Origin of the sequence: Pedococcus badiiscoriae, from assembly GCF_013408925.1 — a bacterium.
Lineage (GTDB): Bacteria > Actinomycetota > Actinomycetes > Actinomycetales > Dermatophilaceae > Pedococcus > Pedococcus badiiscoriae.
The window spans coordinates 1,363,719-1,477,108 of the sequence record NZ_JACCAB010000001.1 but is presented as its reverse complement, the minus strand read 5'-3'; the positions used below and the strand labels follow the sequence as shown (position 1 = coordinate 1,477,108).

Sequence of the window (113,390 nt, the reverse complement as noted above, 5' to 3'; positions counted from 1 at the left end):
GCGGCCGTGGACGCCGACGTGCCCCGGAGCCTGGTGGGCCAGACCTTCGCGGTGACCCTGGGAGAGGTGGCCCGTCGTGAGTGACCAGACGGAGCGGCAGGGGGCACTGGAGCCGGAGGCGGGCGTCGACCAGGTGGGCGTCGACCAGTCCGCAGGTGGACCGGACCCGACGGCCCTGGTCGATGACGCCGCGGAGGCCGCACTGGCGCGAGCCCGCGCGGCCGCCCGTGAGAAAGGGCTGCGACCGGGACTCAAGCCCATGCGGCGGCGGCAGATCGGCGTCCAGACGCCGGGCTCCAAGGCCGACCGTCGCGACCCGCTGCTGCTCGGCGACCAGATGGACCGGCTGATGGCGGACCGCGGCTGGAAGGTCGACGTGGCCGTCGGCTCGGTGATGGGCCGGTGGCCGGCCATCGTCGGGGAAGAGGTCGCCCAGCACTGCACGCCGGTGACGTTCGAGTTCGGGGTCCTCACGGTCCGCGCCGACTCGACCGCCTGGGCCACCCAGCTCAAGCTCCTGGAGTCATCCATCATGTCCAGGCTGGAGGGGGAGGTCGGCAAGGACACTGTGACGGCCCTGAAGATCGTCGGCCCCAGCGCGCCGTCGTGGTCCAAGGGTCCACGGCGCTCCACCGGTCCCGGTCCGCGCGACACCTACGGCTGACCCGGCCGGTGCCGGTCGCGAGCGTGACCCTCCGGTCGCTCCCTAGGATCGAGGTATGACGGCCGACGCCGACCGAAACCTCACGCGCGACCACTTCGACCACGTCGTGCGGGTCACGACCCGCTGGTCGGACAACGACATGTACGGCCACCTCAACAACGCCGTCTACTACGAGCTGTTCGACTCGGCGATCAACGGGTGGCTGGTCACCGGGGCCGAGTTCGACGTGATGGCCTCGCCCGAGCTCGGGGTCGTCGCGGAGTCCGGCTGCCGGTTCTTCCGCGAGCTGGAGTACCCGCGTCCCCTCGACGTCGCGGTCCGGGTGGAGCGGCTGGGGCGCAGCAGCATCACCTACTCCCTCGGGCTCTTCGACGCGCAGAGCGCCGAGCTCGCGGCGCTGGGCCACTGGGTGCACGTGTACATCGACCGCGACTCGCGTGCCTCCGTGCCGATGCCGGCCACGGTGCGAGAGTTGCTCGAGCAGGCCGTGGCGGCGCGCTGATGGAGATCGTCGGGGCGGTCCTCGAGGAGGTCGGGCGCGACGCTCCCTTCGGTCGAAGCCGGCCCCTCACCGTCGGCCCGCTCGACCTGGCCGCGCCCGAGGCCGGTGAGGTGCTGGTGCGGATCGAGGCAGCCGGCGTCTGCCACTCCGACCTCTCGGTCGTCGACGGCAACCGCGCGCGGCCGGTGCCGATGCTGCTCGGCCACGAGGCCTCCGGTCGCGTCGAACGGCTCGGCCCGGGCGTCACCGACCTCGCGGTGGGCCAGCGGGTGGTGATGACCTTCCTTCCCCGGTGTGGCGAGTGCGCCGGCTGCGGCACCGACGGGCGTATGCCGTGTGGTCCGGGCTCGGCGAGCAACAACGCGGGCGAGCTGCTCGGGGGCGGGCGACGGTTGTCCCGCCGCGGCATACCCGTGCACCACCACCTCGGGGTGTCGGCGTTCGCGACGCACGCGGTCGTGGACACGCGCTCCGTGGTGGCTGTCGGCGACGACGTGCCGCCCGCGGTGGCAGCGGTGCTCGGGTGCGCCGTGCTCACCGGTGGCGGAGCCCTGCTCAACGCGGCTCCCCCGTCGCCCGGGCAGCGGGTCCTGGTGGTGGGGCTCGGCGGCGTCGGGATGGCCGCGGTGCTCACCGCCGTCGCGATCGGCGCCGGTGAGGTCGTGGCCGTCGACGCGGTCGCAGCCAAGCGCGAGCAGGCCCTCGCGCTCGGGGCGAGCCGGGCGCTCAGCCCGGAGGAGCTCGCCGGCGATGGGACCACGGCGGACGTGGTGGTCGAGGCCGCCGGGGTGGTCCCGGCCTTCGAGGCGGCGCTCGCGGCGACCGCGCCGGGGGGACGGATGGTGACGGTCGGTCTGCCCCACCCCGACGCCCGGGCGAGCATCTCGCCGCTGGCCCTGGTCGCCCGGGCCACGACGGTGATGGGGAGCTACCTCGGCTCGGCCGTGCCGTCGCGCGACATCCCGGTGCTCGCCCAGTGGTGGCGTGAGGGCCGGCTCCCGGTCGAGGCGCTGGTGTCTGCGCGGATCGGGCTCGACGACGTGAACCACGCGATGGACGAGCTGGCCGCTGGACGGGCAGTCAGGCAGGTCATCGAGTTCTGATCCGGACCTGTCACGGGATGCGGGTGTCGGTCCCCCGGCGCACGATGAAGCCATGACCGATCGCCCGAGCCACCCCTGCGGGATCGTCCCGCCCTACCTGTTGGCGGCGTTGACCGGTCACCGCGACGAGGCCGTCGCGGAGTGCGCGCGGCGATCGCTGGAACGCGACCGGTCCCTGCGCAGCCACCGCTCGGCGACCGCGCCCCGCACCTCCTCGACGACCGACCACCCGGTGGAGCACCAGGGCGGGATCCGGGCGCCGCACGCCGACGACGGCACCGGACCCCAGCGCACCATCGCGGACGCCCACGGCACTCAGACCACGCCCGGCACGACCGTCCGCACCGAGGGCCAGCCGGCCACCGGCGACCCGGCTGCCGACGAGGCCTATGACGGGTTCGGGCACACCTGGAGCCTGTTCGACCAGGTGTACGGCCGGGACTCCCTCGACGGCCGGGGCCTGCCACTGCTCGGCTCCGTGCACTACGGCACCGGCTACGACAACGCCTTCTGGGACGGCACCCAGATGGTCTTCGGTGATGGCGACGGCACGGTGTTCAACCGCTTCACCATCGCCCTCGACGTGATCGGGCACGAGCTCACCCACGGGGTGACCGAGCACACCGCCGCCCTGCAGTACTCGGGGCAGTCCGGCGCGCTCAACGAGAGCCTGTCCGACGTCTTCGGGTCACTGGTCAAGCAGCGCACGCTCGGCCAGTCGGCCGCCGACGCGGACTGGCTGATCGGCGCCGGACTGTTCAACGCGCAGGTCAAGGGCGTGGCCCTGCGCTCGATGAAGGCCCCCGGCACCGCCTACGACGACCCCCAGCTCGGCAAGGACCCGCAGCCCGCGAGGATGGCCGACTACGTCCAGACCACCGACGACAACGGCGGCGTGCACCTCAACTCGGGCATCCCCAACCACGCCTTCTACCTGGCCGCGACCGCGATCGGCGGCAACGCCTGGGAGGGCGCAGGACAGGTCTGGTTCGACGTGCTCACGGGTGGCCGGCTGCCCGCCACCGCCGACTTCGCGGCGTTCGCGCGGCTGACCGTGGCCGCCGCCGAGAGCCAGTATGCCGTTGGCTCACCCCAGGCGGGGGCGATCCAGGCCGCGTGGGAGCGGGTCGGCGTGCTCGCTGCTGGCCAGGTGGCGGGGAACGCCCCCGGCGGAGGTGTGGGGGGCGGCGTGGGGTCGGCCGGCGACGCCCCCGCGGGGAGCTCGGCCCCCACCGCGACGCAGGTGCAGGTCCGGCGGACGGGTGGCCTGGCCGGGTTGCGCAGGGCGCGCACAGTTGCCCTCGATGACCTGCCCGACGAGGACGCGCAGGGATGGCGCTCACTGCTGGCCGACGACCGCCTGCGCGAGCTGGCCGCGTCCCCGCCCGACCGGGCGGTCCCGGACGCCTTCACGTACCACGTGGCGTGCCCCCCGGATGGGGAGGAGATCACGCTGCCGGAGCACGGCATACCGGAGCCGGTGCGCGACTTGTTCCAGCGCACCCTGGGTGACTGACGGAAACGCGAGAATCGGGCGCTCAGGGGGCGGTCCGCGTATCCCCACCCGTGAAAGGGCAGTTTTTTGTCCCAAATCCGCGTTCCCGGGCCTCCTGACGTGAGATCTGACGGTGGCGACAGGTAGACTGTGAGGTGAATTCGCGACCAGCTGGTCTCCAGTCTGGTCGCGTGCCATGAGCGGGTTCGGTGAGCACTAGGGAGACCCCGTGCTCGCTGTGCCACCGGAGAAGGAGCACCGTGTCCGAGGCTGACCACACGCCAGACCAGAACGCCCCCGCAGACAGCAGCACCCCGAGCAGCACCCTCGACGCCCCGGGCAGCAACCCGGCGGCAAGCAGCGCCAGCCCCGCCACGGAGAACCTCACGGCCGCCCAGGCCGAGGCAGCCCGCGAGGTGGTCGAGGCGGACCTCGCCGGTGCGGCTCCGGGATCGGAGTACGACGCCAGCCAGATCACGGTCCTCGAGGGTCTCGAGGCGGTGCGCAAGCGCCCGGGCATGTACATCGGGTCGACGGGTGAGCGCGGACTGCACCACCTCGTCTGGGAGATCGTCGACAACTCGGTCGATGAGGCGCTCGCCGGCTTCGCCGACACCATCGACGTCACGCTCCTGGCCAACGGCGGGGTGCGCGTGGCCGACAACGGCCGCGGCATTCCCACCGACATCCACGCCGGCGAGGGCAAGTCCGCCGTCGAGGTCGTCTACACCCAGCTGCACGCCGGAGGGAAGTTCGGCGGCGGTGGGTACAAGGTCTCCGGCGGCCTGCACGGCGTCGGGTCCTCGGTCGTCAACGCCCTCTCCACCCGGCTCGACGTCGAGGTGCACCAGAAGGGGCACGTCTTCCGGATCTCGTTCAACCGCGGCGAGGCCACCGCACCCCTGGAGCGGATGGAGGAGTCCCCCCGCACCGGCACCACGGTGACGTTCTGGGCCGACGGCGGCATCTTCGAGACGACGACCTACGACTTCGAGACGATCAGGGCGCGGTTCCAGCAGATGGCCTTCCTCAACAAGGGCCTGACCATCAACCTGGTCGACGAGCGCGAGCCCGAGAGCGCCGCCGACGACGCCGAGACGGTCGACGCCTCGGAGCGCAAGCCGCGCAAGGTCACGTACCGGTACGACAACGGCCTCGTCGACTACGTCACGCACCTGGTGAGCTCGAAGAAGGCCGAGCCGGTGCACGCCGACATCATCTCGATCGAGTCCGAGGACACCGAACGGCAGCTGTCGCTCGAGCTGGCCATGCAGTGGACCACGGCCTACTCCGAGTCGGTGCACACCTACGCCAACACGATCAACACCCATGAGGGCGGCACCCACGAGGAAGGCTTCCGCGCGGCGATGACCAAGCTCATCAACGACTTCGCGCGCAAGCAGAACCTGCTCAAGGAGAAGGACGAGAACCTCACCGGCGACGACATCCGTGAGGGACTGACCGCCGTCGTGTCGGTCAAGCTCGGCGAGCCGCAGTTCGAGGGCCAGACCAAGACCAAGCTCGGCAACTCCGAGGTCAAGGGGTTCGTCCAGCGTGCCATGACCGACGAGTTCGGCCACTGGCTCGAGACCCACCCGACCGAGGGCAAGGACATCGTCCGCAAGTCCGTCCAGGCCGCGGCCGCCCGGATGGCCGCGCGCAAGGCGCGCGAGGCGACCCGGCGCAAGGGCCTGCTCGAGTCCGGTGGCCTGCCTGGCAAGCTGCGCGACTGCCAGAGCAAGGACCCCGCCATCTCCGAGGTCTTCATCGTCGAGGGTGACTCAGCCGGCGGCTCGGCGGTGCGGGGTCGCAACCCGCACAACCAGGCGATCCTGCCCATCCGCGGCAAGATCCTCAACGTCGAGAAGGCCCGCATCGACAAGGTGCTGGCCAACAACGAGGTCCAGGCGCTGATCTCGGCGTTCGGCACCGGCATCGGCGAGGACTTCGACAAGACGAAGGCGCGCTACCACAAGATCGTGCTGATGGCCGATGCCGACGTCGACGGCCTGCACATCCGCACGCTGCTGCTGACGCTGCTCTTCCGGTTCATGCGACCGCTGATCGAGGAGGGCTACGTCTACCTCGCGCAGCCCCCGCTCTACCGGCTCAAGTGGAGCAACCACCCGCACGAGTTCGCCTACTCCGACCGCGAGCGCGACGCCATGGTCCAGGCGGGTCAGGCCCAGGGCTGGCGCCTGCCCAAGGACGCCGGCATCCAGCGCTACAAGGGTCTGGGCGAGATGGACTACCAGGAGCTGTGGGAGACCACGATGGACCCCGACCACCGGGTGCTCCTCCAGGTCACCCTGGACGACGCGGCAGCCGCCGACGAGATCTTCGCGATCCTCATGGGCGAGGACGTCGAGTCCCGACGCGGCTTCATCCAGCGCAACGCCCGCGACGTGCGGTTCTTGGACATCTGAGCCTTGACACCTGACCGAGATCTGACCGACAGCTGACCGCCGTGCCGTATGCCGCCGGCGCACGTTTCACGTGGAACGCACGCGGGCGGCATACCCCGAGATCGTTGAACTGCATTGAGGGACAAGGGAATTCATGACTGAGATACCGCCGATCGAGTACGACCGCACCGAAGCTGTCGACCTCAACACCGAGATGCAGCGCAGCTACATCGACTACGCGATGACGGTGATCGTGAGCCGTGCGCTGCCCGACGTGCGCGACGGCCTCAAGCCGGTGCACCGCCGGGTCGTCTACGCGATGTTCGACGGTGGCTACCGCCCCGACCGCGGCTACAACAAGTGCAGCCGCGTCGTCGGTGAGGTGATGGGTCAGTACCACCCGCACGGTGACTCCTCGATCTACGACGCGCTCGTCCGGCTCGTGCAGGACTGGTCGCTGCGCTACCCGCTGGTCGACGGCCAGGGCAACTTCGGCAGCCCGGGCGACGACCCGGCCGCTGCGCCGCGGTACACCGAGTGCCGGATGGCCCCGCTGGCCATGGAGATGGTGCGCGACATCGACCAGGACACGGTCGACTTCCGCGACAACTACGACGGCAAGACCCAGGAGCCTGTCGTCCTGCCCAGCCGGTTCCCCAACCTGCTCGTCAACGGCAGCTCCGGCATCGCGGTCGGCATGGCCACCAACATCCCGCCGCACAACCTGCGGGAGGTCGCCGACGCCGCCCAGTGGCTGCTCGCGCACCCCGACGCCAGCCGGGACGAGACGTTCGAGGCCGTGTCCGCGCAGATCACGGGACCCGACTTCCCGACCGGGGCGCTCATCCTGGGTCGCAAGGGCATCGAGGACGCCTACCGCACCGGCCGCGGCTCGATCATCATGCGCGCGGTCGTCGAGGTCGAGGAGATCCAGGGCCGGCAGTGCCTCGTGGTCACCGAGCTGCCCTACCAGGTCAACCCCGACACCCTCGCGCTGAAGATCGCCGAGCTCATCAAGGACGGCCGCCTCTCCGGCATCGCCGACATCCGTGACGAGACGTCGGGGCGCACCGGGCAGCGGCTCGTCATCGTGCTCAAGCGCGACGCAGTCGCCAAGGTCGTGCTCAACAACCTCTACAAGCACACCCAGCTGCAGAACAACTTCGGCGCCAACATGCTCGCCCTGGTCGACGGGGTGCCGCGCACCCTGCCGATCGACGCCTTCATCCGGCACTGGGTCGACCACCAGATCGAGGTCATCCAGCGGCGCACGACCTTCCGGCTGCGCAAGGCCGAGGCCCAGATCCACGTGCTGCGTGGTCTGCTCAAGGCCCTCGACGCCCTCGACGAGGTCATCGCCCTCATCCGGCGCTCGCCCACCGTCGAGGCGGCCCGCGACGGGCTCATCGAGCTGCTGGGCATCGACGAGCTGCAGGCCCGCGCCATCCTCGAGATGCAGCTGCGTCGCCTCGCGGCCCTCGAGCGCCAGAAGATCATCGACGAGCACAACGAGCTCGAGGCGATGATCCTGGACTTCGAGGACATCCTGGCCAAGCCGGAACGGCAGCGGACCATCGTGTCGACCGAGCTGGGCGACATCGTCGACAAGTTCGGCGACGAGCGCCGCACCCGGATCGAGTTCTTCGACGGCGACATGTCGATGGAGGACCTCATCCCCGAGGAGGACGTGGTCGTCACGATCACCCGGGGTGGCTACGCCAAGCGCACCCGGGTCGACGCATACCGGTCGCAGGGCCGGGGCGGCAAGGGCGTGCGCGGCGCCGCGCTGCGGGGCGACGACATGGTGGACCACTTCTTCACCACGACGTCGCACCACTGGTTGCTCTTCTTCACCAACCTCGGCCGGGTCTACCGGGTCAAGGCGTACGAGCTGCCCGACTCGGGACGCGATGCGAAGGGCCAGCACGTCGCCAACCTGCTCGCGTTCCAGCCCGACGAGAAGATCGCCCAGGTCCTCGACGTGCGCGACTACGCCCAGCAGCCCTACCTGGTGCTCGCCACCAAGAAGGGCCTGGTCAAGAAGACGCGGCTCGGCGACTACGACTCCCCCCGCAGCGGTGGGCTCATCGCGGTCAACCTCAAGGAGGGCGACGAGCTCGTGGCCGCGGACCTCGCATCCCCGACCGACGACCTCCTGCTGGTCTCGCGCAAGGCGCAGTCGGTCCGCTTCCACGCGACGGACGAGCAGCTGCGGCCGATGGGTCGCGCGACCAGTGGCGTCACGGGCATGCGGTTCCGTGGCGACGACTCGCTGCTGTCGCTGAGCGTCATCCACGAGGGCGAGGACCCCGACGTGTTCGTGGTCTTCGAGAACGGCATGGCCAAGCGCTCCCCCGCCTCGGACTGGAACGCCAAGGGTCGTGGTGGCCTCGGTGTCGCCGTCGCCAAGATCACGGAGCGCAACGGCGACCTCGTCGGTGCCCTCACGGTGAGCGAGGACGACGAGGTCCTGGTCATCATGGCCAAGGGCAACATCGTGCGTATGCCGGTCGCCCCGGTGACCCGGCGCGGCCGCAACACCCAGGGCATGAAGTTCGCCAACCCCGGCGCCGGGGACTCGGTCGTGGCGGTCGCCCGCAACCCCGAGCGCGCGGTGGAGGAAGGCGACGGGGCCGATGCCGCCGAGCCGGTGGAGGTTCTCGAGGGCGGTGCTGTCGACGCGGGCGGTGCAGCTGACGGCGCCGACGCGGGCACTGAAGGCGCGCCTGCGGCGGTTGATGCCGTACCGTCGTCAGGAGACGAGCAGGTTGTCAGCGGTGCCGAGCAGGCGCCCGACGCACCTGAGAGCGACGCCAGTGGAGGTAGCGAGTGAGCACGGCAGGCCAGACCAGCAGGTCGGCCCTCCCCCAGGGAGGTTCCGCCCCCACTGTGAGCACGGGCCAGGCGGGGTCGACCCCGGCCGGCTCGCGACCGGCCGGTGCACCGGGTCGTCCCCCGGGCGCCCAGAACGCGGCGGCCGCCGCGCGAGCTCGTCGCGTCAAGCTGACCGTCTCGCGGGTCGACCCCTGGTCGGCGATGAAGATGTCGTTCCTCATCTCGGTCGCCCTCGGCATCGCCGGCGTGGTCATGGTGGCGGTCCTGTGGATGATCCTGTCCGGCATGGGGGTCTTCAGCGAGGTCAACCGCCTGGTCGGGACGATCATCAGCGACGCGCAGAACCCGTTCAACATCATGGACTTCGTCGGTTTCGGCCGGGTGCTGTCCCTGTCGATCGTGATCGGGGTCATCGACGTCATCCTGATGACCGCCCTGTCGACCCTCGGGGCGTTCCTCTACAACATCTGCTCGGCCCTCGTCGGCGGGCTCCAGCTCACGCTGACCGACGACTGATCCGGCCTCGCTCCGCACCTCGCTCGCGACACGGCAGTTGCGTCGTCCCCCGCCCATCTATTGCTGGGCGGGGGACGACGCAACTGCCGTTTTGCATGGCCTCTGGCCGTCGAGGCGGGTGCACGGGAACCGTTTTGGTCGTGCGTATGCCGGTGATGTAACCTCGTGCCTCGCGCCACCTCCCGTGGCGCAGCGGAGATTGGGCTCACGGGCCTATAGCTCAGACGGTTAGAGCGCTTCCCTGATAAGGAAGAGGCCACAGGTTCAAGTCCTGTTAGGCCCACCAATCCCGATCCCCGCGGTTGCTCAGCGAGGGAAGGCGACGGCCCATGAAGAAGCTCCTGCTCCTCATCGTGACGGCCATCGGTGCCACGGCAATCCAGCGGAAGCTCAAGGCCCAGCAGGCCGAGAAGGACCTCTGGGCCGAGGCCACGGACTCCCCCCAGTAGCAGCATCCTGATGCCCCGGCCCGTCCGGGGCATCGACGGGGGCCATGGCGCAATTGGTAGCGCACCTGCTTTGCAAGCAGGGGGTTAGGGGTTCGAGTCCCCTTGGCTCCACCCACATTTCCGCAGTTCAGAGGCTTGCAGATCCCGAGCAATGTCCCCGATGCCGTTGATTTCAGCCTCGTACTGCAAATAAGTACTGCAGTTTGGCTCATCCGAAGGCCTCCCCCAGACGCTTGAGCGCCTCTCGGGTCGACGCGGCTGACACCTGGGAGTAGATGTCCATCGTCACCGCGATCTTGCTGTGCCGAAGGATCGCCATCGCCACTCGTGGGTGCACATCGAGCGCGACCAGCAGGCTCGCGCAGGTGCGGCGGGTGGCGTGGACAGGGATGACGGGAACGCCGGCCTTGCTGGCCCGCGTCTTGAAGGCGCGGTGGAAGTTCCGAGGATCCAGGGCATCGCCGAAGCGCGTGGTGACGACGAGGCCGGTGCCCGCCCAAGCCTCGCCCGAGGCCAGCCGCAGCCGCGCCTCCATCCGACGGCGGTCCTCGAGGGCGCGGACGCAGAGGTCCGGCAGCGGAAGGGGCGCGTCGGATGATGGTGTCTTCGTCTGTCGCCGGACCAGCTCGCCCTTGACCCGCTGGACCTGCCAAGCGATGCGTGCCTCGCCGGCGTCGAGGTCGAGGTCCTCCCAGGCCAGTCCGAGGAGCTCGCCGCGACGCAGTCCGAGGATGAGCAGCAGGACGTAGCCGGCGTACATCGGGTCGTCGTCGGTGCGTGCGGACTCGAGGAACTGCCTCGCCTCCTCGACGGTCCACATCACGCGCTTCCCGGCTCGTGGCACCGGCACGCGGACCAGCCCGGCAACGTTCCTCGACACCAGCTCCTCCCGCATGGCCTCGCTGAGCATGCTGCGGAGAACCGTCCAGGCCTGGTGGACAGTCCACTCCGAGGCGACCTGGTGACAGCACCGGCCGACCGCGCAGCACCGCGGGCTCTCGCGCGCCGCATCCTTGCCCTGCGCGCAGCACTGGCACCGTTGCTTGAGCTCGTTGAGCCAGAGCCGCACGTCGCGGACGCTCAGCCGGTCGAGACGCTTCATCCCCAGGTCTGGGGCGATGTACAGGCGGGTGAACAGCTCGTAGTTGGCGGCCGTGGTCGGTGCCAGGTTGGGCGAGACGACGTCCCGTAGCCAGCCCAGGGCGAACTCCTCGAGCCGCGGGACCTTGGTCGTCACCGGCCCGCGGCGCGCCTGCTCCTGCAGCTGGACCCACTTGTCGTGGACCACCTCGCGCGTCTTGCCGTACACGGTCTTGCGCTCGCGCCGTCCCTGCGGCGTCGTCACCCACACCTGCGCGGCGTAGCCATTGCGGTAGGGGTAGATCGTCCCCTCGCCGTTGTGCCGCCTGGCCATCAGCGGTCGGCCTCTGACTCCGCGACCTTGAGCGCGACGTACTCGTCCACCCACTCGGGCAGGATCCGGCGGAGCTTGCCGTCCTTCACCGACTTGAGGTCGCCGGACAAGATCGCCATGCGGACCTTTGTCTCGCCGTACCCCAGCATCTCGGCGACCTCCGCGACCGTGTGCCAGCGCCTCGTCAGCACCACATCAGACATGAACTTCTCCTTTCGTCCGTGGTGACCGCGTCCACCGTCATCGAACGCTTGGTTTCGCCACTAGCTAGACAACGGCTCGTAGGGGGCACCATCTGAGTTCGCCATCGGACAGCCCCTCGGTCAAGGTCCTTGCTGGCGACTGTGGATAAGGCGAACACCGACGTCTCTGCTGACACAGGTCTGGGGCCGGACGTGCACGACGATCCGCACATCGCGACCCCAACCCCGATTCACTGGTCGCATCCCTCTTGGCCACCTCGACTGCTCCACTCCCTAGCTGACCTCCCCCATCGCCGGCCCGCTCAGCTCGCCCCGCCCCCTCCACGACACGACCCCAGCGCCGCACCCCCACTTCGTCCACGGCCAATCTCGTTTCACACGTCTGGCACCAACGGTGGGCCGTGCGGACCACGTGGTGCCCCCGGTAGCCCGTTGTCCTGTCATGACCATGTCCATCCGCCGGATGACCTTGGGTGCCGGATACCGGTACCTGATGTCCTCGGTGGCCCGCATGGACGAGGCCGGTCCGGCACGGGGACTGACGGACTACTACGCCGCGAAGGGGACGCCGCCAGGCACGTTCCTGGGTGCTGGTCTCGCCGGCTTGAACGATGGACGGAGCGTGGTCGGGGGATCCCCGGTCTCGGAAGAGGCGCTGTGGCGAATGCTCGGCATGCTCCGGGACCCAGTCACCGGACAGGCGCTCGGACGCTTGCCGCGCGGCCGAGGGACGGTGTTCGTCGACCACCTCGGTCGGGTGCGCAAGGCCCCGGCGAGCGTGGCCGGGTTCGACCTGACGTTCTCCGCCCCCAAGTCCGTGTCGGTGGCGTGGGCGCTGGCGGACGAGCCGACCCGTGGGCGGATCCACGCCGCGCACCGGCGCGCACTGGAGCAGGTGATCGCGTACGGGGAAGCGCAGGTATTCGCCACGCGCAGCGGCCATGCCGGCGCCGTGTCCGAGGACGTTCGCGGCATCGTCGCGACCGCGTTCGACCACTGGGACTCGCGGGCCGGGGACCCTCAGCTGCACACCCATGTTGTGGTGCTCAACCGGGCACAGTCCGTTGTCGACGGGGCGTGGAAGACGTTGGACTCCAAGACCCTGTTTGCCGCGTCGGTCGGGATGTCGGAGCTGTACAACGGGCTGCTCGCGGACGAGCTGACCCGTGACCTCGGGTGGGCGTGGGTGCCCGAAGCGCGGCGTCGGTCGCAGGTGCCGAAGTGGGAGGTCGACGGGGTCACTGCCGAACTGCGGGACGAGTTCTCGCAACGGTCGACCGCGATCGAGACCGCCAAGGACCAGCTCGTCAACGAGTTCGTGGCCGCGCGCGGGCGGGCGCCGTCCGGTCCAGAGGTGATCAAGCTGCGCCAACAAGCGACCCTCGCCACCCGCCCTGACAAGGACGTCAAACCACTCAACGACCTCATCAGCGGGTGGCGTGATCGAGCGGACTCGATCCGCGACGCCGGCCGCCAGGAGGGTTGGGTGGCCGCCTTGGGCGGTCGGCACACCCAGCGACTCCTGACCGCAGGCGACCTTGAAGATGGGATGCTGCGCGACCTTGCCGGCGTCGTCGTGGACACGGTGGCGGACAAGCGGGCCACGTTCACCCGGGTCAACCTGCTCGCCGAGACCAGCCGGCAGCTGGCCGGTGTTCGGTTCGCGACCCCCACCGACCGGATTGCGGTGACGGAGCACGTGGCAACGCTCGCGACGAAGAGATCGGTGATGCTCACGCCGGTTGAGCCTGACCTGCTACCCGAGCATCTGCGTCGCCCGGACGGCACCTCGCGTTTGCGGGCTCGTAACAGCGAGGTCTACGCCACCGCAGAGATCCTCGACGCCGAAACCCGCCTTCTCGAGGCCGGGCGGGCTGTGGACGGGCCTGTCGTCGGACGAGAGGTGGCCGCACAGCTGGGCCGGATGGTCGCCCCTGGCCGGGAGCATGTGCTATCCGCGGAACAGGCGTCCGCGGTCGCGGCCATCATCACCTCGGGCCGGGTGCTGGATGTGCTGGTGGGGCCGGCCGGGAGCGGGAAGTCCACAACCATGGCCACCGTGCGGGCGGCGTGGGAGGCCGAGCACGGACGTGGGTCTGTGGTCGGGCTTGCACCGTCGGCCGCGGCCGCGGAGGTGCTCGCTGATGCGGTCGGGGTCCCGACGGAGAACACCGCGAAGTGGATCGCTGAGAACCAGCGCACACCCGAACGGCGGGAGGCGTTGGAGGGGTATGCCGCGAAACTGGCCTACGCCTACCCCTGCGTGGCCACCCGTCAGCTGCAGCTGCGCGCCAAGGCCGCGCTGGTTGAGCACCAGCGCTGGTCCCTGGACAAGGGCCAGCTGGTCATCCTCGACGAAGCCTCGATGGCCGCCACCAAAGACCTCGACCACATCACCACACAAGCACGCCAAGCCGGGGCGAAGGTGCTGCTCGTCGGCGACTGGGCCCAGCTGTCACCCGTCCAAGCCGGGGGCGCGTTCAAGCTCCTCGCCGACGACCGCGGCACCGACACCCCGACCCTGCACGAGGTGCACCGCTTCAGCCACGACTGGGAACGCGACGCCTCACTTCAGCTCCGCCTCGGCAACGCCGACATCGGCCACACCTACGTCGCCAACGGGCGCATCGAGTATGGGGCGCGGGAGGACATGCTCGACCTTCTTTTCGACGCCTGGCTCACAGACATCCAAGCCGGGCGAACATCGCTCATGCTCGCCGTCGACACCCAGACAGTCACCGACCTCAACCAACGCGCGCGCGGCTACCTCGTCCGCACCGGCCACGTCATGGCAGACGGGGTACACCTTGCCGACGGCACCACCGCAGGCATCGGCGACTCCATCGTCACCAGGCTCAACCGACGTACCCTGGCTACCAGCCGCGGGTGGGTCAAGAATGGTGACGACTGGATCGTCAACCAAGTCCGCGACGACGGGTCGCTCGAGGTGACACGTCCCGGAAGCGAGACCACGTCCTTCCTGCCGGCCGACTACGTGACCGAACACGTCGAGCTCGGCTACGCCTCCACGGCCCACCGCGCCCAAGGACGCACGGTCGATGCCGCCCATGCTTTCGTCACCGACGAAATCACCCGCGAACCGCTCTACGTGATGGCTTCTCGAGGCCGGGACTTGAACCGGCTTTACATTGACGCAGCGTGCGTGCGGACATCGGCGACGGCGCATCCGGAGGCCGCCGCGGTCGAGCCAGTCGAGGTCCTGCAGAAGGCCATCGCCACCAGCAGCGCAGATGTCGCAGCCACGGACGTATGGCGTCGTGCACAGGGTGCGGCCGCGCGTGACCTGACTCGGACTCGGCCCCCAAGCAGGGACGCCCCAACGATCGAGCTCTGACCCGAGGGCGCGCTACCCATGACGCGACTGCGACGACAGGCGGCTCAGCAAAACGCCCCTCAGGCATTCGGCGGTTCTGCACCTAGCCTTCGGGTCTCAGCAGGAGGCCGAGCGCGCAAGCTGGCCGAACGCCCTGAAGTCGGGTGCGGCCCAGAGGTAACGTGGCGCGCGTTGGGGGATTCAGGTGTGGTGGGGTAGGTGTCTCATCCTTCTGAGCTCTCCGCCTTTGCTTGGTGGTCGCACCGGCCCCCAAACCTTCCTCTCCTGTCGAGAGGCCAAATGAGGAGCCGACGATGGACACCGACATCGAGCTGATCAGTGACGGCGAGGGACTGGCTGTCATCGGAAACCCCAAAGACGTCGAGCGCTTTCTCGTCTCTGAGGGCCTGTCGTCGTCGACGGACCTCGGGCTTCCACGGCTGGGAAGCGCCTTGGGCGTGGGGGCTGCCACTGCGCGGGCTGGCTCGGAGATCGCCGCGAGCTCAGGCCGATGGGTGAAGCTGACCGAGAAGTCCGCCGACCTGGTCCAGAAGCACGGACTCCGGGAGAGCGGCGGCGGTCTCAGGACGGGGGTGATCAAGGGCGACCGCGGTCAGGTCAAGGGATTCGTCGAATTCGCCAAAGGTCCGGGAACCCACCTGGCCAACCCTGCGCTGCTGGCCGGTGCTGCCGGGATCATGGCCCAGCTTGCGATGCAGCAGTCCATGGACGAGATCACCGACTACCTCGCCGCGATCGACGAGAAGGTCGAAGACGTGCTCCGAGCTCAGAAGGATGCCGTGGTGGCGGACATGCTTGGGGTCGATTTCGTGATCGAGGAGGCCATGACCATCCGGGAGCAGGTCGGCCACGTGTCGGACGTGACCTGGTCCAAGGTCCAGGCGACGTCGGCAACGCTCGCGCGGACTCAGGCGTACGCGTTGCGGCAGCTCGATGCACTCGCCGAGAAGCTGGAGGGCAAGAAGGCGATGGGAGACCTCGCCAAGGCCGCCAGAGAGGCGGAGTCCACGGTTCAGGATTGGCTCACCGTGCTGGCCCGGTGTTTCCAGCTGCAGGACGCGATCGCCGTGCTCGAGCTCGATCGTGTGTTGGACGGCTCGCCTGATGAGCTGGGCCGGCACCGCGTCGGACTGCGGATCGCGCGCCAGAACCGGCGCGACCTGATCTCGCGGAGCACAGAGCGGTTGATGGCCCGCATGGACGCTGCCGCAGGTACGGCCAACGCAAAGGTCCTGCTGCACCCGGCTGCTGCCAAGACCGTGGTGCACTCGACGAACCGGGTTGCCGTGGGCGTAGTCGACTTCCACGAGCGGCTGGGGATCGAGTCGGGCCGCCAGTCCTTGGCCGCCAAGCGGTGGGCGGACGCGGCCACAGAGGTTAGAGACACAGTGCTGGTCCGAGGGGCGGAGGGCGTCGACGCCGGCAAGCGCCTCGGCCTAGAGACCCGAGACAGGGCCCGCTCGGTGACGGGGAAGCTCTCCAGTGGGATCACGGAGCGAGCATTCCGTCAGCCCAAGGACGGTCAGCAGGGCTCGTGAATCGGCGCAAAGCTGCGCAAGGTAGACGGCGTTCGGCCTACTGTGACGTCTGATGATGCCTGGGAACGACACAGACCGGCTGGCCGCAGAGCAGCGTGCGCGCGTGCTTATCGACCGCCAGCTCGCTGATGCCGGATGGTCCGTCCAGGACAAGAGAGACCTCAACCTCTACGAGGACGGCGTCGCCTGCCGCGAGGTCGTCATGAAGCCTGGCCATGGGCGGGCCGACTACCTGCTTTACGTGGAGAAGCGGGTCGTGGGCGTCATCGAGGCCAAGTCTGCGGGCACGACCCTCAGCGGTGTCGAGTGGCAGTCGGCGATGTATGCCGAGGGCTTGCCGGCGGAGGTCCGGCTCAGCGCCCTGACGGTGGACGGCCGCCTGCCGTTCGTGTTCGAGGCGAGCGGCACGGAGACTCACTTCACCAACGGATATGACCCCGATGCCCGCGCCCGCCGCATCTTCAACTTCCCCAAGCCGTCGAGCCTGGCTCGAATCCTGCGCGACGCCGAGGCCGAGCCCGAAAGCCCCACCTGGCGGGCCAAGGTCCGTCACCTCCCTGAGCTCGACGTGACTCCCCTGCGTCCGGCGCAGATCACCTCGATAGAGGGCATCGAGCGCTCCTTGGTCGAGCAGCGCTTCGACCGCTCCCTGGTCCAGATGGCCACGGGAGCCGGCAAGACGTACACCGCTGTCACCACGGCATACCGACTGATGAAGTACGGCGGCTTCAGGCGGATCCTCTTCCTGGTCGACAGGAACAACCTGGCCGACCAGACGATCGGTGAGTTCGGCACCTACCGCACACCAGACGACGGGCGCCTCTTCACCGAGTTGTATGCCGTGGACAAGCTCACCTCTGCCGGCCTCGCCTCATCCAGTGAGGTCGTCATCTCTACGATCCAGCGCGTCTTCAAGGCAATCAAGAACGAGGAGGTGACCGGCGAGGACGATCCCGGGCTTGACGACTACGTGCCGGATGCGCCGGTCACGGTCGCCTACAGCTCAACGTTGCCGCCCGAAACGTTCGACCTCGTAATCGTCGACGAGGCGCATCGCTCGATCTACGGGCTGTGGCGTGGGGTGCTGGAGTACTTCGACGCCCACGTCATCGGACTCACGGCGACGCCGGGCAAGCAGACCTTCGCGTTCTTCCGACAGAACCTCGTCTCGGAGTACACGTACCCGCAGTCGGTGGCAGACAGGGTCAATGTCGACTTCGACCTCTACCGGATCCGCACCGAGATCTCCGAGAAGGGTGGGGAGATCGAGGCGGGCACGATCGTCCCGAAAGTCGACCGGCGAACTCGCATCGAGCGACTCGAGGCGATCGACGAGGACTTCGAGTACACCCACAAGCAGCTCGACCGGGCCGTCACGTCGAGAAGCCAGATTCGGCTTGTCCTCGAGACCTTCCGTGACCGCCTGTTCACCGAGATCTTCCCGGGGCGCAGCGAGGTGCCCAAGACGCTGATCTTCGCCAAGGACGACGCCCACGCCGAGGAGATCGTGACCACGGTCCGTGAGGTGTTCGGCAAGGGCAACGACTTCGCAGCCAAGATTACGTACCACGCCAAGGACCCGAGGGGTCAGCTCAAGGCGTTCCGCACGTCGCCGACCCTGCGCATCGCGGTCACCGTCGACATGATCGCCACGGGCACAGACGTCAAGCCGCTGGAGTGCGTGTTCTTCATGCGCGACGTCCGGTCGGCGCAGTACTTCGAGCAGATGAAGGGCCGCGGCGCACGGACCATCGCGCCAGCCGACTTCCAGGCGCTCACGCCCGATGCCAAAGCAAAGACGCGGTTCGTAATCGTCGACGCGGTGGGGGTGACCGAGCACGACTTCGTCGACCCTCCCCTCAACCGCGACAAGTCCATGCCCCTGAAGAAGCTGCTCGACAAGGCCGCTGCCCTGACCCTCACCGAGGACGAGACCGCGACCCTCGCCTCGCGGCTCGCCAAGCTGGAGCTCGAGCTGACGCCGGCCGAGCGTGCGGAGCTCGACGAGGTGGCGGGGGTCCCGGTGCGGGACATCGTGCGCGGACTCGTGGACGCGGTCGAGCCCGACATCCAGGCGCGTGCGCGGGCGGGGGCGGCCGACCCGGATGCCGCCGTCGCGGCCCTGCTCGAGCGGGCCGTGCGACCGATCGCGTCTGCTCCGGCGCTGCGCGGCCGGATCCTCGAGCTGCGCGCCACACATGACCGTGTCATCGACGAGGTCAACCGGGACACCTTGCTCGACGCTGGTGGTGTCGTCGACCCCACCCGGGCCACGTCCGTCGTCAAGTCATGGCGGGCCTATCTCGACGAGCACCGCGACGAGATCACGGCGGTCCAGCTCCTCACCGAGGCGCGTGAACAACGCGTCACCTTCGCCGATATCCAGAACCTCGCGGACCGCATCTCGAGGCCACCCCTCAACTGGACTCCCGAGGTCATCTGGAACGCCTACGAGGTCACCGACACCGACAGGGTGCGGCGCAGCGAACGGCACACCCTGACAGACCTGGTTTCCCTGCTTCGTTATACGGTCGGGCTCGACACGGAGCTGGTGCCCTACGCCGAGCGCGTGCAGGAGAGGTATGCCGCGTGGCTGGCCCAGCAGGAGCAGGCTGGGACGTCGTTCTCGCCCTTGGAGAGGTGGTGGCTGGACCGTATGGTGGAAGTGATCGCGTCGTCAGCCGGCATCTCGACCGAGGACCTCGACGAGGCACCCTTCACCGAGCGAGGTGGCGTTGACGGAGCCCTGCGAGACCTCGGCGACCACGCCGAATCGATCCTGCTGCAGCTCAACACGGAGCTCACAGCATGAGCTGGAACCGCGCGACCCTTGCGGCGCTCTTGGAGACAACCATTGGTGGTGTTTGGGGTGGTGAGGCTGGCTCGGGTGAGGTCGACGTCAGAGTCATTCGCGTGACCGAGTTGAAGAACCATGGAAGGTTGAACGTCTCAACAGCCGCCCTTCGGTCGATCTCCAAGCGCCAACTGCTCACACGCGAACTGCGTCCGGGTGACCTACTTCTAGAAAAGTCTGGCGGTGGGCCAACGACGCCAGTCGGTCGAGTCGGGCTGGTGATGGGGCTCGAAGAACCTTCAATCTGTGCCAACTTCATGCAATTGCTTCGGCCGGATCAAGACCAAGTCGAACCTAGGTTCCTACACTTCTACCTGAACCACTTCCACGCCTCGGGCTTAACGGCGACGATGCAAACCGCGTCCACCAACATCCGGAACATTAAGGCTAGCGAGTACGTGCGCCTCGAAGTTCCATTGCCTTGCCTGGACGAACAGCGGCGGATCGTCGAAATCCTCGAGGACCACCTGTCCCGCCTCGACGCGGCGGACGCTGGGTTGGTCGATGCACAGCGCCGTATGGCAGTCCTCCGTGAGCGACTCGTGAGAGATGCCATCACAGGCTCAGGCGTTTCGGGCCAGCGTCACGCACCTGACCTCATCGAGGCGGGAACGCGAGACGGTGACTTGCCCACGTTGCCGGTTGGCTGGGCGTGGCGCCGGCTCGGCGAGGTTGCGGACGTGGCCGGGGGCGTTACCAAGGACGCCAACAAGCAGTCCAATCCGGATTTCGTTGAGGTGCCCTACCTCCGCGTGGCGAACGTTCAGCGTGCCGAGCTCAGACTCGAGAATGTGACCACGATTCGCGTCGCTCCCTCCAAGGCGGAGGCGCTAAGGCTGGAGCCAGGAGACGTCCTCTTGAACGAGGGCGGCGACAGGGACAAGCTTGCTCGGGGATGGGTTTGGGCGGGACAGGTCGATGACTGCATCCATCAGAACCACGTCTTCCGCGCTCGGGTCCGTGGCGACTTGGACCCGTACTTCCTCTCGTGGACCGCAAACACGATCGGGGGGCGCTGGGCCGAGCGCAACGGCAAGCAGAGCGTGAACCTCGCTTCCATTAGCCTCTCGATGATCCGCAGAATGCCCGTCATAGTCCCTCCAGGGGACCTATCGCGCGCAATCGTTGAGGAGCTGCACGGCCAGCTCGCGTCAGTGGACCGAGTGGCAGCAGAGTTGAAATCGGCGCGGACCAGGTGTCTGGGGCTCCGTCGGGCGCTGCTTGCCGCCGCGTTCTCGGGAAGGCTGACCGGTCGGCATGCCGATCAAGAGGTCATCGAGGAGCTCGCGGATGTCTGACCTCAAGCTGTTTCGCCTGATCCACGGCACGGCGACTGAGTTGCCAAGTGCGTCGGTTGCGCTGGAGAAGTCGCTCCAGACAGTCATCGAAGACAACATGGAGACGCTGTTCGGGGTGCGCCTGCTGCAGTCGGAGTTCTCCACCGGGCCAAGGCACGGCGGCCGCATGGACTCCATCGGGATCGACGAGAACTCGTCCCCGGTGATCTTCGAGTACAAGCGCGCCGTCAACGAGAGCGTAATCAACCAAGGCCTGTTCTACCTCGACTGGCTGATGGATCACCGTGGCGACTTCCAGGTCCTCGTCCACGATCGCCTTGGGCCCGATGCCGCGGCGGCGATCGACTGGCGCAACCCGCGCCTCATCTGCGTCGCAAGCGGGTTCACGAAGTACGACGAGCACGCCGTCCAGCAGATCAACCGCAGCATTGACCTCGTGCGCTACCGGGACTTTTCTGGCGAGCTCCTAGCCCTCGAGCTCGTCCACTCCAGCCGGATCGACGCGACGTCGTCGACCGGCGCGCCTGATGCCGTCGCCCCCTCGATGACCCCTCCCGGGGGGTCGCAGACATACAAGACGGTTACCGAGTACCTAGAGCAGTCGCCGCCGGACCTGCGCGACCTCTACCTGGAGCTCGACGCCTATGCCGCGGCCTTGGGTGACGACGTCACGCAGAAGACGCTCAAGTACTACGTGGCGTACCGCCGGCTCAAGAACTTCCTGTGTGTGGAGGTGTTGTCCCGTAGTCGTGAGCTGGCTCTCTACGTCAAGGTCGATCCCGACACGGTGGACCTCGTCGAGGGCTTCACGCGAGACGTGCGTCAGGTCGGGCACTACGGGACTGGCGATCTGGAGATCCGGGTGCGCAACGCGGCGGACTTGGCGCGCGCCCAGCCGTTAATCCACTTGAGCTACGAGGCAAGTTGATTAGATCAATTGGGCACGTTCATGCTCTATCAACAGAGTCGATAAGATACTTTAGCTCGCTCAAGCCCATATCAACTTAGGGAGCACTCGTGCAGCGTGGTCGACCATCACGAGCAACGGTGTATGCCCGCCTCGACTCCGCGCTCGCAGATCTGCGCGAGCGCCTTGGTGGCCTGCCTTCGCCGAAGGAGTCCGAGGCAATCTGGTCCGACATATGGCACCTGGAGGCCCACCACTCCACAGCCCTGGAAGGCAACACCCTGGTCCTGCGCGAGGTCGAAGAGCTTCTCGACCGTGGCAAGACAGTGGGGGCCAAGCCGCTCAAGGAGTACCTCGAAGTCAAGGGTTACGCCGACGCCGCCAAGTGGGTGTACGCACAGGCGTTGGAACCGGGCGACTGGCACGACGGGTCCTTGCTCTCCGTCAACGAGATCCGCAACATCCATCTCCTCGCGATGAACCCAGTGTGGCAAGTTGCTCCGCATCAGGACGCCCACGACGGCGAGGGCCCGGGCAACTTCCGCCAGCACGACATCCACCCGTTCGGGGCGGGGATGACGCCGCCGGCGTGGACCCTCGTGGATGCGGAGATTCTCGCCTGGGTCGACCAGCTCAGGACGCAAGAGGAAAGCCTCCGTATCCCACAACCCGGTTCGCCTCTCCCCGAGATGCTGGCGCGGGTCCACAACCAGTTCGAGCGGATCCACCCGTTCATCGACGGCAACGGTCGCAGCGGCCGGCTCGTCCTGAACCTCGTACTCGTCCGGCTCGGCTACCCACCGGTCGTCATCCTGAAGCAGCAGCGCGCGGCATACCTCTCCGCACTCCAGAAGGCTGACGATGGCGACAACGGACCTCTCGGAGAGCTGCTCGCCCGAGCGATGTATGACAACCTCAACCGCTTCATCGTGCCGAATGTCGCTGGTCCTGCTCGCATGGTGCCCTTGGCGGCACTGGTGAGTGACGAGTTCAGTCTTGCGGCCCTTCGGCAGGCGGCTCAGCGAGGAAGGCTGGACGCATTCCAAGGCTCGGACGGGGTCTGGCGCAGCTCAGGCAAGGCAGTCGACGTGTACCGAAAGATCAAGGGTAAGAGGATCAAATGACCGACGCACGGCGACTCGTCGACAAGCTGTGGTCGTACTGCGACGTCCTACGCGATGACGGTGTTGGCGTCATCGAGTACACGGAGCAGCTGACCTACCTGCTCTTCCTCAAGATGGCTCACGAGCGCGCGACGCGGAAGCTCGCGGCCGAACAGATCGTCCCTGACGAGTACTCGTGGCAGCGGGTGCTCGATGCCCAAGGTGACGAGCTCGAGTTGACCTACACCAAGATCCTCGTCGGTCTGGCTCGCGAGAAGGGCGTCATCGGCACCATCTTCCGCAAGGCCCAGAATCGCATCCAGGACCCCGCAAAGCTCCGGCGTCTGATCGTCGACCTCATCGACAAGGAGAACTGGTCACAAGCAGGGACGGACATCAAGGGTGACGCCTACGAGGAGCTCCTCTCGAAGGGCGCATCGGACAAGGGATCCGGAGCCGGTCAGTACTTCACACCCCGCGCACTGATCCAGGCAATCGTCGACGTCATCCAACCGACCGTGGCCGACACGGTCGTCGATCCCGCATGCGGCACGGGAGGATTCCTGCTCGTCGCCCACGACCACGCGGGGCAGGGAGCCGCATCCATGACTCCCACGCAGCGCGACCACCTCCGCGATGGGCTGGTCAGCGGCTACGAGCTCGTCGACGGCACCGCACGCCTGGCAGCGATGAACCTGCTCCTGCACGGCATGGGAACGTCCAACGGGGACTCGCTCATCGAGGTCGGGGACTCGCTGATTGTCGACCCCGGCCGGCGCTGGTCTGTGGTCCTGTCGAACCCGCCCTTCGGGCGCAAGTCGTCGGTCACAATGGTCGGGGCGGACGGGCGCGACGTCCGCGAGGACCGTGAAATCGAACGTCAGGACTTCGTCGCTACGACGAGCAACAAGCAGCTCAACTTCATCCAGCACATCATGACGATCCTCGACAGCAACGGTCGCGCGGCCGTCGTGCTGCCCGACAACGTGCTCTTTGAGGGCGGAGCAGGCGAGACGATCCGCCGAAAGCTGCTCGACGACTACGAGCTGCACACAGTGCTGCGCCTACCCACCGGCATCTTCTACGCCCAAGGCGTCAAGGCCAATGTCCTGTTCTTCGACAAGAAGGTCGCCCGCCCGAGCAAGGCGTGGACCGAGCGGCTGTGGGTCTACGACCTGCGCACCAACATGCACTTCACCCTGAAGCAGAATCCGCTGCGCCGGGCCGACCTAGAGGACTTCGTCGCGGCATACAAGACGTCAGAGACTCGGTCGGAGCGGCAGGAGAGCGAGCGCTGGAGGTCGTTCACATATGACGAGATCGTCGCCCGTGACAAGGCCAACCTCGACATCACTTGGCTCAAGGACGACTCACTCGAGGATCTCGACAACCTGCCCGCACCCGAGGTCATCGCCAGGGAGATCGTCGAGGACCTGACCGCCGCACTGGCCGAGTTCGAGGCTGTCGCCGCTGCCTTGGAAGCACGTCTAAGCGATGCAGATTGAGATAGGCGGGACGTTAGGTCCGGGTAATTCTTAACACTCCTTGCTCGGAGCGGCGTGGCGATCGAGTGCTTGCGGCGCAGTTGCGCGTCGAGATTAAGCGGGCGAGTACAGCCCCGGGTCACTCCGCCAAGCAGGACGACCTGGCAGCGAGTTCGGGGTCAACGTCAAGACCGGCCGCAACGCCGTTGCCCTCCTCGAGGCCGAGGGTCTGGTGACCCCGGTTCGACGACGAGGGACCGTCGTTCGCGAACGACCAGCCATGCGCCGCCTTCATCGCCGACCGTGAGGCATCCGGCCATGGCAGCGCACCGATCAGACCTCCCCGATGCAGCCGGGAGACACCCTCGGCACAGGAGACGACGGAGGCCACAGACCTTCGATGGGTTAGCTGTGAGCGTCTTTCGTCAGTGGTACGTCCTGGTTTCTCCAGCGACTTCGCGATGCGATGCCCTCGTTGAGCCTCTGACCGACTCCCAAATGTGTAGAAACAGGCCCAAGCGCCATCCGATCGTGACAACATACGAGCGTGCGGGGGTCACGACTCATCCAGACAAGGGCCAGCCTCGAGTTGGGTCGGCTCCGTGATCCCGGTCGATGCGACCACCAAGCGCCTGCCCCGTGACGTCACGAAGGCACCGGGGAAGAACTTGAGCGATGCTTTGTCCACGAGGCCCCCAACCCTGCACCGCGCGTTGGTGTTTCAGGCCCTTCGGCTTTGGGCGACCATCGTCTGGATACTCCTTCCGAGCACGCGTCTCTGCCCCCTACCTCACTGACTGTGGCAGTCACCGAAGTCGCGCACTCCGCCAGGCGGACCCTTCGCGATTCGACCAGAATGCGATTAATCGTCGGCGCGGCTCGGTCGACCCAGGCACGGCCGGAGAGCGAGACCTGAGGCAACCAAGTCATTCCCGAAGAAACGGAAGGAACCATGCGACTCCCGAATACCCTCGTCGACGAAATCGATTACGGAGGCGCCGTGGCGGCGGAGCTGGCGTCCGTCAATAGGTTTATGCCCCCCAACTACGGCGATCTTGCGCTAACGCCGAGGAAGAAGGAGCTCACGGCTTCACTCAAGTCTCTGGCGAGGCGCGACCTAACTCCCGCCCTGATGGACACAGTCATGGCGAGAAAATCTGGCGGAGGCTCGCGGCCGCTCCCCTACATAGCCCTACAAGACCGCCTCCTGTATCGCGCACTCGTCGCACTGATCGCGGATCGGGTTCCTCGGCCGGAGCGTGGACGGGAAGCCTACAACGACTTCGTGCAGTTTCCCCTGACGCGCGACGAATGCAAGTTTGTGTTGAAGACCGACATTGCGGCGTTCTATCAATATGTGGACCACGAGCGGCTCGCCGACGAGGTCGTTGCGCAGACCGGTGATGACGTGGCTATCACGGGTGCCTTGGGCATTTTGCAGGCGGTGAGCAGGCGCAAATTTGGGCTCCCACAAATGACTCAGCCGTCGGACGTGCTTGGCGACCTGTATGTCGAGCCGATCCGCCGGAGCCTGCTTCGCGGTCAGTTCGACACGGTCCGCTACGCCGACGACTTCAGAGTCGCGTGCCGGACGTACAACGAAGCACTGGCTGCTCTTGAACTTGCTGAGCGCAGCGCGCACGAACTTGGCCTCGTACTCAACGAGGCCAAGACGACTACCCCCCACCGCGAGACCTACGAGGCGAGCCTCAAAGAAACGGACTCCGCCGAACGTGACATCTTTGCGGCTCTCAAGGACGGCCAAAACGACACCGAGTTGGAGGACTTCTTCTTTCCCGAAGTTCATTACGAAGACACGGCCGAGGAGGACGAGAGCGATTCCCTCGGGGTGACGTCGCCAGGCGTAAATGACGACGAGATCGATCCCCCACCCTCCGGCGGCGACGAAGAATTTGAGCCAACCTCGACGCAACTAGAGGCTGCCGCTCTGGTCGTCCATTACTGGAACGACGAGGATGCAGCCACCACTGCGGGGATTGCGTGGAGCCGAACCACTAGGTCAGCTCTCATCCAAAAGGCGCTTCTTGTCCTTGGCGCGGGCAATGACCCAGCCGCGATGCCCCACGTCACCTCCATCTTGGTGCGCGAACCACACATGACGCCACAGTTGTGCAACTACCTCACCGCTCTTTCTGCCGATGAGCCCACGATGATCAGCGAGACGCTGGACCTTGTTTGCAACCGCCGTATCGTAAGCGTGTGGCAGGCCCTTTGGGTCAGTCACTGCGCGGGCACCGTGACCGGATCCCGTGGCGGCACCGCGCACATTGAGTGGCTTCGCGATCAGGTAGACGGCCAACACCCCGCCGTCGCTGCCCAAGCGATTCTCGCACTGGCGCAACGGCGGAAGCTCGATCCCGTCGTCGCCGCGGAGGCATACCAGCGCCTGCCGCTAGTACACAAACCGACCGCTCTCATCGCCCTGGCCGCGGCGCGCGGCGTGAGCAAGCTCCCGGTTGAGGCTGACACACAGATCGAAAGGTGGCAGGCGGCTTGGGCGGCCGAGCAACCGTGGGGGCGGCCGTCCCGAATCATTCGCCGAAAGCCAGCGCAGCTATGACGGCGGCTTTTCCTCCCGTCACCTCCGCTCGGTGCGAAACGTACGTTAGGTCTCTCATGACGAGCCTGGCTCAGCATCGTCGAGCGGAAGTCGCACTCGCGGGCGGAGGCAGAATTGCGGGACGGCTGAGCGTTCTGCCGACCGACGCTGCGGCAGGACAAGTCCGGCGCGAGTCGAGCCTCGTGAGACTTGTCTCGATAGCGGAGTCGTTCGCTAGCGCTGAACTTATCCGGCGACTTGAGCGCGGCGCTCCTCCCCCGCGAACTTCACTGATTGAACACATGTACACGCAGACAGAAGAAGTCTCGACGTCCAGCTGGCCACGCATGAGAGCGGCGTATGAACAGTGGGCGAGTGGTGTGAAATTCTCCAACTTTTCCCAAGACCAGCGACTGCAAGCCATCATTGAGGCCAGAAACGCCGTGGTGCACGGAGTTGGTTCATTCACCCCGAGGCAACTACGAGGCCCCAAACTAGTCAATACCAGAGCTCAACTAAAGGCTGCTGGCTACAACATCTCACCGTCCTCTAATCGCTTAGGCGTTACGCGGACGGGGCTGGATACGTCTGCCCTGGTCCTTCGCGATTTTCTACTCTGGCTGGACGCGGAACTGACTTCACGCCCGTAGCTACCAGCAAGGACAAGCGCAATGAGGGACCTGTCCTGCGCTTGTACCCGACTACTTTCGAGCAAGCAGGGTAGCAACGGTCCCGATAGCTGCTGTGATCGCCGCGGACTCTGAACTCCCCACGTCGGATAGCACCAGTGGAGACTGGGAGAAGATCTGCCGTCCGAAGTCGGCGCGCAATTCGTGACGCGCTTCCGTTGGGAGGTCCTCGCTAAACAGCTTGAAGGTCTTCAACCTGACAGACGTTTCCTGTGCGAGCCGTGCGGCCACACGGTGTTGACCGGATTCTCTGAACACGTACGCGGATAGGCCGAAGATGGGCAGCGTCAGAAAAACCCGCGCAAGCTCAGCGGACCATTCCAGGCTCGGACCCGCCATCTTCAAGACAAAGGCCGCCGAGACAACTCCCGCGGCCACGAGGACCACGCCGATGAACTGGAGCGCGTCCGCTCGCCCCTTTTCGGCGCTTGCATACTGATCAAAGTGGTGCCACAGAGCTTCGGAAGCCTTGTCTCCCGCGGTCTGCTCAAGGGTGTCTGCCACCTCGTTTGCTCGTTCGAGCAGGTGGCCCAATTGCTGCTGACCCATCTCTTCCGACAGGAGTATGGCGCTCTGTCGACCAGTACTCAGGGCGTCGATCAACTGTGGAAAACGGCGCTGCATCTGCACGCCCACGGGATTGGAGTTGGAGGCAATGTTGTTTAGCGACCGAGCGAAGAAGTCGCTGAGTATTGCTGCTACCTCAGAGCTGCTTTGGAGGAAGGCCCTCATGTCCATGGACTGCGGAACGAGGTTGCTCGTCATGTTTACGATCAAGTCAAGGAGCCCGAGTTCCAGAATGGCGGCGCTTCCGCGCCCTTCTTGCGCGAAGGCGCCCAATATTCGTTCGACCTGATTGACGAAAGTGAGCACGGCCTGTTTGTACTCGTCGTCTGACATCGTCTGGGCATTCGCACGTACGCGACTGGCGGCATCCGTCCAGGCATCCATCAACTGACCGAAGGATTGGGAGGCAAGCTCCTCTTCTTCGGTCCAGACCCACTCCCCGTCCCCGTCGTACATCCTGTGAGGCTACTACGCGCCAGAGTCCGGCAAGGCCGCTTACCCGTCGCCGCGCCGGCCTCTCTCTTTCCACAGAAATGGCCTCCGAATGAGGCACGCACGCCGGCTGGGGTTGGGCACTGGGCTCACCGAGCGAGCTGGGCGTGCCTGGCCAGTTGGTGGGTGACGGCCAAGGTCGGCGTGCCTACGTGGATGTCTCGTGAGGAATTTCCTTACTGGGTTTCAAGCTGTCGACGTCGCTCGAATATGAGGCCGTTGCGACGCTATGGCCTCGCTTTCAAGCGTCGTCGACACAAGCGCGGCTCCGCCGCGAAAGCGCGGGGCGCGATGGCGCCTCGCGGTCCGGGCGCTTCGCGCCCTGTGCGCACCCCACCGCACCCAGCGCAAACAGCAGAGCAGCGCTCGCTTCTGTACCAGGACCCTGCTCTCAGATAGGGCGGTCATCGCCTCCTACTGCGCTGGGGAGGAGGGGGCCGGCGCGCGCCTGGATGACTAGTCGGATCCACCCTCCCCGTGCGGGCGGCGCCTAACGATCAGTCCGTTGAATCTGCCAGTCCTCGAATTGTGCGCCTGGAGCAAAATCGGGCCTTTTTCTGAATAGTTTTGGCGGAACTCAATATCTTGCATGAGAGAAACAAGATCTCTGTCCCACGTCTTCGAGAGAAGGCGCAAGATCTCACCCACCGGCTCGTCGTTCGCTAGTACCCACCAGCTCGCGAGAGATATTCCGGGCTCAACATCACGGTTGATCGCCTCAAGGCCATCCAACTCATCTTGTTGCCGACCATCTATCTCGTGCGCCAAGAAGAAGTCAAATCCCCATGGAATTCCGACCGCATCGTCAGGTATTTCCACATATCCTTGGGCCTCAATATCCAAAAATCCAAACGTACCCTCGGCGAGGTCGAATACGGACGAGAGTTCGTCCAGGATGGTCACCTCGCTACGCGCCTTTGCCCAAGCAACCAACTGATCGGCTGTGATAGGGCCCGCGGACGTCCATCCGATCGGCCAGTCGTCCATACGCTCGCCCATTGAGAGGGCCTCCCGCTGGAGCGTGAATCTATCCGAGTCAGTGAGATTTTCTTCAGCAATCAATGAGACCTGATCGCGAAACCAGCGCCACACCTCATCCCTACTCAGTTCGAGCGTGGACGACTCCCGAGCGGCCGTCTCCGGCTTCCCCGTCAGTATCCCAAGGGCACCTGACAATTGACCGCTCTCGAACCCGCCGCAATAGATGGTCGCCCCACGTTCCCGACTCCGTGGCATTGCCTCTTCGAGACCAATCGTGAGCGCCAAACGACCCACAACCACTCCGCCCTTGTCGTGAATCGGCGACATGCGGCGTGCAAGTTCACTTAGCAACTCGTCAAGCCCCGGCGCCGACCTTGAATCGGGTCCGAGACCCAGCAGCAACGCACAGAACTCAACAGCCGGCATGTCCAGCCAACGTGAACCAATCAACTCGCAAGCTCGCGGCTCGGCGTCGTTAACGGTCACCTCAATAGGCTGATCACTTAGACGAGCTAACTTCTGCACCCGTTCGACAAGCACCTCCTGCGTGCGCTCGGGGGCCGTGCCCGCGAAGACCCCATGTCGTCCCTCCATGCGCTCCCGCAGCCGCAGCGTCACACGGGTACCAGGTTCAAGGAGCCACTCACTTCTCGCTGCCTCACGCAAGATGGGTCGAGAATCCAGACCATCCGCAAAATGGAGAATTACGGTGTCACCAGGTCCTCCGGTCATTTCCCGGGTTACCACCGTGACGTCGTCTGCGACCATAAAGGAACTGTAAAATCCGATCCCGAATTGACCAGTAGACCTAAACCCCGACGCTAAGGCGCCGGGGTAATGGCCTCTAGTGGCATGGCTAACCCATCCGGAGCGACCAAAGTCGCAAAGATAGGAAACGACTTCTTGTGCAGACATTCCTATTCCGAAATCCTGAATGGTCAGAATGTCTGCATCTTCCATTCTATTCACACTCACGCGCACCGGTCTAGTTCGGGCCGAGGGATATGCGGCCTCCAGAAGGCGGGTAGCGTCAACAGCGTTCGCGACTAGCTCACGCAACACGACTTCGTCACGCCCCCCATAGAGAGCCCTGCCTCCAAGACTCTTGATAACGGATCTCGTGTCGGAGATGACAGGACGGGCGTCAATCGGGTCCCACCCTTCCGCGCCAACATAATTTGCGAAGCGCTTCGACGAAGTCGCGCCTGCTACCCCGCGAGCCAGGAAGCGTGGCCGGTTAAGATCCGCGAACAGAGCATCCACCTTGCCCAGCTCAGAGTCCACCATTCGCACGGTATCGAATGCCAACCACCATGCAGACGCCTGTTCAACCGTGAAGTCCACGCTGCTGGTATAGACGAGCCGTCCCTCGGCTATTTGCGGATGCAGCAGTCGCTCCTGAAAGACCCAATGATCTCGCGACTCACCTTGAGGATTGCGGAATGGCGTATGAAGTGGGTCCGCCCGGCGCGCATCGATCTGTGCTGCGTCTGCGCATCTGAGGATACAGGCCAACTTGAGGGGCTCCACAGTCCAAGCAGGAGGCATTCGCGGCAGGGCTCCGAGCGCTTGAGGAAAGAGGGACGCCAACTCCTCCACTGACTGCCAGTGGCTGCGGCCGATCCGCCCGATCAAGTCTCCATACCAGTGACGGAGTTCGGAGTCTTCCAAGAGGTAGAAGTTGTCGTTGTTCGTCAGTTTCCATTGCTGGGTAAGGATCTTTTCGGCCTGTTCGGCATGGTGCTCTCGCAAGAATACGGTGAGTGCGGTCTTGACCCGCTGGTTTGTGAGTCCGTCCCAATTTGGGTTGGACTCGGAATCTGATAACGCCACTCTCTGCAACTCGCGAAAGTCATCGGGATACATGCCCGCGAGAAGGTCTAGCCAGTCTTCACGCTCAAGAATGCCCCGCAGGCCGACATTGTGGGCAGCCAACCCCATGCCAAGGTCATGAACGAGGAACGCGCCACCGAGAACAAATGCCTCGGCGGGATTCAGTGGCAGGTCGAGCCCCACAACAACGTCGGTGATGTCCCACAGGCTGTCGCAATGCAAGATTGAATGATCCGTGTAGCCCGGAACGCTGCTCGCAATTTCGCTCGCGAGTGGTTCCACCCGGGATCTGAACTGTTCGTATCTATCGCGAAAGAACTGTCGCTCAGCCTGATGAGGTGAGCCCTCGGGCCCGTCTGCCAGGGTCCGCTTCCAAGTTTCGCTGTCCGTGTACACCCTGCTCCTCCGCCACGCTTGGCACCCGGCGGCCACGGCGCCGTTTCCGCCACAATCTAGCCGTAACGTGCATCTTTGTTCCTGACGTCCAGAAACTGCCGCCTTCGTGAGGACTTCTCTACTGGCTCAAGCGCGGCTTCGCCGGGAGCCGTGGGACCCCGCGATGTGGCCCCGCGCTACCGGCGCTTCGCGCCCTGCTCGCACCCCACCGCACCCCACGCCCGTACACACAAAGCGCCCACCCGTTTGGATGAGCGCTCCGGCAACCACGTCTGCGTTCAAGCCACCCATGCCCGTATGTCACCCCGCCCCGATACGTTGCCTGCGTGTCCGACATAATCACCATTGCCCTGATCAGCGCCGGAGCTGCACTGCTCGCCTCCGCCATCACGGGAGCCGCATCGGTCGGGGCCGTTCTACTGCAAGAGCGGCGTCGCGCCAGAGCGGCACAAGATGATGAGTTCTTCGCTGCGGCTCAAGTCGTCCTGACGAAGGGGCTGACGATGATCGACCGCTCCCGCCTGTGGTCCGCGGTACTCCAAGGGCAAAGCCACCCGGCCGGGAACTTCGCCGTCCTTGCGAGACTCCGCCGCGCCGCCGACCCTTTGGACATACTTGCGCCGCTCATTGACGACCAAGAGCAAATGCACATGGCCGGCGCGCGGGTCGTCCTTCACGCAGACCAGCAGACCGTCGTCCTCTGCAACCAAGTACTCCGGGCCGCAAAGGCTCTGGCGGTTGCCGTTCTGCCGGGACAGCGACGAGGCCCAACGGGGTTTGTCGTCACGGCCGCGCGCGGCTTGCCAGGACCCGAAGCACACAAAGTCCAGGACGCCACCAATAGCCTCTCCGATGCCAGGCGCGATTTCGCCAACCACCTTCGCGAACTGCGTAAGCGGGGGCCCGTGGACGTCTACGCCTTGCCTGATGACAACTAGGTCATCGCGATCTGTTCGGGCAACCTCACCCCGCCGCCGACCCTGCGCTCCACTCTCCGCTATCGGGTCGGTGGCTCTCCCTGGCCGTCCCACATCATGGAATGGCAGCGCGAACCTATCTGCGTCCCGTATCGCACGCGCGTGCGTCGACTTGGGTTCCGCAGCTGGCGGGGAGTGCGGGGAGCCACCGTGTGGACCGTCACCACCTGGGCCGGCAGGCGATGGCTCCTCGTCCACCTTGCGGGCCATAAGCCTGGGCGTATGGCGACCTCTCAGCACGGGGAAACCGTGGGCTTCATCGTCTTGGTCGTAGCTGTGGCTTTCGCGCATATCGCGAGCCCGCCACCCCAGACGAGGTGGAGGACGCGGCGGAGGCCCCCGCCGCGGGCACCCATACTCGATAGGTACCTCAGAGGTACCTGCAAGGTCCGAAACAGCCCGAACAACCCGACACAAAGTAAGGCAGGAACCGTTGCAGCACAATGGAATCCACGCGGCCTCTTCTAGCCGGGCTCGCTCCTAAGGCGGGTGTCGGCAATCTGCCGACAGCACCACACCTTTGTGCTGATCACGGCTGTTTGGGAGCGTCCGGCCCATGTTTCGAGGGCGCCGGCTCGCATCTCGAACCTCGCAGCCACCCGATTCCTGGCACCTTCCGTCCCCAGTCCTGACGAGCCCAGGGGGGTGAGGATTCTTGGCGATCGGTCTCGGTCGCTCTCAGGCTTTGCGAACGACGCCGGTGAAGGCAGCGGCGAACAGTGCGGCAAAGCCCAGGCGATGCCCCGTAACCGATCGCTCAGGGCGGTGAACGAATGGCGGTCCGTCAGCGACCGCAAGTTGTCCTCAGCCTCCCGGAGCGACCACGTTGCGCCGTCACTATTACTGGGGGCACGTGCGCTGAATGTCGACGGCGCCCGAAAACTGGTCGCTTTCGGCGGCTTGGTTTCCAGCGGTCATCGCAACGGCGGCGGATTCTGGGACAGTAGCAGGCGGTCGAACAGGTCTTCAGGCGCTCGATCACCGAGAGTCATTCGTGGGCGACGGTTGAGCTCGTGCGCGACCCGGGCGAGGTCGCCTGGCGAGTGGACGGCCAAGTTGGTGGACTTCGGGAAGTATTGGCGCAGCAACCCGTTCGTATTCTCGTTGCTGCCGCGCTGCCAGGGACTGGCGGCGTCGCAGAAGTAGACCTTCGCGCCGGTGTCGTTCGCGATGTCGAGGTGCTTGGCCATCTCGGTGCCCTGGTCCCAGGTGATCGACCTACGTAACCCGGGCGGGAGGTGGCCGAACGATCTGACCACTGCTTCGTGGAGCCCCGCGGAGGTGTGGGCTGGCAGGTGCAGCAGCTTGACGTATCTGGTTTGCCGTTCGACCAGCGTCCCGATCGCGGACCGGTTGTGCGGACCGAGGATGAGATCGCCCTCCCAGTGCCCCGCGACGCTGCGATCCGCGGGTCCGAAATCGCGATCATGAATAGACAGCATCGGCTGAGCGAACCGTCGCCCCGCACGGATCATCCGGGTGTGCGCGCGACGATGGTCACGACCGGTTCGCAACGGCGACGTGTCCGGCTTACGCAGAAGCCCTGATCCGGGCCGATAGATCGCGAGGTAGATGCTCCCTGTCGCGATTCGCATCGCCGGGTCGTCCGGGTGGACCCCACGCAGGGCACGGCTGATTTGTTGAGGGCTCCAGCGCTCCTTCAACCGCGCGGTCACATAAGAGCGCAGCTGCGGATTCAACGACAGCTTCAATGGCTTGGGCCGGCGACGACGAGTCGCAGCGATGCTGTGCGCGTGGAACGGCCGATACTGGCCAGATCCGTGCTCGTTGCGGCGCAACTCCCGGCTGATCGTCGAGGGTGATCGACCAAGTTGCTTCCCGATCTCCGTCGGCCCAGCGCCTCGGCTGGCTAGGTCGGCGATCTGAATCCGCTCCTGTTCGGAGAGGAACCTCGGCGAGAGCGGACGGAGCGAGAGCGGCTCGAGCGGTGGCACGATCTTCACCGTGCCATCCTTGCGTCGCACCGTCGTGCCGTTCTTCCAGATGTTCGCGGCCGATCGACTCACGCCAACCTCGCGGGCCGCCGCAGCCATCGGCCACCCCTGTCCGAGCAACTCCATGAACCGCTTCCGAGCCAACGACTTCGGCCTTCGACCCGGACCCTTGCGAACGCGACGTGACGACAACATGACCTCCAACATGAGTGACCACGTTGCGACGATCACTGGAAACCACCCCGCCGAAACTGTTCAGTTTTCGAGCGCCGTCGACACTGAACCCGCCTCGGGCGATGTACTGCAGCGAAGTACTGCAACGGGTGTCCCCGGCGGTGCTGTCACCATCCGATCCACGGCGCTGATCAGGCGCGAACGACGCAGCCCGGAGGTCTCGCGCCGAGTTTGCAAGCAGGGGGTTAGGGGTTCGAGTCCCCTTGGCTCCACCACAGGTCAGAGGCCGCCCGTCGCTGCTCGCTGACACTGGAAGCCGGTAAGAACTAGCTTCTCCACGCCTCAGCTGCGAAGCTGCGCGACGTGGCCGTCGAGTACCAGCGCTTTCAGCGCTCCGCCCTCGAGGACCACCACGTGGAGTCGATCCGGTCAGTGGACATCCTGGCCGCCCAACTCCTCACTGCCCTAGAGCTCGAGACGACGGCGATTGATGCGGCCCACATCCACGGTGCGCAGAGCTTGGCGATCCAAGGAATCGTTCCGGCGATCCTCAAGGGGCGCCTTGGATTCGACGAAGAGGTCCTTCTCACTGCCGAGGATGGGATCGTCTCGCGGCCAAGGCCTGACTTCTTCTATCGGCTGGGTCCCGGCGAAGGCGTCATCGCGGAGGTCGAGCGGGGCGGCACCGTGAACAACAATCACGACCTCAAGGACATCTGGAAGGCGCACATCGCCCCGGATGCCCAGCACCTGTTCCTCATCGTGCCGAATTCCAATTGGAAGGAACACGGTCGCGCGCGGGAGCGGCCGTTCCTGCGGGTCAGCATCGCATGAGCGCCTTCTTCGGCGAACCCCGGCGCGAGATCGACGTGCTGACCTGCCATGTATTCGGTTACGGCCGCCTCGTCTGAAGTGGTGGCGTCCGACGCTTGCGCCTGGGCCGTTGGGGCTACTGGCAGTTAGCGCAGCCATCGGACACTCGACTCGCAGCAAGAACGCCTCGTCATCATGTCGTTGCGACCGGGAACGGCATGCGCCACAATTGTGGCCATGAGCACCGAGCCGCTGCGCGCCGTCCGAGACCACTTCAGCGAGGTGGTCGACCGGGTCGAGTTCCACCATGAGCGAGTCATCGTGACCCGCAACGGTCACGCGGCCGCCGTGCTCATCAGCCCCGAGGACTTGGCCCAACTGGAGGACACTCTGGACGTCCTGGGCAATCCGGAGGCCCTGGCTGACATCCGCGAAGCCGATGCCGCCTACTCGCGGGGTGACGTGGTTCGCGGCACGGACGCCGCGCGGCAAATTCGTCGATGACCGAGGGGGAGCCCTACGAGCTCGTCCTCACTCCCCCCGCCACCCGAGCCCTGCGGGACAAACTCCCGGAACCCGTGGCCGTCGCGGTCATCGAGTTCCTCACCACGGCCCTCATCGGCAACCCCCAGAGGGTCGGCAAGGCACTGCGTGACGACCTGGCCGGAATCTGGTCTGCGCGACGCGGGACGTACCGGGTTCTCTATCGGATCAACGAGGCCCAGCGTGAGGTCGTCGTCCTCCGGATCGAACACCGACGCGACGTCTACCGCCCGTTCTGAACCACGCTGGAGCGGGCGGCCGGGCGGCCGGGCGGCCGGGCGGGCGGGCGGGCGGGCGGGCGTGAGGAGTCCGAGCTAGGGCGCGAGCATCACCAGGGGGACGCGGCAGTTCAGGCCGACGTTGTTGAGGCGGTCGACCAGACCCTTCCCGTCGATCGTGGGCAGCACCAGGGGCTTGGGTCTGTCGGCGGCCAGGGCACGCGCGTAGGCGTCGCGAGCCGTCACCAGGCGTCCCCAGTCCTCGAGCCACTGGGACGCCGGCTGGTCCGCCTGGAGCCGAGCCTGTCCGAGCCCGTTCATCGTCGCGACGAGCTGGGTGACGGCGTCGTTCTCGGCGTTGATGGCGCCGACCCGCTGCGGGATGGGCGCGGTCGGGGGGACGGCCGCGGCCGCCGCAGCATCACGCATCTGCGCGCACGCACTCGACGCCACGCGCACGATGGTGTCGTCCTCGACCAGAGCAGGGTTGTCCGTGTGCGCGAAGGTCCACAACCGGGACAGCGCGACGTAGACCACGACCACCGCCACGACCACGGCGATGCGGGCCGCCCACGGCTTCCACTGCTCCGCGCTCACCGGGCCCATCCTCGTGGCATCCGTGCCCCCCGCAACTCCGGCGAACGCCTGAGCTCGACACAGTCCCCGCCGCAGAAGCTACCGGCCACACGACGCGGCCCCGCCGCGGCATACCGAAGTGGATGCCGAGCGGGGCCGCGCCCGTGCTTCGTCTGCTAGCCGTCGACCTCGACGATGGCGGCTCCGGGCGCGTTCTTCTGCACCGAGGCGATGCCGTCCTGGGCAGCGGACTTCGACTCATAGGCTTCGCCCACGGCGATCACCTGGCCGTTGCCGGCCTTGAGCCGGAAGCGGTACTTGCCTGACTTGTCCTGATAGAGCTCGAACTTCCCCGCCATCAGTGCACCTCCGTGTGTGATCCGGCACGAGCGAACCTTTGCAGCCTAGGGCCGCGGGTATGCCGCGTACACCCCCTCGCGCCGAGCCTCAGGAAGCCTCCGCCATCGCCTTGAGCTTGGTCATCGCGTCCATCGTCTGCTTGGGCAGGTCGCGCTTGATCAGGGGCGTGAGGAGCTTGCCGAAGCCCTTGGTCGCGATGTCGATGCTGTGGGTCAGCGTGGAGCCCACCCCGTCGGACGCCGCGACAAAGTCGACGGTCACGTCCATCATCTTGTCGGTGAACTTCATCGCGAAGTGCCGGTCGGGCTCGCGGGCGATGATCTGGCCGTCCATCGTGCCGCTGCGCCGGCCGTCGTCGTAGTGGTACTTCAGCTGGGTGCCGACGTCGTTCGCGCCCTCGGACAGCTTGTCGATCCCCGTGCACCGCGACAGCCACTGCGGGGTCTTGGTGAAGTCGTCGACGATGGCGAAGATGGTCGACGGCGGAGCGCTGACGGACAGCGTGTGGGAGAACTGCGGCATGGTGGCCTCCGAAGAAGGTGAAGTGGGCACACGCTACTGCCTGCGCGCCGCACGCAGGAGGGCCCGCGTCAGTTGTCCGGGTATGCCGGCAAGTCGGCTTCCGCCCGCAGGCTCGGCGGGGTCGGCAGCGGTCTGCGCGGTTCGCGAACCCCCGCCGTCCCGGCTTCCGGGTCGTCCGGCGAGAAGGCCCCCACGAGCCGGCGCCCGCGCACCCGACGATGGCGGTACACGGCATACACGTCGGCATGGACGTGGTCGCGCTCGGTCACGCGACGCAACGTCTGGGCCCCGATCATCACCGCCTCGGCGGGGCTGTCCGCGGTGACGAAGACCGGACGGCCGTGCGGCTGTCCGGCCCGGTTGTGCGCGATGAGCTCGTACCTGGCCATGCACCCAGCGTGCGCAGAACGGCAGTCGCCCACAAGGCCTTCGGCCCTGCGAGCCCTGCGAGCCCTGCGCTAACCTCGCGAACGGAGGAGCACAGGCGCCTGGTGACCGTCCCGGTCGTCGAGCCGGCGCCACCCACGAGAGGAGGCCGTATGCCGCAACCGCCCCCCGCGGACGCGCGTCGCCTCGTGCCGCGCACCGACACCGTGCTCGCGGAACCTGCTGTGGCGCAAGCTGTTTCGCGATTCGGCCGGGACACCGTGCGCGCTGTCGTCCAGGCCGCCCAGGAGTCGGCCAGGAGCGGCGTGATCGCGCCGGACGAGGTGGTGGCAGCCGCCCTCGCGGCACTCCCGGCCCGCACCACCAGCCTGCAGCCCGTGCTCAACGCGACCGGTGTCGTCATCCACACGAACCTCGGTCGGGCACCCCTGTCGAATGCGGCTGTCGAGGCCATGACCGCCGCCGCAGGCACTGTGGACGTCGAGCTCGACCTGTCGACCGGGCGTCGCTCCACGCGAGGGCGCGGCACCCTTACCGCTCTCCTCGAGGTGGTGCCCGAGGCCGAGGCCGCCCTCGTCGTCAACAACGGTGCGGCGGCGCTCGTCCTGGCCACCACGGCCCTCGCGGCCGGGCGTGAGGTCGTCGTCAGCCGCGGTGAGCTGGTGGAGATCGGCGACGGCTTCCGCCTGCCCGACCTCATCACGAGCACTGGCGCCCGACTGCGCGAGGTCGGCACGACGAACCGCACGACCCTGGCCGACTACGAGGCCGCGGTCGGTCCAGACACCGGCTGCATCCTCAAGGTGCACCCCAGCAACTTTCGCGTCGAGGGGTTCACCTCGGCCGTCCCGGTCGCAGCGCTCGCCGTGCTCGGGCCACCGGTGGTGCACGACATCGGCAGCGGCCTGCTGCGCCCGCACCGCCTGCTGCCCGGCGAGCCCGACGCCGCGCGATCGCTCGCCGACGGCGCCGCACTGGTGACCTGCAGCGGCGACAAGCTCCTCGGCGGCCCCCAGGCGGGCCTCGTCCTCGGCCGCACCGACACCGTGACGAGGCTGCGTCGGCACCCGCTGGCCCGGGCGGTCCGCGCCGACAAGACCACCCTGGCCGCACTCGAGGCCACCGTCCGCGGTCCCCGACCCCCGGTGTGGGAGGCGCTCGAGGCGGATCCCGACCGCCTCCGTGCCCGCTGCGACGCGCTCGTCGCCGCGCTGCCCCCGGGGCTGGCCTCGACGGTTCCCGCCGACGGCGTGGTGGGCGGCGGCGGCGCACCCGGTCACGCCCTGCCGGGCTGGGCCGTCGCCCTCCCTGAGTCGTATGCCGCGTCGCTGCGCCTGCACGACCGTCCCGTTCTCGCCCGGGTCGAGCGCGGCCGGTGCCTGGTCGACCTGCGCTGTCTACCGTCCGACGCGGATCCGGTGGTGGCGCAGGCGATTCGCGACGTCAGACCGTGATGGTGCCCCCCTCGAACGTGCAGGTGAGCTGGCCGCTCGGGGTGGACACGGTGTCGGTCAGGGGGTAGCCGTAGGCGCCGGTGCTCCCGCCGGCCCTCTGCCACTGCGTGAGCACGGGACCGTAGACCCGTCGGACCGCTCCGGTCCCCAGCCCCCACAGCTCGCCCGTGCGGAACAGCTGGTGCGAACCCCGAGCATCGCTGACCAGCGCGGTGCGGGGGTAACCGAGCACCCCGGCGGCTCCGCCGGCGGCGTTCCAGGCCGCGATCATCGTGGGACCGACCACGAGCGGCTGGGTGCTGTTGCTGTCGGCGATCGCGCCGTGCTCGAAGGCCTGCACCCAGCCTCGGACCGTCGGCGTGACCATCGGCCCCGTGGGGTAGCCGAGGACGCCGCGCTCGCGACCGTTCGCGACCCAGACCGTGTAGGCGTCACCGGTGACGATCTGGGGGGTCGTGCCCACGCTGTCGGTCAGCGCGCCATGCTGGAAGAGCTGGATCCACCCGCCGTTGACGAGGCCGCTCTGGTGGGGGGCGGTCGGGTAGCCGAGCGGGCCACGCACGCCTCCCTTCCCCAGCAGGATGGCGTTGACGCTGGCCGTCACGGGCACCGCACCCGTCGCAGCCGTCCGGTAGATCGTGCCCCCCTGGTAGGTGACGTACGTGCCGACGCCGTCTCCGACGGCGCGCACCGGCCCCATCGACGCCTTGAGGAACGACCCCTGGGCACCCATCGCGATGTAGCGCTGCTCGATCGGCCCCCACGCGGGCAGGCTGGGGGCGCTGTGCTCGCTGGTCCGGTTGTCGACCAGCGACGTCGTGGTGCAGTTGGTCCACTGGTAGGGGGCCACGCAGCTGACCACCCGGCAGTGGACGCCACCGCTGCACCTGACCTGGGTGTTGCACTGCCCGTAGCGGAAGGCGTTGCAGCAGACCCGCCGCTGGTCGCAGGTCGCCGTCGACCCGGACCCGCACGAACAGCTCCAGCACCGGCTGTCGCACAGGTGGTCGCTGCACCCTGTCGTGCACTTCGAGCAGGAGGCGTTGCAGTCGACGATGTACCGGTAGCCGCCCCCGCACCACGAGGAGTCGGCGGCCTTCCACCAGCCGGCCGCGAAGCTGCCCGGCGGACAGGCGTTGACGCCTTTGTTGACCGTGGCGCAGAACACCGTCCAGCCACTGGCGGCCGTGTTGCCCGGTCCGCAGATGGTGGCGTATGCCGCGACGGGAGTGAGTGCGTACTCCTTGGGCTTGGTGGCCAGCGCGGCCGCGGCCACCGTGGCGCCGACCAGCACGTCGCGCCGGGACACCGGACGCATCCGCCGCGACAGCGCACTGACGAAGCCGGCCATCCCGCGAGGCCCGGCATTGAGGTCGTCGAGCGTGCTCACGGCCGTCCTCCCTGGCGGGCCAGGGTGGCCCGGTCGGTGATCCTGATGCTCGACACGAGGGCCGCCGCGCGGGGGACGGAGGCCATCCGGCGGGCGTGGCTGCCCACGACGGTGAACAGGCAGAAGGCCCGTCCGCCGGAGCTGAAGAAGTGCTGGGAGGCGCTCAACCCCGGCAGCGGCCGCTGCAACCGGTTCGGTCCGAACTGTGACGGGGCCAGCCGAGGGAGGCCCTGCTTCTCGAACAGGCCCTGGTCGGCGACCTCGGTGCCGTAGTCGACCAGCGCCACGAAGACGTCGTCGGGGCCGAGCAGGTCGACGACGTTGGTGCCGAAGTCGCCGCGGTCGGCGGGCATCGGGCGGGTGCAGGCGTGCAGCACCGGCCTGGACACGTCGGCGTCGGCGACCGCGCTGCGTGCCGCGGCCGCCGCAGGCTCGGCACCTGCCCTACGGCTCACGGCCACCTGCCAGCCCGGCGGGGTGTCAGCCCGCAGGCCGTAGTGGTCAGCCACTGGTCTCAACTCCCACGTCAGCTCCCATAGGCGGCGGCGGCCAGCAGGATCGCCGCCGCTCCTCCTAGAGCCACCTTAGCCATGACTCCTGCCGGATTTGCCCATCTTTCGACGCGGATGAAGACCCGGTGCAGGTCGGCCCGGTCCAGCACCCGAGCCATCAGCAGGGACGGCAGCGCGCGGACCATCCCGAACGTCGCACCGATCGCCAGCCCCGCGCCGAGGTGGTGCGTGAGCGCGGCCAGCAGCACCGCGGCATACGTCGTCGTGCTCGTGATGATCGTGACCAGCCCGAACCCCAGCTGGGCGCCGAAGCCGACCCCGTACACCCAGCCGCGGTAGCGGGTCAGCCACTGTTCGTCGACCTGCCTGCGCCACGAGGGCACCGAGCGCTGGTTGCGCAGGTCGAGCACCAGCCCCACCACCAGGAGTCCGGCGACGACGACGAGCGTCCAGCGCGAGTCGCGCACAGGGTCGGGCAACAGCCCACCGAGCAGGGCGGCGAGTCCTCCGACCGCGAGTCCTCCCGCCAGCGAGCCGAGGAGGTATGCCGTGGTGGTCAGCCACCACCGCGAGTGTCTGGCCCGCTCGCCGAGCGGGCTGATGCTGGAGAGCATCGACTCACCTCAAGGGGACCAGGTCGCCCGGACCGCCGCGATCGCCGCCATCGGCAGACCGAGGGCGAGAGCGAGCACGGTCACCGACATGTCAGTGACCGTGGTGGTCGTGCCGGTGGTCGTGCTGGGAGGGCTCGTGGTCGTGCTGTCCGTGCCGGTGGTCGTGCTGCGGGTGCGGACCGGGGGTTGCGTCGGCGTCCGGCTGGGCTTCCGAGGCGTCGTGCTCGGCGTCGGGCGACTGGTAGAGGCTCGGGTTGCCCGGACCGATGCCCGCGGCCAGCAGCTCGGCGTCCATCCGGGGCAGGCTGTCGCGCTCGCCGGGCCCGACGTCCGCGCCGGCGAGCAGTCCGGGCCCGGTCCGGCCTGCCGCGGCGCGGGCCTCGGCGTTGTCGGCCACGCCCTGTGCCATCAGGTCGCGGACCTGGCCCCAGGTGGTCGCCGAACCCTCGCCGGTGACCACGCCCCCCTCCACGTAGACGAAGTACGGCGAGCCGGGGATGTCGTAGTCGACCCACGCCCCCGAGGACTGGATGACGTCCCGGTCGCCGGCCAGCGAGCGCAGGCTCGAGCTCGACTCCTCGGCGGGACCCTTGGCGATGATCCGCAGGTCCCCGTCTCCGGGGACATCCACCGGGCCCTGGAACTCGTCCCAGAACGTCTGGCAGACGCTGCACCCGCTGGTGAGGAAGGCCAGCAGCGTCCGCGACCCCGCGGCGGTGACGACAACCTGCTGCTCCACCCGGTCCAGGTCGGTGCCGATGATGTCGTGGGCGGTGGCGGAGTCCTTGCGGGTCGCCTGGACGACCCCGGTCTCGAGCTCGACGGGCACCGGTCCGGGCGTGCCCCCGGTGGTGGCCGTCGTGACACCGGTGCCGGCCTCTCGTTCCAGCTCGAGCCCGGCGCCGAGCTCGTGCAGGGCCTTGAGGATGAGCGCGTGGCTGCGCAGCAACCCCAGGACGAGCACGCCGAGCAGCACGATGGCCACGGCTTCGGCGATGACGGCGGCAAGCATCAGGCGGTGTCTCCAGGTCGGACGCGGGAGGTCGGGGGGACGGTGCTGCGGACGGCTGCGGGGGACGTGGTCGGCAGCACGGCCATCACCTGCCAGGCGAGGAACCCGATCACGCCCGCGAGCCCGACGGTCGTGAGGGCGGCCGCGTCGACGCCTGACCAGGCTCCGGTCGGGGGGTCCAGGGCGACGGCGAGCGCGGCGAGGGCCGCAACGCCGGTCAGGGCGGCGTGGGTCCGGGTCGCGGGGGTGTCCGGCTTGCCGAAGCAGCCGCACGACCCGAGCACGCCCCCGCGCGAGAGGACGCGGACGACGAAGGCCGTGAAGACGAGGTATGCCGTGGCCACCAGGGCGGCGCTGAGCCTGCCCGGCGCGACCACGCCCCAGCTGCCCACGCCGATCTCGACCACGGCTAAGACTCGGACCAGCGCGCGACCGGCCGGCATCCCTGCGGCGCGCAGCGACCGCACGAGCGGGAGGGGGTCACGGACCTTGGGGACCCCAGCCAGCACGAGGAGCCCCGCCGCAGCGAGGAACGGTCCCGCGGCCAAGTTCCACATCCGTGCCCACGGTACCCAATGACCGGGGGCTGCTCGACACGACGGCACCTCTCGGTCCTGTGTGTCGAGCAGCCCCCGGTCAGCGGTGGGCGCGACGGGTCAGTCGACCGTGTCCTTGGCGTCCTGCGCGGTGTCCGAGACGGTGTCCGCGGCGTCCTTCACGCCATCGGCGGCGTCGACGGCGGCATCCTTGCTCTTGGTGGTGACCTTGTCCTTCGCGTCGGACGCGGCGTCGGCGGCCTTGTCCTTGGCCTCGGCGGCCTTGTCCTTGACCGTCTCGGCGGCGCTGCCGGCCTTGTCCTTGGCGGCGTCGGCCAGGCTGGCCACCTTGCTGCTCGCGCTGACGCTCGAGTCACGGCCGGTCGACGGTGCGGTGTAGGGGTCGTCGAGCGGGGTCGCCCACGGGTCCTCGCGCGGTGTGGACTTCTTGAACGCGGCGAGGGCTGCCCCGGCGGCCGCGGCGAGCCCGAAGAACATGAAGATCTTGCGCTTGCGCCGGCGCGGCTTCGCGACGGCGTTGCCGGTCAGCACCGAGTAGGCGTCGGAGGACCGGTCCGCCGTCTCGCCGGCGGCCGTCTTGGCGGCGGCGGAGGCTGCGGCCAGGGCCGCGATGGCCTCGGCGACCTTGGGCAGCAGGGTGTCGACGATGGTGTCCCGCGCGGTGTCGACCTTGGGCGCCAGGCCCTCGACGGCGCCCTGGAGCTTGGGGGCGGCGACCTCGATACCGTGCTCGACGTGCGGCTTGGCCCACTCGCGGGCGGCCTCGACGTGCGGCTTGCTCCAGTCCTTGGCCTGGACGGCGCGCTCCTTGGCCACCTCGGCGGCCGGACCGACGCGCTCCTTGAGGGATGCTGCGTACTCGGCGGCGGTCTGCGCGGAGCTGCTGACAGCCTCGCTGGCCTGCTCAGTCTTGGTCTTGGTGCGGAACACCGTGCCTCCTGTGACTTGGCGTTGGGGGATTTCCTCCGGTCGGCGAAGCAGTGCTGTTGAGGGCCTGGACGACGATCGGACGGACGACTTCTCCCGACCCATCCTGCCTTGTTTCCGCTGGTGGGCAAGCCCGCGGGGGTACTGAGCGCCATCTCGGGTCACCCCGCATGGAAGGATGGCCACCATGGACGTCACCCTCAAGACCAACCACGGCGACATCAACGTCACGCTGTTCCCCGACCACGCCCCGAAGACCGTCAAGAACTTCGTCGGACTGGCCAAGGGCGAGCAGGAGTACCGCGACGACGCCGGCCGATCCAACCCCACGCCGTTCTTCGACGGCCTGGTGTTCCACCGCATCATCCCCGGGTTCATGATCCAGGGTGGGTGCCCACTCGGTCAGGGCTTCGGTGGCCCGGGCTACACCTTCGACGACGAGATCAGTCCCGACAAGGACTTCACCAAGCCGTACATGCTCGCCATGGCCAACGCCGGCAAGCGAATGGGCAAGGGCACGAACGGGTCGCAGTTCTTCATCACCGTCGGCGACACGAGCTGGCTCCAGGGCAAGCACACGATCTTCGGCGAGGTGGCCGACGGTCCGAGCCGCGAGGTCGTCGACAAGATCGCGGCCGTGCCGACCGGCGCGAACGACAAGCCGGTCGAGGACGTTGTCATCGAGTCGGTCGTCGTCAACGACTGACGTCGACCAGCATCACCTCGAAGGCACCGGTCCCAGGCCCCGGTCCATGGCACCCCGTGAAGGCGAGGACCGCGCATGAGTGAGCCCACGGCATACCCGCAGCAGCAGACGACACCGGTCTGCCCGCGGCACCCCGACCGGGTCTCGTACGTGCGCTGTCAGCGGTGTTCGCGACCGGTCTGCCCAGAGTGCCAGCGACCCGCGGCGGTCGGCGTCCAGTGCGTCGACTGCGTGAAGGAGCAGGCGAAGACGGTCCGCACCGCGCGGACCGTCTTCGGCGGCAACGTCACCGACACCCCTGTGGTGTCGTACGCGATCATCGCGATCTGTGCACTGGTCTTCGTGCTGCAGACGGCCCGGCCGGGCGTCAGTGGCGACATCTCGTTCGTGCCCTACCTCGGCAAGAGCCAGCCCTGGCGGTTCATCACCTCAGCATTCGCCCACGCGACGATCACGCACATCCTGTTCAACATGCTCGCGCTGTGGATGGTGGGCGCCCAGTACCTCGAGCGGCTGCTCGGTCGCGCGCGGTATGCCGCGGTCTACCTCGTCAGCGCCATCGGCGGCTCGTCGTGCTACCTGCTGCTGTCGCCGGCGGTTCCCTTCGACGAGCTCAACCCCAGCTCCTGGTACATCGGCGCCGTGGGTGCGTCGGGGGCCGTCTTCGGTCTGTTCGGCGCGCTCCTCGTGCTCAACCGGCACCTCGGGCGGTCCTCGGCCGGCATGTACGCGACGATCGGCATCAACGCGGTCATCGGCTTCGTGGTGCCCGGCATCGCGTGGCAGGCCCACCTCGGTGGCCTGCTCACCGGGGCTGCTGTTGCCGGGGTCATCGCGGCGACCTCCTCGCGGGAGACGCGACGCTGGCAGTGGCCCGGGGTGGCCCTGGTGCTGCTCGTCGTGGTGGCCGTCGCGATCGGCAAGTACGCCACGGCGCCGGCATCGCTGCTGGGCTGAGGACCTCCCCGCGCTGTTCCCTGCACTGACGGCGGTGGGGGCCGGTATTACACGCCTGTCATTTGTCCCCAGCTGTGCACAACCCTGTGGACAACTCTCGGGTCGGAGGCTGGACCAGTCCGGCTGAGCCGGGTCAGCGCCCGTGGTCAGCAGGCAGTGGGTCAGCGCCAGCGGGTCGTCATCGCGAACCCGGAGATCATCAGGCCGAAGCCGATGCCGAGGTTCCAGCGACCGAGCGACTCCACGGGGAACCGCTGGCTGGTGATGTAGAAGACGACGATCCACAGGAGGCCGAGGACCATGAGGGTCAGCATCACCGGCACGAACCAGGGCGGGTTGCCCACCTTCGCCTTCGCGGGCTTGCTGGGCGGGGTGTAGACGCGCTTGGCGCGACCCTTGGACTCAGGCACGGACAACACTCCTCGAAACTCGGACGACTGCGTCAGCCGTCGCGACGTGTGGCATAGCGTAGTGCCATGGTGGACCAGCGGCTGACGTGGCTGACGCGGCGCCCCACCCCCTGGTCAGCCCTGGTTCCGCTGGTGGCGCTGGGTGCAGGGCTCCTCTTCGCCCTCAGTGCGACCACGGCCCGAGGGACTGACCTGCGCTCGTCGGGCGGTGACCTCCCGGGCCTGATCCGGCAGCAGACCCGCCAGAACACCGTCGTCGCGCGTCGGCTCGCGCAGCTGCGCGCGGAGGTCGACCGGCTCTCCAGGCAGCGGGCCCCCGGAGACCTGCGCATCACCCAGCTGACCACTCAGGCCGACAAGCTGGCGCTGGCGGCCGGCACCCAGGCGGTCGCGGGTCCCACCGTGCGGGTGTCGCTGACCGATGCCAAGAACGTCCCCTCAGTCCTGCCGGACGGCATCTCGGTGGACGACTACGTGGTCCACCAGCAGGACGTCCAGGCCGTCGTCAACGCACTGTGGCAGGGAGGTGCCGAGGCGATGATGCTGATGGACCAGCGGATCATCTCCACCAGCGCCGTCCGATGCGTCGGCAACACCCTCATCCTCCAGGGGCGGGTCTACTCCCCTCCGTACGTGATCACCGCCATCGGCAGCCAGGACAACCTCAGGGCTGCCCTCGACCGCAGCCCCGCGGTCACCATCTACCGACAGTGGGTGGGGGCCGTCGGCGTCGGGTTCGACGTGCGGACCAGCGCCCAGCAGACCTTCCCCGCGTACGCCGGCTCGATCAACCTCCAGCACGCCAGGGCGGGACGATGAAGGTCGCCCGCTGGACGGTGGGTGTCGTCGGCGACGTGTTGGTCACGGCGGGGCTGCTGCTGCTGCTCTTCGTCGGCTGGCAGCTGTGGTGGACCGACGTGACGGCCAACCGGGCCCAGGAGGCCACGGTCACGAGGCTGACCCGCGACTTCGCGGCGGCGCCGACCCCCGGCGAGCAGCCCAGGGCCGTGCCGTTCGGCACTGCGTTCGCGATCGTGCGGATCCCGCGGTTCGGGGCGCAGTACGCCCGCCCCCTGCTCGAGGGCACCACGCGCGACGTCCTGCAGAACGGCATCGGCCACTACGTGGGGACGGCGGGTCCGGGCGCGGTGGGCAACTTCGCGATCGCCGGGCACCGCACGACCTACGGGCGACCGTTCCACGACATCGACACGCTGCGCCCCGGTGACCTCGTCGTGATCGAGACCAGGACGGCATACAGCGTGTATGCCGTGAAGCGGCACGAGATCGTCGCGCCGACCGACGTGAAGGTGATCGACCCGGTCCCCGACCAGCCGGGCGTGACGCCGACCGAGCGCTGGCTCACGATGACCGCCTGCCACCCGAAGTACAGCGCGGCCCAGCGCTACGTCGTGTTCGCGCAGCTGGTGAAGACCTACCCCCACGCCGCGGGCCTGCCCGCCGGCACGCTCGCCGCCCCGAAGGGAGCCTGACCGATGTTGTATGCCGCGATCTGGCGGGCGCTGCCCGGTCCCCTCGTCGTGCGGGTGCTGATCGCCGCGGTGCTGGTGCTGCTCGTGGTCGCCTTCTGCTTCCTGTGGCTCTTCCCGCGCATCGCCCCGTACATGCCGTTCAACGACAACACCGTGGAGCCCAGTGCCCTGCACGTGTCCACCCACCTGGTCGAGGGAGCCCGATGACCCGCATCCTCGTCGTCGACAACTACGACAGCTTCGTCTTCACGATCGTCGGCTACCTCCAGCAGCTCGGTGCGGAGTGCGAGGTGGTCCGCAACGACGCCGTGCGTCCCCCCGATGGTGCCGAGTTCGACGGCGTGCTGATCTCGCCCGGGCCGGGGACCCCGCAGGAGGCGGGCGTCTCGATGGCGATGATCGAGGCCTGCGGCGAGCGCGCCCAGCCGATGCTCGGCGTGTGCCTGGGTCACCAGGCCCTCGGGGTCGTGACGGGGGCCATCGTCGGGCGGGCGCCGGAGCTGCTGCACGGCAAGACGTCCCGGGTGGTGCACGACGACACGGGCGTGCTCGAGGGGCTCCCGTCCCCGTTCACCGCGACGCGGTACCACTCGCTGACGATCGACCCTTCGACGGTGCCTGAGACGCTGGTCGCCAACGGGCACACGGAGTCCGGGATCATCATGGCCGCGCGCCACCGCGACCTCCCCCTGCACGGGGTGCAGTTCCACCCGGAGAGCGTGCTGACCGAGGGTGGGCACCGCATCCTCGCCAACTGGCTGGTCCTGTGCGGCCTGGACGACGCGGTCACGCGGTCCGCCGGGCTCAGCCCGCTGGTGCACGACGCCGAGGGCGTGGCCCGGGCCGTCGCCGCGGGCTAGGACGCCACGGGTCAGGACGCCGCGGGCTGGGACGCCGCGGGCTGGGACGCCGCGGGCTGGGACGCCGCGGGCTGGGACGCCGCGGGCTGGGACGCCGCGGGCTGGGACGCTACGGGAGCGTCGTCGTCGTGACGGTGGGCAGGGTGGGGCCCGCGCTGGTCGTCGGGGGTGCGGTGGTCGTCGTCGGGGTCGGGGGTGGTGGCTGCGCGATGGTCAGGGTGATGGTGGATCCGTCGTTGACCTTCGTCGTGGCCTTGATGCTCTGCTTGAGCACGGTGTTCTCCGGCTGGGTGCTGTCGACGTAGGTCGTCTTCACACTCAGGCCGACCTGGCCGAGCAGGTCGGCCGCCTCGTTCCGGGTCTTGCCCACGACGTCGGGCACGGTGACCTTGCCCGAGGACACGTTCAGGTCGACGGCAGAGCCCACCGGCACGGCACCGCCGGACGCGGGCGAGGTCGAGGCGACCTTGCCCTTGTCGAGCCCGGTGTCGTCGACCTCCTTGATGGTCCCCACCTTCAGGTTCAGATCGGCCAGCCGGGTGGCCGCCTCGTCCTTGGTGAAGCCCTTGAGGTCTGGCAGGTCGACGGTGTCGGGACCGCCGGAAACGCTGATGGTGACCTTCGACCCCGTCGCCACCATCTCGGCGGCCCCGGGAGTCTGGTCGACGACGAGGCCGACCTCCTTGGGGCTCGCCACGGAGCTCGCCACCGGCACCAGGCCGATGGCGCGGAGCTTGGCCTCGGCCGTGGCGACGGGCAGGTCGATCACCGACGGGACCGCGACCTTCGGCTGGTTCTGCCCGGGGCGGTCGATCAAGGCCTTGCCGGCCACGAAGATCACCGCGAGGGCCCCGAGCACGGCCAGGACGAGCAGGAAGTACGCCAGCCCACGACGCTTGCGTGGTTCGTCGTCCGGGTCGTGACCGATGGCGGGGAGGGTGGCGGTGTTGGAGCCCACGGCGGCCGGCGGGCCGGCATACGTCCCGGCGACCGGGAGTGCCGTGGTGGCTGCGGCAGCGCCCACCGGTGCGAGGGCCACCGTCGCGTCGGCGGCGCCGGCGGCAGTGCCCCGGGCGGCCGCGCTGATCGGTCGCCCCAGGCGCGCGGCCTGGAGGTCGGCGCGGAAGGAGGTGGCGTCCTGGTACCGCGCCTCGCGGTCCTTGGCCAGGGCGTGCAGGACCACGGCGTCCAGGCTGTGGTCGATGCCCGGGTGCAGGGTCGAGGGACGCGGCGGGGGCTGCCCGACGTGCTGGTAGGCGATCGCCACCGGGGAGTCGGCCTGGAACGGCGGGCGCCCCGTCAGCAGCTCGAACAGCAGGCAGCCGGTGGAGTAGAGGTCGGACCGGGCGTCGACGTGGTGGCCCTGTGCCTGCTCCGGGGAGAGGTACTGCGCCGTGCCGATGACGGCCTGGGTCTGGGTCATCGTCGCGTTGGCGTCGGCGACCGCGCGGGCGATACCGAAGTCCATCACCTTGATCTGTCCCTGGGGACCGATCATGACGTTGGCAGGCTTGATGTCGCGGTGCACGATGCCCATGTGGTGGCTGTAGGCGAGGGCGTCCAGCACGCCCTCGGTGATCCGCGCGGCCTCAGCCGGTGCCAGTGGTGAGCTGTCATTGAGCAGCTCGCGCAGGGTCTGTCCCTCGACGTGCTCCATGACGATGAACGGGACGGGCACGCTGGCGCCGCCGGTCTCGGTGGCGTAGTCCTCCCCCGAGTCGTAGACCGCGACGATCGAGGCGTGGTTGAGGCCCGCGGCGGACTGGGCCTCACGGCGGAACCGGGCCAGGAACGCCGGGTCCCGGGCGAGGTCGGAGCGCAGCATCTTGATCGCCACGGGACGCGAGAGACGGGTGTCGTGCCCGAGGTGGACCTCGGCCATGCCACCGCGGCCGAGGAGCTCCCCGACCTCGTAGCGTCCCCCGAGCAGGCGTGGTGCAGTCACTTCTTCTTTCCCCCCTTGCCCTTGCCGTGGCCCGCGTGGGCGGGTTTGTGCGGCATGGGAGTGGCGATGGCCACGGAGGGCCGGCTGGCCGTGGTCGTGGTCGCTGTGGACGGTTTCACAGTCGGTGTCGTGGTCGGTGCCGTGGCCTGTGTCGTGCCCGAGGTGGCTGGTGTGGTGCGGGTGATGGCGCCCCGGTTGACTGGCGCCGCCGTCGATCCGCGGCTGCTCAGGGCCATCGCCACGAGGACGATGAGCAGGACGAGGAGTGCCACGGCCGCGGGGATCAGCCACGCAGGCCGACGGGTGTCGTGCACAGCCGCGTCCGGGTCCTGCCCGGCCGTGGTGCCAGAGATCGGCGTGATGCCGACGCCTGCCGGGGCGCCCCCCGCGCCGACGATCGTCGTGGCCAGCATGACGGAGGTCGGCAGGGTCCCCTCCGGCCCGAGGTCGGCAGGGACACCGACGATGACCGGTGACACCGCCGCCATCGCGCCCGCGACCAGGTGGCTGGGCACCTCTCCAGGGGGGAGCCTGAGCGCCTCGGCGAACGCCGCTGCGCTCTGCGGTCGCAGCGACGGGTCCTTGGCCAGCGCCGCCATGACGGTGGTGCGCAGGGGTTCCTCGACCTCGTCGGAGAGCTGCGGCGCGGGTTGGCTGACGTGCGCCAGCGCGGTGGTCACCATCGTCTCGCCGGAGAACGGTCGCTGACCGGTGATCATCTCGTAGCCCACGACGGCCAGCGCGTAGACGTCGCTCAGCGGACCCGCCGGCTCGCCCTTGGCCTGCTCGGGCGCGAGGTAGTGGGGCGTGCCCAGGACCTCCCCGGTCTGCGTGAGGGGTGCCTCGTTGAGGGCGCGGGCGATCCCGAAGTCGGTGAGCTTGGCGTAGCCGTTCGCGTCGACCACGATGTTGGCGGGCTTGACGTCCCGGTGGACCACATCGGCGTCGTGCGCGGCCTGCAGGGCCAGCGCTGCCTGGTACAGGATGTCGGTGACCTCGCCCTGGGGCATCGGGGCGCGCTCGCGGATCAGCGTCGACAGGGGTTCTCCCTGCAGGAGCTCCATGACGAGGAAGGCACTGCCGTCCTCCTCGCCGAAGTCGTGGACCGTCCCGATGTTGGGGTGGGTCAGCCCGCCGCTGTGTCGCGCCTCGGCACGGAAGCGCTCGAGGAAGCCCTCGTCCTGGGCGCTGGCAGGCAGCAGGACCTTGACGGCGACCTCGCGATCGAGGGTCTGGTCGTGGGCCCGCCACACCTCACCCATGCCGCCGAGGGCAATGCGCTCGACGAGCCGGTAACGGCCGGCCAGCACCTGTCCGGTCTCGTAGGTCACTTGCCCAGCACCGCTTCCATGACTGCCTTGGCGATCGGTGCCGCGACCCGTCCGCCGACGGCCTCGTTGCCGACGTTGCCGCCGTCCTCGACGACGACCGCGACGGCGACCTTGGGGTTGTTCGAGGGGGCGAACCCGGTGAACCAGGCGTGGGGGGCCTTGCCTGTGGCGTGCTGCGCGGTGCCGGTCTTGCCGGCGACGGCGATGCCACTGATCTGGGCGGCGGTGCCCGTGCCGCTGCGCACGACGGCTTCCATCATCCGCGTCAGCGCTGCGGCCGTGTCGGCCGAGATGGCCTGCGACAGCTGTTCGGGCTGCGTCTCCTCGATCACCGCGAGGTCTGAGGACGTGACCTTCTGGACGAGGTGCGGGCGCATCACGATCCCGTGGTTGGCGATGGCCGCCGAGATCATCGCGATCTGCAGGGGGGTGACCCGCACGTCGTACTGGCCGATCGCGGACTGGGCGAGCTGCGGCTGGTTGAGGTCGGCCGGCACCGAGCTCGGCGTGACAGTCATCGGCACGGAAAGGCGGTCACCCATGCCGAACTTCGCCGCCTGGGCCCGGAAGTCCTTGGCGCCGACCTGCATGCCGAGCCACCCGAACGCCGTGTTGCACGAGATCTCGAGCGCGTGGGTGAGGGTGGTCTTGTCGTTCGGCCCGCAGTTGCCCGGGAAGTCGTTGGGCAGGTCGATGGTGGTCTGCGGCAGCTTGAGCCTGGCCGGTCCGGGAATCTGGCTCTCCTCGGTGAACTTGCCCGACTCGAGGGCGGCTGCGGCGGTGACCAGCTTGAACGTGGAGCCCGGGGGGTAGAGGTCACCGGCGATGGCTCGGTCGACCAGGGGCGCCGTGGGCGCCGCGTTGAGCTGCTGCCAGGCCGCGACGACCTTGCTGGTGTCATGGCTGCTGAGCACCGAGGGGTTGTAGGTCGGGTGGCTGACGAGCGCGAGGATCGCACCGGTCGTGGGGTCGAGCGCCACCACCGCCCCGCGCTGGTTGCCCAGTGCCTTGTCCGCGGCTGCCTGCGCCTTGGCGTTGATGGTCAGCTCGAGGCTGGCGCCGGTCTGGTTCTTGCCGGTGAGGATGTCGGTGACCCGGCGGTAGAAGAGCTTGTCCGAGGACCCGGCGAGCAGGCTGTTCTCGGCACCTTCGATGCCACCACCCGCGCCGTAGGTGAACGAGTAGTACCCGGTGACGTGCGAGTACAGGGGGCCCTGGGGGTAGGTGCGCAGCCACTTCAGCTCGTCCTTGGTGGCGACGGACTTCGCGATGGGCGCGCCGCCGACGAGGATCTGGCCGCGCTCGCGCGCGTAGTTGGCCAGCAGGGTGCGACGGTTCTCCGGGCGGTTCTGCAGGGACTGGGCCTGGACGAAGGAGATGTACGTCGAGGAGAGCAGCAGGGCGGTGAACAGGAGGGCGACGACGGTCGACAGCCGGCGGATGGGGGCGTTCACCGGACCGCCACCACTTCGGTCCTGGCCTGGGCGGACGGGGACGCTCCGGGCTGGACCTCCTGGACGGGGCGGCGCGCGACGTCGCTGATGCGCAGCAGCAGGGCGACGAGGGACCAGTTGGCGAGCAGGGAGGAGCCTCCGTAGGACAGGAACGGCATGGTCAGGCCGGTCAGCGGGATGACCCGGGTGACGCCGCCGACCACGACGAAGCACTGCAGGGCCACCGCGAAGGCGAGGCCTGCGGCGAGCAGCTTGCCGAACCCATCACGAACGCCGAGCGCGGTCCGCAGCCCCCGCTCGACCAGCAGCACGTACAGCACCAGCAGGGCGAACAGGCCGATGAGGCCAAGCTCTTCGCCGAAGCTGGGCACGATGAAGTCGGACTCGGCGAAGTAGGTCAGGTCGGGCCGCCCACGACCCAGCCCGGTGCCGAGCAGGCCGCCGGCGGCCATGCCCATCAGGCCCTTGGCCAGCTGGTCGGACTGGCCCGGCGCGAACGGGTCGAGCCACAGGTGGACGCGCTGCTGGACGTGCCCGAACACCAGGTAGGCGACATACGCACCGCCGCAGAACAGCGTCATGCCGATGGCGATCCAGGAGGTGCGTTCGGTGGCGACGTAGAGCATCGACACGAACAGCCCGAAGAGCAGCAGGGACGAGCCGAGGTCCTTCTCGAAGACGAGGACGAGCAGGCTGAGCACCCAGGCGACCATGATCGGGCCCAGGTCACGACCACGCGGGAAGGTGAACCCGAGCACCTTGCGACCGGCCAGGGACAGCGCGTCACGCGTTTGCACGAGGTAGCCGGCGAAGAACACGGCCAGCACGATCTTGGCGACCTCGCCGGGCTGGAACGTGAACGGCCCGAGCCCGATCCAGATGCGCGAGCCGTTGACGGTGCGACCGATCCCCGGCACCAGCGGCAGGACCAGCAGCCCGAACCCGACCACCGCCGCAGTGAAGGTGTAGCGCCGCAGCATCCGGTGGTCGCGCAGGAACCACAACACCACTGCCGCGATCGCGACGGCCACCGCGCTCCAGATGAGCTGGCGCAGGGCGAGTCCCCCGCTGACGCTCCGCCCGTGGGCGATGTCGAGGCGGTGGATCATGACCAGCCCCAAGCCGTTGAGCAGCGTGACGATCGGGAGCAGCAGGGGGTCGGCATACGCGGCCTTCCACCGCAGCAGCAGGTGGAAGGCGAGGGAGATCACGAGCAGCCCGGCCACCTGCGTGAGCAGCCCCGGCGGGAAGGCTCCCGACACGGACAGGCCGACGTTGACGTAGGCCAGCACGACGATGGCCACGGCGAGCAGGAGCAGCACCAGCTCGACGTTGCGGCGGGTTCGTGGGGCGAAGCTGGAGACGGTCGTCATCGCTTCGTGGTCGCCGAGGGGGTCGGTGCCGTGGTCGGTGCCGTGGTCGTCGTCGTGGTCGAGGGCGTGGTGGTCGAGGACGACGACGCGCCGGTGTCGTCGCAGGCGCCGCCGGTGGCGCGGCTGGCCGCACAGCGCAGTGCCTCGGTGCGCAGCTGGCTCACGAGTGCCTGCGCGGCCTGGAGGGTGTCGGTGGACACGCTGTCCTCGACCTTCGCGCGGTAGAAGTCGGGCAGGTCAGCGACGAGGACGTCGGACTGGGACTTGACGTGGGACAGCTTGATGGGTCCCAGGTCCTGCGAAACCCCTTGGTAGATGGCGACATCGCCCTGGTGGGCAGCCACGAAGTACTGGTGCTGCGACCAGGTGTAGGCGGCATACGCGCCGCCGCCGAGGACGATGAGCACCAGGCCGAGCAGGGCCAGGCGACGCAGCCACCGGCCCGGTCCGGAGGTGGGGCCCTCTTCGGCGAGGGTGACGTCGTGACCGTCGTCGTCGCTCTCGCCGGCAGCCTCGCGCGACAGGGCGGCGGCCTTCGCGGCGGGGGTGACCGGGATCGGCCGGGTGCCCTTGCTGCGGGTCGCGGCGGCCCCGACGATCTGGGGCTGGGTCGGGGGCGCCGTCACCTTCGTGATGTCCACGACGTCGCCGATGACGATGGTGACGTTGTCGGGGGCACCGGCCTTGAGCGCGAGCTCGACGAGGCGGTCGGCGGTGGCTCCCGGAGGCTGTCCGGCGAGGACCATCTCGGCGATGGTGTCCCCGGCGACGTAGTCGGTGAGGCCGTCGGAGGCGATGAGGTAGCGGTCGCCGATCCTGGCCTCGCGCACGGTGATGTCGGGCTCGTCGTCGTGCTGACCGGTCAGGACCCGGGTGACCAGCGAGCGCTGCGGGTGCCCGATGGCCTCCTCCTCGCTGATCCGTCCCTCGTCGACGAGGCTCTGGACGAACGAGTGGTCCTTCGTGATCTGGGTGAGCTTGCCGTCGCGCGCCAGGTAGGCCCTGGAGTCGCCGATGTGGGCGAGGACGAGCTTGTTGTGCGAGCGCAGGATCGCGATCAGGGTGGTGCCCATGCCCTGGAGTGCGGGCTCTGCCTTCGAGATCTCTGCGAGCTGGGTGTTGGCGGCCGTGATCCGTTGCAGGAGAGCCGAGCTCGCCTCGCTGCTGCCCAGCGCCTCGCCATCGAGGTCGACGAGCGCGCCGATCACGGTGGACGACGCGATGTCGCCTCCCGCGTGGCCGCCCATGCCGTCGGCCATCGCCAGCAGGCGTGGCCCGGCATACCCGGAGTCCTGGTTCTCCGAACGGACCATGCCGACGTCGGAGCGCGCGGCGTAGTGGAAGGCGAAAGGCATCGTCGTGGCTACCTAACGCCGCAGCTCGATGACGGTCTTGCCGATCCGCAACGTGCTTCCGGCCTCGACCCGCACGGGTCCGGTCAGTCGCTCAGGGCCGACGAAGGTGCCGTTCGTGGAGCCGAGGTCCTCGACGAACCATGCCCCGTCGCGGTGGAAGATCCGGGCGTGGCGTCCGCTGGCGAAGTCGTCGTCGAGGATCAGCGCGCACTCGGGGTTGCGCCCGATGATCGTGCCGGCCTCTCGCAGCGGCAGGCTGGTGCCGGTGAGGGGGCCCTGGGTGACCACGAGGGAGTGCGGGACGCTCGAGTGCGGCTGCCTCTTCGGGCGCTTGGCGGCCGGTGTCGGGCGGGCGTCGGGCTGCCGCGTCGCGGGGGCGGGCTTGCGGGGCGTGCGGCTGACCACGCGGGTGCCGTAGATGTCGCCGCGGAGCACACCGACGACGCTGAAGACGAAGATCCACAGGAGGACGAGCAGCCCGAGACGGATGATCGTGAGGGTGAGTTCACTCATGCGTGGCGTTCACCGCCGCCCGGCGCGGTAGATGACGGAGGTGCGCCCCACCGTGATCCGGTCCCCGTCGGACAGGCGCTGGCTGGTGATGCGTTCGCTGTTGACGAACGTGCCGTTCGTCGACCCCATGTCGCGGATGCTCGCGACGAGGTGCGGCCCGTCGTTCGTCACGCGGATCTCGCTGTGCTGCCTGGAGATTCCCGGGTCGTCGAGGATGATGTCGGCGCTGTCGTCCCGGCCGAGCACCGTCATGGCGCCCATCAGCGGGTAGCGCTCGCCGTCGACGTCGAGCCAGGGACGGTCCGCCGGGTTGACGCGGCGGGGCTGAGCGGGTGGCGCGACCGGGGCCTGCAGCTGCGTCGCCTCCAACCCGTCGTCGTCGGTATGCAGCGAGGTCGGGACCGGTGCGGCGGCGGGCGGTGCGGCGGGGCTGGGGGCCGGAGCCGCGGCATACGCCTCCTCGCCGCGCTTGGGAGCGGTGCCGGGTCGGCGGGCCGTCGACGTCCGTAGGCGGAAGACGCCGGTCTCGAGGTCGTTCGCGCTGGCGAAAGTCACCTGGAGCGGACCGCCGGGCTGGTAGCGCTGGGACTCGGCGTGCTCCTGGGCGGCGGCGATCAGCTCGTTCTCGAGCTCCTCGTCGTAGCCGGAGAGGCGCTCGTAGTCGGTGTCGGAGAGCTCGACCGTGTAGAGGTTGGGGACGATGGTGCGCCCCTGACCCACGATGGCAGCCCGGTCGTCCATCGCGCGGCGGATCGCGGAGGCGATCTCCACCGGCTGGACCTCGGACTTGAAGGCGCGGGCGAAGGCGCCGTTGACGGCACGCTCGAGGCGTTGCTCGACCCGGTCGAACAGACCCACTGTTCTCGCCTCCTCACCTGTTGCCCTGCGAACGAAGTCCGGTCCTGTCTGGTCACGATCGTAACGGGCGGTTCCGGGCAGTCTGGTCATGCGCGCCGCGTGAATGGGCGCAGACGCCCGCTCAATGGGCCGGTTTGGAGAACGTAGGGGGCGTGCGCCACAATTGGCCGGTCCCACGCGCGAGTGGCGGAACGGCAGACGCGCTGGCTTCAGGTGCCAGTGTCCGAAAGGGCGTGGGGGTTCAAATCCCCCCTCGCGCACGAAACGAAGATGGTCCCGACACGTTTTTTCGTCGGGACCATCTTCGTTTTGTCTACGGCAGGCGGATTTGGGAGGAGCCGGAACGAAGCGGAGGCGACGGCGTCCCCCCTCGCGCGGTCCCCCTCGCGCCGTCCCCCTCGCGCGGTCCCCCCTCGCGCGGTCCCCCTCGCGCGGTCCCCCCTCGCGCGTGTGTCCGCGGCCCCGTGGCCGCGAGGATTGACGTGCCTAGTATTTCTGCATGAACATCTCAGTTCTCGGCACCGGAATGGTCGGCCGGACGATCGCGGGCAGGCTCCACGAGCTGGGTCACACCGTGGCCATCGGCACCCGCGACCCCCAGGCAACCCTCGCCCGGGTCGACCCCGACCAGATGGGCAACCCTCCCTTCACGACCTGGCACGCCGCGCACCCGGGCGTCGAGCTGACCACGTTCGCCGATGCGGCTGCGCGCGCCAGTCTGCTCGTCAACGCGTCCTCGGGCGGCGCAACGCTCGACGTCCTCGACCTCGCCGGAGCGGACAACCTCCGGGGCAAGGTCCTGCTCGACGTCGCCAACCCGCTCGACTTCTCCGCGGGTTTCCCGCCCACCCTGTCCGTCAAGGACACGGACTCGCTGGCCGAGCAGGTGCAGCGGGCCTACCCGGAGGTCAAGGTCGTCAAGTCCCTCAACACCCTGACCGCCTCGTTGATGGTCGACCCGGGGTCCTTGGGCGAGTCCAGCACCGTGTTCGTGTCGGGGGACGACGCGGGCGCCAAGGCCGAGGTCGTTGAGCTGTTGAAGTCCTTCGGTCACGACGACGTCATCGACCTCGGTCCGCTGGAGACCGCGCGGGGCACCGAGATGCTCCTGCCCCTCTGGCTGCGCGTGATGGGTGCACTGGGCACCGGGCAGTTCAACTTCAAGGTCGTCCGCTGACCCCAACAAGCAGTCAAAGCCGCAGGTCAGGGGCCTGCCTCGGCCTGCGCGATGCGCTGATCCGTCCTAGCCTGAGGACAGCGGAGCTCTCCGCCGCCCATCAAGGAGGACGCCATGAGCACCACCCCTGACGACCGCTCTTCCGTCTCACCAGCCGGAGCCGACGAGGCCGATGCCGTCGAGGCCACGACGACCGCAGCGGCAGTGGAACCCGAGACAACCGAGCCGGGCAGCTCGTCCGACGCCGAACCCGAAGTCGACAGCGCCTCGGACGACTCCAACGACGGCTCGGACGAACCGTCGGACGAGGAGCGGCAGAAGTCGAACGAGGAGTTCGCGGCCGAGCACGACCCGGCCAAGCACGACGTCGCGGCAGGCGAGGAGTTCCGGCAGCCCGGCGACTGGACCGCCGACGATGCTGGCGGTCCCCAGGTGTTCGACGCGGACGGCAACCTCGTCTCCGAGGGGGGCGAGGAGACCGGCGGCGGTGACAGTGCCGATTCGGACGGCTCTGGTGACGCAGGCGACACCAGCACCGACGGAGGTGCCTCGACGAGTGGAGGGCGGCGCGTGTCCGAGCTCGACGAGGTCAAGGACGGCGGCTACAGCGTGGGGTCGGCGGCGACGATCCACGACGGCGCCATGCCGGTGGGTCACCCCGTGAAGGCGTGGGAGGACACCAAGACCTTCGTCACCGAGGACCACGCCCACTACGACGAGTCCGAGCCGCACGTCTGGTTCACCGACGCCGACGCGGCCGAGCGAGCGGGCTTCCAACGGGCCGACTGACCGGCATCGGCGCACGGGAGGTCGAGCCCGGACGGATCGAGGTTGCAGACCTGGCGACGCGGGAGAACGGGTCGCACTAGGGTCAGCCCATGCAGTCGAGCACGTTCACCCTGAGCACCCCCGACGGAACCGCGCTGCACGTGAACCGGTGGCTGCCCGACGGGCCCCCGAAGGCCGTGGTCCAGATCGCGCACGGCATGGCCGAGCACTCGGACCGCTACGCGCGGTTCGGCGAGCGGCTGACGGCGGCGGGGTATGCCGTGTACGCCAGCGACCACCGCGGCCACGGCTCCACCGCTCGCACGCCGCACGAGGCCGGCTACTTCGCCGACGACAACGGCTTCGACACCGTGGTGGACGACCTGCACCTGGTCACCGAGCGGGCGCAGTCCGAGCATCCCGGCCTGCCGCTCTTCCTGTTCGGGCACAGTATGGGCTCCTTCCTCAGCCGGTCCTTCGCGGCCCGGTTCGGCACCGAGCTCGACGGGCTGGTGCTCTCGGGCACGGCCGGGGACCCCGGCGCGCTCGGCAAGGTCGGCCTCGCGCTCGCGTCAGCGCAGGCCAGGTTGCGCGGCCGACGCCACACCAGCGGCCTGATGGACCAGCTCACGTTCGGGCAGTACGGCGCGGCCTTCAAGCCCAACCGCACCAAGTTCGACTGGCTGTCCCGCGACGAGGCCGAGGTCGACAAGTACGTCGCCGACCTGCGCTGCGGCAACGTGTTCACCAGTGGCTTCTTCGCCGATCTCCTCGGCGGCCTGGCCGCCATCAACACGGACTCGGTCGCCGCCCGCGTGCCCAAGGACCTGCCGATCTTCGTCTTCTCCGGCGACCAGGACCCGGTGGGTGAGAAGGGCAAGGGCCCGACGGCGGTCGCGGACCAGTACCGCCGACTCGGTGTCGGCGACGTCACGCTCAAGCTCTGGCCGCAGGGTCGGCACGAGATGCTGAACGAGACCAACCGCGACGAGGTCATGGACTCGGTCGTCGACTGGCTCGACGCGCACCTGCCCGCTCAGGGCTGACGCGGCGGCGCGACTCCTGGGGCGTTCGTCCACAGGACGCGTGGTGGCCACCTCCTTGTCCACAGGCTGGGGCCCGGGGGTTGCGACCATCGGGCGAGTGTGCCGTCGGAAAGCATTGCGGCACAACGGGTTTCGCCATGGTTCGGTTCTGTTCGGCTGTCGGTGGTGGGTTCTAGAGTGGTTGACATGTCGCAGAACCTCACCCTGGCGCAGCACCGCGAGCGGATCGCCGCCGCCCGCGAGTCGCTGGCCGGGTTCGACTCCGCCCTGTGGCAAGCCCCCAGTGGGGGCGCCCCGGACGGGTTGGCGGGGCTGATGTCCGAGGTGGACGCCTTGGGAGCGGCGTGTGAGGCGGCCAAGGTCTCGATCACCGCCGAGGCGATGGACCGTGGCGAGACCGGCGACGGTGCAGCGGCATTGACGGTCACGCAGTGGGTTCGCGCTCACGCGCCGTCGACCCGCGCCGGGGGTGCCGGGCAGGTCGTGGCGGTGGCGGTCGCGTTCGGCAAACCGGTCAATGCCCCGGTCGCGGACGCGGTGCGGGCGGGGGTGTTGCCGGTGCGGTCGGCGGCGGTGGTGGTGGCGGAGGCGGACCGGTTGCGTCCGGTGCTGGCCCAGGGTGCGCAGCCGCACGTGCTCGCGGGACTGATCGAGATGGCGGTCCAGCACGGGCCGCGGGGGTGCCGGATGGTGCGTCCGGCGTTGCTGGCCCGGTACGGCCGGGACGGCCGGCTGCAGCTCGAGCAGGACGCCGCGGCGCGGTTCGTGGCGTTGTCGCAGCCCGTCGAGGACGGCACCGGGGTAGCGGAGTACCGGCTGACCCTGGACCCCGAAGGCAAGGCGGTGCTGGAGGCGGCCCTGGGACCGCTGTCGGCACCCAGCCCTGTGCGCGGCGAATGCGACCTGCGCTCGAGCGACCGCCGCCGCGGCGACGCGTTGGTGCAGCTGGTCCGCCGGGCGGTCGCGGCCGGGGGTGCGGTGGGGACCAACCCGAAGGCTCAGCTGGTCGTGACGATGGACTGGGAGGCGTTGGCTGCCGGGGTGCGCGGCGCGGGCACCACGGTCGGGGGATCCGACACCGGGACAGTCCTGGCGCCCGAGACGGTGCGCCGGGTCGCGTGCGACGCCGCGGTCATCCCGACCGTGCTGGGCTCCGCCGGTGAGATCGTCGACCAGGGCAGGGCGGTCCGCCTGTTCACCCCGGCCCAGACTCGCCGGTTGTGGCTGCGCGATGGTGGCTGCACCTATCCCGGGTGCTCGATGCCGCCGCACTGGGCGGACGCTCACCACCTGGTCCACTGGGCCGACTTCGGCCCCTCGGACCTGTCCAACGCCGCCCTGCTGTGCGAACGGCACCACACCATCGTCCACCAACGACGCCTCGCCGCCCACGTCGTCGCCGGTCCCGGTGGTGATCGCGTCGAGTGGGACCTGACCCGTGGCTCCTACGACCAGCTCCTCGCCCGACGGGCCGCGCAGGAGCCAGCGTGACCCCGCCCCACACCCCGCTCACCCCGGCGGGATGCACGGCATGCCCGGTGCCAGCCGGACAGGGTGTGCCGAGCACCTCCATCCCGCAGCCCGTCGCTCTGACAGACTCGCACCATGGACCACGCGGCTTCATCGTCGGACTTCGCGTCCGCCTACCGCCACGGCTTCGCCCGGGTCGCCGCCTGCACGCTGCCCGTCAGCGCGGGCGACCCCGCCCGCAACGCCGGGGCCGTCATCGAGCAGGTCCGACTGCACCATGCCGACGGGGTCGCGGTGGCCCTCTTCCCCGAGCTGAGCCTGTCCGGCTACGCCATCGACGACCTCCTGCTGCAGGACGTGCTCCTCGACGAGGTCGACCGAGCCGTGGTCACGGTCGCCGCCGCGACCAGGACCCTGCTGCCCGTCGTCGTGGTGGGCGCGCCGCTGCGACACGGCAACCGCCTGTTCAACTGCGCTGTCGTCATCCACCGGGGCGAGGTCCTGGGGGTGGTCCCGAAGTCCACGTTGCCCAACTACCGCGAGTTCTACGAGAAGCGGCACTTCGCCTCCGGCGACGACACCCGCAGCGACTGGTTCCACGCGCCGCACTGGCCCGGTGCCGACGAGGAGGGCGACCTCCCCTTCGGCCCCGACCTCATCTTCGAGGCAGACGACGTGCCAGGCCTGGCCCTGCACGTCGAGATCTGCGAGGACATGTGGGTCCCGGTCCCCCCGAGTGCCAAGGCCGCGCTGGCCGGCGCGACGGTCCTGGCCAACCTCTCGGCTTCCCCCATCACGGTCGGCCGTGCGCAGGACCGCCACCTGCTCGCCCGCTCGGCGAGCACGCGCTGCAACGCGGCCTACCTGTATGCAGCGGCGTCCGCGGGCGAGTCCACCACCGACCTGTCGTGGGACGGCATGACGATGGTCTACGAGCTGGGCGACCTGCTCGGTGAGAGCGAGCGCTTCCCGCACGGACCGCAGGCGACCGTCGTCGACGTCGACCTCGACCGGCTCCGCCAGGAACGCATCCGCCAGGGCTCCTTCGACGACAACCGGCGCGCGGAGCGGGTGGACGCCAACGACGGCGCAGACTTCCGCACCCTCGGCTTCGCGCTGAAGCCGCCGTCGGGAGACATCGGGCTGCGCCGCAAGGTCGACCGGTTCCCGTTCGTGCCCGACGACGAGGCCCGCCTGGCGCTCGACTGCTACGAGGCCTACAACATCCAGGTCTCCGGGCTCGAGCAGCGACTGCGAGCCATGGCCACCGACTCATGGCAGCCGAAGATCGTCATCGGCGTCAGCGGCGGGCTGGACTCGACGCACGCGCTCATCGTCGCGGCCAAGGCGATGGACCGGCTGGGCAGGCCCCGCACTGACATCGTCGGCCTCACGATGCCGGGATTCGCGACGAGCGAGGACACCAAGAAGAACGCTGTGCACCTGATGGACTCCCTCGGGATCACTTGGGAGGAGCTGGACATCAGGCCGGCGGCGACCCAGATGCTCCGGGACCTGGGCCACCCGTTCGGGCGTGGCCAGGAGGTCTACGACGTGACCTTCGAGAACGTCCAGGCCGGCCTGCGCACGGACTACCTCTTCCGGGCCGCGAACCAGCGTGGCGGCATCGTCCTCGGTACAGGGGACCTGTCGGAGCTCGCGCTCGGGTGGTGCACCTACGGGGTCGGCGACCAGATGTCGCACTACGGCGTCAACAGCGGGGTCCCCAAGACGTTGATGCAGCACCTGATCCGCTGGGTGGTCAGCAGTGGCCAGTTCGAGGGCCCGGTCAACGGCACCCTCACCGAGATCCTCGACCAGGAGATCAGCCCCGAGCTCGTCCCGACCAGGCCGGGCGAGAAGCTCCAGTCCACGGAGGACTCCGTCGGGCCCTACGCGTTGCAGGACTTCACCCTCTACCACGTGCTGCGCCGGGGATACCGCCCCAGCAAGATCGCCTTCCTGGCGATGCACGCCTGGGCCGACGCGGAGTCGGGCGAGTGGCCGGCGGGGTACCCGCAGAGCCGCCGCACGGCATACGACCTCGCGACGATCCGGCACTGGCTGGAAGTCTTCGTGCAGCGGTTCTTCAGCAACCAGTTCAAGCGCTCGGCGCTGCCCAACGGTCCGAAGGTCGTGGCGGGAGGCTCGTTGTCACCGCGCGGAGACTGGCGTATGCCGTCCGACGTCACCGGTCGGGCGTGGCTCGAGGAGCTGCGCGCGAACGTCCCCGAGGGCTGAGGCCCGCCGAGCGCTCCGCCCGCGCTGTCACCGCTGAGTGCGACAGTGGTGGGGTGCCCATCACGGTCGACGACGTCCGCCGTCTCGCGGCGCCGCTGCCACGCGCCTACGAGGTGCTGGTGCGCGACCGGGTGAAGTTCCGCGTGGGGAGCATCGTGTGGCTGGCCTTCTCCCGCGACGAGACCGAGATGGGCTTCGCCTTCCCCCGTGAGGAGCGGTTGGCGCTCGTCGAGTCGGCGCCCGACGTGTTCTTCCTGCCGGGACAGGTGGACCTGCGCTACCAGTGGGTGGAGGCGTGGACCGCGGCCCTCGACCTCGACCGGCTTCCCGAGATCGTGCTGGACTCCTGGGCGATGGTGGTGCCCCGGTCGGTCTCGGCTCCCTACTTCGCGAGCCTCGGCAGGGACTGACTCAGACCGACCGACGGCTCAGCACTACAGACGGCTCAGAGCTGACCGCTGACGACCCAGTCGCACACGGAGTGCAGGGCTTCCCACGGCGCGGTGCCGAGTGAGGTCGAGAACGGCTCGCGCCGGCTCTGCGGGTCGTAGAACGTCGCGTTCCACTCCTGCCCCGGACCGCTGAGGGACATCGACGCCCGGCGGGCCAGCGTGCACGAGGTGACCTCGATGGTCATGGCACCGTACGGGTGCACCTCCCGTCGCAGGCTGAACGCGTGGCCGCCGACGATGTCGGTGCAGCGGGCGGCCTGGGCTGCCCGGGACCTGGCCCGGTCATAGGCCGCCTGCGTTGCGTTGTTCAAGGACAGGGCCAACGCCGATCGGCCTGGTGACACGCCCGCCACGCTGCAGGCGCGCGCGGCGTCGCTCATCGCGGCTTCCCGGTCCATCCAGGCCCGCGTCACGTCGGCGGCGAGCAGGTCCCGTGCCGTCGGTGAGGCGTTGGCGACGTACCACGCATTGTCGAAGAGGCGCTCGATGACCGTCATGCGGAACTCCCTGTCGCAGGGGCCTGATCCAGGCGAGAGCTGGCGCCGGGCCGAGGATTCTGTGAGGCTCGTCCCGGCAGTCACCATGGTCCGACCGCAGGGACCACGTCACATCCGGCAGCAGACGGCCCGCCTTCTCCACCACCCGGATGAGGCCACCTTTGCGGGTGCCGTGGTTTGGCTCCGACGACGACGGCGCGCGCCCGACGGCCTTCGACCCGACCCAGGGGTGGCGCCCGGCGCGTCCCCGGCGCATAGTGGAAAGGGCGGCGTGGCGGGTGACCACGACCGCACGCTGGGAGATGCGATGAGCCGCGAGACGACCCTGCCAGAGCTGGTCCCCGTCCTGTCTGCCGGACGCCACCGCAACCCGCGGAAGGGCGCTTGCTTCATGGAGATGGCCTCGTTCCTCGCGGGCGAGCGCTGGAGCGACCATCCGGCCTGCACCCACCCGTTGCTGGCCGCCCTCGCGCGGATGGTCAACGACTCGCTCGGCGACGAGGACCGCCCCAGGTTGGTGACCCTCATCCCGGACGTCGTCGGCCTCATCGGGACGGACCTCGACCTCGACCTGGTGATCGCGACCCGAGCGGCGGCCGCGGCGCTCCCGGTAGCACCGTCGAGCCGCCAGAACGTCCTCGCCGTCGGGCTGTTGACCGCGCAACGCCTCGCGGCGACCAGGCCCGCGGTCCGCGGCGACGTGGACGCCTGGTGCGAGGCTGCCTTCGCCTCGGCGCCGGACGCCCACGCGTGGGCAGTGCGCTACGCGCGCGTCGCCCTGGTGAGTGAGCGCACCTACCGACGCCAGACTGCCCCGCACACGGTCGCGTATGCCGTCGAGGGCCTCGCCACCGCGTGCGTCGACGACGTCGCCGACCGCCTGGTCAGGTTGCTCACCGACACCGTGGCCGACATCGGCACGAGGGTCGAGCGCACTCCCGCGCCGGCACCGGTGGAGCGCCCAGGGGTACTCGCTCGCTGAGCCTCGCCTGACCGCGCCGACGACCCCAAGTCGGCTCCAAGTGCTGCCCAAGTGGGCGAGTGCACCGTGTTCCGCACACCTACTGACATGCGGAACAAGGAGTCACACCCATGACCATCGACCTGATCACCTCAGGCCCCACCACCTCGAGCCCCACCACCTCGAGCCCCACCATCTCAGGCACTGCCGCCGAGTCCTTGCGGGGTCTCTGCGACGGCGGGATCCACCTGCCCGGCGACCCCGGGTACGACGCGGCACGCCTGCCGTGGAGCGCTGCCCTGGACCAGCGGCCGGCCGCCGTCGCGCAGCCGACCTCGGTCTCCCAGGTCCAGCAGGTGGTCCGTGCGGCCGCGGCAGCCGGGCTGAGAGTCGCGCCCCAGAGCACGGGGCACAACGCCGGCCCGCTCGTCGCCCAGGGGCTGGACGACGTCGTCGTCCTGCGCACGTCGGCCATGACCGGGGTGAGCATCGACCCGCAGCGCCGGATCGCCCGCGTCGAGGGCGGCGCGCTCTGGATGCACGCCACCGAGCCGGCAGGCGACCACGGCCTGGCAGCTCTGCACGGCAGCTCGCCCGACGTCGGTATCGCCGGCTACTCCCTCGGCGGGGGCATCGGCTGGTACGCCCGCCGACTCGGCCTCGCGACCAACAGCCTCACCGCCGTCGAGCTGGTCACGGCCGACGGGGAGCACGTCCGCGCCGATGCGCACCGCAACGCGGAGCTCTTCTGGGCCCTGCGGGGTGGGGGTGGCAGCTTCGGTGTCGTCACCGCCCTGGAGTTCCGCCTCTACGCCATCGAGACGGCCTTCGCGGGCATGCTCATCTGGGACCGCGAGCTCGCCGAACCCGTGCTGCGCCGCTGGGCGCAGTGGGCTCCGGGCGCGCCCGACGACGTCACGACGTCGTTCCGGATCCTCAACCTGCCGCCGGTGCCGGACATCCCGGAGATGCTGCGGGGACGTTCGGTCGTCGTGATCGACGGGGCGGTCCTCGGCTCGGACGAGGCAGGCGCGGCGGCCATCGCGGACCTGCGGGCCCTGTCGCCGGAGATCGACACGTTCGGTCGGGTGCCCGCGCGGTCGCTGGTGCGACTGCACATGGACCCCGAAGGGCCGACCCCCGTGGTGTCCGACTCGGCGATGCTGGGGTCCTTCCCGGACGAGGCCGTCGACGCCTTCCTGTCCGAGGTGGGACAGGGCTCGACGTCATCGCTGCTCATGGCCGAGCTGCGCCAGCTCGGTGGTGCGCTGGGGCGGGAGCACGAGGGGGGCGGCGCGCTGTCCAAGTTCGACGCTCAGTTCGTCGCCTTCGCCGGTGCGATGGCGATGACGCCGGAGATGGCCGCCCGAGGTCAGCAGGACGCCCACCGGCTCACCGCGGTGCTGTCGCCCTGGTCGAACGGGCGCAGCTACCTCAACTTCGCCGAGACCGCCGTGGATCCCCGGACCGGCTACGACGAGCGGACCTGGTTGCAGCTGAAGGGAATTCGCTCCGCCGTCGACCCGCACGGCCTGTTCGTGGGCAACCACCGCATCCCGCGGCTGGTCGAGAACGGGCGGGTCACCGACTGAGCCACCCTGGCCGTGGTTCCGGCCGTGGTTCCGGCCGTGGTTCCGGACGTGGTTCCCGACGTGGTTCCCGACGGGACGAGCGACGGGACGGGCGACGGGACCGGTATGCCGCGTGGTGACCACGCGGCATACCGGTCTGTCGGCGCAGTCCGGGGCTGCGTCGAAAAGCCGAGTGGCACAGCGGGTCGCCGCGCGTAACCTACGGCGAATGAGAGTGGGTGTCCTCGGCGCAGTGCAGGCCTACCTGGGTGACGACCCGGTCGACCTCGGCACGCGCAAGCAGCGTGCCCTGGTCGCGGCACTCGCGATGAACCACGGTCGGCCGGTGTCCGTGGACGCCCTCGTCGACATGCTGTGGGCGGACGGCGCTCCGCCCGGGGTGAATGGCACGCTGCAGGCGTACGTCGCCGGTCTGCGCCGGGCCCTCGAACCGGGCAGGGCGGCCCGGGCGCCCTCGACGGTCCTGGTCACGGTCGCCCCGGGATACGCGCTGCGGGTGGCTGAGGAGGACCTCGATGCTGCTGCGTTCGACCGGGCGGTCAGCCGGGCGCATCGTCGTATCGGCCAGCTCGCGCGGCTGCACGATGCCAGCGGGCTCACCACCGAGGAGCTGAGCTCGATCGTGGCCGAGCTGGACACTGCGCTCGCGCTGTGGCGGGGCACGCCCTACCTGGAGCTCGAGGACGCGCCGTTCGCGGTGGCTGAACGTGCCCGGCTCGAGGAGCTGCGGGTGGTCGCCCTGGAGGACCGGGCGGTGGCCGCCCTGGAGCTGGGGCAGCACGCCACCGTCGCCGGTGAGCTCGAGGCGCTGACCACGGCATACCCGCTGCGCGAACGTCTGTGGGGGCTGCGCGCGCTGGCCCTCACCCGCTCGGGTCGCCAGGCCGAGGCGCTCGACGCACTGCGGGAGGTCCGCGACGTGCTCGCCGAGGAGCTGGGCCTCGAACCGGGCCAGGAGCTGCGCGACCTCCAGACGGCCGTGTTGAACCAGGACCCCCGCCTCGAGTGGCGGCCGGCGACAGGCTCCCCTGCGGCCGAGCCTTTCCCTGCGCCGACCACGGCGCGCATCCAGTCCTTCGCCCCGACCTTGCCGGTGTGGCCTCTCGTCGGACGCTCCACCGAGCTGGCCGAGCTCGTCCGCGCGCTGGACCAGGCCGACTCGGGCACCGTCGCCCTCGCCGCGCTCGTCGGTGAGCCGGGCATCGGCAAGAGCCGCCTGGCCGGCGAGCTGGCCCGTGTCGCCGGCGAGCGCGGCGCGACGGTGCTGCTCGGACGGTGTTCACAGGACGATGGCGCACCTCCGCTGTGGCCGTGGCAGCAGGTGCTGCGCGGCCTCGGGCGGGAGCTGCCCGAGTCGACCGATCGGGACGAGGACGGTGGCGGCCGGTTCCGCACCTGGGAGGCCATCGCGGGAACCGTGGCCGAGGCGGCCACCGGGCGGACGATCGTGGTGCTGCTGGACGACCTGCACTGGGCCGACGTCGCCTCTCTGCGCGTGCTGCGACTGCTCGCCGAGACCCAGCAGCAGGGCAGGCTGCTCATCCTCGGCACCTGGCGCAGCCACCCCGAACCCACGGACGCGCTGCTCGACGCGGTGGAGACCTTCGCCCGTCGGCACGCCGTGCGGATCGACCTGCACGGGCTCACCGCCGACGAGGCCGCCCAGGTCGTGGAGGCCGTCAGCGAGTCGACGCCCTCCACCGCCGAGGCCGCATCGCTGCGCCAGCGGACCGACGGCAACCCGTTCTTCCTCGTGGAGTACGCCCGGCTGGCACGCGAGGGTGGCGACCTCTCCGGCCTGCTCGCCGAGGCGCACCCGCCTGCCGCGGTGCACGACGTGCTCGCCCGACGGCTGACCAGGCTCCCCGAGGAGAGCCTGTCGGCGCTGCGCTGGGCTGCGTTGGTGGGGCGGCAGTTCGACCTCGCGACCCTCGCCGCAGTCTCGCGCGCCGAGGAGGAGGACCTGCTCGACCACCTCGACCCGGCGCTCACGGCGGGACTGGTCCGCGAGGACGGTATCGACCGGTACCTGTTCGGTCACGCGCTGGTGCGGGACACGATCTATGCCGGCATCCCTGTCGCCCGTCGGGCTCGAGCCCACGCTCGCGTGGCGGCATCGCTTGCGCGCCAACCCGGACGGGAGACCGAGGTGGCGCGGCACTGGCTCGCCGCGGGTCCGTCCCACGCCTCGCGCGCCTGGCTGGCGGCTGTCAGCGCCGCGGCCCTGGCAAGGCGGCTGCACGCCTACGAGGAGTCCGCCGACCTGCTCCGGTCGGCGCTCGACACCCTGCCGCTGGACCCGGACTCGACTGCGCGTGAGCGGTACGACGTGCTGATGGACCTCGCCGACGCCCAACGCTGGTCGGGTGACTGGGAAGGGCTGGTGGCCACCGCCGAGGAGGCGGTGTCGGTCGCGGACGAGCTGGCTGACGTCGAGCTGCTCGGTCGCGCCGCCACCGTGACGTCCGTGGGGGCCCTATGGCAGTCCGGACCCCACGGCACCGTCAACGCCACGGTCGTGGAGGCGTTGCGACGCGCGCTCGCCGGGTTGCCCGCCGTCGACGGAGGCCTGCGCTGCCGCGTGATGTTGGGCCTGGCCCTCGAGATCTACTACGGCTCCACCTTCGAGGAGCGCATGGCGCTGGTCGAGGAGGGTCTGGCCATGGCGAGGCGGATCGGCGAAGACTCCCTGCTGCTCGATGCCTGCCAGCTCGCATTCGTCGCCGTCTGGCGGACCTCGACGGCACGCTTGCGCCGGGACCTGGTCACCGAGGGCATGGAGCTCGCCCACCGGCTCGGCAACGAGCGCGCGTATGTCGTGACGACCACGCTGCGCGCCGTGGTGGCCGCCGAGCTCGGGATGGTCGACGAGATGTGGGAGCACGCCGCGGTGGCGCGCGACTGGGCCCAGCGGTTGCGCCTGCCCTACGGCCTCATCGTGCTGGACAGCATGGAGCTGCCCTGGCTGGCGATGGCAGGGCGGTTCGAGGAGTGCGTCGAGCGGATGGACGAGATCGTCAGGCTGGACCAGGAGATGACGCTGTCGCAGACCGAGGACGCCACCGCCGGCGCCCGCTTGTCGCTGCGGCTGTGGCAGGGCCGCTCGCGCGAGGTGGCGCCCCTCCTCGAGCAGTTCTCGGCGCACAGCGTGCTGCCGTTGGCCTCGACGATGCTGGTCTTCTGGCTGCGGGCCGGGGAGCTGGATCGCGCCCGTGAGTATGCCGCGACCCATGCCGTCCGCCTCGACGACGACGACTGGTTCTCCATGCTCAACTGGTGTGCCGCCGCCGAGGCCTCGCTCGGCCTGGACGACCACGCGATGGCCTCCGCGGCCTACGACCGCCTCGCGCCGTTCACCGGGTACTCCTGTTGTGCCGGCTCGGGCAACGCCATGGGGCCGGTGGATGCCTACCTGGCGCACGCGGCTGCGGCAGTCGGGGAGACCGAGCTTGCCGGCAGGCACGCCGATCGCGCGCTGGAGCTGTGCGAGGAATGGCAGATCCCGCTGGCCGCGCAGTGGCTGCGCAACCAGCGGGACCGCTACGCCTTCTAGTCGCGACGCCTTCTAGTCGTTGCGCTCGCGCGGTGCCGGTCAGGCGGCGTCGAGGTAGCGGAAGGCTCGCCTCTCCCGGCGCTCGAAGCCGCGACGAGTGAGCAGCCACAGGACCTGGTTCGCACGCCCCGTCGTGGCGAACACCTGACGGCGCAGCGGACCGGGAACGCCGTGGGCGCACCAGGGCACGAGTGCGAGGAGCTGCGCAAGGGCCAGGCCGGCCTTGAAGTGCCGCTCCTCGATCTGCTCCCAGTCCTGCTGGGTGAGCACTCGCTGGATGATCTCGATCGCCGCGGTCTCCTCGTGCTCCAGGTGTCGACCGAGGCTCTCCCGGGCGGCGCAGAGCCGCACCGCCAATGCAGCCTTGGCGTCCTCGTCGGCGTGCTCGGCGAGGCGCTCGAAGCCGGCGGCGCACGCCGTCAGGATCGGGTCGATCTGAGCGTGCTCGGCCTCCATGGCCTCCAGCACCTGGCGGTCGGCCTCGTCGGCGCGTTCGAGGAGGGTCGGCCAGAGGCCTGCATCCTCCCCGGCGTGGTGGTGGTGCAGCACCTCTGCGAACAGCCCCCACCGGCCGGCCAGCGCACGCCACGTGGCCCGATCCTGTGCTGGGGTGGCGGCGGCGGCGGAGGCGAATGCCGCGAGGTCCCGGCGGAAGCCGTGGTGCATCACGTACATCATCAGCATGTCGACCGGGCCCGGGTGGGCGGCCGCCTGCCCGGGGAAGCTGAGCTGTTCCGGCCAGGTGGGCGGGGTGGCGTCGGTGGCGTGGAGCGTGTGGGCCATGGGAGTCGTCCTTCGTGAGCGAGGTGTGAGCTGGTCGGACCAGCGTCGGCTCACCTGCTTGGGTGCCACTTGGGACTGACTTGGGTTGCCGCTGAGTCCCGTCTGGGTTCAGCGGGGTTGTTGTCTGCGCAGCAAGGGCGGCAGGTAGGCGGCGCCGGGGGCCTCGGGGGTGGACGCGGCGAGGTCGGCGGGGTTGGAGATGCCGCACTGCCGCAGCGAGAGGCAGCCACACCCGATGCACGAGTCGAGCTTGTCGCGCAGCGCCTCCAGCGCCGCGACCTGCTCGTCGAGCCGGATCCGCCAGTGGCCCGAGATCCGGTGCCAGTCGGCCTTGGTCGGCGTGCGGTTGGCGGGCAGGTCGGACAGCTCCTGGCGGATCTCGTCGAGGGTCAGCCCGACGTTCCCCGCGGCCCTGATGAAGGCGAGCCGCCGCAGCACGCTGCGCGTGTAACGACGTTGACCGCCGGCCGTGCGCGACGCCTCGATCAGCCCCTCCTGCTCGTAGTAGCGCAGCGCCGAGGCAGCGAACCCACTGCGCTCGGCGACCTCGGACACGGTGAGCACATCGGTCGTGTCCACGGGTTCACTCCTCGTGATGGTGCCGCTTGACTTCAAGTTGACTTTAACTTTGATGATGGCTCCATCAGTCGGACAACGCAACTGGAGGCACCATGCACACCGCCCTCGTCACGGGTGGCTCGGCCGGCCTCGGCCTGGCACTCACCCAGGACCTCGCAGCCGACGGGTGGCACGTCGTCGTCGACGCCCGCGACGCCACCCGGCTGGAGCGCGCCGTCGGCGCGCTCCCGGGCAGCGTCAGCCCGGTCCCCGGGGACGTGACCGACCCCGCTCACCGCCAGGCGCTCGCTGACGCGGTGGCGAGGGCCGGGCGACTGGACCTGTTGGTGCACAACGCCAGCACGCTGGGACCCACCCCGCTGCCGCCCTTGGCGGCCGTCGGTCCCGACGCCCTCGGCGACGTCTGGCTCACCAACGTCGCCGCCCCGCTCGCCCTCACCCAGCTGGTGCTACCGACGCTGCGCGCCTGCGGTGGTGCGCTCGTGTCGATCTCGTCGGACGCCGCCGTGGAGCACTACGAAGGATGGGGCGCGTATGCCGCGTCGAAGGCCGCCCTCGACCACCTCACCCTGACGCTGGGCGTCGAGAACCCGGAGCTCGCGGCCTACGCGGTCGACCCCGGGGACATGCGCACGGCCATGCACCAGGCGGCCTTTCCCGGGGAGGACATCAGTGACCGACCGCTCCCCGAGTCGGTCGTCCCGGCGATCCGAGCCCTGCTCCGCCGGCGGCCGGTGAACGGCCGCTACCGAGCGGTGGACTTCGCCCCGCCGACCGGGACCTCCGCCGATCCTGCCGGGACCGGCGTCACGGGCGCCGACCACCAGGGGGTCCCGGCGTGACCCGCCTCTCGGTGCTGCCGCTGACGCGTTTCGACAGCCCTGACGACACCACGGCGCCCGCTCCCCCGGAAGAGCGAGGCGTGGCCCGGGACGCCGTGCGGATGCTCGTGGTGACGGGCCAGGGAGTCGCACACGCGCACTTCCGGGACCTGCCGGCATACCTCGCCCCGGGCGACCTGGTGGTCGTCAACAACTCGGCGACCCTCGCGGCCGAGTTCGACGCGCGGGCCGGGGCGAGGGGTCCGGTGGTGGTGCACGCGGCCGGACGCCTCGACGACGGCACCTGGGTGGTCGAGCTGCGTACGCCGCCGGACGCGTCGCGGGCGGTCCTGGACGCCGCGGTGGGCGAGGTGCTCGACCTCCCGGCCGGCGGCCGGCTCACCCTGTTGGCGCCCTACCCCCGGGATGGCTCCTCCCCCACCGGCAGCGGCAACCGGCTCTGGCGCGCGGCCGTGAGCGGACCGCGCCAGCTCGAACAGCACCTCGTGCGCTACGGACGGCCGATCGCGTACGGCTACCTGGACAGGAGCTACCCGCTGTCGGCCTACCAGACGGTCTTCGCCAGTCGACCGGGCAGCGCCGAGATGCCCAGCGCCGCAAGGCCGTTCAGCCCCGAGCTGGTGACCAGGCTGGTCGCCACCGGCATAGGCGTCGCAGCCGTCACCCTGCACACCGGGGTCTCGTCCCAGGAGGCGGGCGAGGCTCCGCAACCCGAGTGGTTCGAGGTGTCGGCGACCGTGGCCCGGCTGGTGAACGCGACCCGCGCAGGCGGGGGGCGCGTCGTGGCTGTCGGCACGACGGTGACCCGCGCCCTCGAGTCAGCCGTCGACGAGGGCAGCGGCGAGCTCACCGCGAGGTCCGGGTGGACGACCCGCGTGGTCTCCCGCGAGGACCCGCCGCGCACCGTGGACGGCCTGGTCACCGGGTGGCACAACCCGGAGGCCTCGCACCTGCTCCTCGTCGAGGCCGTCGCCGGGCGAGAGCTGACCCAGCGCGCCTACGACGAGGCGGCCCGGGGTGGCTACCTCTGGCACGAGTTCGGGGACTCGGCCCTGCTGCTCCCGGACCGTCCGGGCGCGGCGGGCCTAGGATCCGGACATGACCCTCGGTGACCTGCTCGTCGACGCCTTCACCCGGATCCGGCAGGGTGCCGAGGCCGCTGTCAGTGGCTTGTCGGCAGAGCAGCTCGCCCAGCGGCCGACCCCGAGCGCAAACTCGATCGGGTGGCTGGTCTGGCACCTGACCCGTATCCAGGACGACCACATCGCGGCAGTCGCCGACCGGGAGCAGGTGTGGACGAGTGCGGGCTGGTACGAGCGGTTCGGGCTGCCCTTCGACGCGGCTGACACGGGCTACGGCCACACTCCCGACGAGGTGGCCGGGGTGCGCGGCCTCAGTGCGGAACACCTGGTCGGGTACCTCGATGCGGTGCACGCCGCAACGGTCGACTACGTCAGGCCGCTCACTCCCGATGACCTCGGGCGCATCGTCGACGAGCGCTGGGACCCGCCGGTCACGCTCGGGGTGCGGCTGGTCAGCGTGGTCAACGACGACCAGCAACACGTGGGCCAGGCCGCCTTCCTGCGCGGTCTGCTGAGCTCGTGAGCGCGTGAGCTCCTGACCGACCCTTACCGGTAGCGGCGAGCCAGCTCCACTGCTCGACGGGGGTAGTCGGCACCGAAGAGGATCCCGTGCACCATCAGGGGGTGCAGCTGGTGCAGGGCCACCCGCTGCCGCCACTGCCCGTCGAGGCGGTGCTGGTCCAGGTAGCCGCCGATCACGAAGTCCCAGTGCGGACACCCGAACAACGACAGCATCGCCAGGTCGGTCTCGCGGTGCCCGCCGTGCGCGGCCGGGTCGATCAGGACCCCTCCCTGGGGGGTCCAGGCGATGTTGCCCGACCACAGGTCACCGTGGATGCGGGCCGGCGGCGCCCCGTCGTCGAACTCGCCGTGGGCCAGCCGGCGCAGCACCTGCTCGAACAGGCCTGTCTCGGATCGGTGGTAGATACCCCTATCGACCCCCATCGACAGCAGGGGCAGCAGCCGCTGCTCGGCATAGAACTCGCCCCACGTCTCGCTGGCACGCAACGACAGGGGCAGCACCTGGGCTGCCGGGCCGAGGAACCCGTCACCCTCCCAGCCGTCCGGCGGGCTTCCGTATGCCGTGGCGCCGGCATCGTGGGTCCGCGCGAGCGCCGCACCGAAGGCCTCCGCCATCGCCGGATCGGGGTTTGCGAAGGTGAGCTGGCGCAGGTCGAGATGATCTGCGCCGACGTCGAGTACGGGGACGACGTCCACCCCTCCCGCGGCGTCGGCGAGCCACGCCAACCCGGCGGCCTCCCAGCGGAAGTAGCCGTCAGGGGCCGACGCGCTGCCCTTGCGGAACACCGCCGGGGGCTGCTCGCTCACCGGGTGCCACCGGCCAGGTGTCGTGGGCCTGCCATGGAGAACATCTAACCCTCGCACCGGGCGGCGGACCTGCGGGTACGGTGACCCTGAACACCACCACGCCTCAAGGAACGCCCATGCCCGAACTGGCCTCCGTCCCGGAGCTGCCCCCGGAGATCGTCTCAGACATCACGCCGGACCTCACGCCTGCCGTCACCCCTGAAATCGTCCCTGAAATCGTCCCCGACATCACCCCCGACATGTCGCGGATCACCGACCAGGACGCCCGGGAGGCCGAGGCGCTCCACGACGCCGCCAGCAACCGCAGCCTGGCCGCGGCCCAGCAGCTGATGGCAGAGCTGGCCGGCTCCCTCGAGGGGCTCGACGACCTCGCGCCCTACCTCGACCGGCTGGTGGCTGCGGTCAACGCCAACATCGACGGCTGCGACGCCGTGGGCGTCACGGTGGTCATGGAGGACCGGCCGCGCACCGCGGCATACACCACGGCGGGGACGCTCGAGATCGACGCCGTGCAGTACGCGGTCGGTGACGGGCCCTGTCTGGACGCCTTCCGCAACGGCCGGGAGAACCTCGTCGACTTCGCGGGTGGCGAGGAACGCTGGCCTGCCTTCATGGCGGGGTGTGACGTCGGCGAGGTGCAGTCGCTGCTCGCACTGCCCCTGGAGTCGGGCGGTCGGCGGTTCGGCGCGCTCAACCTCTACGGCTACGCGCGGCACGCGTTCGACCACAGCGACCTGGTGCTGGTGCGGATGGCTGCCGCTCGCGCGGCCGACGCGCTCGCAGCAGCGGTGCAGATCGCCGGTGCCCGTGAGGTGGCCGCCCAGATGGAGCAGGCCATGGCCAGCCGTGCGGTCATCGAGCAGGCCAAGGGCGTGCTCATGGGCCGCCACTCGATCAGCGAGATCGTGGCGTTCGAGCTGCTCCGTCGCCAGTCCCAGGAGCAGAACCTCAAGCTGCGGGTGCTGGCCGCCCAGATCGTCGCGGAAGCTCGATCCTCGCGTTCCGAGGCGCTGTGAGCTAGTCTCGACACCACCTGAAGCAACCGGGTTTGGCCACACGGCCATCCCGGTTGCTTTTTTGGGTACCGGGGCCGCCATCCACGGGCAGTGGTGCCCAGGAGGTTTGCGAGATGAGCGGTACCCCCCGTTCCTGCCGTGGCGCGGGCAGCGACTGCCCCGGGCGGTTCACCGGTCTGGGCCAGCATTGCGACCACGGCCACAGTCGCGCCCCAGGCCATGGCCGTGCCCCCGGTCGCGCCCCCGGCTTCGCCCGAGCTCCTGGTCTCGGCCGTGCCTCAGGCCACGGCGTCCCGGCCCGGTTCGTCCTCGGGTCGGCCGGACGCGTGCCGCCGTGGAGCGCCGACTCCTCGACGCTGCTCGTCTACGTCATGGACATCTACGACCCCGCGTCGTGGGCCTACCTGCCCTCGGTGAGCGCGGTGCTCAGTGCCGCTTGCTCGCTCGTCGACGTCGAGATCGTGCAGTCCGGCCGGTATGCCGGCAACGCACCCGCTGCCTGCCTCATCGCCCTGCTGGCGGCGGGCGAGCTGCCCGTGTCGACGGTCCTGGGGGCCGTGCAGCACGCCTACTTCGTGGGCGGACGACCGCTCGACGCACCGGGTGTGCTCGAGTCGATCTGCGCAGGTCTGGGTCTCGACGGTCCAGCCATCGAGCTGTTCGCGGCCAGCGGACGCGCCCGTGAGCTGGCCACCGAGGACTTCGAGCTGGCCAAGGACTTCGACCTGGACGGCGGTCCCCTGCTGATCGCCAGCCGCGGCGAGCAGATCTTCGAGTTCGATGGTCCCGGCGCGAGCCGTGATCGACTGGTCGACCAGTTCAGGACAGTGCTCACGAGGCCATAGGGTCTGTCCATGGCCCGACCACATGCCGCCTCCATCGTCGAGGATGCCTGGCACCGCCGGGTCGACGCGACACTGCGCCGCCGTGGCTGGCAGACGCGGATCGTGGCCCACACCGGCTATGGCTCCCAGGAGTTCGCCCGCGTGCTCGGTCGGGTGCTGCTGACCCGCCGGCCCGAGCATGCGGAACGCGCCGACGCGGGTGCCTCCACCGCGGAGCTCCGGTCCGCCGAGGAGGAGCGCCGCGGCTGGCGCGCCTTCGTCACCGCCCCCGCGATGAACGTGCCGGTGACGATCACCGTCGGTGCCAAGACCGTGCACACGCGCAGCGACCGCAGCGGCTACATCGACACCAAGGTGAAGGACCACGGACTGGCGCCCGGCTGGCACGAGGTGAGGGTGACGGCGCTCGACGCCGAGGATGTGGTGGCGGCCGTGATGATCGTCGGCGACGACCAGACGTTCGGGCTGATCAGCGACATCGACGACACGGTCATCTCGACCTCGCTGCCCCGCCCCATGATCGCGGCGTGGAACACCTTCGTGAAGAACGAGAACGCCCGCCACGTCGTGCCCGGGATGGCGACGATGTACCGCGAGCTGCTCGAACTTCACCCCGGCGCCCCGATGATGTACGTCTCCACCGGGGCCTGGAACACCGCTCCGACCCTGACCAGGTTCCTGCGGCGCCACGGCTACCCGCCGGGACCCCTCCTGCTCACCGACTGGGGGCCCACCAACACCGGGTGGTTCCGGTCCGGACAGGAGCACAAGCAGGCCTGTCTGCACCGCCTGGCCAACGAGTTCCCGCACATCCGCTGGGTGCTCGTCGGGGACGACGGACAGCACGACCCCAAGATCTACGGCGACTTCGCCGAACAGCGACCCGGCACGGTCGCCGCCATCGCCATCCGCGAGCTGACACCGAGCGAGCAGGTGCTGTCGCACGGCATACCCGTGTCGTTGGAGGAGTTCGCCCGGGGTCGCCACGAGCAGGCGGTGCCCGTATGCCGCGCCGGCGACGGGTACGGGCTGCTGCGCCAGCTGCAGCTCGTCCTCGGCATGGGTGGGTGACCCGGGTCCGGGCTCGGGGGCTGTCTGGCGAGGGCTGGCTAGCGAGCGGTGACGTCGAGGTGCGGCGAGTCCGCGCAGGGCGTCTTGCGGTCAGCCAGGCCGAAGGCGGTCAGGGCGGCGCCACCGACCAGCAGGGCCGCGCAGATCAGCATCGCGAGCCGGTATGCGGGTGCGAGGGCGCCGGGCGAGGCGTAGTCGGCGCCCCCCAGCCCGACCAGCGGGGGCAGCGCCGCGATGGCGAGCAGGCCCGCCGTCCGGGCCACCGCGTTGTTGACGCCACTCGCGGTGCCCGCGAGCTCGTCCGGCGCCGCGGCGAGCACGGTGCCGGTCAGGGGCGCGACCGTCATGGCGAGGCCGACCCCGACGAGGGTGATCCCGGGGAACACGTCGATGAGGTACGACGCGTCCCTGCGCGCCATGGCCAGCAACACGAATCCCCCTGCTGCGACGAGGGTTCCGGCGATCATGAACGGGCGAGGGCTGGACTTCGCCGCCAGTCTCCCGAACCGGCCGGCGAAGGCCAGCATGACGACGCTGAGGGGCAGCGTCGCGGCTCCCGCGGAGAGCGCGGACCAGCCCGCCACGGTCTGCAGGAACAGCACGAGGAACAACAACGCGGCAGCCAGGCCCGCATAGACCAGGAGGGTGACCAGGTTGATGGTGCTGAACACCCGGTTGGCGAACAAGGACGGCGGCACCATCGGGTCGTGGCTGTGCATCTCGGCCCAGACGAACGCGCCCAGGGCGAGCACCCCGAGGCAGCCGACGGCCAGGCCGGGTGCGCTGACGCCATCGGACAGTGACGTCAGTCCGTAGGTGAGGCCGGCCAGCCCGACGACCGCCAGGGTCACCCCTGCCACGTCGATGTGCTTGCTGGCCAGCGGGTTTCGTGACTCGGGCACGAACTTGAGGGCCAGCACGACGACCACGACCGCCAGCGGCACGTTGAGCCAGAAGGCCCAGGTCCAGTTGCGCTCGACGAGCCAGCCGCCGACGACCGGCCCGGACGCCGTGGCGACGCCGAGCAGGCCCGTCCACGCACCGATCGCGGCCATCCGGTCCTCCCGGTGGAAGGACGCCTGCAGGATCGCGAGGCTGCCCGGGACCAGCAGGGCGGCGCACAGGCCCTGGATCGCGCGGGCCGCGATGAGCACCTCGACCGTCGGGGACAGGGCGCAGAGCGCCGAGGCGCAGCCGAACCCGCCCACGCCCACGGCATACATCGCTCGTCGCCCGAACCGGTCCCCCAGCGAGCCGCCGAGCAGGATGAAGGCGGCCAGCGTCAGCGCGTAGGCGTTCACCACCCACTGCAGCCCCGCGAGGTCGGCATGGAGCTCACGGCCGATCGTGGGCAGCGCCACGTTGACGATGGTGCCGTCGAGCAGTGCCATGCCGCTGCCCAGGACCGTGGTGGCCAGCGCCAGCCGCCCCATGTGCGACTTGAGGCGCAGCAGCTCGTGGGGGGCGGCCGTCGTCGTCATGGCTCCATGGTCGCACCGGGGCGCAAGGGGTCCGGCCGCGTCGGGCATTCTCGGGGATCCGCTGCCGATCTCTGACAAACTTGGCGCGATGCCGGAGCTGCCCGAGGTCCAGGCGCTCGTCGACTTCCTCGCCGAGCGGATCGTCGGGCTGGCCGTGACCGGGGTCGAGCTCGGGTCTTTCTCCGTGCTGAAGACGTTCGACCCGCCGCCTCAGGCCCTGACCGGAGCGCCCGTCGACGCGGTGTCGCGACATGGCAAGTTCGTCGACATCGACTGCGACGGCATCCACCTCGTCTTCCACCTCGCCCGCGCGGGCTGGTTGCGCTGGTCCGACGCGATGCCCACCACGATGCTGCGCCCGGGCAAGTCGCCGATCGCCCTGCGCGCCAGGTTCTCCGACGCGTCCGGCTTCGACCTCACCGAGGCCGGCACCAAGAAGCGCCTCGCTGCCTACCTCGTCCGTGACCCGCGCGACGTCCCGGGGATCGCGTCCCTGGGACCCGACCCGATGGCCGACGAGTTCACCCGCGAGGCGTTCGGGACGCTGCTGTCGGGGCGACGCGCACAGATCAAGGGGCTGCTGCGCGACCAGGGCTTCATCGCCGGGATCGGCAACGCCTACTCCGACGAGATCCTGCACGTGGCCAAGATGTCGCCGTTCGCGATGGCCGCGAGCCTCGACGACGAGGCCGTGGACCGCTTGTACGCCGCGCTGCGGGAAACGCTCGCGGCGGCCGTCGCCACGGCCTCGGGCAAGCCGGCCAAGGAGCTCAAGGACGCCAAGCGCGCCGGAATGAGGGTGCACGGCCGCACCGGCGAGACCTGCCCGGTCTGCGGCGACATCGTGCGCGAGGTGTCGTTCGCCGACTCGTCGCTGCAGTACTGCGCAACCTGCCAGACCGGGGGCAAGCCGCTGGCCGACCGACGGATGTCCCGCCTCCTGAAGTAGCGAGCGCTGACGCGACCCGCGCGGGCTTTCGCCTTCGTGACCTGCTCGACGAAGGCGCTCGAGCTCGGACAAACCCTCCCCGTCACATCTGTGCGTGCCGCGCGTCTTACAGGTAGGCCCCACAGCGTGCTGCCCTGTCCACGCGTCCCCGCTTGGGGGTTCACCTTCGGGAGGCGTTTTCCGCGGGCCGCAATGGGGGAATGAGAATGATTCGACGAACAGGGGTACGACGAGCGTTGGCCACGTCGGTGGCCATGGGGGCGACCGTCGCGCTGGTGAGCGCCCTGACGGCATCACCAGCACATGCATACGCAAGCCTCGGGTGTCGATGGTCCTCGTCGACAGTGAACCTGCGAGCGCCCTCGCCGTACCTGTCATACCCGGCGTGGTCGGGTGCCGCAGCCAGCTGGAACAACGCTGCGGTGCAGGCAAAGTACGTGGTCAATGGTTCGACGACGAACCTGACTGGGTTGAACGAGAACAGAGGGAACACCGTCGCCTGGACCGGCGTCACACGTGCAGCGGGAACGGTTCAATCCGCCCCGCCGTGCACGAGCGGCCGCTGGACCTCAGGAGGTATGGAAGTGGTGCTCAACTGGTCGCTGGTTTCTGGCTACACCGCAGCCAAGCGTCAGGGCGTCGCCGCGCACGAGCTCGGCCACGCCTTTGGGCTGGCCCACAACGCCTCGAGCAGGGCAATCCTGATGTACCCCGACGACTCCCGCACCGTGACCACTCCGAGCTCCGACGACAAGGCAGGCATCAATGCGATCTACTGAGCCCCTCGTCGGCACCGCGGTCCTGGCCTCGCTGGCCCTCCTGGCAGGCTGCGCAAGCGGCAACAATCCCGCCGCGAGCGATCAGCCCCACATCCCCCGGATCGTCTCGGAGGGAAGTCGCGCCCAGGAATACACCTCGATCACCCAGTTGGCCGACAAGGCCAGCGCCATCATCCTGGGCAAGCCAGTTGGCGAGCAGTTCGTTCGTCCGATGCCCTCCAGGAGAGCGGCGCCAGGAGTGGCCGGAACCCCCTACGTGCGCATCCAGGTCATCAAGGTCCTCTCGGGGAAGGTATCCGGCAAGACCATCGACGTCGTGAGCCCCGGGACGGATGAGGTCACCGGGAAAGCGGCAACCGCCCAGGGAGGCCCCTACGTCATGTTCCTCGCGCCGGCGATGTACCAGAAGAACTCCCCCGCGGGTGGCTACGCCATCGTCGGCGGCCCAGCTGGGCTCTACGCCACCCTCGACAGCTCCTCGACCAGCTTCACCAAAGTCGATCGCGAAAGCCCTTCCCTACCGAAGCAGCTGAGCACCACGCGAGACATTCCGATCATCACGAAGAGTGAAGGGCAACTGCTCGCCGAGGGCCCGTAGGCCCAGAGCTTGGCCGCAAACTGCGGTGCGGCCCCGCGGACCGAGGCCCGCCTCCTGAAGAACCGCTGCCCACCGGATTTCCGCGTGCTCGGGTGAGGGGTGTTTCATGGTGGGCATGACCATCCCCCAGGTGCCCGTCACGGACGTCCACGACCATGCGGTCCTCCTCGACGTGCGGGAGCAGGACGAATGGGACGCCGGGCACGCGCCGGGTGCCGTCCACATCCCGCTGGGCGAGCTGCCGAGCCGCCTCGATGAGCTGCCCGACACCGACGCGGGCACGCTCGCGGTGACCTGCCGCGGAGGCGGACGTTCCTCGCGGGCGGTCGCGTGGCTGTCCCAGCAGGGGTTCGACGTGGCCAACCTCGACGGCGGCATGAAGGCGTGGCAGGGCGCGGGCAAGCAGCTCGTCGCCGACTCGGGCTCGGCCACGGTCAAGTAGGCCGCGGCCATGGCGTGGTTCGGTCGGGGCCGCGGCGACTCGGACACCGAGGCGCCCGAGCCAAAGGAGCGCACCCTCCCGGACGCCGGCGACACGCTCGACCCGGGTGCCTCACTGCGTCCGATCGTCGAACCGCTCGGAGATGCTGAGCGCGACCGGATCGCCGCCGCCCTCGCCTCCTTGACCGCCGACGGGGTCGACGTCGACGACCTCGACTCCCTCAGTGCCGGCCTGGACCGGGAGTATGCCGCGTGGTCGGCCGCGCCCGAGGACGGCCGCCCCGACCACGCCGCCATCGTCGAGCGGTACGCCGTGGGCATCGGCGAGCACCTCGACCGCCACACCGACCTCGACTGGCAGGTTGTCACCGATGTCTTCGGCACTGACCTGGCGCTGACCGAGGGCTTCAAGGGGTCGTTCGTCGTCGTCCCGCACAACCTCGTGGCGGGCCGCTGGATGCGGGGCGAGACGGGCTGGATCCCCGCCGTCGTCGGTCACATCGTCCGCCGCCGCACCCGCCACTGAGCGGTCAGCCGACTGGCTCTGCCTGCCTGGTCGACCGCTGCCAGATCGCCCTGCCGGCCACCGCGCCGAGGATGCCCAGGCACGCCGAGACCAGCGGCACGAGGATGAGCAGGACCATCGACGCGCCGAGGTTGTCGCTCACGGCGTAGGTCGCGAGGTCCCGGGCGCCACTGCTCCGGAAGTCGCGGAGCTGGCCGGGGTCGTACGGCTGGCCGCCGGTCGCGACCGTCTCCCCGACCCACACGACGAAGAGCACGATCCCGGCCGCGAGGCTGGTGAGCACCGCACCGGCTGGCGCCGTGGCCCGCGAGGGCGCGCGGCGACCGCTGAGGAAGCCGGCGACCAGCGGGGTGAGGGCGATCCCGGCAGCACCGAGCAGCCCGGCGTGGACCGCGGTGGGGAGCACAGTGGCGGTCTCCACCAGCACCCAGCAGCCGACGATGACGGCGGTGCAGAGCAGGGCGACTCGTGCGGCGGCACCGTCGGGCGCGGCGTTGGTCGCCAGCCTGGCGACGACCAGGTAGACCACGAGGACTCCCAGGAACGCCAGCACCGCCAGCCCCGTCCCGACCCCGGTGAGGAGTCCGGGATACCGGAGGAACGCGATCGCGACCAGGGCTCCAGCACCACCGACCCCCAGTGCGAGGAGCCTGAGCAGGTGCCGACCCGGGTCGCGGACGGCGGCCGGTGTCATCAGCACCGCGACCAGGCAGCCCAGTGTGAACCGCCACCGGGCGCGGCGCCCCCGGACGTTCGCCAGCTCTCCCCACATCGCATCGCCCCACTCGCGCCTGCCCGGTGCGACCAGGCGTCGCAGGATGCCGAGCACCCGCGCGGCACCGTCGGGGCGCATCACGCACCTCCGGCGGCGCGGGCGGTCGGTCGAGGCCGGACAGCGCTTGCCGACCTCGCGGCACTGAGCGCGACGGTGGCCAACCGGGCTGCCTCCTGCTGTCCGGGGGTCGTGAGTCGGTAGAGGTGCCGCGGCGGGCGACCCTCGGTCGGGGTGTCCCAGGAGGACTCCAGGAGCCCGCGGTCGGCCAGCCGGGCGAGGATGGGGTAGAGCGAGCCCGAGGACACGCCGACCTCCGTCATCAGGTCGTAGCCGTGACGCCACTGGGAGGGCTCGGCGGCAAAGGCGCCCAGCAGGCGACAGGCCTGCGGTGACAAGGGCCGGTTTCTCCGCATCGCTTAAATCTACCTATGTCGAGCCAGCCCGACCATGACTCGAACGAACTATCCGGCCTATCCCGGCCGCGACACGATCGCGCCGTATGCGGAAATCTCAGGTAAACGCTAGAAACAGCCATACGCTGCGATCGTGGATCCGATACGCAACCCCTACGCCCCCGGCGCCGGCCAGCGGCCTCCCGAGCTCGCCGGTCGCGACGAGCAGCTGCAGGCCTTCGACGTCGTGCTCGAGCGCATCGCCCGCGGCCGACCCGAGCGGTCCATCGTGCTCACGGGCTTGCGCGGGGTCGGCAAGACGGTGCTCCTCAACGCCCTGCGGTCCGCCGGCGTCCGCGCGAGCTGGGGCACCGGCAAGCTCGAGGCCCGCCCCGACCAGGGCCTGCGCCGACCGTTGTCCGCGGCGCTGCACGTGGCGGTCCGCGAGCTCGGACACCCCGCGGGCGACCAGGTGGACCACGTCCTCGGGGTCATCAAGGCTTTCGCCCAGCGCGATGCCGCCCCTGGCGCGAAGCTCCGCGAGAAGTGGAACCCCGGCATCGACGCGCCCGCCACGACCGGCCGCGCGGACTCCGGCGACATCGAGATCGACCTCGTCGAGCTCCTGACGGATGTGGGCGGCCTGGCGGCAGACGTGGGCCGGGGCGTCGCCATCTTCATCGACGAGATGCAGGACCTGTCGGCCGATGACGTCTCCGCGATCTGCGCCGCGTGTCACGAGATCTCGCAGTCGGGCCTGCCGGTCATCGTCGTGGGGGCGGGGCTGCCGCACCTCCCGGCTGTCCTCTCCGCGTCGAAGTCATACTCCGAGCGACTCTTCCGCTACCAACGCATCGACCGGCTCGACCGCGCCGCGGCCGACCGGGCACTCGTTGCCCCGGCAGCCGACGAGGAGGCGGAGTTCACCCCGGAGGCTCTGGACGCGATGTATGCCGCGACCGCCGGCTACCCGTACTTCGTCCAGGCCTACGGCAAGGTCGCGTGGGACGTCGCCCCGCGCTCGCCGATCACGGCCGAGGACATCACCGTCGCCGCGCCGGAGGCCGAGGCCGAGCTGGCCGTAGGCTTCTTCGGGTCCCGGTTCGAACGGGCCACGCCGGCCGAACGCGAGTACCTGCGAGCCATGGCGGACGCGGCGATGTCGCTGGCCGAGGCCGGCGAGGAGGTCGACGAGACCGAGTCGGTGCCGACGTCGGCGGTCGCTGCTGTGCTCGACCGAAAGCCCCAGTCCCTTTCCCCCGCGCGGGATGCCCTGCTCAAGAAGGGCCTGATCTACTCCGGGGAGCGTGGCCGGATCGCGTTCACGGTGCCCCACTTCGGGCGCTATCTACGCTCCGCCCCCTGAGCACCAGCCGCGTTCCCCGCGCGCAAGCCCGCAGGGAGCTAGGTTCGAGCCCTGAGCCACCCACCCTGAGGAGCCCCTGTGTTCGTTCAGCTCGTCGCCGCAGCGCCGCAGGGGGTCGTCGACGACCTCTTCCACCTGGACATCCCCCCGGCCGAGAAGATCATCCGGACCATCGCGGTCTACCTCGGCATCCTGCTGATCATCAGGATCGCGGGCAAACGCCTGATGGCACAGATGAACTCGCAGGACCTCGTCGTCGTGCTCCTGCTGTCCAACGTCGTCCAGAACGCCATCATCGGCAACGACAACTCCCTGGTGGGCGGTCTGCTGGGTGCGGCTGTCCTCGTCCTCGTCAACGCGGGCCTCGACCGCTGGTCACTGCACAGCCCCCGGGTCGCCGAGCTGCTCGACGGACGGCCCACCGAGGTGGTCAAGGACGGCGTGCTCGACCACCGTGCCCTGGCCCACGTGGGCATGAGCCCAGAGGAGCTCAACAACGCGATCCAGAAACAGGGTGCGGACTCCCTGAGCGAGGTGCAGCGGGTGGCTCTCGAACCGGGTGGTTCGATCACGGTGGAGCTGCGCCCCGAGTCGCGCGCCGCCACGATCGGTGACCTGCGCCGTGCCGTCGACGCCCTCATGGCGCGGCTCGAGGAGCACGGCCAGGCCGGGGCCGGCTCCTGACGGTCCCAGCCTGACCTCAGGGCAACCCGACGTCACCGGTGGCTGGCCTCCAGCTCGAGGAGGTAGCGCTTGGCCGCCAGGCCACCGGCATACCCGGTCAGCGCACCGCTCGAGGCCACGACGCGGTGGCACGGGAGCACCACGCACAGCGGGTTGGCACCAAGTGCGGCGCCGACCGCGCGAGCGGCCTTGGGCCGGGCCATGCTGGCGGCCAGCTCGCCATAGGTGGCCCGGTCGCCGTAGTGGACCGTCGCCGCGAGGCGGGGCAGTACGGTCCGCTGGAAGTCGGACGCGAGGGCCAGGTCGGTGCGCAGCGTGAACTCCCGCGTCCGTCCCGCGAGGAAGTCGTCGAGCTGGGTGCGCGCGTCGTCCAGCTCGCGGGGCTGGCGCAGCACTCGAGGTGAGACCCGCTCGCTGAGCCGGGCGAGGACGTGGTCCTCGTCCTCGCTCGTGGCCACGAACGCCGAGGCGACCAGGGCGCCAGAGTCGTTGCGGGCCAACAGCATCCGGCCGATGGCGGTGTCCTCGACGACGTAGGAGACATCGCTCGGCGCAAGCACCGGCGGGTGCAGGGCGCCCTCGGTCGGCCGAAAGGCCGAGAGGCGGGCAGTGGGTTCGGTCATGGCACGTCCTTACGCAGGGTCGCGAGCGCGTCGCTCACGAGGCGCCGGCTCATGGCGGGCGAGGTGCCCAGCACGCCGGCGATGGTGGGGTGGTCGAGGTCGGCGACGTACTTGAGGACGACGGCCTCACGCTGCCGCGGTGGCAGCGCCGCCACGACGGCCCACAGGGGTCCGTCGGGCAGGTCGGCGTCCGCAGGCGCGGCCTGGGGGTGCGTCGAGAGGGAGGCGGGGTCGTCGTGGGGCACGGCGCGGCGAGCCCGTCCCCGGTGCACGTCCATGGCACACCGGTGCGTGATGGTCAGCAGCCAGCCGCGCAGGTTCTGTGCCGAGCGCAGCGAGGGGTACGCCGCAAGGGCCTGGGTCCACGCCTGCTGGGCGACATCGTCACCGTCGACGGGACCGGCGAGGGCATGGGCCAGGCGTGCGACGTCGCGCCAGTGCGCGTCGACGAGGGTCTGGAAGGCGGGCAGCTTCACACCCATGGAACGCCGCACCTCCCCGTCGTGTGAGTCCTGTTTCGCGCCATGCCGGGCCCGCTGGCGTATGCCGGGTGGCCCGCAGCCATCGTGCCGCATCGGCGCGCCGTCCTCGGGTGGCGCTGGGGGCCTGTGCGGTTGAGTGGCGCGGCGCCCTGGGTGGCGCTGGGTGGGAGCGGACGTCGTGTGGAAGCATGGTCGGGTGCTCGACGACGTCGTCCCCGCGCCCTCCCACGGCGCAGTGGGCCACATCCCGCTGGTGATCGCCCATCGTGGCTCCAGCATCGCTGAACCGGAGCACACCCTTCGGGCCTACGTGCGGGCCATCGAGGAGGGTGCGGATGCCCTGGAGTGCGATGTGCGGCTCACCGCTGACTCCCACCTCGTCTGCGTCCACGACCGCCGCGTCAACCGCACCTCCAACGGACGCGGCATCGTCTCGACCCTCGAGCTCGCGGAGCTCGAGGGCCTCGACTGGGGTTCGTGGAAGAAGGACCACCCCGGCGACGTCGAGGTCCCCGACCGCGACCGCAACCGGTTGCTCACTCTCCGCACGCTGCTGGCGACCGTCCTGGAGTCCGAGCGCCCGATCGGGCTGGCCATCGAGACCAAGCACCCGACCCGGTACGCCGGCCTGGTGGAGCGCCAGCTGGCCCGGGTGCTCGCCGAGTTCGACCTCGACGGCCCGCGACGTCCCGGCCAGCACTGGGTGCGCGTGATGTCGTTCTCCCAGCTCGCGGTCCAGCGGATGCGCCAGCTCTGCCCCGACGTCCCGGCGGTCTACCTCATCGAGGACTCGGTGCCGTTCCGGTTCCGCGACGGGTCCCTGCCCAAGGGTGTCCACACGGTCGGGATCGACATCGAGATCCTGCGCCGCTACCCCCAGACGGTGGCTCGACAGCACCGCCACGGGCACGAGGTCTATGCCTGGACGGTCGACGAGACGGCCGATATCGCCCTCTGTCTGGAGCTGGGGGTCGACGCGATCATCAGCAACCGTCCGCGCGCGGTCCTCGACGCTGTGCAGGTCAGTGGGTAGTCTCCGAGCGAACTCGCAACGATCGGACATGGGCAAGGGCATGGCAGCAGCACCGATGGGGGAACGCCCCCACCGCTCAGAGCCGTCGTCGGCGGGACGGAGCCGCGACGCGTCCCGGACCGTCCGCGTCCCGTGGCGGGCCACCTCGGTGGCCCAGATCCGCAAGGCCCTCGTGGACGACCTCGAGGCGCGCGACGTCTCCGCCGCGGTCGTCGACGAGGCCGAGATCGTGGTGTCCGAGCTGGTCTCCAACGCCATCCGGCACGCCCGTCCCCTGGCCGACGGCAACCTGCGGGTGCACTGGAAGGTCAAGGGTGGCGTCGTCGAGGTCGAGGTCACCGACGGCGGCAGCGAAAGCACCCCCCGTCCGGCCCCCCGCACCATCTGGGCGCCCTCGGGCCGCGGGCTGCGCATCGTGCGCAGCCTCGCCCACGAGTGGGGGGTGACCGAGGACCGCAACGGGTCGACGGTGTGGGCCTCGCTCGGCGGCCCCTCGCGGCGTCGCAGCCACTGAGCCGCACGGGGACCGTCACCACTAGGGTTTGCGCCATGGGCAAGGCATCACGGCGTCGCAAGGGCGCAGACCACGGCTCCGTCTCCCCGCGCGTCGACCCGGCGCCGTTCGTCGCGCGGCCGTTCCAGGGTCTGCCCGGCGAGACCGACTGGGTCGCCCTGCGCGAGATCCTCCCGGCAGCCACGGCGACCGTCACGTTCGCCAAGGGTCAGGCCCCGCAGGGAGCACCCAGCGAGGTGACCATCGCGACGGTCCTGCCGCTCGCGTGGCCGGGGCTGCACCGAGCCGATGGTGCGGTCTTCGTCGGCACCCAGTCGGGATCCATCTCCGGCGACGCGTCCCGCGACCTGGCAACCTCGCTGCTGGCGGCCGCCAGCGCCGAGCAGGGAATGCCCATCACCAGCACCCCCGCCGCGACGGCGGACACCCCCCGGCTCCAGGACCTGCTCGACACCTCTGCGCCGTTCGAGGTGACGGTCCACGAGGGCTTCGACTTCTGGGTCGGTGACAGCGAGCTCGACGACGAGGCCAAGGCCTCGCTCGACCGCGCCAACGAGTCCGTCATCCCGACCGTCAAGATGAGCGCAGCGGCATCGGCCTACTGGTGCCGGATCGGCGAGCGGACCCACATCCGCCTCGTGCTCCCCGAGGACGAGGACGTCGCCACCGACGCGCTCGCCCGCCTGCACGCGGCGGGCGAGAGCGGGCTCGGTGAGCCGACCCGCCTGCTGGGCGCCTTCCGCGCCGGGGGCCTGCTCGTGCCCGTCTGGGACCTGGAGTCCGACAAGGCAGCGGACGACTACGAGGCGCCGCTGGCCGAGTTCATGACCAGGTATGCCGCGGCCGCGGCGGACGACTCGCCCCTCACCGCGCAGGAGCGTCGGGCCCGGTCCGGGCTGCTCAGCCGCCAGGTGACGCTGCGCTGACGTGGCTCGCTGACATGACCCGCTGACATGACCTCGCTGACATGACGGAGCCCCTGCCCCCGACCGTGGCCGCGGTGATCCCCGCCAAGGACGAGGCGGACCGGATCGCCGCGACGGTCGGTGCCGTGCGCGGCATACCGGGGGTGGACCTGGTGGTGGTCGTCGACGACGGCAGCACGGACGGCACGGCCGAGATCGCACGGGCGGCCGGCGCCGAGGTGGTGCGCCACGCCCGCAACCGGGGCAAGGCGGCGGCGATGACCACGGGTGCCGGGTACGTCGCACGGCACGAGGGGGTCGAGGGACGTGTGGGGAGCTCGCCGGGCCGACGACCGCTGCTCTTCGTCGACGCCGATCTGGAGGACAGCGCCGCCAACGTCGCAGTGCTGGTGCCGGCCGTCCTCGAGGGTCGCGCGGACATGACGATCGCGACGCTCCCGCCGCAGAAGACGGCGGGGGGCGGCCACGGCTTCGTGGTGCGGCTCGCCCGCAGGGGGATCGAGGACCTCACCGGTTTCATCCCCCAGCAGCCGCTGTCCGGGATGCGGTGCGTCTCGCGCCAGGCGTTCGAGGCCGCCAGCCCGCTCGCGCGCGGCTGGGGCGTGGAGGTCGGCCTGACCATCGACGTCCTGCTGGCCGGCCTGCGCGTCGAGGAGGTGCCGTGCGAGCTGCACCACCGGGTCAGCGGGGCGGACTGGCGCGGCCAGGTGCACCGGGCCAGGCAGTACCGCGACGTGGCTCTCGCCCTGGCGCGCCGCCGGGTGCGGCGCGGGCTGCGCTGACGGCGCGATGATGACCACCACGCCACGATGACGCCACGATGACGCCACGATGACGCCACGATGATGACCCCATGATGATGACGGCGGGTGGGGCCTCGACGTCCCGGTGGGGCCGGGTCGCGACACCCGCGCTGACCCTGTCGTTCGCGCTGCTGCTGCTGGTCGGGCTGGCTGGACCCAGCGCCGCGAAACCCCCGCTGGGCCCGCGCGGCTTGGCCCCGGGAGACCTCCCGTGGTCACCTGGCCCGGCCCTCGTGACCGGTCTGCTGTGGGCGGCCTACGCGATCGGCGCCCTGGGGGTGGGCGCGCGGCTGCGCGGCGAGCCCTCCGTCGTGTCGGGGGCCGGAATGCTCGGCGCGGTGGCCGCCCGGGCGCGGCGCAGGCTGGTGCCCGGCGCCAACTCACCCTTCGCAGGAGGAGGCGGCGCTGAGTCCCCTTTTGCCTGGAGACGTGGCGGGGCGACGGCGGGCGGGTGGGGGCGGCCGCTCGGACTGGGTCTGTTGGCCCTGCTGACTGCTCCCTTCGGGTCCGCCGACCACACCAACTACGCGGCCTACGGACGGATCGCCGCTCTCGGGGGCGACCCCTACCTCACCCCGCCGAACGCGTGGTCGGCCCTCGACCCGGTGACCTCGGCGGTCGAACCGCCGTGGACCGGCACGGTGAGCATCTACGGTCCGGTGGCCACCCTGCTGCAGGGGCTCACCTCGCACGTGGCAGGGGCCAACCTGCGCGAGACCGTCTGGTGCTGGCAGGTCCTGGTCGTGCTGGCCTGGCTGGCAGTGCGGTTCCTGCTGCTGCGCGCGGGCGCGACCCCGCGACGCGTCGACACGCTGTGGACGCTCAACCCGGTCGTCTTCGGGATCGGGGTGCTCGGTGCGCACGTCGACCTCGTCGCCGCGGCGCTGGCCATGGCGGCGCTGGTGCTGGCGGTGCGTCGGCCTGTGGCGGCCGGGGCGTTCGCCGGCCTCGCCGTGTCCTGCAAGATCACCTACGGAGTGGTGGCGCTCGCGGTGCTGCTCGGCTGGTGGGTCCACGAGCGGGCGGGGTTCGTCACCCGGGCCATTGCGTTCGCGTCGGCTGCCCTCGTCCTCGTCATCCCCCTGCACCTGTGGGCCGGCCCGCACGTCTTCGACCAGCTGAACCGCGCCCGCCGGTCGATCTCCCTCGCGACGCCGTGGCGCCTGCTCTACGAAGCCCTGAGCGGCCCGCTCGCGTCCGGCACGGCGCGCACCGTGGTCACGGTGCTGGCCGTCGTGGCGGTCGTGGGCTTCGTCGTCGTCTTCGCCCGGCTGACCCGACACCTCGCGCCGGCCACGTCGACCGGGGTGGCGGTGAGGTGGGCGCTGGTGCTGAGCACGGCCTACACGGTCGCGGCGCCCTACTCGCTGCCCTGGTACGACCTGCTCACGTGGGCGACCCTGCCCGTGTTGGCGGCCAGCGTCCTGGACGGGATCCTGCTGGTGCGCCTGGTCGCGATGGCGTTCGCCTACGTGCCCGGACGCGTCGTGGGCATGACGCCGACCGTCGAGCGCGCCACGCTCTGGGTGCGTCGCACCCCCGTGCCGTATGCCGTGCTGCTGGTCTGGGCCTGGCTCACCCTCGCCGCGAGGCGCGTGTGGTCGCCGACTCCCGAGCCTCGTCCTCCAGCGCCCTGACGCTGACGGCGATGATCAGCGGGATCGCGATGATCGCGCCGTTGGCCGGGATCGCCACCCCGGAGTCGTTGATCGCGAAGCCGATGGTCAGCGTGATGAGCAGGGCGATCAGACCGGGGCGCAGCGTCGGGCACGCTTCGTACGAGCGTTGCAGGGACCGCGACCCCCACGACGTCGGCCGGGCCAGGATGACGATGACGAACACCAGCGCGATGGGGACCAGCAGCGCCAGGGGGTAGTTGCCGAAGAGGACGTCGAGGTTCTGCTGGAGCTTGCGCACGATGATGTCGCCCGCCCCGCCGGTGAAGATCGACCGGAAGAAGCGCCCCAGGTGGGACTGGTTCTCGGGTCCTCGCAGGGAGTCGAGGAAGCCGACCAGCAGGAACAGGGCGACCGTCCCGGCCGCCACGAGGGCGCCACGGCGCCACGTCATCTTGATCCCCAGGATCGCGAGCACGAGGTAGACCAGGCCGGGCAGCAGGGCCGGTGGGCCGCCACCGTCAGCGCCCCACCCGGGGTAGCCGTCGACGACGACGGCCACCAGCCCGATGGCCAGGGCCGCAGCGGCCCCTGCGCGGGGGTTGCCCTGGCGGACGTAGTGGTTGGACACCGCGATGCACAGGAGCAGGGCGGCCGTGGCGAACAGCGCGAACGTCACGTTGCCCATGCCGTAGAAGCGGCCGCCGACGACGGGTTGCAGTCCCATCAGCGAGGAGATCTGCAGGTGTGAGCCGAGCATCACGTCGCCGCCCAGGACCACCATGGTGGCGAGCGCGACCACGACCATGGGTCCGGTGAGGCGGCGGGCCCACGGTCCGAGCAGCGCGATCGCGGAGATGACGGCGACGAACAGCCCCACGCTGAGGACGGCCGCCAGCATCGGGATGGGGAAGCGCCACCACGGGATCAGGTTGGCCAGGAACGTGGAGGCCGGGATGGCCGCGGCGACCACGGCCACCCGACGGGTGATGCTCAGCAGCCGCAGCCGCTGCTCGATCGAACCGAAGTCACGACGCCAGACGATGGCCGCCAAGAGGTAGATCGCGATCTGCGCCAGCACGACGGCGTTGAAGAACGGCGGCACGAGCGGGTGGACCTCGTGGCTGGCCTGGTCGAAGTCCAGGAGGTGCATGAGCCGGTCCTGGGCCGCCGCCTCCGAGTTGGCTCCCGCCGTCCCCCTGCGCAGGGGGAACCCGCCGAGGGTGCTGGGGATCGGCACGCCGGCAGCGTTCAGGGCGGTGACGGTCAGGTCTGGTGACTGGACCAGCCCGTCCTGACGGGTGGAGGGCGAGTAGAGGGTGCCGGACCCGAACCGCGGTCCCTTGGCTGCCACCAGTCGCAGGCGTTCGCTCGCTCCCGCGTCGGACAGGCTCGCGACGACGAGGTCGGAGCCACTCGGTGCGGCGGCCAGGACCGCGCCGATCCGCCGGTCGATGGCAATGGCCTGCGCCTGGCGGGTGCCGGGCTGGGTGGGCACCTCACCGGTGGGCAGGTCCCTGGGGTCGCGCAGCGAGCCCACGTCGACGAGGGTGACCCGGCACCGCGAGAGCAGTCCGGTGAGCTGCTGGGGGTCGAACGCGGCATACCTGGGCACGGCCCCGGACAGGTAGGCGGCGCCCACCCCGGCCCCCGGCCCCACGGCCTGCACGCACTGCCGGTTGGAGGCGAGCTGTTCGCCGAGGGTGCCGAGGGTGGAGTCGAACTTGAGATCCCTGGCGGCCTTGACGTACGTGTTCCAGCCGGGCACGACGCCGCTGCTCACCTCGGGGATGGGCGGACAGGGGTCGGTGTTCGCGCGGCTGCCGTCCTGGGCCTTGCCGGGCGCGGCCGCGCGGTTGCCGGCGGACAGGCTGAGCCACCCGTCCACGGGGCAGGTGTTGGGGAAGACCGACCGCACCGACAGGGCCGCCGTCGACCCGTCGCGCAGGAACGACCAGAGCGCCGGGGTGTCCTTCGGGCTCACGTCGCTCCAGGTGAGGCCACCCGTGCCGATGAGGATGATCGGGTTGCTCCCCCCGGTGCTCGCGCCGATGGTCCCGCCGGTGGTGCCGGTCGTCTCGCCGGCGGCAACGGCCGTCGCGCCGGGCAGCAGCACGGAGAGCAGGGTCACGAGGAGGGACGAGAACAGGCCGGCGAGGCAGAGTCGGGCGCGGCGGGTCACCCGTACAGGCTACGGGTCACGCCGCACGACAGAATGGGGGCGTGACCACCGCGACCCCGACCGCAGCCACGACCCGAGGTCGCGGCCACCGGTTCCAGACGCTGGGTCGCTGGCTGGCCTCGTGGGTGGCGGGCTGGTCGCCGACGAGGCGCTGGGCCCTGGCCGTCGTGGTCATCCTCGCCGGCGCGTCCATCCCGGTGCTGCGCTACCTCGTCTTCTGGCCGCTGGACCAGTGGCAGGTGGACGTCGAGGTCTACCGCGAGGCGGGCGTCTCGATCCTCACCGGGCGACCGATCTACTCGGCGATGACCGAGTCCCCCCAGCTGCTGCCCTTCACGTATCCGCCGTTCGCGGCGGTGATCGCGATTCCGTTGGCCTTGCTGCCCTTCGGTGCCATCGGCTGGCTGTGGACGGGGGCCCAGATCGCGGCCACAGCCGCGATCGTCTGGTATGCCGGGTGGCGCCTCATCCACCGCACCGGCCCCTTGGCACCCGTCACGATGGCCCTGCTGACCGTGCCGATGCTGTGGCTGCACCCGGTGTCGGACGGGATCCGCTTCGGGCAGGTGAACGCCTTCATGGTGCTGGCCTGCCTCATGGACCTGCGCACACCGCGGCCCGGGCTGCTGCGCCGCGTCCCGCCGGGGGTGCTGGTCGGCCTGGCGATGTCGATCAAGCTGACGCCGGGTGTCTTCGTCGTCCACTACCTCGTGAACCGGCGGTGGAAGGAGGCGATCACCGCCGTGGCTACCGCCGCGGTGGTGACCATCGGGTCGTGGGTGCTGCTGCCCGAGGCCTCGTTCGCGTTCTGGGGAGGCGCTCTCCAGGACCCCGCTCGCCTCGGCCCCAACGCCGGCACGTCCAACCAGAGCATCCGAGGGTTCCTGCTGCGGCTGGGGCCGAGCGGCCTGCCGGGCGACGTGCTGTGGCTGGTCCTCGTGGCCGTGGTGGGGTTCATCGGTTTCCAGCTCGCGCGGCGCGCCTACCTCACGGGCGACTCGATCAGCGAGGTCGCGGCCGTCGGGCTGATGGCCGTGCTGCTGTCCCCGGTGGCCTGGATCCACCACCTGCACTGGATGGTCGTCGTCATCTTCGCGGTGCTGGGCGCGGACCCGCTGCGCGACCGGCGCCGCCTGGTGGCCGCCGGGGTGGTGACCGGCTTCTTCCTGTGCCGGCTGCCGTGGTGGGGCATCACCTGGCTGGACCACCCCGACCGGCCGCGCTGGTTCGGCCGGGTCCTGCAGAATGCCGACACCTTCGGGTCACTGCTCGCGCTCGCCCTGCTGTGGTGGGCCCTGCACCGCACGCCCGGCACCCGGCATACCGAGGAGACAGCTGCGGTCGACGTCGTCGCCTGACGCGCGTCCATGCCCCACGGCTTGCGTCCTTGGCGCGCGGCTCGCGTCGAAGGCTTCGTCCGTGGCGCACGGCGCGCGGGTGCCGGTAGCCTCCGAGCATTGGACCGCCGCCCGGGCGCAGCGCCGGACCGGTGACCGGGGACGGAGTGACGCGTGGCCAAGCCGACCATCCTGGCCGTCGACGACGACCCCGTCGTGTCAGATCCGGATGACGCCGAAGATCTGGAGCACCGTCAGGGCCGCCAGCAGGAGGCAGACGCCACCGCCGACCCGCCTGATCGTGGCCAGCTTCACCTTGGCGAGCAGGGCCCGCCCGAGGACGGCGGCCAGGCCGGACACCGCCGCGAGGGCGAGGAACGCCCCGATGAAGACCGACACGGGTTGCTTGAACTGCAACACCATCGAGGCGGTCAGCAGCTGCGACAGGTCGCCCCACTCGGCAAGGAAGAGCACCCCGAAGGACACCCCGATCGCCTTGAGGCCGACCGCGGTCGCGGCGCCCTTGTGGGCGAACTCCTCCTCGGTCTCGGCTTCCTCCTCGTCGGCCTTGTCCGCTCCCCGGAGCAGGATGACGCCGCCGGCCAGGAACATCGCTGCGGCGAAGATCTCCACCGGTCGCTTGGGCAGCTGCGCCAGCAGCCCGCCGACGGTGACCGCGACCGCCGTCTGGACGAGGAACGCCAGGGACACCCCGATCCAGACGTACAGCGGCCGGAACCGGGTCGCGAGCACGAGCGTCGCGATGAAGGTCTTGTCAGGCAGCTCGACCAGGAAGATCGAGCCGAACACGATGGCCACGGTGGCGAGGTCGAAATCCATATCGCGTCGACTGTATCCGCGACCCCCCAATACGCTGACGGGGTGTCCGATCCCCAGACCCTCGCCACCGCAGCCCTCGCGGCCGCCGTCGTGGCAGTGGTCCTCGCCCTGGTGGCCGTGGTGGTCGCCGTGGTGCGCGTGGGCAGGGTCCGGGCGCAGCTGCGCGCGCTCGAGGGCCAGCGTCCCGTGGGTAGCGGTGACCTCGCGGCCCTGCGGGCCGACCTCGCGCAGGCGCTACGGCACGTGGCGGTGGTCCGCTACGACGCCTTTGGCGACATGGGGGGCCGGCTCTCGTTCAGCGCCGCCATCATCGACGACCGGGGGGACGGGCTGGTGTTCTCCTCGATCCACGCTCGCGGCGAGTCGCGCACGTACGCCAAGGGCATCGTCGGCGGTGGCTCGGACGCGACCCTGACCCCTGAGGAGCAGCAGGCCCTCGCGGCCGCCCGCACCGGATCCCAAGGAGCATGACCATCGTGACCACCCCTGCGACCACCCCATCGCCCGCCCCTGCATCCCCCCGGGTGACCAGGCACGGCTACTTCGGGCCGGCTGGCACCTTCACGCAGATGGCGCTGAATGCCTGGGGGCCGGCGGCCGGCCAGGAACACGTCGCCCTCCCCTCGGTCGAGGCCGCCCTGGGCGCGCTGCGCGCCGGTGACATCGACGCGGCCATGGTGCCGATCGAGAACTCCGTCGAGGGGGGCGTCAGCGCCACCCTCGACGCGTTGGCCAGCGGTGACCCGCTCGTGGTGGTGGGCGAGGTCCTCGTCCCCATCACGTTCGTGCTCGCCGCCCCCGCGGGTATGACGCTCGACCAGGTCCGCGCCGTCGGCACCCACAGCCACGCGTGGGCCCAGGTCCGCGGCTGGATGGGTGCCACCCTGCCCGACGCGGTCTACGTCCCGACGTTGTCGACAGCGGCCGCCGCGGCCGGCCTGGTGGGCGGCGACGCTGAGCAGGCGGCATACCAGGCGGCGGTCTGTGCGCCGATCGCCGCGGCCAACCACGACCTCCAGGTGCTGGCGCAGGACATCGGTGACAACGCCTCAGCCGTGACCCGGTTCGTGTCGGTCGCCCGACCGGGTCAGCTCCCCGAGCGCACCGGTGCCGACAAGACCACGCTCGTGCTGTTCCAGCGCGACGACCACGCCGGTGGGCTGCTCGAGCTGTTGGAGCAGTTCGCGGTGCGCGGCATCAACATGTCGCGGCTGGAGTCCCGGCCGACCAAGTCGTCGATGGGCGACTACTGCTTCTCCATCGACATCGAGGGCCATGTGCTCGACGAGCGGGTCGGGGAGGCGCTGCTCGGCCTCAAGCGGGTCTGCGCCGACGTGCGGTTCCTCGGCAGCTACCCGGCCGCGCACGGCACTGCCGTCCGGGTGACGCCCCACACGAGCGACGCCGCGTTCGGGGAGGCCCGCGCCTGGCTGCGGTCCCTGCGCGGCGCCTGACCCCGCTGCGCCTGACAGCGGTTACTTCTTCTCGCGCCAGACGCGCTCGAAGGGCAGCCGCCAGGCATGGGGGGCGATCAGCTGGTGGATCGCGTTGGGACCCCAGCTGCCGACCGGATAGGGCTTGGCCTCGGGCGGGTCGTCCAGCAGGGGCTGCGACCGCTCCCACAGCGACTCGATGCCCTCGGCCGTCGTGAAGAGCGTGTGGTCGCCGCGCATGGCGTCGAGGATGAGCCGCTCGTAGGCCTCGAGGACGTCGCCGGCTCGTTCCGTCTCGCGGGTCGAGAACTGCATCGACAGCTTCTCCAGCCGCATGCCGGGCCCCGGGCGCTTGCCGTAGAACGACAGCGACACCTTGGACTCGTCGGCCAGGTCGAAGGTCAGGTGGTCCGGACCGGCCGAACCCACCCCCGAGTTGGACGGGAACATCGACCGCGGCGCCTCCTTGAAGGCGATCGAGATGATGCGCGCGCCCTCGGCCATCTTCTTGCCGGTGCGCAGGTAGAACGGCACACCGGCCCACCGCCAGTTGTCGATCCCGGCCTTGAGCGCGATGAACGTCTCGGTGTCGGAGTCGGAGGCGACGCCGTTGAGCCCGGTGTACCCCGCGAACTGGCCTCGCACGACGTTCGAGGGGTCGATGGGCAGCAGTGACCGGAAGACCTTGTTCTTCTCCTCCGAGATGGCTCGCGGCTCCAGGGCGGTCGGCGGTTCCATGGCGACGAACGCCAGCACCTGGAACAGATGGGTGACGACCATGTCCTTGTAGGCGCCGGTGGCTTCGTAGAAGTTGGCTCGCTCGTCCAGCCCCAGGGTCTCGGGGATGTCGATCTGGATGTGGTCGATGAAGTTGCGGTTCCAGATCGGCTCGAACAGCCCGTTCGCGAACCGGAAGGCGAGGATGTTCTGTGCCGCCTCCTTTCCGAGGAAGTGGTCGATCCGGAAGATCTGGCTCTCGTCGAACGTCTCGTGCACGGTGTTGTTGAGGGCGATCGCGCTCGCGAGGTCGGTGCCGAAGGGCTTCTCCATCACCACGCGTGAGCGGGCCACGAGGTCGGCGTCCCGCAGCATCTGGATCACCGCGACGGCAGCCTTGGGTGGCACCGACAGGTAGTGCAGCCGTTGCGCCTCCGGCCCCAGGGCCTCCTCGGCCTTCCTGACCGCCGCGGCCAGGGGTTCGGGGCCGGCGGACTGCGGGACGTAGACGAGGAAGTCGTCGAAGCTGTCCCACTGCTCGTCCGTGAGCGGGTGGGTACCGAACTCCTCGACAGCCTTGCGCGCGAACTCGCGGAACTGCTCGTCGCTCATCTCCTCGAGTGAGGTGCCCACGACCCGGATCGCCGGTGCGAGCTCGGACGTCGCCAGGTGTGCCATGCCCGGCAGCAGCTTGCGGCGTGCCAGGTCTCCCGTGGCTCCGAACAGCACGATGACGTGGGGATCGGCCTTCTCCACGGCCCCTCGCGAGCTGCGTGCTTCAGCAGCGGGATACGAGATCGTCTGGGCGCGGGGCGCGGTCTGCTCGGGCACCTTCCGATACTTCCACCGCAGCCGGGCCGGCGCACGTGGTTGTCCAATGGCGCGCCCCACCCACGAAGTCGCCCCGGGCTCAGAAATGACCATCAAGCAATAGCAACATAGTCACGTCTGTTAAGGTTTGCATGGACATGCATCCAGATGCTTGGGACGCGTCCACATCAGCTCCTCACCCCGACCTGCGGGGCGAGGAAGCACCCGGGGGGGAACATGCGCGGTTGGTCAGAGGTCCGGGGGACGACGGGGACGACGGGAACGACGGGGACGACGGAGGATCCGGCGACCGCTGCTCGGGAGGGCAGGGTCGCGGTCATGAGCGTCATCGACTTCGTCGCGGTGCTCGCGTCCTGGACGGCCGGTGCGCTGTGCCTCTGGTGGGCCGATGGCTGGCTGGTCGGTCTCTCCGTCTGCGTGGTGCTGGCGTGGGTCTACCACCGTTTCGTCCGCGACCGGGTGGAGGAGCGAGTCAGGCAGGGTGCGACGGCCCCCGTGAGCCCGTCTCACCTGAGTGCGTCCCGGGGGTCCTGCCGATGAACCCCAGCCAGGAGGAGAACGTGATGCCCACTCCGAGGATCCACCCGGCCACGACGTCGGACGCGAAGTGCACCCCGAGGAAGATGCGGTCGAGGCCGACGGCCAGCGCGAAGACCACGGCGACCGTGGTGGCCACCCGCCGTGACGCGGGCGAGAGCAGCGGCCACAGCAGGAAGACGAGGGCGGTGGCGACGATCGCGGCGTTCGAGGCGTGACCCGAGGGGAACGAGTATCCGGGGGCGTGGGAGATCGGGTCGTCGATGACCGGTCGAGCTCGCTGCACCAGCAGCTTGGCGTCCAGAGCGAGGTTCCAGCCGATCATCATGGTGACGAACGCCCACAGCGCCCGGCTGAGCAGTCCCTTGGCGAGCCAGGCCCACAGGCAGACGAGAGTCGCCAGGATGTAGAGCACCCACGGCTGGCTCACCGCCTCGAGCACGATCAGGGCACTTCCCGCGGAGATCGACCGGGTGAAGTCGGTGGCGTGCTCGCCGATGGCGTTGTCGAGGTGGATGAGCGGGTCGAACTTCTGACGCACGGCATACCCGAGGAGGACGAAGGGCACCGCGAAGGCGACCATGGCTGCGACGCCGCGGCCCAGCCGCGCGAGGCGCGACACCCGGACCGGTGACGTCGTGGTGGCCATCAGTCGACCGAGCCCACCCGGACCACCAGGGCGCCCGGCACGGCTTCCGCGGAGATGGCGCGGGCCTTGCCGAGCACCTCGCCGTCGATCTGCACCTCCTGCGGACGATCGGCACGGATCTGGATCGACCGGCTGGTGTGGTGGTCGACGATGTGGTGGCCCTTGCGCCGCTTGGACGCGATCCGGGCGGCGACGGCAGCCCACCCCACGACGCCCTTGGGAGACAGGATGACCATGTCGAGCTGGCCGTCGTCGAGCTCTGCCTCGGGCATCAGCACCAGGCCGCCCAGCAGCTTGCCGCAGTTGCCGATCACGACCGTCCGAGCCCGGCGGATGAACTCCTCCTGGTCCTCGACCTTCACCCGCACCTTGAACTGGGGGCCGCGCAGGTTGCGGGTTCCTGAGACGACGTAGGCGGCCGGTCCCACCTTCGCCTTCAGCTTCTCCGGGGCGTTGGCCATGATCTCGGCGTCGAACCCCAGGCCGGCCATGACGAGGAAGACGTGGGTGTCCGGCGCTTGGTCCTCGCCGGAAGGATCGACGGTCATCCGTCCGACGTCGACCCGCTTGTTCTGCCCGGTGAGGGCGATCCGCAGCGCGTCGCCGAGGTCGTCGACGGGCAGGTCGAGGTTGCGGGCCAGGAGGTTTCCCGTGCCGCCGGGCAGCAGCCCCATCGGGGTCTCGCTGCCGACCATCGCCTCGGCCACGGCGCGGACGGTGCCGTCTCCGCCGAGGGGGCAGATCAGGTCGACGCCTTCGGCCAGTGCCTGCTTGGCCTGCCCGGTGCCCGGATCGCGCTCGGTGGTGAGGATGAACAGCGGCTCGGCCCAGCCCTGGTTGATCGACTGCTCGGTGATCTTCTTGCGCACCGCGGCCACGTCGTCGAACTTCGTGGGGTTGACGATGACGGCTGCGCGACGGGTCGGCGAGTCGGACACGGTGCCCTCCGGACGGAAGTCGTTGCGGTGCGGGCGGCGCCCCCACCGGCGGCCACGGTGGACACCACCGGCTCCCGGTCCGCGCATCCCCGCCCACCCGGCGATGCCGAGGGCAAGCAGGATGACGAGGACGATCGCCGCGAGGGCGATCCAGCCGGAGTGTTCGCGAAGCACGGGCCGACGCTACCCCACGGTTGGCGTGCCACCGGTACTGCTGTCCGTACTGCTATCGGTACAGGTCAGCGGGGCTCTACGGTGGTCGACATGGGTGATCTCCCCGCGGGTGCCAGCGACCGGATCGTCCCCGACACCAAGGACTGGACGTGGACCCTGTCACGCCCCTGTCCGGAATGCGGGTTCGACGCGGCGTCCGTGGCCAGGGCTGACATCGCGCGACTGGCCCTGGCCTCGACCGCGGCATGGCCCGTCGTGCTCGAGCGACCGGCCGCCACGCAGCGGCCTTCGCCCACCGTGTGGTCTCCGCTGGAGTACGCCTGCCACGTGCGGGACGTGTGCCGGGTCTTCAAGGGTCGGGTCGAGCTCATGCTGGACCAGGACGGGCCACAGTTCGCGAACTGGGACCAGGACGAGACTGCAGTGGCCGAGCGCTACGGCGAGCAGGACCCCGCCGTCGTCGGCGCCGAGGTCCAGGAGGCCGCTGCCGCTGTCGCTGCCGCCTTCGCGGCGGTGCCTGACGACGCCTGGGACCGGACCGGCCTGCGCAGCGACGGGTCCGAGTTCACGGTGCAGACCCTCGGGCAGTACTTCCTGCACGACCTCGCCCACCACCTGGTCGACGTGGGCGCCTGAACGCGGCGGAGCTCGTCAGGCCCGGTGTGGGCGGCCGGTGAGCGCCGCGGCCCCGCCCATGGCGAGGAAGATGCCGCCAGAGACGTACTTCTGCCGCTCGACCGCCCGGGGGTGACGTGCCAGCCACTGGCCGATCGAGCCGGCACTGAGGGCGTAGACGCTGTCGAAGACCGCCCCGATCACCACGAAGATCGCCCCGAGGACGAGCACCTGCGACCAGATCGGACCGGACTCCGGGTGCAGGAACTGCGGGAAGAAGGCGACGAAGAAGACCGCCGTCTTCGGGTTGGAGATGCCCACCAGGAACGCGTCCACGAAGGCTCGTCGCGAGTTCGTGACCGGGGCGCGGTCCAGGGTGAAATGACCCTTGCTGCGGAACTCGCGGATGGCGAGCCACACCAGGTATGCCGCTCCGGCGTACTTCACGACCGCGAAGACGACCACCGACGAGCTGATGACGGCCGACAGCCCGAACGCCGTGGCGACCACCATGACCGCGGTCGCCGTCTCGATGCCGGCCATCGACGCGACAGCCAGCCGCCGGCTGCCCTGCCCGATGCCCCGCGAGATGAGGAACAGCATCGCGGGCCCGGGCAGCAGGATGAGGGCGGTCGCCGCCAGGGCGAACGACGCGAGGGTGGGTGTGGACGGCATACCCGCAAGGATCGTGCCCCGATGCTCGCGGGGCAACGTGATTCGCCTTGCTATGCCGTGCCCCACCCTCAGGGGCACGGCATAGCAGCGTCCTCGGGGGTCTCGGGCCCTCGGTAGTCTTGCCCGGTGATCGACATCAAGCTCCTGCGTGAGGACCCCGACCGCGTCCGCGCCAGCCAGCGCGCCCGCGGTGAGGACGAGGGCATCGTCGACTCGATCCTGGCGGCAGAGCAGCGGCACCGCTCGTCCCTCACCGAGTTCGAGCAGCTCCGCGCCCAGCAGAAGTCGATGGGCAAGCAGGTCGCCCAGGCCAGCGGCGAGGAGAAGCAGGCCCTGCTCGCGCAGACCAAGGAGCTCGCCGCGCGAGTCAAGCAGCTGCAGACCGACGCCGACGCCGCGCAGGTCGAGCTCGACGGGCTGATCCGGCAGATCGGCAACATCGTCGAGGACGGGGTCCCCGTCGGCGGCGAGGACGACTACGCGGTGCTCGAGGAGGTCGGGACGATCCCGACCTTCGACTTCGAGCCCCGGGACCACCTCGCGCTGGGCGAGTCGCTCGCGGCCATCGACATGGAGCGTGGCGCCAAGGTCAGCGGGTCGCGGTTCTACTTCCTGACGGGGGTGGGCGCCCGGCTCGAGCTGGCGCTCCTCACCATGGGGATCGCCCAGGCCGTCGAGCACGGCTTCACCCCGATGATCACGCCGACGTTGGTCAAGGCCGACGTGATGGCCGGTGCCGGGTTCATCGACAAGCACGGTGACGAGGTCTACCGGCTCGAGGCCGACGACCTCTACCTCACCGGCACCTCCGAGGTGGCGCTCGCCGGGTACCACGCCGACGAGATCCTCGACCTGTCCGCCGGACCGAAGCGGTATGCCGGGTGGTCGGCGTGCTACCGCCGCGAGGCCGGGTCGCACGGCAAGGACACCCGCGGGATCATCCGCGTGCACCAGTTCCACAAGGTCGAGATGTTCACCTACTGCCGCGTCGAGGACGCGGCAGCCGAGCACCAGCGACTGCTGGGCTGGGAGAAGGAGATGCTCGCCAAGATCGAGGTGCCCTATCGCGTCATCGACACGGCGGCCGGCGACCTCGGTGGACCGGCGGCGCGCAAGTTCGACTGCGAGGCGTGGGTGCCGACCCAGGGCCGCTACCGCGAGCTGACCTCCACCTCGAACTGCACGACCTACCAGGCGCGACGGCTGGGTACCCGCGAGCGCGACCCGAACGGGCAGGGCACCCGCGCGGTGGCCACCCTCAACGGCACGCTCGCGACGACCCGGTGGATGGTCGCCATCCTCGAGAACCACCAGCAGGCCGACGGCTCGGTCGTGGTCCCCAAGGCGCTGCAGCCGTTCCTCGGCCTCGAGGTCCTCAAGCCGGTCTGACGGCCCACGCAATACGGCAGTTGCGTCCACTCCCGCCCAGCAGTTCCTGGGCGGAAGCCGACGCAACTGCCGTTTCGCGCCGCCGCGGGTAGCGTCGGTGGCATGAGCGATCGCCAGCTGCCCAAGTGGTCAGAGCTCAAGCCCTTGCTGCGCCCCAGCCCGGTCGAGCTCAGCGCCAGGAAGCGGCGGCTCGCGTCCGCCCTCACCATCGCGGACCTGCGGCAGGTGGCGCGACGACGCACGCCGCGCTCGGTGTTCGACTACACCGACGGTGCGGCCGAGGCCGAGCTCAGCCTGCAGCGGGCCAGGGCGACGTTCCGCGACCTGACCTTCCAGCCGTCGGTGCTGCGCGACGTCGGCGACATCGACACGACGACCACGGTGCTGGGCACGCCGTCCGCACTGCCGTTCACCTTCGGACCGACCGGCTTCACCCGGATGATGCAGCACGAGGGAGAACGTGCCGTCGTCCGCGTGGCGGAGCGGGTCGGCATCCCCTACGCGCTGTCCACGCTGGGGACGACCGACGTCGAGGGCGTGGCGCAGGCATCGCCCAGCGCCCGCAAGTGGTTCCAGCTCTATGTCTGGCGCGACCACGCCCCGGCGGAGGACCTGATGGCGCGGGCCCGGGCCGCGGGCTTCGAGGCGCTCGTGCTCACCGTCGACGTCCCGGTCGCCGGGGTACGGCTGCGCGACGTCCGCAACGGCTTCACCATCCCTCCGGCCCTGTCGGCCAGGACGGTCCTCGACGGCGCCATGCACCCGAGCTGGTGGATCAACTTCCTCACCACGGAGCCCCTGCGGTTCGCCAGCCTGGACCGCTGGGACGGCACGGTGGCCGAGATGATGAACGCACTCTTCGACCCCACGATGACGATCAAGGACCTCGACTGGGTGCGGTCGACCTGGGATGGCCCCCTCATCGTCAAGGGCATCCAGACCGTCGACGACGCCCGCAGGATGTTCGAGGCCGGCGCCGACGCGATCATCCTCTCGAACCACGGCGGTCGCCAGCTCGACAAGGCGCCGGTGCCGGTGCGACTGCTCCCAGACGTGCGGGCCGCCCTGGGTGACGGGCCGGAGGTCATGGTCGACACCGGCGTCATGTCGGGCTCGGACGTCGTCGCCGCGATGGCCCTCGGCGCGAGCAGTGTCCTGGTGGGTCGCGCCTACCTCTACGGGCTGATGGCCGGTGGCGAGGCGGGAGTCGAGCGTGCCGCGCAGATCCTGGCCACCGAGGTGCGACGCACCATGGCCCTGCTGGGGGCCCGCCGGATCTCGGACCTCGGGCCGCAGCACGTCCGCCTTCCGTAGGCTGCCCGCATGACCGAGGCCCACCGGGTGAGCGTTCCCCATCTCGTCGCGCTCGATGTCGACGGCACCACCATCAACCACGCCGGCGAGCTGTCACCCGCTGTGCGCGAGGCGGTGCACGCGGTGGTGGCGGCCGGTCACCACGTCATCGTCGCCACCGGGCGCTCGATCGTGGCCACGACGACGATCCTCGACGAGCTCGGGATCGAGACCGGGTATGCCGTGTGCTCCAACGGTGCGGTCACCATCGAGCTGGATCCGTTGGCGGACAACGGGTTCCGCATCATCGAGGCGGTCACCTTCGACCCTGCGCCCGCCCTGAACCTGCTGCGCCACGAGTGGCCCGGGGCGGTTGTCGCGGTCGAGGAGCTCGGGGTGGGGTTCAAGCTGAGCGCGCCCTTCCCGGACGGAGAGCTCCAGGGCGAGCTGCGGGTCGTGGAATGGGAGGAGCTCGTCGCCGAACCCGTGACGCGCGTGACCTTCCGCGCGCCCGGGGGCACCGCCGAGGACTTCCTGGCCCTCACCGAACGCATCGGCCTGCACGGGGTCAACTACGCCGTCGGGTTCAGCGCGTGGCTCGACCTCAACCCCGAGGGGGTCTCCAAGGGCTCCGCGCTGGAGATCCTGCGCCGACGGCTGGAAGTCGATCCCCGGCACACCGTGGCCATCGGCGACCAGCGCAACGACATCGAGATGCTGCACTGGGCCGCGCGGGGAGTGGCCATGGGCAACGCCCCCGACGAGGTGAAGGCGATCGCCGACGAGGTCACCCTCGACGTCGACGAGGACGGGCTGGTGCCCGTCCTGCGCTCGTTGGTGTAGCCGCGGGCGCGGCCCGGCGGACCTGACAGACTGAGATCGCCATGGCTGACCTGATCATCACCTCGCCGTCGAACCCGCGCCTGAAGTCACTCGCGGCCCTTCGACGACGCCGGACGCGCGAGGAGACGGCCCAGACGCTCATCGAGGGCTACGAGGAGCTGTCGCTCGCCCTCGGCGCCGGCGTGCGGCCCGAGGCGCTCTACTTCTGCCCCGAGCTGATGCTCGACCCGACCAGCCAGGTCCGCGTCGTCGACGAGATGCGACGCCAGGGGGTGGAGACCGTCCAGGTGTCGCGGACGGCCTTCGAGCGGGCGGCCTACCGCGAGGGGCCGGACGGCTTCCTCGCCGTGGTCCCCTCCGTCGTGCGCCGGTGCGCCGACCTGGTCGTCGGGCCCACCGCGCTGACCGTCCTGTGCCAGGGAGTCGAGAAGCCCGGCAACCTCGGAGCCATGCTGCGCACGGCCGACGCCGCGGGCGCGGAGGCGGTCGTCGCCGCCGACCCGGTGACCGACTGGGGCAACCCCAACCTCGTGCGGGCCTCGAAGGGCACCGTCTTCAGCGTGCCGGTGGCCAGCGACTCCACGGCGGACACCCTCGCCTGGCTGGACGCCCGGGGCATCGCCCTGGTGGCCACGACGCCGGACACGGACGTGCTGCACACCGAGGTCGACTACACCGGTCCGGTGGCCATCGCGGTCGGCGCCGAGAAGTACGGACTGACCGACGAGGTGCTCGACCACGCCGCGCACAAGGTGCGGATCCCCATGGTGGGAAAGGCGAACTCGCTCAACGTCGCGACCTCCGCGGCCATCGTGATCTACGAGGCGGTCCGGCAGCGCGGCACCGCGGCGCGGCCTTCATCCCACTGAGCGCACCCGTGTCAGAAGCACTCCCTGACGTATGTCACGATGTCGGGTATGCGAGTTGACCACGTTTCGTATGCGGCGGAGCACGACGGACTGCAGGCGACCGCGGAACGCCTCGCCAAGCTGATCGGGGTCGACCCGGTCGATGGGGGAATCCACCCGCGCTTCGGTACGCGCAACGTGATCCTCCCGCTGGCGCACGAGCGTTACGTCGAGGTCGTTGAGGTCCTGGACCATCCGGCATCGGACAAGGCCCCCTTCGGGCAGGCCGTCCGCGCCCGGTCCGAGGCTGGGGGCGGCTGGCTCGGTTGGGTGGTCGCGGTGGACGACCTCGCACCGTACGAAGCGCGCATCGGCCGCGAGGCCGTGGTCGGCAACCGGCACCGTCCCGACGGTGTCGAGCTCCGGTGGCGTCAGCTCGGCGTCAAGGGCCTGATGTCCGACCCGCAGCTGCCGTTCTTCATCAAGTGGGACGACCCGTCCCTGCACCCGTCCACCGCGGCGCACACCCACGTCACCATCGACGGGCTGCAGATCGCCGGCGACCCGGCGCGCGTGCGGGACTGGCTCAACCTCCCCGTCGACCAGACCTCCTCGGTCATCGACTTCACCTTCGTCGCACCGCACGGCACGCCCGGGCTGCTCGCGGTCACCTTCGACACCCCGACCGGCAAGGTCACCGTCTGACTTCGGGGACGAGCGCGCGCACCTGCGCCAGCTGCGCCAGGCCGTTCACGACCAGCGAGAACACCAGGAAGGCCACCGCCCAGCCGTGGTGACCTGCCGCCCAGAGTCCGGCACCGGTCAGCCCGAACACGACGACCTTGGTCACCGGCCGTACGACCGGGCCGCCCCGAGGCGCCTTGGGCGACGCGAACGTCCACCACACCGCGACCACGACCAGCGGCATCGCGACCGCCAGCAGCACCCCGCCCGTGTGGTGTCCCCAGACCGCAGCGGCCGCGGCAGCCAAGAGCTCGTCGACGAAGACCAGGGCCAGCACCAGCCACCCGAGAACCTTCACGTCACCTCCGATCAGCCACGCGGCATACCGGTCAGTCGAGGTAGTCGACCAGCTCGGGGGCGACCCCGATGTAGGTCTGCGGCGTCAGCTCGGCCAAGCGCTTCGCGACGTCGTCGGGCAGGCCGAGGCCGGCGATGAACTCGCGCAGGTCGTCACCGGTGATGCGGCGGCCGCGGGTGAGCTCCTTGAGCCGCTCGTAGGGGTTCTCCATGCCGGCGACGCCCTGGGCGGCCAGCGCGCGCATCGCCGACTGGACGGGCTCGCCGAGCACCTCCCAGTTGGCGTCGAGGTCGGCGGCCATCGCGGACGGGACGGCATCGAGCCCGGCCAGCCCACGGGCGGCGTTGTCGATGGCGAGCAGCGAGTGGCCGAACGCGACCCCGATGTTGCGCTGCATGGAGGAGTCGGTGAGGTCGCGCTGCAGCCGGCTGTTGACCAGGGTCGACGAGAGCACGTCGAACAGGGCGTTGCTCACCTCGAGGTTGGCCTCGGCGTTCTCGAAGCGGATCGGGTTGACCTTGTGCGGCATCGTGCTCGACCCGACCGTGCCCTGACCTCGGACCTGGGCGAAGTAGCCGAGCGAGATGTAGGTCCAGACGTCGGTGCACAGGTTGTGCAGGATCCGGTTGAACCGGGCCAGGTCGGCGTACAGCTCGGCCTGCCAGTCATGCGACTCGATCTGGGTGGTGAGCGGGTTCCACTGCAGCCCCAGCGACTCCACGAACTCGCGGCTCAGCGACGGCCAGTCGGCATCCGGCACTGCCGCGAGGTGGGCGCCGTACGTGCCGGTCGCACCGTTGAGCTTGCCGAGGTACTCGGCCCGCTCGATCCGGCGCAGCTGGCGTCCGAGCCGGTGGGCCAGGACCGCCAGCTCCTTGCCCATCGTCGTCGGCGTGGCCGGCTGCCCGTGGGTGTGTGCCAGGAGAGGTACCTCGCGCAGGTCGGAGGCCATGGTGGCGACCGACTCGACCAGCTCGGTGGCGCGCGGCAGCCAGACCTCGCTCACCGCACCCTTGACCATGAGCGCGTAGGACAGGTTGTTGATGTCCTCACTCGTGCAGCAGAAGTGGATGAGCTCGGCGAGACCGCGGTCCTCCTCGCCGGGGGCGATCGCGGTGAGGCGCCGCTTGAGGAAGTACTCGACAGCCTTGACGTCGTGCTGGGTCTCGCGCTCGATCTGGGCCAGCTCGGCGATCGCGTCGGCGTCGAAGTCCTCGACGACCTGCCGCAGCCGCTGCTGCTCGTCGTCGGTCAGGGTCCGGACACCGGGGACGACCTGGTGGGTGGTCAGGAAGATCAGCCACTCGACCTCGACCCGCACCCGCTCCCGGTTGAGCGCCGGCTCGGACAGGTGGTCGACGAGAGGGGCCACCGCACCGCGGTAGCGGCCGTCGAGGGCGCCCAGCGCGATGGGTGGGGTCGCGTCAGCAAGCGAAGCCATGTCGACAGTCTCCCAGAGTGGCGAGGGCGCCGCGGACACGGTCCGACGCCAACGGGCGGGATCTGCAGCGGGCGGCATACGGTGGGGAGCATGCGATACACCACGCTCGGCTCCTCAGGCACCGTCGTCTCCACCCAGTGCCTCGGCACCATGACGTTCGGGGCGGAGGCGGACGAGACCACGTCAGGCCAGATCATGGAGGCCTACGTCGAGGCCGGTGGCACCTTCCTGGACACCGCCGACGTCTACAGCGCCGGGGTGTCCGAGGAGATCATCGGTCGCTGGCTGGCTGCCCACCCGACCGACGCGGACCAGCTCGTGATCGCGACGAAGGGCCGCTTCCCGATGGGCGACGGGCCGAACGACCTCGGCCTCTCCCGCCGTCACCTGCGGCGCGCCCTCGACGACTCGCTGCGCCGGCTCGACGTCGAGCACATCGACCTCTACCAGATGCACGCGTGGGACGCCGTGACGCCGCTGGAGGAGACCCTTCGCTTCCTCGACGACGCCGTCAGCGCCGGCAAGATCTCCTACTACGGCTTCTCCAACTACCTCGGCTGGCAGGTCACCAAGGCCGTCCACACGGCGCGGGCCCACGGTTGGACAGCACCGGTGACGCTGCAGCCGCAGTACAACCTGCTGGTCCGCGACATCGAGCACGAGGTCGTGCCGGCCTGTCTCGACGGCGGGCTGGGACTGCTCCCCTGGTCACCCCTGGCCGGGGGGTGGCTCACCGGGAAGTACCAGCGCGACACGACGCCGAAGGGGGAGTCGCGCCTGGGCGAGGACCCGGAGCGGGGCATGGAGGCGTACGGGCCGCGCAACCAGCAGGAGCGCACCTGGGCGGTCATCGACGCCGTGGTCGAGGTGGCGAAGGAGGCCGGGGTCACGCCCGCGCAGGTCGCGCTCGCCTGGGTCGGCGCCCAGCCGGCGGTCACGTCGGTGATCCTCGGCGCCCGTACCGTCGAGCAGCTGCGCGACAACCTCGCGGCGGCCGACCTCGACCTGTCCGCCGAGCAGCTCGACCGGCTGTCCGAGGTCAGCGCTCCCCAGATGGACGACTACCCCTACGGCCCTGCGGGTGTCGACCAGCGCGACCGGAAGCTGGCCGGCGGCCGCTGACCCGGGCGAGCCCGTCGCTGCGGAGGCTTGGGCTCAGCGGAGGCCCCGCTCTCAGCGGGTCGCGACCGAGACGCCTCCGTAGGCGGCGGGGCGCTCGTAGTCTCCCAGCACCTCGGCGAGGGCCAGGTGGCGCTGCGCGTCGGTGTAGCGGCGTTGCCGCTGCAGGGTGCGGCCGAGCAGCAGGTGGACGTAGCCGTCGTCGGGCGATTCCTCGGCGAGTGCACGGAGCAGGGTCTCCGCGCGGCCCAGCTGCGCCGAGCCGAAGTATGCCCGGGCCAGCATCAGCCGCAGGTCGGCGGTGCCGTGCAGGTGCTCGGACGTCTCGGACTCGGACTCCTCGACGAGCTCGCGCAGCAGGGCGACGGCAGCGCTGAAGTCGCCGTCGTCGAAGCGGCTGCGGGCCCACTCGAGCCGAAGGGCGAAAGGCGTGCTGTTCGTCGTCATGCCCCGCTCAACAATAGTTCGATATTCAACTATTCCCCTGGTCGAGCTCGCGGCGTACGTGGGCGACCACGCCGTCAGCGGCCGCGACCACCTCGGCGTACGTCTGGTCGAAGGAGGAGTCGTCGCCGTACCAGGGATCGTCCATGTCGAGCATGCCGGAGCGGGCGGCGTCGGGGTCGAACGAGCGGAACAGCCTGATCTTGGCGCGCTGCTCCGGCGTGCGGGCGAGCCTGGTCAGCTCGCGGTGGTGTCCGGCGTCGGCGGCCAGCACGAGGTCGACCTCAGACAGCCAGGAGGGCTCGAACTTGCGCGCGACGTGGTCGCGGCCCCCGAAGTCGCCGTGGCCGTTCCGCGCCAGCGCCGCCAAGGTCCGTGGGTCGGCGGGGCTGCCCACCTCCCACGAGTGGGTGCCCGCGGAGTCGACCTCCACGACGCCGCCCAGGCCCGCGTCCTCGAACCGTTCGCGCAGGATGAACTCGCCCATCGGGGAGCGGCAGATGTTGCCGGTGCAGACGACGGTGACTCGATAGGGACGCTGGGCTGCCATGGGTCCATTCAACGGCTCGGACACCCGGGGTCCCAGTCGGGGGTCTCAGTCCGGGTAGCCCAGCGGGTTGCCGCGCTGCCAGCGCCACTGGTCGGCGCACATGTCCTCGATGGTGCGGGTGGCCTTCCACCCGAGCTCGCGCTCCGCACGTGAGGGGTCGGCATACGAGGCGGCGATGTCGCCAGCGCGTCGTTCCACGATCTCGTGGGGCAGCTCGTGGCCGCACGCCTTCTCGAAGGCGTGCAGCACCTCGAGGACCGACGTCCCGTGGCCGGTGCCGAGGTTCCAGGTCGAGACCCGCTCGTCGGTGCT

General features: G+C 69.7%; 108 protein-coding genes and 3 tRNA genes (2 of these 111 cut by a window edge). 67 read left to right on the top strand and 44 right to left on the bottom strand.

Features of this window, described 5'->3' with window-relative positions; translation table 11 throughout:
- The 11 genes from recF to BJ986_RS07030 all read left to right on the top strand — a co-directional run.
- Positions 1–84: the end of a DNA replication/repair protein RecF gene (recF, locus tag BJ986_RS07075; RefSeq protein ID WP_179421340.1), read on the top strand. The gene continues 1,119 nt to the left of window position 1, outside the view; the window shows 84 of its 1,203 coding nt (coding positions 1,120–1,203); the start codon falls outside the window, past its left edge; it ends in the stop codon at positions 82–84.
- Positions 77–664: a DciA family protein gene (locus tag BJ986_RS07070; RefSeq protein ID WP_337794959.1), complete on the top strand. Its 588-nt coding sequence runs from the start codon at positions 77–79 to the stop codon at positions 662–664. The genes recF and BJ986_RS07070 overlap by 8 nt, the downstream gene beginning before the upstream one ends.
- 55 nt (positions 665–719) lie before the next feature.
- Entirely contained in the window at positions 720–1,166 is a 447-nt protein-coding gene (locus tag BJ986_RS07065; RefSeq protein WP_179421339.1) for an acyl-CoA thioesterase, read from the top strand.
- Positions 1,166–2,269 carry an alcohol dehydrogenase catalytic domain-containing protein gene (locus tag BJ986_RS07060; RefSeq protein WP_179421338.1) on the top strand — a complete coding sequence of 368 codons (1,104 nt, stop codon included), beginning with the start codon at positions 1,166–1,168 and terminating at the stop codon, positions 2,267–2,269. Before BJ986_RS07065 ends, BJ986_RS07060 begins: the two co-directional genes overlap by 1 nt.
- Positions 2,270–2,321: 52 nt before the next feature.
- The gene (locus BJ986_RS07055) at positions 2,322–3,785 is read left to right on the top strand and encodes a protealysin inhibitor emfourin (protein ID WP_179421337.1); all 1,464 of its coding nucleotides are present in this window, start codon (positions 2,322–2,324) and stop codon (positions 3,783–3,785) included.
- A gap of 395 nt (positions 3,786–4,180) precedes the next feature.
- The gene (gyrB, locus tag BJ986_RS07050; protein ID WP_179423595.1) at positions 4,181–6,190 is read left to right on the top strand and encodes a DNA topoisomerase (ATP-hydrolyzing) subunit B; all 2,010 of its coding nucleotides are present in this window, start codon (positions 4,181–4,183) and stop codon (positions 6,188–6,190) included.
- Between the two features lie 133 nt (positions 6,191–6,323).
- Complete coding sequence (gene gyrA / locus BJ986_RS07045; RefSeq protein WP_179421336.1) at positions 6,324–9,002, top strand: DNA gyrase subunit A; 2,679 nt, start codon at positions 6,324–6,326, stop codon at positions 9,000–9,002.
- Between the two features lie 56 nt (positions 9,003–9,058).
- Positions 9,059–9,520 (top strand): DUF3566 domain-containing protein, encoded by a 462-nt coding sequence (locus BJ986_RS07040; RefSeq protein WP_179421335.1) that lies wholly within the window; start codon positions 9,059–9,061, stop codon positions 9,518–9,520.
- 209 nt (positions 9,521–9,729) lie between these two features.
- Positions 9,730–9,806 (top strand) — tRNA-Ile (locus BJ986_RS07035).
- A gap of 43 nt (positions 9,807–9,849) precedes the next feature.
- Complete coding sequence (locus BJ986_RS16290; protein ID WP_238338062.1) at positions 9,850–9,969, top strand: DLW-39 family protein; 120 nt, start codon at positions 9,850–9,852, stop codon at positions 9,967–9,969.
- Between the two features lie 38 nt (positions 9,970–10,007).
- Positions 10,008–10,080: transfer RNA gene (locus tag BJ986_RS07030), tRNA-Ala, on the top strand.
- A 97-nt stretch (positions 10,081–10,177) separates the two neighbouring features.
- Here the strand turns inward: BJ986_RS07030 and BJ986_RS07025 are convergent.
- Both BJ986_RS07025 and BJ986_RS07020 read right to left on the bottom strand, forming a co-directional pair.
- Entirely contained in the window at positions 10,178–11,383 is a 1,206-nt protein-coding gene (locus BJ986_RS07025) for a tyrosine-type recombinase/integrase (protein WP_179421334.1), read from the bottom strand.
- Positions 11,383–11,586, bottom strand: a complete 204-nt coding sequence (locus BJ986_RS07020; protein WP_179421333.1) for a helix-turn-helix domain-containing protein — start codon at positions 11,584–11,586, stop codon at positions 11,383–11,385. The genes BJ986_RS07025 and BJ986_RS07020 overlap by 1 nt, the downstream gene beginning before the upstream one ends.
- A 442-nt stretch (positions 11,587–12,028) precedes the next feature.
- On the opposite strand from BJ986_RS07020, the gene mobF reads away from it, so the two are divergent.
- The 8 genes from mobF to BJ986_RS06975 all read left to right on the top strand — a co-directional run bounded on the left by mobF (position 12,029) and on the right by BJ986_RS06975 (position 26,706).
- Positions 12,029–14,941: a MobF family relaxase gene (mobF, locus tag BJ986_RS07015; RefSeq protein WP_202881198.1), complete on the top strand. Its 2,913-nt coding sequence runs from the start codon at positions 12,029–12,031 to the stop codon at positions 14,939–14,941.
- 293 nt (positions 14,942–15,234) lie between these two features.
- Complete coding sequence (locus BJ986_RS07010; RefSeq protein ID WP_179421332.1) at positions 15,235–16,479, top strand: hypothetical protein; 1,245 nt, start codon at positions 15,235–15,237, stop codon at positions 16,477–16,479.
- Positions 16,480–16,582: 103 nt separating this feature from the next.
- Positions 16,583–19,291, top strand: a complete 2,709-nt coding sequence (locus BJ986_RS07005; protein ID WP_337794958.1) for a type I restriction endonuclease subunit R — start codon at positions 16,583–16,585, stop codon at positions 19,289–19,291.
- On the top strand, positions 19,288–20,631 hold the full coding sequence (locus tag BJ986_RS07000; RefSeq protein ID WP_179421330.1) for a restriction endonuclease subunit S: 1,344 nt from the start codon (positions 19,288–19,290) through the stop codon (positions 20,629–20,631). Before BJ986_RS07005 ends, BJ986_RS07000 begins: the two co-directional genes overlap by 4 nt.
- Positions 20,624–21,559, top strand: coding sequence for a DUF5655 domain-containing protein (locus BJ986_RS06995; RefSeq protein ID WP_179421329.1), 936 nt, complete (start codon positions 20,624–20,626; stop codon positions 21,557–21,559). The genes BJ986_RS07000 and BJ986_RS06995 overlap by 8 nt, the downstream gene beginning before the upstream one ends.
- Positions 21,560–21,678: 119 nt before the next feature.
- Positions 21,679–22,662, top strand: coding sequence for a Fic family protein (locus tag BJ986_RS06990; RefSeq protein ID WP_337794953.1), 984 nt, complete (start codon positions 21,679–21,681; stop codon positions 22,660–22,662).
- Positions 22,659–24,146, top strand: coding sequence for a type I restriction-modification system subunit M (locus BJ986_RS06985; protein WP_179421327.1), 1,488 nt, complete (start codon positions 22,659–22,661; stop codon positions 24,144–24,146). Before BJ986_RS06990 ends, BJ986_RS06985 begins: the two co-directional genes overlap by 4 nt.
- Before the next feature lie 931 nt (positions 24,147–25,077).
- Entirely contained in the window at positions 25,078–26,706 is a 1,629-nt protein-coding gene (locus BJ986_RS06975; RefSeq protein ID WP_179421326.1) for a reverse transcriptase domain-containing protein, read from the top strand.
- Positions 26,707–27,386: 680 nt separating this feature from the next.
- Here BJ986_RS06975 and BJ986_RS06970 read toward each other — a convergent pair.
- The 4 genes from BJ986_RS06970 to BJ986_RS06955 form a co-directional block, all read right to left on the bottom strand.
- Positions 27,387–28,397 carry a hypothetical protein gene (locus BJ986_RS06970; RefSeq protein WP_179421325.1) on the bottom strand — a complete coding sequence of 337 codons (1,011 nt, stop codon included), beginning with the start codon at positions 28,395–28,397 and terminating at the stop codon, positions 27,387–27,389.
- Between the two features lie 492 nt (positions 28,398–28,889).
- The gene (locus tag BJ986_RS06965; RefSeq protein ID WP_179421324.1) at positions 28,890–31,529 is read right to left on the bottom strand and encodes an HD domain-containing protein; all 2,640 of its coding nucleotides are present in this window, start codon (positions 31,527–31,529) and stop codon (positions 28,890–28,892) included.
- A 530-nt stretch (positions 31,530–32,059) separates the two neighbouring features.
- Positions 32,060–32,521, bottom strand: coding sequence for a hypothetical protein (locus BJ986_RS06960; RefSeq protein WP_179421323.1), 462 nt, complete (start codon positions 32,519–32,521; stop codon positions 32,060–32,062).
- A 1,013-nt stretch (positions 32,522–33,534) separates the two neighbouring features.
- Positions 33,535–34,770: an IS30 family transposase gene (locus BJ986_RS06955; protein WP_420372054.1), complete on the bottom strand. Its 1,236-nt coding sequence runs from the start codon at positions 34,768–34,770 to the stop codon at positions 33,535–33,537.
- Between the two features lie 342 nt (positions 34,771–35,112).
- On the opposite strand from BJ986_RS06955, the gene BJ986_RS06950 reads away from it, so the two are divergent.
- The 3 genes from BJ986_RS06950 to BJ986_RS06940 all read left to right on the top strand — a co-directional run bounded on the left by BJ986_RS06950 (position 35,113) and on the right by BJ986_RS06940 (position 36,344).
- A complete protein-coding gene (locus tag BJ986_RS06950; protein WP_238338060.1) occupies positions 35,113–35,583 on the top strand; it encodes a phosphatase PAP2 family protein in 471 nt (156 codons plus the stop codon).
- Positions 35,584–35,799: 216 nt separating this feature from the next.
- Entirely contained in the window at positions 35,800–36,066 is a 267-nt protein-coding gene (locus BJ986_RS06945) for a type II toxin-antitoxin system Phd/YefM family antitoxin (RefSeq protein ID WP_179421322.1), read from the top strand.
- Positions 36,063–36,344 carry a type II toxin-antitoxin system RelE family toxin gene (locus tag BJ986_RS06940; protein WP_179421321.1) on the top strand — a complete coding sequence of 94 codons (282 nt, stop codon included), beginning with the start codon at positions 36,063–36,065 and terminating at the stop codon, positions 36,342–36,344. Before BJ986_RS06945 ends, BJ986_RS06940 begins: the two co-directional genes overlap by 4 nt.
- Positions 36,345–36,419: 75 nt before the next feature.
- On the opposite strand, the gene BJ986_RS06935 is transcribed toward BJ986_RS06940, so the two are convergent.
- From BJ986_RS06935 to BJ986_RS06920, 4 genes are all read right to left on the bottom strand, one after another.
- Positions 36,420–36,920 (bottom strand): hypothetical protein, encoded by a 501-nt coding sequence (locus BJ986_RS06935; RefSeq protein WP_179421320.1) that lies wholly within the window; start codon positions 36,918–36,920, stop codon positions 36,420–36,422.
- A gap of 155 nt (positions 36,921–37,075) precedes the next feature.
- Positions 37,076–37,258 (bottom strand): YegP family protein, encoded by a 183-nt coding sequence (locus BJ986_RS06930; protein ID WP_179421319.1) that lies wholly within the window; start codon positions 37,256–37,258, stop codon positions 37,076–37,078.
- Positions 37,259–37,346: 88 nt separating this feature from the next.
- Positions 37,347–37,781, bottom strand: a complete 435-nt coding sequence (locus BJ986_RS06925; RefSeq protein ID WP_179421318.1) for an SRPBCC family protein — start codon at positions 37,779–37,781, stop codon at positions 37,347–37,349.
- Positions 37,782–37,849: 68 nt separating this feature from the next.
- Complete coding sequence (locus BJ986_RS06920) at positions 37,850–38,170, bottom strand: hypothetical protein (RefSeq protein ID WP_179421317.1); 321 nt, start codon at positions 38,168–38,170, stop codon at positions 37,850–37,852.
- A gap of 150 nt (positions 38,171–38,320) precedes the next feature.
- Here BJ986_RS06920 and selA point away from each other — a divergent pair, with 150 nt between their 5' ends.
- Positions 38,321–39,622, top strand: coding sequence for an L-seryl-tRNA(Sec) selenium transferase (selA, locus tag BJ986_RS06915; protein WP_179421316.1), 1,302 nt, complete (start codon positions 38,321–38,323; stop codon positions 39,620–39,622).
- Here the strand turns inward: selA and BJ986_RS16755 are convergent.
- The 6 genes from BJ986_RS16755 to BJ986_RS06885 all read right to left on the bottom strand — a co-directional run bounded on the left by BJ986_RS16755 (position 39,612) and on the right by BJ986_RS06885 (position 44,637).
- Entirely contained in the window at positions 39,612–41,012 is a 1,401-nt protein-coding gene (locus BJ986_RS16755) for a twin-arginine translocation signal domain-containing protein (protein ID WP_179421315.1), read from the bottom strand. The genes selA and BJ986_RS16755 overlap by 11 nt on opposite strands.
- Positions 41,009–41,521 carry a hypothetical protein gene (locus BJ986_RS06905; RefSeq protein WP_179421314.1) on the bottom strand — a complete coding sequence of 171 codons (513 nt, stop codon included), beginning with the start codon at positions 41,519–41,521 and terminating at the stop codon, positions 41,009–41,011. Before BJ986_RS06905 ends, BJ986_RS16755 begins: the two co-directional genes overlap by 4 nt.
- Positions 41,522–41,538: 17 nt before the next feature.
- Positions 41,539–42,138 carry a hypothetical protein gene (locus BJ986_RS06900; RefSeq protein WP_179421313.1) on the bottom strand — a complete coding sequence of 200 codons (600 nt, stop codon included), beginning with the start codon at positions 42,136–42,138 and terminating at the stop codon, positions 41,539–41,541.
- 91 nt (positions 42,139–42,229) lie between these two features.
- Positions 42,230–43,150: a hypothetical protein gene (locus BJ986_RS06895; protein WP_179421312.1), complete on the bottom strand. Its 921-nt coding sequence runs from the start codon at positions 43,148–43,150 to the stop codon at positions 42,230–42,232.
- On the bottom strand, positions 43,150–43,707 hold the full coding sequence (locus BJ986_RS06890; RefSeq protein ID WP_179421311.1) for a MauE/DoxX family redox-associated membrane protein: 558 nt from the start codon (positions 43,705–43,707) through the stop codon (positions 43,150–43,152). The genes BJ986_RS06895 and BJ986_RS06890 overlap by 1 nt, the downstream gene beginning before the upstream one ends.
- A 99-nt stretch (positions 43,708–43,806) precedes the next feature.
- Complete coding sequence (locus BJ986_RS06885; RefSeq protein WP_179421310.1) at positions 43,807–44,637, bottom strand: hypothetical protein; 831 nt, start codon at positions 44,635–44,637, stop codon at positions 43,807–43,809.
- Between the two features lie 184 nt (positions 44,638–44,821).
- Here BJ986_RS06885 and BJ986_RS06880 point away from each other — a divergent pair, with 184 nt between their 5' ends.
- Together BJ986_RS06880 and BJ986_RS06875 are read left to right on the top strand one after the other, a co-directional pair.
- Entirely contained in the window at positions 44,822–45,340 is a 519-nt protein-coding gene (locus tag BJ986_RS06880) for a peptidylprolyl isomerase (protein ID WP_179421309.1), read from the top strand.
- Between the two features lie 75 nt (positions 45,341–45,415).
- Entirely contained in the window at positions 45,416–46,297 is an 882-nt protein-coding gene (locus BJ986_RS06875) for a rhomboid family intramembrane serine protease (RefSeq protein WP_179421308.1), read from the top strand.
- A 161-nt stretch (positions 46,298–46,458) separates the two neighbouring features.
- On the opposite strand, the gene BJ986_RS06870 is transcribed toward BJ986_RS06875, so the two are convergent.
- Positions 46,459–46,707 (bottom strand): cell division protein CrgA, encoded by a 249-nt coding sequence (locus BJ986_RS06870; protein WP_179421307.1) that lies wholly within the window; start codon positions 46,705–46,707, stop codon positions 46,459–46,461.
- A gap of 66 nt (positions 46,708–46,773) precedes the next feature.
- Here BJ986_RS06870 and BJ986_RS06865 point away from each other — a divergent pair, with 66 nt between their 5' ends.
- Genes BJ986_RS06865 through BJ986_RS06850 form a run of 4 tightly spaced genes read left to right on the top strand, consistent with a single transcriptional unit; the run spans position 46,774 to position 49,060 of the window.
- Positions 46,774–47,526, top strand: a complete 753-nt coding sequence (locus BJ986_RS06865) for a DUF881 domain-containing protein (protein WP_179421306.1) — start codon at positions 46,774–46,776, stop codon at positions 47,524–47,526.
- Positions 47,523–48,200 carry a class E sortase gene (locus BJ986_RS06860; protein ID WP_179421305.1) on the top strand — a complete coding sequence of 226 codons (678 nt, stop codon included), beginning with the start codon at positions 47,523–47,525 and terminating at the stop codon, positions 48,198–48,200. The genes BJ986_RS06865 and BJ986_RS06860 overlap by 4 nt, the downstream gene beginning before the upstream one ends.
- Positions 48,201–48,203: 3 nt before the next feature.
- Positions 48,204–48,407 carry a hypothetical protein gene (locus BJ986_RS06855; protein ID WP_337794947.1) on the top strand — a complete coding sequence of 68 codons (204 nt, stop codon included), beginning with the start codon at positions 48,204–48,206 and terminating at the stop codon, positions 48,405–48,407.
- Positions 48,404–49,060 (top strand): aminodeoxychorismate/anthranilate synthase component II, encoded by a 657-nt coding sequence (locus tag BJ986_RS06850; protein ID WP_179421304.1) that lies wholly within the window; start codon positions 48,404–48,406, stop codon positions 49,058–49,060. Before BJ986_RS06855 ends, BJ986_RS06850 begins: the two co-directional genes overlap by 4 nt.
- 109 nt (positions 49,061–49,169) lie before the next feature.
- Here BJ986_RS06850 and pknB read toward each other — a convergent pair whose 3' ends face one another.
- Genes pknB through BJ986_RS06815 form a run of 7 tightly spaced genes read right to left on the bottom strand, consistent with a single transcriptional unit; the run spans position 49,170 to position 57,889 of the window.
- The gene (gene pknB, locus BJ986_RS06845; RefSeq protein WP_179421303.1) at positions 49,170–51,005 is read right to left on the bottom strand and encodes a Stk1 family PASTA domain-containing Ser/Thr kinase; all 1,836 of its coding nucleotides are present in this window, start codon (positions 51,003–51,005) and stop codon (positions 49,170–49,172) included.
- Complete coding sequence (locus BJ986_RS06840; protein ID WP_179421302.1) at positions 51,002–52,336, bottom strand: protein kinase domain-containing protein; 1,335 nt, start codon at positions 52,334–52,336, stop codon at positions 51,002–51,004. Before BJ986_RS06840 ends, pknB begins: the two co-directional genes overlap by 4 nt.
- The gene (locus tag BJ986_RS06835; RefSeq protein ID WP_179421301.1) at positions 52,333–53,790 is read right to left on the bottom strand and encodes a penicillin-binding transpeptidase domain-containing protein; all 1,458 of its coding nucleotides are present in this window, start codon (positions 53,788–53,790) and stop codon (positions 52,333–52,335) included. The genes BJ986_RS06840 and BJ986_RS06835 overlap by 4 nt, the downstream gene beginning before the upstream one ends.
- Positions 53,787–55,163 carry an FtsW/RodA/SpoVE family cell cycle protein gene (locus BJ986_RS06830; protein WP_179421300.1) on the bottom strand — a complete coding sequence of 459 codons (1,377 nt, stop codon included), beginning with the start codon at positions 55,161–55,163 and terminating at the stop codon, positions 53,787–53,789. Before BJ986_RS06830 ends, BJ986_RS06835 begins: the two co-directional genes overlap by 4 nt.
- The gene (locus BJ986_RS06825) at positions 55,160–56,518 is read right to left on the bottom strand and encodes a PP2C family protein-serine/threonine phosphatase (RefSeq protein WP_179421299.1); all 1,359 of its coding nucleotides are present in this window, start codon (positions 56,516–56,518) and stop codon (positions 55,160–55,162) included. The genes BJ986_RS06830 and BJ986_RS06825 overlap by 4 nt, the downstream gene beginning before the upstream one ends.
- Before the next feature lie 12 nt (positions 56,519–56,530).
- Positions 56,531–57,031: an FHA domain-containing protein FhaB/FipA gene (locus tag BJ986_RS06820; RefSeq protein WP_179421298.1), complete on the bottom strand. Its 501-nt coding sequence runs from the start codon at positions 57,029–57,031 to the stop codon at positions 56,531–56,533.
- Between the two features lie 9 nt (positions 57,032–57,040).
- On the bottom strand, positions 57,041–57,889 hold the full coding sequence (locus BJ986_RS06815; RefSeq protein ID WP_179421297.1) for an FhaA domain-containing protein: 849 nt from the start codon (positions 57,887–57,889) through the stop codon (positions 57,041–57,043).
- Between the two features lie 177 nt (positions 57,890–58,066).
- On the opposite strand from BJ986_RS06815, the gene BJ986_RS06810 reads away from it, so the two are divergent.
- From BJ986_RS06810 to BJ986_RS06780, 7 genes are all read left to right on the top strand, one after another.
- Positions 58,067–58,149 (top strand) — tRNA-Leu (locus BJ986_RS06810).
- Positions 58,150–58,388: 239 nt separating this feature from the next.
- Positions 58,389–59,066: an NADPH-dependent F420 reductase gene (locus BJ986_RS06805; RefSeq protein ID WP_179421296.1), complete on the top strand. Its 678-nt coding sequence runs from the start codon at positions 58,389–58,391 to the stop codon at positions 59,064–59,066.
- A gap of 114 nt (positions 59,067–59,180) precedes the next feature.
- Positions 59,181–59,855: a sunset domain-containing protein gene (locus BJ986_RS06800; RefSeq protein ID WP_179421295.1), complete on the top strand. Its 675-nt coding sequence runs from the start codon at positions 59,181–59,183 to the stop codon at positions 59,853–59,855.
- Between the two features lie 89 nt (positions 59,856–59,944).
- Positions 59,945–60,880 (top strand): alpha/beta hydrolase, encoded by a 936-nt coding sequence (locus BJ986_RS06795; RefSeq protein ID WP_179421294.1) that lies wholly within the window; start codon positions 59,945–59,947, stop codon positions 60,878–60,880.
- Between the two features lie 186 nt (positions 60,881–61,066).
- Complete coding sequence (locus BJ986_RS06790) at positions 61,067–62,371, top strand: HNH endonuclease signature motif containing protein (protein WP_179421293.1); 1,305 nt, start codon at positions 61,067–61,069, stop codon at positions 62,369–62,371.
- Positions 62,372–62,485: 114 nt separating this feature from the next.
- Complete coding sequence (locus BJ986_RS06785; RefSeq protein ID WP_179421292.1) at positions 62,486–64,591, top strand: NAD(+) synthase; 2,106 nt, start codon at positions 62,486–62,488, stop codon at positions 64,589–64,591.
- 53 nt (positions 64,592–64,644) lie between these two features.
- On the top strand, positions 64,645–65,001 hold the full coding sequence (locus tag BJ986_RS06780) for an MmcQ/YjbR family DNA-binding protein (protein WP_179421291.1): 357 nt from the start codon (positions 64,645–64,647) through the stop codon (positions 64,999–65,001).
- Between the two features lie 35 nt (positions 65,002–65,036).
- Here the strand turns inward: BJ986_RS06780 and BJ986_RS06775 are convergent, their stop codons facing one another.
- Entirely contained in the window at positions 65,037–65,540 is a 504-nt protein-coding gene (locus tag BJ986_RS06775) for a hypothetical protein (protein ID WP_179421290.1), read from the bottom strand.
- 307 nt (positions 65,541–65,847) lie between these two features.
- Between BJ986_RS06775 and BJ986_RS06770 the strand changes: the two genes are divergently transcribed.
- From BJ986_RS06770 to BJ986_RS06760, 3 genes are all read left to right on the top strand, one after another.
- Complete coding sequence (locus tag BJ986_RS06770; protein WP_179421289.1) at positions 65,848–66,522, top strand: hypothetical protein; 675 nt, start codon at positions 65,848–65,850, stop codon at positions 66,520–66,522.
- 110 nt (positions 66,523–66,632) lie between these two features.
- On the top strand, positions 66,633–68,093 hold the full coding sequence (locus tag BJ986_RS06765) for an FAD-binding oxidoreductase (protein WP_179421288.1): 1,461 nt from the start codon (positions 66,633–66,635) through the stop codon (positions 68,091–68,093).
- A gap of 208 nt (positions 68,094–68,301) precedes the next feature.
- Positions 68,302–71,646: an ATP-binding protein gene (locus BJ986_RS06760; protein ID WP_179421287.1), complete on the top strand. Its 3,345-nt coding sequence runs from the start codon at positions 68,302–68,304 to the stop codon at positions 71,644–71,646.
- 39 nt (positions 71,647–71,685) lie between these two features.
- On the opposite strand, the gene BJ986_RS06755 is transcribed toward BJ986_RS06760, so the two are convergent.
- Together BJ986_RS06755 and soxR are read right to left on the bottom strand one after the other, a co-directional pair.
- The gene (locus tag BJ986_RS06755) at positions 71,686–72,429 is read right to left on the bottom strand and encodes a hemerythrin domain-containing protein (RefSeq protein ID WP_179421286.1); all 744 of its coding nucleotides are present in this window, start codon (positions 72,427–72,429) and stop codon (positions 71,686–71,688) included.
- Between the two features lie 108 nt (positions 72,430–72,537).
- Entirely contained in the window at positions 72,538–73,008 is a 471-nt protein-coding gene (gene soxR / locus BJ986_RS06750; protein WP_179421285.1) for a redox-sensitive transcriptional activator SoxR, read from the bottom strand.
- Positions 73,009–73,100: 92 nt separating this feature from the next.
- Here soxR and BJ986_RS06745 point away from each other — a divergent pair, with 92 nt between their 5' ends.
- Genes BJ986_RS06745 through BJ986_RS06735 form a run of 3 tightly spaced genes read left to right on the top strand, consistent with a single transcriptional unit; the run spans position 73,101 to position 75,455 of the window.
- On the top strand, positions 73,101–73,850 hold the full coding sequence (locus tag BJ986_RS06745) for an SDR family NAD(P)-dependent oxidoreductase (RefSeq protein ID WP_179421284.1): 750 nt from the start codon (positions 73,101–73,103) through the stop codon (positions 73,848–73,850).
- Positions 73,847–74,962, top strand: coding sequence for an S-adenosylmethionine:tRNA ribosyltransferase-isomerase (locus tag BJ986_RS06740; protein WP_179421283.1), 1,116 nt, complete (start codon positions 73,847–73,849; stop codon positions 74,960–74,962). Before BJ986_RS06745 ends, BJ986_RS06740 begins: the two co-directional genes overlap by 4 nt.
- A complete protein-coding gene (locus BJ986_RS06735) occupies positions 74,949–75,455 on the top strand; it encodes a mycothiol transferase (protein WP_179421282.1) in 507 nt (168 codons plus the stop codon). Before BJ986_RS06740 ends, BJ986_RS06735 begins: the two co-directional genes overlap by 14 nt.
- Positions 75,456–75,478: 23 nt before the next feature.
- Here the strand turns inward: BJ986_RS06735 and BJ986_RS06730 are convergent, their stop codons facing one another.
- A complete protein-coding gene (locus tag BJ986_RS06730; protein WP_179421281.1) occupies positions 75,479–76,261 on the bottom strand; it encodes a fructosamine kinase family protein in 783 nt (260 codons plus the stop codon).
- Between the two features lie 116 nt (positions 76,262–76,377).
- Between BJ986_RS06730 and BJ986_RS06725 the strand changes: the two genes are divergently transcribed.
- The 3 genes from BJ986_RS06725 to BJ986_RS06715 all read left to right on the top strand — a co-directional run bounded on the left by BJ986_RS06725 (position 76,378) and on the right by BJ986_RS06715 (position 79,193).
- Positions 76,378–77,277 (top strand): GAF and ANTAR domain-containing protein, encoded by a 900-nt coding sequence (locus BJ986_RS06725; RefSeq protein WP_179421280.1) that lies wholly within the window; start codon positions 76,378–76,380, stop codon positions 77,275–77,277.
- Between the two features lie 113 nt (positions 77,278–77,390).
- Complete coding sequence (locus BJ986_RS06720) at positions 77,391–78,122, top strand: hypothetical protein (RefSeq protein WP_179421279.1); 732 nt, start codon at positions 77,391–77,393, stop codon at positions 78,120–78,122.
- 9 nt (positions 78,123–78,131) lie between these two features.
- Positions 78,132–79,193 carry an App1 family protein gene (locus BJ986_RS06715; protein ID WP_179421278.1) on the top strand — a complete coding sequence of 354 codons (1,062 nt, stop codon included), beginning with the start codon at positions 78,132–78,134 and terminating at the stop codon, positions 79,191–79,193.
- Positions 79,194–79,231: 38 nt separating this feature from the next.
- On the opposite strand, the gene BJ986_RS06710 is transcribed toward BJ986_RS06715, so the two are convergent.
- Entirely contained in the window at positions 79,232–80,674 is a 1,443-nt protein-coding gene (locus BJ986_RS06710; protein WP_179421277.1) for an MFS transporter, read from the bottom strand.
- Positions 80,675–80,762: 88 nt separating this feature from the next.
- On the opposite strand from BJ986_RS06710, the gene BJ986_RS06705 reads away from it, so the two are divergent.
- From BJ986_RS06705 to BJ986_RS06685, 5 genes are all read left to right on the top strand, one after another.
- The gene (locus BJ986_RS06705; RefSeq protein ID WP_179421276.1) at positions 80,763–81,623 is read left to right on the top strand and encodes an Fpg/Nei family DNA glycosylase; all 861 of its coding nucleotides are present in this window, start codon (positions 80,763–80,765) and stop codon (positions 81,621–81,623) included.
- A gap of 578 nt (positions 81,624–82,201) precedes the next feature.
- Positions 82,202–82,402, top strand: coding sequence for a matrixin family metalloprotease (locus BJ986_RS06700; protein ID WP_179421275.1), 201 nt, complete (start codon positions 82,202–82,204; stop codon positions 82,400–82,402).
- Positions 82,389–83,000 (top strand): hypothetical protein, encoded by a 612-nt coding sequence (locus tag BJ986_RS06695; protein WP_179421274.1) that lies wholly within the window; start codon positions 82,389–82,391, stop codon positions 82,998–83,000. Before BJ986_RS06700 ends, BJ986_RS06695 begins: the two co-directional genes overlap by 14 nt.
- A gap of 106 nt (positions 83,001–83,106) precedes the next feature.
- Positions 83,107–83,442: a rhodanese-like domain-containing protein gene (locus BJ986_RS06690; protein ID WP_179421273.1), complete on the top strand. Its 336-nt coding sequence runs from the start codon at positions 83,107–83,109 to the stop codon at positions 83,440–83,442.
- Positions 83,443–83,451: 9 nt separating this feature from the next.
- Entirely contained in the window at positions 83,452–83,967 is a 516-nt protein-coding gene (locus BJ986_RS06685; protein WP_179421272.1) for a DUF3806 domain-containing protein, read from the top strand.
- Positions 83,968–83,971: 4 nt separating this feature from the next.
- Here BJ986_RS06685 and BJ986_RS06680 read toward each other — a convergent pair whose 3' ends face one another.
- Positions 83,972–84,820 carry a hypothetical protein gene (locus BJ986_RS06680; protein WP_179421271.1) on the bottom strand — a complete coding sequence of 283 codons (849 nt, stop codon included), beginning with the start codon at positions 84,818–84,820 and terminating at the stop codon, positions 83,972–83,974.
- On the bottom strand, positions 84,820–85,155 hold the full coding sequence (locus BJ986_RS06675) for a PadR family transcriptional regulator (RefSeq protein WP_179421270.1): 336 nt from the start codon (positions 85,153–85,155) through the stop codon (positions 84,820–84,822). Before BJ986_RS06675 ends, BJ986_RS06680 begins: the two co-directional genes overlap by 1 nt.
- 133 nt (positions 85,156–85,288) lie before the next feature.
- Between BJ986_RS06675 and BJ986_RS06670 the strand changes: the two genes are divergently transcribed.
- Together BJ986_RS06670 and BJ986_RS06665 are read left to right on the top strand one after the other, a co-directional pair.
- A complete protein-coding gene (locus BJ986_RS06670; protein ID WP_179421269.1) occupies positions 85,289–86,500 on the top strand; it encodes an AAA family ATPase in 1,212 nt (403 codons plus the stop codon).
- Positions 86,501–86,578: 78 nt separating this feature from the next.
- Entirely contained in the window at positions 86,579–87,184 is a 606-nt protein-coding gene (locus tag BJ986_RS06665) for a DUF421 domain-containing protein (protein WP_337794941.1), read from the top strand.
- A gap of 32 nt (positions 87,185–87,216) precedes the next feature.
- On the opposite strand, the gene BJ986_RS06660 is transcribed toward BJ986_RS06665, so the two are convergent.
- Positions 87,217–87,807, bottom strand: a complete 591-nt coding sequence (locus BJ986_RS06660; protein WP_179421268.1) for a methylated-DNA--[protein]-cysteine S-methyltransferase — start codon at positions 87,805–87,807, stop codon at positions 87,217–87,219.
- A complete protein-coding gene (locus tag BJ986_RS06655; protein WP_179421267.1) occupies positions 87,804–88,289 on the bottom strand; it encodes an RNA polymerase sigma factor in 486 nt (161 codons plus the stop codon). Before BJ986_RS06655 ends, BJ986_RS06660 begins: the two co-directional genes overlap by 4 nt.
- A 196-nt stretch (positions 88,290–88,485) precedes the next feature.
- Here BJ986_RS06655 and BJ986_RS06650 point away from each other — a divergent pair, with 196 nt between their 5' ends.
- The 5 genes from BJ986_RS06650 to BJ986_RS06630 all read left to right on the top strand — a co-directional run bounded on the left by BJ986_RS06650 (position 88,486) and on the right by BJ986_RS06630 (position 93,202).
- The gene (locus tag BJ986_RS06650) at positions 88,486–89,322 is read left to right on the top strand and encodes a glycerophosphodiester phosphodiesterase (RefSeq protein WP_337794940.1); all 837 of its coding nucleotides are present in this window, start codon (positions 88,486–88,488) and stop codon (positions 89,320–89,322) included.
- A 55-nt stretch (positions 89,323–89,377) separates the two neighbouring features.
- Positions 89,378–89,836 (top strand): ATP-binding protein, encoded by a 459-nt coding sequence (locus BJ986_RS06645; RefSeq protein WP_179423583.1) that lies wholly within the window; start codon positions 89,378–89,380, stop codon positions 89,834–89,836.
- A gap of 35 nt (positions 89,837–89,871) precedes the next feature.
- Positions 89,872–90,762 carry a DUF5926 family protein gene (locus BJ986_RS06640; protein ID WP_179421266.1) on the top strand — a complete coding sequence of 297 codons (891 nt, stop codon included), beginning with the start codon at positions 89,872–89,874 and terminating at the stop codon, positions 90,760–90,762.
- A gap of 41 nt (positions 90,763–90,803) precedes the next feature.
- A complete protein-coding gene (locus BJ986_RS06635; protein ID WP_179421265.1) occupies positions 90,804–91,544 on the top strand; it encodes a glycosyltransferase in 741 nt (246 codons plus the stop codon).
- 71 nt (positions 91,545–91,615) lie between these two features.
- Complete coding sequence (locus BJ986_RS06630) at positions 91,616–93,202, top strand: MptA/MptB family glycosyltransferase (RefSeq protein WP_179421264.1); 1,587 nt, start codon at positions 91,616–91,618, stop codon at positions 93,200–93,202.
- Here the strand turns inward: BJ986_RS06630 and BJ986_RS06625 are convergent.
- Positions 93,141–95,363 carry a hypothetical protein gene (locus tag BJ986_RS06625; protein ID WP_337794937.1) on the bottom strand — a complete coding sequence of 741 codons (2,223 nt, stop codon included), beginning with the start codon at positions 95,361–95,363 and terminating at the stop codon, positions 93,141–93,143. The genes BJ986_RS06630 and BJ986_RS06625 overlap by 62 nt on opposite strands.
- 41 nt (positions 95,364–95,404) lie before the next feature.
- On the opposite strand from BJ986_RS06625, the gene BJ986_RS06620 reads away from it, so the two are divergent.
- Entirely contained in the window at positions 95,405–96,721 is a 1,317-nt protein-coding gene (locus BJ986_RS06620; protein ID WP_337794936.1) for a glycosyltransferase 87 family protein, read from the top strand.
- Between the two features lie 198 nt (positions 96,722–96,919).
- Here BJ986_RS06620 and BJ986_RS06615 read toward each other — a convergent pair whose 3' ends face one another.
- Positions 96,920–97,540, bottom strand: a complete 621-nt coding sequence (locus BJ986_RS06615) for a TMEM165/GDT1 family protein (protein ID WP_179421263.1) — start codon at positions 97,538–97,540, stop codon at positions 96,920–96,922.
- Positions 97,541–97,582: 42 nt separating this feature from the next.
- Between BJ986_RS06615 and BJ986_RS06610 the strand changes: the two genes are divergently transcribed.
- Together BJ986_RS06610 and pheA are read left to right on the top strand one after the other, a co-directional pair.
- The gene (locus tag BJ986_RS06610) at positions 97,583–98,011 is read left to right on the top strand and encodes a DUF4446 family protein (RefSeq protein ID WP_337794934.1); all 429 of its coding nucleotides are present in this window, start codon (positions 97,583–97,585) and stop codon (positions 98,009–98,011) included.
- Positions 98,008–98,994 (top strand): prephenate dehydratase, encoded by a 987-nt coding sequence (gene pheA, locus BJ986_RS06605; RefSeq protein ID WP_179421262.1) that lies wholly within the window; start codon positions 98,008–98,010, stop codon positions 98,992–98,994. Before BJ986_RS06610 ends, pheA begins: the two co-directional genes overlap by 4 nt.
- Positions 98,995–99,015: 21 nt before the next feature.
- On the opposite strand, the gene zwf is transcribed toward pheA, so the two are convergent.
- The 3 genes from zwf to BJ986_RS06590 form a co-directional block, all read right to left on the bottom strand.
- Positions 99,016–100,446 carry a glucose-6-phosphate dehydrogenase gene (zwf, locus tag BJ986_RS06600; protein ID WP_337795449.1) on the bottom strand — a complete coding sequence of 477 codons (1,431 nt, stop codon included), beginning with the start codon at positions 100,444–100,446 and terminating at the stop codon, positions 99,016–99,018.
- 547 nt (positions 100,447–100,993) lie between these two features.
- Positions 100,994–101,707: a phosphatase PAP2 family protein gene (locus tag BJ986_RS06595; protein ID WP_238338059.1), complete on the bottom strand. Its 714-nt coding sequence runs from the start codon at positions 101,705–101,707 to the stop codon at positions 100,994–100,996.
- Positions 101,707–102,819, bottom strand: a complete 1,113-nt coding sequence (locus BJ986_RS06590; RefSeq protein WP_337794933.1) for a diacylglycerol/lipid kinase family protein — start codon at positions 102,817–102,819, stop codon at positions 101,707–101,709. Before BJ986_RS06590 ends, BJ986_RS06595 begins: the two co-directional genes overlap by 1 nt.
- 90 nt (positions 102,820–102,909) lie before the next feature.
- On the opposite strand from BJ986_RS06590, the gene BJ986_RS06585 reads away from it, so the two are divergent.
- Positions 102,910–103,455: a DinB family protein gene (locus BJ986_RS06585; RefSeq protein WP_179421260.1), complete on the top strand. Its 546-nt coding sequence runs from the start codon at positions 102,910–102,912 to the stop codon at positions 103,453–103,455.
- A gap of 15 nt (positions 103,456–103,470) precedes the next feature.
- On the opposite strand, the gene BJ986_RS06580 is transcribed toward BJ986_RS06585, so the two are convergent.
- Positions 103,471–104,109 (bottom strand): LysE family translocator, encoded by a 639-nt coding sequence (locus BJ986_RS06580; RefSeq protein ID WP_179421259.1) that lies wholly within the window; start codon positions 104,107–104,109, stop codon positions 103,471–103,473.
- Between the two features lie 126 nt (positions 104,110–104,235).
- Here BJ986_RS06580 and serS point away from each other — a divergent pair, with 126 nt between their 5' ends.
- From serS to BJ986_RS06555, 5 genes are all read left to right on the top strand, one after another.
- Positions 104,236–105,498: a serine--tRNA ligase gene (gene serS / locus BJ986_RS06575; protein ID WP_179421258.1), complete on the top strand. Its 1,263-nt coding sequence runs from the start codon at positions 104,236–104,238 to the stop codon at positions 105,496–105,498.
- A 102-nt stretch (positions 105,499–105,600) separates the two neighbouring features.
- A complete protein-coding gene (locus tag BJ986_RS06570; RefSeq protein ID WP_179421257.1) occupies positions 105,601–106,812 on the top strand; it encodes an alpha-hydroxy acid oxidase in 1,212 nt (403 codons plus the stop codon).
- A gap of 9 nt (positions 106,813–106,821) precedes the next feature.
- Positions 106,822–107,634 (top strand): HAD family hydrolase, encoded by an 813-nt coding sequence (locus BJ986_RS06565; RefSeq protein WP_179421256.1) that lies wholly within the window; start codon positions 106,822–106,824, stop codon positions 107,632–107,634.
- 41 nt (positions 107,635–107,675) lie between these two features.
- A complete protein-coding gene (locus tag BJ986_RS06560) occupies positions 107,676–108,503 on the top strand; it encodes an RNA methyltransferase (RefSeq protein ID WP_179421255.1) in 828 nt (275 codons plus the stop codon).
- A gap of 48 nt (positions 108,504–108,551) precedes the next feature.
- On the top strand, positions 108,552–109,187 hold the full coding sequence (locus BJ986_RS06555; RefSeq protein ID WP_179421254.1) for a VOC family protein: 636 nt from the start codon (positions 108,552–108,554) through the stop codon (positions 109,185–109,187).
- Here the strand turns inward: BJ986_RS06555 and BJ986_RS06550 are convergent.
- Positions 109,177–109,524 (bottom strand): DUF2568 domain-containing protein, encoded by a 348-nt coding sequence (locus BJ986_RS06550; protein ID WP_179421253.1) that lies wholly within the window; start codon positions 109,522–109,524, stop codon positions 109,177–109,179. The two genes, BJ986_RS06555 and BJ986_RS06550, sit on opposite strands and share 11 nt — an antisense overlap.
- 31 nt (positions 109,525–109,555) lie before the next feature.
- A complete protein-coding gene (gene purB / locus BJ986_RS06545; RefSeq protein ID WP_179421252.1) occupies positions 109,556–110,965 on the bottom strand; it encodes an adenylosuccinate lyase in 1,410 nt (469 codons plus the stop codon).
- A 90-nt stretch (positions 110,966–111,055) separates the two neighbouring features.
- Between purB and BJ986_RS06540 the strand changes: the two genes are divergently transcribed.
- Positions 111,056–112,087, top strand: coding sequence for an aldo/keto reductase (locus BJ986_RS06540; RefSeq protein ID WP_179421251.1), 1,032 nt, complete (start codon positions 111,056–111,058; stop codon positions 112,085–112,087).
- Positions 112,088–112,138: 51 nt separating this feature from the next.
- On the opposite strand, the gene BJ986_RS06535 is transcribed toward BJ986_RS06540, so the two are convergent.
- The 3 genes in view from BJ986_RS06535 to galE are tightly spaced (at most 45 nt apart) and all read right to left on the bottom strand, a layout consistent with a single transcriptional unit that may run on beyond the window.
- Positions 112,139–112,531, bottom strand: coding sequence for a tetratricopeptide repeat protein (locus BJ986_RS06535; RefSeq protein WP_179421250.1), 393 nt, complete (start codon positions 112,529–112,531; stop codon positions 112,139–112,141).
- Positions 112,532–112,556: 25 nt separating this feature from the next.
- Positions 112,557–113,078 (bottom strand): low molecular weight protein-tyrosine-phosphatase, encoded by a 522-nt coding sequence (locus tag BJ986_RS06530; RefSeq protein ID WP_179421249.1) that lies wholly within the window; start codon positions 113,076–113,078, stop codon positions 112,557–112,559.
- A 45-nt stretch (positions 113,079–113,123) separates the two neighbouring features.
- Positions 113,124–113,390, bottom strand: partial view of a UDP-glucose 4-epimerase GalE gene (galE, locus tag BJ986_RS06525; RefSeq protein WP_179421248.1) — the 3' portion only. The gene runs 750 nt beyond the window's last position; only the last 267 of its 1,017 coding nucleotides appear in the window; the start codon falls outside the window, past its right edge — the gene reads right to left on this strand; the stop codon is at positions 113,124–113,126.

Coding starts and splice junctions, on each gene's coding strand:
- BJ986_RS07065 (WP_179421339.1), top strand. CDS start 720: ATGACGGCCGACGCCGACCGAAACCTCACGCGCGACCACTTCGACCAC.
- BJ986_RS07060 (WP_179421338.1), top strand. CDS start 1,166: ATGGAGATCGTCGGGGCGGTCCTCGAGGAGGTCGGGCGCGACGCTCCC.
- BJ986_RS07055 (WP_179421337.1), top strand. CDS start 2,322: ATGACCGATCGCCCGAGCCACCCCTGCGGGATCGTCCCGCCCTACCTG.
- gyrA (WP_179421336.1), top strand. CDS start 6,324: ATGACTGAGATACCGCCGATCGAGTACGACCGCACCGAAGCTGTCGAC.
- BJ986_RS16290 (WP_238338062.1), top strand. CDS start 9,850: ATGAAGAAGCTCCTGCTCCTCATCGTGACGGCCATCGGTGCCACGGCA.
- BJ986_RS07025 (WP_179421334.1), bottom strand. CDS start 11,383: ATGGCCAGGCGGCACAACGGCGAGGGGACGATCTACCCCTACCGCAAT.
- BJ986_RS07020 (WP_179421333.1), bottom strand. CDS start 11,586: ATGTCTGATGTGGTGCTGACGAGGCGCTGGCACACGGTCGCGGAGGTC.
- mobF (WP_202881198.1), top strand. CDS start 12,029: ATGACCATGTCCATCCGCCGGATGACCTTGGGTGCCGGATACCGGTAC.
- BJ986_RS07010 (WP_179421332.1), top strand. CDS start 15,235: ATGGACACCGACATCGAGCTGATCAGTGACGGCGAGGGACTGGCTGTC.
- BJ986_RS07000 (WP_179421330.1), top strand. CDS start 19,288: ATGAGCTGGAACCGCGCGACCCTTGCGGCGCTCTTGGAGACAACCATT.
- BJ986_RS06995 (WP_179421329.1), top strand. CDS start 20,624: ATGTCTGACCTCAAGCTGTTTCGCCTGATCCACGGCACGGCGACTGAG.
- BJ986_RS06985 (WP_179421327.1), top strand. CDS start 22,659: ATGACCGACGCACGGCGACTCGTCGACAAGCTGTGGTCGTACTGCGAC.
- BJ986_RS06975 (WP_179421326.1), top strand. CDS start 25,078: ATGCGACTCCCGAATACCCTCGTCGACGAAATCGATTACGGAGGCGCC.
- BJ986_RS06970 (WP_179421325.1), bottom strand. CDS start 28,397: ATGTACGACGGGGACGGGGAGTGGGTCTGGACCGAAGAAGAGGAGCTT.
- BJ986_RS06955 (WP_420372054.1), bottom strand. CDS start 34,770: ATGTTGTCGTCACGTCGCGTTCGCAAGGGTCCGGGTCGAAGGCCGAAG.
- BJ986_RS06945 (WP_179421322.1), top strand. CDS start 35,800: ATGAGCACCGAGCCGCTGCGCGCCGTCCGAGACCACTTCAGCGAGGTG.
- BJ986_RS06940 (WP_179421321.1), top strand. CDS start 36,063: ATGACCGAGGGGGAGCCCTACGAGCTCGTCCTCACTCCCCCCGCCACC.
- BJ986_RS06930 (WP_179421319.1), bottom strand. CDS start 37,258: ATGGCGGGGAAGTTCGAGCTCTATCAGGACAAGTCAGGCAAGTACCGC.
- BJ986_RS06925 (WP_179421318.1), bottom strand. CDS start 37,781: ATGCCGCAGTTCTCCCACACGCTGTCCGTCAGCGCTCCGCCGTCGACC.
- BJ986_RS06920 (WP_179421317.1), bottom strand. CDS start 38,170: ATGGCCAGGTACGAGCTCATCGCGCACAACCGGGCCGGACAGCCGCAC.
- selA (WP_179421316.1), top strand. CDS start 38,321: ATGCCGCAACCGCCCCCCGCGGACGCGCGTCGCCTCGTGCCGCGCACC.
- BJ986_RS06900 (WP_179421313.1), bottom strand. CDS start 42,138: ATGCTCTCCAGCATCAGCCCGCTCGGCGAGCGGGCCAGACACTCGCGG.
- BJ986_RS06895 (WP_179421312.1), bottom strand. CDS start 43,150: ATGCTTGCCGCCGTCATCGCCGAAGCCGTGGCCATCGTGCTGCTCGGC.
- BJ986_RS06890 (WP_179421311.1), bottom strand. CDS start 43,707: ATGTGGAACTTGGCCGCGGGACCGTTCCTCGCTGCGGCGGGGCTCCTC.
- BJ986_RS06880 (WP_179421309.1), top strand. CDS start 44,822: ATGGACGTCACCCTCAAGACCAACCACGGCGACATCAACGTCACGCTG.
- BJ986_RS06875 (WP_179421308.1), top strand. CDS start 45,416: ATGAGTGAGCCCACGGCATACCCGCAGCAGCAGACGACACCGGTCTGC.
- BJ986_RS06865 (WP_179421306.1), top strand. CDS start 46,774: ATGGTGGACCAGCGGCTGACGTGGCTGACGCGGCGCCCCACCCCCTGG.
- BJ986_RS06860 (WP_179421305.1), top strand. CDS start 47,523: ATGAAGGTCGCCCGCTGGACGGTGGGTGTCGTCGGCGACGTGTTGGTC.
- BJ986_RS06855 (WP_337794947.1), top strand. CDS start 48,204: ATGTTGTATGCCGCGATCTGGCGGGCGCTGCCCGGTCCCCTCGTCGTG.
- BJ986_RS06850 (WP_179421304.1), top strand. CDS start 48,404: ATGACCCGCATCCTCGTCGTCGACAACTACGACAGCTTCGTCTTCACG.
- BJ986_RS06830 (WP_179421300.1), bottom strand. CDS start 55,163: ATGACGACCGTCTCCAGCTTCGCCCCACGAACCCGCCGCAACGTCGAG.
- BJ986_RS06825 (WP_179421299.1), bottom strand. CDS start 56,518: ATGCCTTTCGCCTTCCACTACGCCGCGCGCTCCGACGTCGGCATGGTC.
- BJ986_RS06820 (WP_179421298.1), bottom strand. CDS start 57,031: ATGAGTGAACTCACCCTCACGATCATCCGTCTCGGGCTGCTCGTCCTC.
- BJ986_RS06805 (WP_179421296.1), top strand. CDS start 58,389: ATGAACATCTCAGTTCTCGGCACCGGAATGGTCGGCCGGACGATCGCG.
- BJ986_RS06800 (WP_179421295.1), top strand. CDS start 59,181: ATGAGCACCACCCCTGACGACCGCTCTTCCGTCTCACCAGCCGGAGCC.
- BJ986_RS06795 (WP_179421294.1), top strand. CDS start 59,945: ATGCAGTCGAGCACGTTCACCCTGAGCACCCCCGACGGAACCGCGCTG.
- BJ986_RS06790 (WP_179421293.1), top strand. CDS start 61,067: ATGTCGCAGAACCTCACCCTGGCGCAGCACCGCGAGCGGATCGCCGCC.
- BJ986_RS06785 (WP_179421292.1), top strand. CDS start 62,486: ATGGACCACGCGGCTTCATCGTCGGACTTCGCGTCCGCCTACCGCCAC.
- BJ986_RS06775 (WP_179421290.1), bottom strand. CDS start 65,540: ATGACGGTCATCGAGCGCCTCTTCGACAATGCGTGGTACGTCGCCAAC.
- BJ986_RS06770 (WP_179421289.1), top strand. CDS start 65,848: ATGAGCCGCGAGACGACCCTGCCAGAGCTGGTCCCCGTCCTGTCTGCC.
- BJ986_RS06765 (WP_179421288.1), top strand. CDS start 66,633: ATGACCATCGACCTGATCACCTCAGGCCCCACCACCTCGAGCCCCACC.
- BJ986_RS06760 (WP_179421287.1), top strand. CDS start 68,302: ATGAGAGTGGGTGTCCTCGGCGCAGTGCAGGCCTACCTGGGTGACGAC.
- BJ986_RS06755 (WP_179421286.1), bottom strand. CDS start 72,429: ATGGCCCACACGCTCCACGCCACCGACGCCACCCCGCCCACCTGGCCG.
- BJ986_RS06745 (WP_179421284.1), top strand. CDS start 73,101: ATGCACACCGCCCTCGTCACGGGTGGCTCGGCCGGCCTCGGCCTGGCA.
- BJ986_RS06735 (WP_179421282.1), top strand. CDS start 74,949: ATGACCCTCGGTGACCTGCTCGTCGACGCCTTCACCCGGATCCGGCAG.
- BJ986_RS06725 (WP_179421280.1), top strand. CDS start 76,378: ATGCCCGAACTGGCCTCCGTCCCGGAGCTGCCCCCGGAGATCGTCTCA.
- BJ986_RS06720 (WP_179421279.1), top strand. CDS start 77,391: ATGAGCGGTACCCCCCGTTCCTGCCGTGGCGCGGGCAGCGACTGCCCC.
- BJ986_RS06715 (WP_179421278.1), top strand. CDS start 78,132: ATGGCCCGACCACATGCCGCCTCCATCGTCGAGGATGCCTGGCACCGC.
- BJ986_RS06710 (WP_179421277.1), bottom strand. CDS start 80,674: ATGACGACGACGGCCGCCCCCCACGAGCTGCTGCGCCTCAAGTCGCAC.
- BJ986_RS06705 (WP_179421276.1), top strand. CDS start 80,763: ATGCCGGAGCTGCCCGAGGTCCAGGCGCTCGTCGACTTCCTCGCCGAG.
- BJ986_RS06700 (WP_179421275.1), top strand. CDS start 82,202: ATGGAAGTGGTGCTCAACTGGTCGCTGGTTTCTGGCTACACCGCAGCC.
- BJ986_RS06695 (WP_179421274.1), top strand. CDS start 82,389: ATGCGATCTACTGAGCCCCTCGTCGGCACCGCGGTCCTGGCCTCGCTG.
- BJ986_RS06690 (WP_179421273.1), top strand. CDS start 83,107: ATGGTGGGCATGACCATCCCCCAGGTGCCCGTCACGGACGTCCACGAC.
- BJ986_RS06685 (WP_179421272.1), top strand. CDS start 83,452: ATGGCGTGGTTCGGTCGGGGCCGCGGCGACTCGGACACCGAGGCGCCC.
- BJ986_RS06680 (WP_179421271.1), bottom strand. CDS start 84,820: ATGCGCCCCGACGGTGCCGCGCGGGTGCTCGGCATCCTGCGACGCCTG.
- BJ986_RS06675 (WP_179421270.1), bottom strand. CDS start 85,155: ATGCGGAGAAACCGGCCCTTGTCACCGCAGGCCTGTCGCCTGCTGGGC.
- BJ986_RS06660 (WP_179421268.1), bottom strand. CDS start 87,807: ATGACCGAACCCACTGCCCGCCTCTCGGCCTTTCGGCCGACCGAGGGC.
- BJ986_RS06655 (WP_179421267.1), bottom strand. CDS start 88,289: ATGGGTGTGAAGCTGCCCGCCTTCCAGACCCTCGTCGACGCGCACTGG.
- BJ986_RS06645 (WP_179423583.1), top strand. CDS start 89,378: ATGGGGGAACGCCCCCACCGCTCAGAGCCGTCGTCGGCGGGACGGAGC.
- BJ986_RS06640 (WP_179421266.1), top strand. CDS start 89,872: ATGGGCAAGGCATCACGGCGTCGCAAGGGCGCAGACCACGGCTCCGTC.
- BJ986_RS06635 (WP_179421265.1), top strand. CDS start 90,804: ATGACGGAGCCCCTGCCCCCGACCGTGGCCGCGGTGATCCCCGCCAAG.
- BJ986_RS06630 (WP_179421264.1), top strand. CDS start 91,616: ATGATGATGACGGCGGGTGGGGCCTCGACGTCCCGGTGGGGCCGGGTC.
- BJ986_RS06615 (WP_179421263.1), bottom strand. CDS start 97,540: ATGGATTTCGACCTCGCCACCGTGGCCATCGTGTTCGGCTCGATCTTC.
- pheA (WP_179421262.1), top strand. CDS start 98,008: ATGACCATCGTGACCACCCCTGCGACCACCCCATCGCCCGCCCCTGCA.
- BJ986_RS06595 (WP_238338059.1), bottom strand. CDS start 101,707: ATGGCCACCACGACGTCACCGGTCCGGGTGTCGCGCCTCGCGCGGCTG.
- BJ986_RS06585 (WP_179421260.1), top strand. CDS start 102,910: ATGGGTGATCTCCCCGCGGGTGCCAGCGACCGGATCGTCCCCGACACC.
- BJ986_RS06580 (WP_179421259.1), bottom strand. CDS start 104,109: ATGCCGTCCACACCCACCCTCGCGTCGTTCGCCCTGGCGGCGACCGCC.
- BJ986_RS06570 (WP_179421257.1), top strand. CDS start 105,601: ATGAGCGATCGCCAGCTGCCCAAGTGGTCAGAGCTCAAGCCCTTGCTG.
- BJ986_RS06565 (WP_179421256.1), top strand. CDS start 106,822: ATGACCGAGGCCCACCGGGTGAGCGTTCCCCATCTCGTCGCGCTCGAT.
- BJ986_RS06560 (WP_179421255.1), top strand. CDS start 107,676: ATGGCTGACCTGATCATCACCTCGCCGTCGAACCCGCGCCTGAAGTCA.
- BJ986_RS06555 (WP_179421254.1), top strand. CDS start 108,552: ATGCGAGTTGACCACGTTTCGTATGCGGCGGAGCACGACGGACTGCAG.
- purB (WP_179421252.1), bottom strand. CDS start 110,965: ATGGCTTCGCTTGCTGACGCGACCCCACCCATCGCGCTGGGCGCCCTC.
- BJ986_RS06540 (WP_179421251.1), top strand. CDS start 111,056: ATGCGATACACCACGCTCGGCTCCTCAGGCACCGTCGTCTCCACCCAG.
- BJ986_RS06535 (WP_179421250.1), bottom strand. CDS start 112,531: ATGACGACGAACAGCACGCCTTTCGCCCTTCGGCTCGAGTGGGCCCGC.
- BJ986_RS06530 (WP_179421249.1), bottom strand. CDS start 113,078: ATGGCAGCCCAGCGTCCCTATCGAGTCACCGTCGTCTGCACCGGCAAC.